The organism is Achromobacter sp. RT286_PF (genome assembly GCF_059760425.1).
Window position 1 is genome coordinate 1 of the sequence record NZ_JCBAMR010000010.1, and the last position, 114439, is coordinate 114439.

Sequence of the window (114439 nt, forward strand, 5' to 3'; positions counted from 1 at the left end):
ATAAGAGCCTGCCGCTGGATAGCGGCCCGATGCGTGGCAATAGCGGGGGCAGGCGATGCCTGTTCAGCAGCCCTGCATCGCCAGCTTGCGGCGGCGCACGTTGCCGGCGCGTTGCACCAGCACCAGGGCCAGGCCGGCGGTGGCGATGACGGCGCCGGCGATGGGGACGGCGGCGTAGCCCAGCCCGGCCGAAATCACCGCGCCGCCCGCTGCCGCGCCTACCGCGTTGCCCAGATTGAACGCGCCCACGTTGACCGACGACGCCAGCCCCGGGGCCGCCGTCGCCGCGCGCATCACGCCCATCTGCAAAGGCGGCACCACGGCAAAGGTGGCGATGCCGAAGATCAGCAGGGAAATCGCCGCGCCGATCTGGGTGGAGGCGATCCACGGGAACGCCAGCAAGTCGATGATGACGATCACCAGGAAGGTGATCAGCGTGCCGTCCAGCGAACGGTCGGCCATGCGGCCACCCAGGCCGTTGCCCAGCGTGAAGCCCAGGCCAATCAACACCAGCATGCCGGTAATGAAGCCGGGCGACGCGCCGGTGATCTCGGCCAGCGTGGGCGCAATGTAGGTGTACAGCGTGAACATCGCACCCGCGCCCACCACCGTGGTCAACAGCGCCAACAGCACGACGGGGCTTTTCAGCACGGCCAGTTCATGGCGTACATCCGGGCGGCGTCCGGCTTCGCCCGCCGGCAAGGCGAACCACAGCGACAACATCGCAATCAAGCCCAGCACGGCGGTGGCCGCGAACGACATGCGCCAACCGATCACCTGCCCCAGCCACGTCGCCGCCGGCACCCCGCCCACGTTGGCGATGGTCAGCCCCATGAACATGGTGGCCACCGCGCTGGCCTGCTTGTGGCGCGGCACCACGCTGGCGGCTACCAGCGAGCCCAGCCCGAAGAACGCGCCGTGGTTCAGGCTGGTGACCAGCCGCGCCAGCAGCAGCGTCGTGTAATTGGGTGACAGGGCCGACAGCACGTTGCCGATGGTGAAGATCAACATCAACAAAATCAGCGCCTTGCGCCGCGACCAGCGCGAAAACACCAGCGTCATCAGCGGCGCGCCCACCATCACGCCGATGGCGTAGGCGCTGATCAGCATGCCGGCGCTGGGAATGGACACGCCCACGCCATCGGCGATGACGGGCAACAGGCCCATGGGAGAAAACTCGGTCACGCCAATGCCAAACGCACCGACGGCCAGCGCCAGTAGCGGCAGCCCGGATTTGACCGGTTGATTATCTTGCGGGTTCATGCGAATTCCTTGGAGCACGTCGGAAAGACAGGCGTGCAGTATGACGGCGCCATCCTTGCGGAAAAAGCCGTCTGGCGGGCAAACACTTTTGACTTGGGGTCACAAATCGATCCCCGGGGTGGGGTTCAGGGATGCACAGCCCCGCGCTATGTCAGCCCCAACAGGCGCTCCGTCTCGCGCGCCAGCGCCACCAACCGGGGGCCGATATCCGCCGCGCGCTCACGAAAGGGGCCGTCCCCGGAAGGCACGCCGCAGTTAAAGACGTACGTCAGTGACTGGTACGGCCGCCACAACGGGGCCGCAAACCCATACGCGTCGGGACGCCACTGCACGTTGTTGCCGCAATACCCCTTGCGCTCCAGGTCGCGTGCCGCCGCCGCCAGGCTGGGAAAATGCTCGGCGTAATGGCGCGCGTCGGCCACACGCAGCTGGTTCAGCACCACCGCCCGCTCGGCATCCGGCACGCGGCACAACCACGCCTTGCCCGCCGCGCTGGACAGCAGCGGCAGCGACGCGCCGATATCGGGCCGGGTCTGCAAGGCGTCGTTCGAACGGGCGGTTTCCACGTACACCATTTGCAGGCGGTCGCGCACCACCAGCGACACCGCGCCGCGTGCGTGGTCGGCCAGTTGCTTCATCAGCGGCCGCGCCAGCTGGCGGATCTGCATGCTGGCCAGCAAGGGGTAGCTCAACGCCAGCACCGCCGCGCCCAGCCGGTAGCGCGCGGGCGAGCCCACGCGTTGCAAGAAGCCCAGCTCGACCAGCGTATGCGTCAAGCGCGCCACGGCGCTTTTCGACAGGCCCGTCTGCTGCGCGAAGTCCTTGTTGGCCAGCTCGGGCCGGTCCGCCCGAAAGCAGCCCAGGATATCGATGCCGTGCGCCAGCGTGGTGGCGAAGTCGCGGTCGCGGGCGGGGTCGACGCCGTCCCGGTGTTGGCTGCCGTCCCGGTGTTGGCTGCCGTCCCGACGTGCGGAGCCGTCCCGATGTTGGGAGCCGTCCTGATGTTGGCCGCCGACCCCATGGGGGTCGCGCTTGCGGTCACGGCGGGGCTCGTGGCCACCGTCAAGTTCAACCGGCATCCGAACGCTCCAGCATTTTTTCCACGCGCGCCACCAGCGTCAGCAGACGGGGGGCAATGCGCCGCCGAAGGTCGCCCGCGCGCAATCGCCGCGTCGGCACGCCACAATTAAAGACAAACACCTGGCCATCCACGCGGCGCCGCATCGGCACCGCTACCGCGTGCACGTCCGCGTGCCACTCACCCTCGGCCACGCAATAGCCATGCGCGGCGTAATCCCGCTGCGCCTCTTCCCAGCCGGGTGCATGCCGTTGCCATGCAGCAGGGTCTTGTTCGCGCAGCTGACGCAACAGCGCTTGCGCCTCGGCCGGGTCCGCCTGCGCCAGCCACGCGCGGCCCATTGCGGACGCCAGCAATGGCAGCATGGCGCCGATGTCCGGCCGAAACGCCACCGCGTCATGGCCCCGGCACGTTTCCACATAGACCATGTGCGTGCCGTGATGCATGCCCAGCGACGCCGACCCGCCCGCCGCGTTGGCCAGTCGCGTCATCAGCGGACGCGCCATCTGCCGCAGCTTGATGCTGGCCAGCAAGGGATAACTTAGCGACAGCAGCGCCGTGCCCAAACGGTAGCGGCGCAGGCCGGCGTCATAACGCAGCAGCCCACGCTGCACCAGCGTGTACGTCAGCCGCGAGATCGTGGCTTTGGACAGCCCGGTGCGGTCGGCAAGCTCGCGGTTGCTTAGCGCTGGCTCGCCATGGCGAAAGGTTTGCAGCACCGACAGGCCGTGGGCCAGCGTGGTGGCGAAATCAGGGTCGGGGTGGCGGCCGCCCAAGGGCGTGGTCATGGTCGCATTCCGGGTGGGACGGCGCGCGGACAGGCGCCGGGCAGTGAGGTCGATGATAGTGCAGGCGGCCCCTGCACCGCGGCCTGCGCGCTCATAAAGCGTTCAAGATATCAAAACACTTGTCTCGCATTTCGCGCTGCTTTGCTACCTTGAATTCCGCGTCGCCCGGTGTGAAATATCGGCCCGGCCCACAAAAAACAATTGGAGACAGCCCATGATCAGGGACCCGGAAGGCTTTGCCGCCTTCATCGATTCGCTACGGCGCTTTGTACGGCAGCAATTGGTTCCGCGCGAAGCCGAGGTTGCGCGCCTGGACGCCGTGCCCGACGACCTGGTGCGCGCCATGGCCGCCCAGGGCATGTTCGGCTATTCCATCCCCGAGGCCTACGGCGGCGCGGGCATGAGCACCGAAGAATTGATCCGGGCAGCCATCGAGTTGTCGCAATGCTCGGTCGCGTTTCGCGCCCGGGTCGGCACCAACACCGGCATCGGCTCCGAGGGCCTGGTCGCCGACGGCACCGAACAGCAGAAAGACCGTTACCTGCCCCGCCTAGCGTCCGGTGAGTTGACCGGCTGCTTCGCGCTGACCGAGCCGCAAGCGGGCTCGGACGCCACCGCCTTGCGCACCACCGCCGTGCGCGACGGCGACAGCTACGTGCTGAACGGCGAAAAGTGCTTCATCACCAACGCGCCCATTGCCGGCTTGTTCACCGTCATGGCGCGCACGGACCCCGACGCGCCAGGCGCCAAGGGCATCTCGGCCTTCATTGTCGAGCGGGGCACCCCCGGCCTGACCACCGGCCAGCCTTACGAGAAGATGGGCCAGGCCGGCTCGCCCGTGTCCGCCGTGTACTTCAACGACTGCCGCGTGCCCGCCGCCAACCTGATCGGCGGCCAGGAAGGCATGGGTTTCAAGACCGCCATGAAGGTGCTGAACAAGCAGCGCATTCACCTGGCTGCCTTGTGCATCGGCCCGGCGATTCGCATGCTGGACGACACCCTGCGCTTCGTGGCCGAACGCCAGCAGTTCGGCAAAGCGTTGATGGACTTCCAGCTGATCCAGGCCATGATCGCCGACTGCCAGACCGACATCCAGGCGGCGCTGGCGCTGGTGCTGCAAACCGCGCGCGAACGCGACGCCGGCCAGGACGTGACCATGAACGCGTCGATCTGCAAATACTTCGCGTCGGAAATGTGCGGCCGCGTGGCCGACCGCTGCGTGCAGATGCATGGCGGCTACGGCTACATCGCGGACCAGGGCATTGAACGCTTCTACCGCGACGTGCGGCTGTTTCGCCTGTACGAAGGCACCAGCCAGATCCATCAACTGACCATCGCGCGGCACACGCTGGCGCAGGCCGGCTACACGCCCGGCCGTTAGGTCCGAGCGTTTTAGAGACCGCCGCCACAAGAAGCGCGCGGCCCACAACCCCAAGGAGACTGACATGCTGCACAAGCACCTGCCGAAGTGGATCGGCGCCCTGGCCGCCGCGTTCGCCTGCGCGGCCCTGCCGCCCCAGGCGGCCGCCGCCTACCCCGACAAGCCGATTCGGCTGATCATCCCGTTTGCGCCCGGGGGGTCCACCGACATCCTGGGCCGCCTGCTGGCCGAAGCGCTGCACCCCATCCTGGGCCAGCCGGTCATCGTGGAAAACAAGCCGGGCGCCGGCGGCAATATCGGCGGGGACTTCGTGGCGCGCGCCGCGCCGGACGGCTACACGCTGCTGCTGGCGGCGGCCGGCCCCACCGTCATCAACCCCAGCCTGTACGCCAACATGCCGTTCGACCCCGCCCGGGACCTGACGGCCATCACCTGCATCGAACGCGAACACAACCTGATGGTGGTGACCAAGTCGATGCCCGTCACCACCTTGCAGGAATTCCTGACGTACGCCCGCAACCACCCCGGCAAGCTGTCCTTTGGCTCGCCCGGCAACGGGTCGCCCGCGCAATTGGCGGGCGAATTGCTCAAGCAGAAGGCCGGGCTGCAAGCCGAACACGTGCCCTACAAGGGATCCGGCCCTGCCATCACCGACCTGGTCGCTGGCCACATCGATTTCATGATCGACAACATGCCCGCGCTGCTGCCACAGGTCAAAGCCGGCACGCTGCGCGCGCTGGCCGTACCCAGCGACGCGCGCGCCACCGCCTCGCCGGACGTGCCCACCTTTACCGAAGCGGGCATGCCGGGCTTTGAAGTGATGGCATGGAAGGGCTTGATGTCGCCCGCCAACACCCCACCCGCCGTGGTCGACCGCCTGCATGCCGCCGTCGTGAAGGCGCTGCAAGACCCGCAGTTGCGCGCGCGCTTTCAGGAGCTGGGCGCTGAACCGCTGGGCAGCACACCGGCGGAATTCGCCAAGCAGATCGCCGACGAAACCGTGTGGTGGGGCAAGTTGGTGAAGTCCACCAACACGCGTATCCAGTAAGGCGCTACCAAGGTGCCGGCGTGAGGGTGCCTGCGTGACGATGCCTGCGTGAGGGTGCCCTCACATGCTCGCCTTCACATGCATGCCTTCACATGCTCGCCGTTATTCGCAAGCCACTGCCAAGAGACACAGCCCATGCCCGCCCAGCCCTACGACGACGCCGCGATCCAAGACCTGTGCGAACGGGTCCGCCGCTTCGTCGATGACATCGCCATCCCCGAAGAATCGCCCGCCATCGCCCGCAACGTGGCGGCTCTGGACCAATGCGTGGCGCGCTTGCGCCTCAAGGCGCGGGATGCCGGCCTGTACGCGCCGCAACTGCCCGTCGAATTTGGCGGGCTGGGTCTGGGTTGGCGCGCGCTGGCCCAGGTGTTGGAAGCGGCCGGGCGCGGCTTCTTAGGGCCGGCTGCCCTGAACTGCGCCGCCCCCGACCAACCCAACATGCTGACGCTGCTGCGGCTGGCCACGCCCGCGCAGCGCGAGCGCTATCTGCTGCCGCTGGTGCGCGCCGAACAACGCGCCTGCTTCGCCATGACCGAACCCGCGCCCGGTGCGGGGTCCGACCCGTCGATGCTGCGCACCCGCGCCGCGCGGCGGGGTCAAGGCTGGGTATTGAACGGCCACAAGCAATACATCAGCGGCGGCGTCGGCGCGCACTTCGCGTTGCTGCTGGCGCAGACCGATGCCGGCGCCACGCTTTTCATCGTGCCCGCCGATACCAAGGGCTACCGCGTCATCCGCGACATCGGCATGGTCACCGGCTACCAGATCGGCGGCCACGCCGAGATCGAGTTGCAGGACTGCGAGGTCGGCGACGACGCCGTGCTGGGCGAACCCGGCCGTGGCCTGGAATACGCGCAGCTGCGGCTGGAGCCGGCGCGCCTGTCGCACTGCATGCGCTACATCGGCCGCGCCCGCCGCGCCCTGGAAACCGCGCAAGCCTACGTCAACACGCGCGAGTCTTTTGGATCGCGCCTGGCCGATCTGCAACAGATCCAGGCCATGGTGGCCGATTCACACATCGACCTGCACGCCAGCCGCTTGATGACGCTGGATTGCGCGGGCCGCATGGACGCGGGCTTGTCCGTCAAGCAGCACAGCGCCATGACCAAGGTATTCGTATCCGAAGCCGTCAACCGCGTGGCCGACCGCGCCGTGCAAATGATGGGCGCATCGGGCCTGTCCGACGACACCCCCGTGGCAATGATCTGGCAAGAAATGCGCCCCTTCCGCATCTACGACGGCGCCAACGAACTGCACCGCGCCAGCCTTGCGCGCCGCCTCTTGGCGCGCGGCTGACCCATCCCAGGAGACCCGCATGCCCATCCCCACCATCCAGGCCTACCGACTGCATGGCGGCGCCGACGGCGCGCCCCCGCAAGGACGCTTCGACACCTTGTCGGAAGATGACTTGTCCCCCGGCGATACGCTGATCAAGGTGGCCTACGCCGGCCTGAACTACAAGGACGCGCTGGCGCAGGCCGGACGCGGCAACGTCGTGCGCCAGTACCCCCGCATCGGCGGCATCGACCTGAGCGGCACCGTGGTCCACTCCACCGACCCCGCGCTTGCTCCCGGTCAGGAAGTCGTCGTGCATGGCTTTGGCATCGGCGTGGACTGCGACGGCGGCTATGCGGAATACGCGCGCGTGCCGCATGACTGGGTGCTGCCCTTGCCCGCCGGCATCACACTGCGCGATGCCGCCGTGCTGGGCGCCGCTGGCTTCACCGCCGCGCTGTCCCTGCACTGGATGGAACACTGCGGCCTGGCGCCTGACCAAGGCGAAGTGCTGGTCACCGGCGCCACCGGCGGCGTGGCGGGTATCGCCATCGACATCCTCAGCCAACGCGGGTATCGCGTCTGCGCCATGTCCGGCAAGGCGGATGCCGCCGACTACCTGCGGTCGCTGGGCGCCGCCGAGGTCATGGCCCCGCCCGACCTGTCCGCCCCCATCAAACCCTTGATGAGCGCGCGCTGGGCCGGCGTCATTGATTCCGTGGGCGGCCCCTTGCTGGCCCACGCGCTGGCCAGCGTGCGCCCCGACGGCGTGGTGGCCGCGTTTGGCAACGCGGGCGGCGCGGAGCTGCCCACGTCCGTCATCCCCTTCATCTTGCGCGGCGTGAAGCTGCTGGGCATCAACGCCAACAGCCCCATGCCGCTGCGCCGCGCGCTATGGCAACGGCTGGCCACCGACTACCGCCCGCAGCGCCTGGACCTTACCGCGCGCGTTATCCAACCCCAGGACTTGCCGCAAGCGCTGGCCGCCATGCTCGAACGCGGCAGCACCGGCCGCAGCGTCGTGCGCTTTTCCTGAACCTACTCGCCCGCAAATCATGACTACGCATTCCGACCCCACCCTGTCCCGCCTGTTCACCCCGCGCAGCATCGCCATCGTGGGCGCGTCCGCCACCCCCGGCAAGATCGGCGCCATGCCGGTCAGCCTGCTGCGTCAGCATGGTTACGACGGCCGCATCCTGCCCATCAACCCGCGCGCCGATAGCATCCAGGGCTTGCCCGCCGCGCCCGACCTGGCCGCGCTGAATACCGACGTGGACCTCGTCATCCTGGCCGTGCCCGCCGCGCACGCCGCCCAGGCGCTACAAAGCGCGCGCCCCGGTCAGGTTGGCGGCGCGGTCGTATTCACGTCAGGCTTTTCGGAAACGGGCGCGGAAGGCGTCGCCATGCAAGAGGCGCTATGCGCCATCGCGCGCGAGCGCGGCATCCGCCTGCTGGGGCCCAACTGCCTGGGCTACATGAACGTGCGCCACAAGGTCTACGCCACGTTCTCGCCCGCGCCCGCCAACGGCGCCGTGGCGTTGGGCGGCATCGGCATGGTGTCGCAAAGCGGCGCGTTCGGCGCCTATGCCTATTGCATGGCGCGCGAACGCGGACTCGGCCTGTCGCACTGGATCAGCACCGGCAACGAAGCCGACATCGACGTGGCCGACTGCATCAACTGGCTGGCGCACGACGCCGACACGCGGGTCATCATGGCTTACATGGAAGGCTGCCGCGACGGCGCCAAGCTGCGCGGTGCACTGGCCGCCGCGCGCGACGCCGGCAAGCCCGTGGTCGTCACCAAGATCGGCCGCACCCAGGCCGGCGCGCAGGCCGCTGCGTCACACACCGCCGCGCTGGCGGGCGATGACGCCGTCTACGACGCGCTGTTTCGCCAATACGGCGCGCTGCGCGCCCGCAGCATCGAAGACTTCTTCAACCTGGGCTATGCGCTGGACACCTGGCAGCAACGCCCCCAAGGCAAGCGCCTGGGCATCTTCACGATATCCGGCGGCGTTGGCGCCTTGATGGCGGACGAGGCCGAGGAAGCCGGCCTGTCGCTACCCGAGCCCGACGCGGCCGCGCAAGCCCGGCTGCTGGAACGCGTGGCCTTCGCTGGCCCGCGCAACCCGGTCGACGTCACCGGCCAGGTGGTGTCCGAGCCCGGCCTGCTGCTGGCCACCGCCGACGACATGCTGGCCGACGGCCGCTACGATGCGCTGGCGGTCTTCCTGGCCGCCGCCGGGTCGTCGGAAGCCTTGTGGCCCACCTTCGAGACCTTTGCCCGCGAGATGCGCGCCCGCCACCCCGACGTGCCGCTGGCCTTCTGCGCGCTGTTCCCGCCTGAGCGCCGCCGCGAACTTGAACGCCTGGGCACGCTGGTGTTCGAAGACCCCAGCGCCGCGATACGGACGATAGGCGCGGTGGCGGGGTTAGCTGCGGCGTCGGGGGCCACGTCGGATGCCGCGTCGGATGGAAGCAAGACTGGAAGCACGAACAGCAGCACGAATGGAAGCACGACAGGAACCACGAGCGGCAACACTGACGGCATCTCCAACGCCGGCCCGAATGCCCACGCCTCCGTGCCGTCTGTTAATGCAAGCACCGCGCCGCTGCGCGACACCTATAACGAAGTGCAGGCGATGGACGTCCTGCGCCAAGCCGGCCTGCCCGTGCCCGACTGCACGCTTGCCACCGACGCCGACACCGCCGTGGCCGCCGCTGCCCGCGCAGCCGGCCCCGTGGTCTTGAAAGTGGTGTCGCCCGACATCCTGCACAAAAGCGATGTAGGCGGCGTGAAGCTCAACCTGTCGGGCGAAGACGCCGTGCGCCACGGCCACGCCGCCATCCTGGACAGCGTACGCACGCACTGCCCCACTGCCCGCATCGACGGCGTGCTGGTCGCGCCCATGGCGCCCAAAGGCGTGGAGTGCATCGTGGGCGTGCACAGCGACCCGGTCTTCGGCCCCGTCGTCATGTTCGGCCTGGGCGGCGTCTTCGTCGAAGTACTGAAAGACGTCAGCTTCCGCCTGGCGCCCTTTGACCACGCCCAGGCTTTGTCGATGATCCGCGAAATCAAGGGCTACGCGCTCCTGCAAGGCGCACGCGGCGCACCGCCTTGCGACATCAATGCGTTGGCAAATGCCTTGGTGGCGCTGTCGCGTTTCGCGGATGCGCGCCGGGACGATTTCAGTTCCGTGGAGATCAACCCCTTGTTGGCGCTGCCGGATGGGCAGGGGGTGCTGGCCTTGGATGCGGTGCTTATTCCCAGCGCTGGGCGGTCATGACAATCTTGGGCGCTTGGGCACGACCTGCACTTGCAGCCCAAGCAGACATGAAGGCCTCCAAAATTACCGATCGGGAATATTCATTTCGCCCGCAGCCTCGCGCAATGAAAAAGAGGGCGCCTTAAGTTCAGGCGCCCTCTCATCCCACCACCCCGCCGCTTACTTCAGCAGCAAGGCATTCAAGCGCTTCACAAACGCGGCCGGGTCGGCAATTTGTGCGCCTTCAGCCAGCAGGGCCTGATCCAGCAGCAGACGCGCCCACTGATCAAACTCCCCATCTTCAGCCGCACGAATGCGCGCCAGCAGCGGGTGTTCCGGGTTGATTTCCAGCACCGGCTTCACGTTCGGCGCTTCCTGGCCGGCGGCCTTCAGCATGCGCAGCAAGTGCGGGCTGAGTTCGTTTTGGCCCACCACCACGCACGCCGGCGAATCCACCAGACGCAGCGTGACGCGCACTTCCTTCACCTGATCTTCCAGCGTCTTTTGCAGGCGCTCGACCAAGGGCTTGAAGTCTTCAGCCACTTCGGCTTGATGCTTCTTTTCTTCTTCGTCGGCCAGCTCGGCCAGGTCCAGCCCGCCCTTGGCGACCGACACCAGCGACTTGCCGTCGAATTCGCGCAGGTACGACAGCATCCATTCGTCAACGCGGTCCGACAGCAGCAGCACTTCGATGCCCTTCTTGCGGAAGATCTCCAGATGCGGGCTGTTGCTGGCGGCGGCGAAGGTGTCGGCCGTGACGTAGTAGATCTTGTCCTGGCCTTCCTTCATGCGCGACACGTAGTCGGCAAACGACACCGTCTGCGCCGGCTCGCCCGAATGCGTGGACGCAAAGCGCATCAGCTTGGCGATGCGCTCCAGGTTGGCGGAATCTTCGCCCGCGCCTTCCTTCAGCACCTGGCCAAATTCCGTCCAGAACGTGGCGTAGTCTTCCGGCTTGTTCTCGGCCAGGTCTTCCAGCAGCGACAGAATGCGCTTGGCCGACCCTTCACGAATGGCGCGCACGTCGCGGCTTTCTTGCAGGATTTCGCGCGACACGTTCAGGGGCAGGTCGGCGGAATCGATCACGCCGCGCACAAAGCGCAGGTACGACGGCAGCAGCTGGTCAGCGTCATCCATGATGAACACGCGCTTGACGTACAGCTTCACGCCGTGGCGGCCGTCGCGGTCCCACATGTCCATGGGCGCGTGCTTGGGCACATACAGCAACTGCGTGTATTCGCTGCGGCCTTCCACGCGGTTGTGCGTCCACGCCAACGGGTCGTCGTAGTCGTGCGACACCGTCTTGTAGAACTCGCGGTACTGCTCTTCAGTAACTTCCGACTTGCTGCGGGCCCACAGCGCATTGGCCTGGTTCACCGTTTCCAGTTCTTCGGTCTTGACCTGCTCGCCCTTTTCCTGGTCCCACTCTTCCTTGGCCATGCGGATCGGCAAGGAGATGTGGTCGGAATAGCGGCGCAAGATTTCGCGCAGCTTCCAGCCGTTCAGGAATTCATCTTCGTCGGCGCGCAGGTGCAAGGTCACGTCGGTGCCGCGCGTGGCCTTCTCGGCGGCGGCAATCGTGAACTCGCCCTGGCCGTCGGATTCCCACTGGATTGCGTCCGTGGCGCCGGCGCGGCGGCTGACCACGGTGACCTTGTCGGCCACGATGAACGACGAGTAAAAGCCCACGCCGAATTGGCCGATCAGCTGCGCGTCTTTTTGCTTGTCGCCCGTCAGCTGGGAAAAGAATTCCCGCGTGCCGGAGCGCGCGATGGTGCCCAGGTTGGCGACGGCTTCGTCGCGCGACAGGCCAATCCCGTTATCCGAGATGGTGATGGTGCGGGCAGCCTTGTCGTAGCTGACCGTGATGGCCAGCTCGCCATTGCCTTCCAGCAATTCGGGCTGGTCGATGGCTTCAAAACGCAGCTTGTCGCAGGCGTCCGAGGCGTTCGACACCAGCTCGCGCAGGAAAATTTCCTTGTTGCTGTACAGCGAATGGATCATCAGGTGCAGCAGTTGCTTCACCTCGGCCTGGAACCCCAGGGTTTCGGACGTGGAAGACGTGGCGGTTTGGCTCATGGTTCTACGTGAAGTAAAAAATTAGGGACAAATAAAAGGAAACGCAAATACCGGGATCCCGGGGCGAGGAGCCCGCGCGGAATCCGGGAAACCCTACTGAGGTGGGGGCTATCGGGAACTTTTCAAGGCCCCGTCGCGGCAGCGGCGCGATCCCCGCTAAAATCCCGCACTTTCTCTCCTACCCCCGGCCGGCCTTCCGCCCATGCAACCCGCCTCCCTTTCGCAACCCGCCCCCCACGCCGTCGACGACGCGCCCAGCCACGACCTGGTCTACGGCCCCGACGACCGCCCCGCGCCGCCCGTCGCCTTCGTCGCCGCGTTGCAGCACCTGCTGGCCATCCTGGTCCCCATCGTCACCCCCGGCCTGTTGATCTGCCAGGCCCTGGGCGTCAGCAGCCGCGACACCACGCTGATCGTGTCCATGTCGCTGGTCATCTCCGGCATCGCCACTTACGTGCAGTGCAAGCGCTTCGGCCCGCTGGGCGCCGGCTTGCTCATCGTGCAGGGCACCAGCTTCAACTTCGTCGGCCCGCTGATCGCGGGCGGCTCGGTCATGGTCAAGCAAGGCACGCCGGTCGAAGCCGTGATGGCCGCGATCTTCGGCGTGGTCATCGCCGGATCGTTCGTGGAAATGGGCATCAGCCGCATCCTGCCCTTCGTCAAACGCCTGATCACCCCGCTTGTGACCGGCATCGTCGTGCTGCTGATTGGCCTGACCTTGATCAAGGTCGGCCTGATCAGCATGGGCGGAGGTTTCGGCGCCATGGCCAACGGCACCTTCGCCAGCGCGGAAAACTTGACGCTGTCCGGCTTGGTGCTGGGCACGATCATCCTGCTGAACCGCGTGCCGGTCGTCTGGATCCGCAGCACGGCGCTGGTGCTGGCGCTGGCCGTCGGCTACATCGCCGCCGCGTCCATGGGCCGCCTGGACTTCACCGGCGCGCGCGAAGCCGCCCTGTTCCAGATCCCCGTGCCGCTGCACTTCGGCCTGGGCTTCTCGTGGGCGCTGTTCGTGCCGATGCTGATCATCTACCTGGTCACGTCGCTGGAAGCCATCGGCGACGTCACCGCCACCAGCAAGGTGTCCAAGCAGCCGGTCGAAGGCCCGCTGTGGATGCAGCGCATCAAGGGCGGCGTGCTGGTCAACGGCGCGAATTCGCTCCTGGCCGGCGTGTTCAACACCTTCCCCAGCTCGGTCTTTGCGCAGAACAACGGCGTGATCCAGCTGACCGGCATCGCAAGCCGCCACGTCGGCGTATGGATCGCCGGCATGCTGATCCTGCTGGGCCTGTTCCCCAGCGTGGCCGGCGTGCTGCAAGCCGTGCCCGAACCCGTCCTGGGCGGCGCCGCCATGGTGATGTTCGGCGCGGTTGCCGCGTCCGGCATCAACATCCTGGCCGGCATTCAGCTAGACCGCCGTGCGTTGTTGATCATCGCGGTGTCGCTGGCCTTGGGGCTGGGCGTCTCGCAAGTGCCTGAAATTCTGTCGCACCTGCCGCATGCGGTGAAGAGCGTGCTGGAATCGGGCGTTGCCACCGGCGGGATCTGCGCCTTGGTGATGAACTGGTTCTTGCCGGAAAAGAAGTAGGTCGTGCTTGAGGGCTGGGTCCGTTTTCGGCTGGATGGCCGGGCGGATCCGGCCTTGATCAGGGGCTGGATTTGAGGCCGCCTGACAATTTTTGAAAGTACGCATATAATCGCTGTCTTCGTTCTCCCGCAGCCGTCATCTGGACGTGTTCGCGACCCCCTTGCCCGGGTGGTGAAATTGGTAGACGCAGGGGACTCAAAATCCCCCGCCGCAAGGCGTGCCGGTTCGATTCCGGCCCCGGGCACCAGAATTCCTCATGTGACGCGCGTTAAACACGCTTCGTCCAGCATCGCATCATCCCCTCCAAGCATTGCCCTCCTCGGGCTTAGACGGCCATACCCCCCGGCTAATGCCCCGCGCGAGGGGCATTGGTACGCACTGCAATGCAGTGCAGTGCTCACGCACCTAGCTAAAAAAGAGCGCCGTGAAATAGCGCACCTACTTTTTATCTCCGGTCAGAGCCATGTAGCAGCCCGCGTAGCCCAAGTTCTCGAACTCATCTACAGCTTTCGATTTCCGTTCGGCCAACTCGTAGGACGGAACCCGGAACGCCTGCTCAATGAAGAGCATTTTGATGCCCTTCATGTACTCGTCCTCTGTTCTGGATGCGTCTTCCATAAGCTGCCTCATGGAAGCGCCATGCTGACGCTTTTCCATAATTCCTCGCGCAATAGATGATGAGATTGCGCACTCCTTCATGATCTCGTCAGACGAGGGAGCCGCGACAGCGTTCGAAGATAAAGCAACCGCACACGCGAGCTGGGCGAAGAACCAATTATTTATTTTGACCATTGATGGCCTCTCCTTGTGAGGCGTCGATTTTACTAGTCGCAACCTGCTAAACGAAAACCCCTTACGGAGACCCCACTCAAAGCTTCGCTCTGCTTTTTAGCCGCTAAAACCGCTGTTGCGATAAGCTTGCCTCCACTCGCCCACCGCACCGTGGACATTCATTTTGACAAGCACCGGGGGCTCTCCGATGGCAATCAAAGCCGTAGCGTTTGACGTGTTTGGGACATTGGTCCATATCCAGCGGCCTACTCGCCCGTTTCGAAAGTTGGTCCGTCTGCTGCATGAAGCCGGTCGTCGGCGGCAGCGTGACGACGGGGTTCGGGCGATGAGCAATGTGTTGGACCTCAGGCAAGCGGCAAGCTTGTTTGGCGGGATGGTTAGTGAAGAAGATTTGTGTGGGTTGGAGGCCGAGTTGCATGAGGAGATCCAGTCGATCTCGCTCTTTGACGATGCCATTCCCACCCTGACTGCGCTGAAAGACCGAGGCATCAAAGTAGCGCTCTGCTCAAACCTTGCCGCGCCGTATGGGCCGCCGGTGCTGAAACTGTTGCCCGTGCAGCCGGACTTTTGCGCCTGGTCGTACGAAGCTAGCGCAGTGAAGCCGCAGCCGCAGATCTATCAATACCTTTGTGAGGGTATTGGCTGCCGGCCGGATGAGGTCTTGATGATCGGTGACACCGTCGATGCCGATATGATCGGCCCGCGAAAATTCGGTATGCAGGGATACCACTTGAATCGGCAGGCAGCCACGCCGGCTAACAGCGATTCTCTGCGTTCGCTAAGTGATGTGCTGAATTTTGTTTAACTAATTCTTTTCAACTGATCGGCCGCATCCCCTCCCAATGACCACCACCCCCTACCGGGATTACCTCTTCGGCCTGATCATCTCGATTGCCCTGGCCGGGTGGCTGGCATTCCTTGGCCTTACCGCCGCGTTAACTCCCGACCTGGGCTGGGGCATCGTCGCCCTTCTTACTGCCGCGATCTGGGTGGGCGGGCCACTGGCCATCCTGCTGATCATCGTCTGGCTCTACTACCTTTCTCGCGATCGGGGCCGTGTGCCCGGCCGGGTCCATGCCTGGTTGTTCTTGCCTACGCTGATCGCCATGCTGATTTACCCGGCCAGCGAATCGTTCGAAAAATCCAAACGCGAGCGCTTTAGCGATGCGCATCCCTATATTGCCGAAACGCACGTCAACCTTAGCGGCAAAGATCTGTGGATCGACACCACGCCTTACGCCACCACGTCGTCGGGTGCAGGGCCAAGAATGCCGTTTGCGGCCGCTGAATCGCAGCAGTTCATGGTGTTCAATCGATATCCCAGCCCGGCCGCGACGCAGCCTTTTCCGTATGACGGCACGCGCTTGCGCGAGGATATCGCGCAGTACAGATATCTTTCTGCGTCGGGCGATGCTGTCGCCGCATCGTTGCCGTTGACGCGTTTTGCTTACCCGGACGTGGCGCGCTTTTCATCGGCGCTGAATAAGCCGGATAGATCGATGTTGCGGTATCTGTATTTTCATTATCCCGACCGTGTCGAGGTTGCCCCTGTGCTGAACCGTTTGGCGGGGATGACGGAGCAGCGTCTTGATCGAAAGGGGCAGCACGGGCTGGTGTTGCTCAGTGCGGTCAATTACACCAGCAGCGCTATCGCTCGGCTTGAAGTGAATGGTCAGACGCTGGATATCGGCGACCGCGCGCTTGTTTCCGTCGCGCCGTTGCCGGCCGCCTGCCATGATTTTGCGCGGCCTATCGGTGCGGCGTTTATTATGCTTAGCCGGCCACTGGCGCTGCGGTGGCAAACGACTGGCGCGCCGGGAACGCCGGAAACGCCGGAAGCGCCTGACCCCAGCAGCACTGCCAACGCCGCCCACCCCTGGCACACCGCAACGCTGGACGCGCCCGCATTTCGACATCCTGAACCCGTTGACGGAGAATCCACGCTGATGCGTCTACAGCTGTATTTCCTGCCTGACGGCACGGTCGAAGTGGAACGCTTTGTGCAGGTACATTTGCCGAAAGACAAACTAGGCATACGCGCCACCGGCGTACCCGCACGCGCAGCCCCTTATGCAAGCTGCGGCGGCGCATACAGTGCCTACAACCCGCAAACCGTCCCGCTGCTGGCAAACTAGACATACCGTCAAACTGCACACCGTTGATAAAGATCATCATGACCCATGCATTGCTTCGGATAGGCTTATGCGCAATATGAAAGGCAAGTCCTCGTCCACCACGGAAGGCTATTTGTTTTCTGATCAGATAGGTCACCTGCTGCGACGTGTCTATCAGCGTCACACCGCTTTGTTTCAGCACTACATCCCCGACTCTCAGCTCACCGCCGCGCAGTTTGTCGTGCTGTGTTCGGTGCGGGATAACGGTGCAAGTTCACTGGCGGACCTGGTCAAGGCGACGGTCATTGACCAAGCTACGGTGCGCGGCGTGGTGGACAGGTTGAAGCAGCGCGAATTGGTGCAGGTGGATCACGACCCGGTTGACCGGCGCAAAGTGGTTATCAACCTGACGCCCGTCGGGCAAGCGCTGGTTCAAGAGATGGAACCGTTTGCCAAGCAGATCACGGAAAGCACCTACGGCAATCTGAACCCGGCCGAGCGCGTGGCGCTGCATTTTCTGCTGACCAAAATGTTGAACGGCGACGAACAGGCCTGAGCTGTTCGTCGCCGTTCCTGGCAGCACGCCGGCGCTATTCACGCCGGCGGCACCCTCGATTTACACCACCATCAATCCAGCGCGCGGTTGCGCGACTCCACGTCTACCGACCAGATCGACACGGCGCCCGCCAGCAACATGCTGGACAGCACGACCAGCGACAGCGTGAAGTGGCTGGTCATGATGGGCGCGATGATGGCCGGGGCGAACAGCCCGCCAAAGCGCGCCACCGCGCCCGCCATGCCCATGCCGCTGGCGCGCAAGTCCGTTGGGTAGACCTCGGGCGTGAACGCATACAGCGCGCCCCACGTGCCCAGCAGCGAAAAGCTCATCAGCAAGGTGGAACCGATCACCACGGCGGGGTCGGTGCCCAGGCTGTACAGCATGCAGCCTACCGCGCTCAAAATCAGGAAGCCGACCAGCGTGGGCTTGCGGCCCCAGCGTTCGACGCCATAGGCAGACAGCGCAAAACCAGGCAATTGCACCAACGCCAGCAGCACCAGGAATTCCTGGCCGCGCATGAAGGCAAAGCCGGCGGTGCTGAGCTTGATGGGCAGGTACACGAAGACGCCGTAGTACGCGATGGAGATCAGCGCCCATGCCAGAAGCAGCCCGATGCTGCGGCGGCGGTAGCTGGGCGAGAACAAGGCGAACATGGATTTGTTGACGGGCGTTTCCGGTTGCAGCGCGGGCACTTCGATGTTGCGCTGGTTGACGCGCGCGACGCGTTCCAGCACTTTGCGCGCCTGGTCGGATTTGCCGTTGCGGTTCAGGTACATCGGCGATTCCGGGATGTAGAACCGGAGCACCACGCCGATCAGTGCGGGCAGGCCCGTAACGAAGAAGATCACGCGCCAGGCGTCATCGCCCCACGACACCGCCGCCAGCGCCAGCAGCGCCAGGAAAATGGTGCCCACGGCCCAGAACGATTCCAGCAGCACCAGCCAGCGGCCACGGCGATCGCTGGGCAGGAACTCGGCCATCATCGTGTAGTCCACCGGCAACGTGCCGCCCACGCCGATGCCCGTCAGGAAACGCAAAAGCAGCAGCCACGTGAACTCAGGCGCGAAGGCCGAAGCCACGCCCGCGCAGGCGTCGATGACCACCGCGATCATCAGGACGGGTCGCCGGCCGATGCGGTCGGCCATCCGGCCGAAGACGAACGCGCCGATCAACATGCCGATGAAGAAGAACGTGCCGCTTTGCAGCGCTTGGGGCACGGTGATGCCAAAGGTCTTGGCGATGGACGGCGCGGAAAAGCCGATGGACAGCACCTGCATGGCGTCGGCCATCCAGACCAGGCCAAATATCACAAAGAGCCGATACTGGAACTTGCCGACGCCGGCCACCTGAATGGCCTTGTCCACGGATACCAATGAAGCTGACATAGATGAAACCCCTTGATGTGATCATCACTAAAGCCGCACGCGTTATGGCCGCGTTTTCCTTAATTCAGCTCCGCATGGTTGCGTAGCCGTTTAATCGTCGTGCCGGGATCGGCCCAGGCCTCTTTGTCCGGCGCAAAACGTTCCCGCAAATAGCCCAGCAGGTCGGCGACCTGCCTGTCGTCAAGACTGTCCTTGAAGCCCGGCATGTACCCCAGCGCGTCGTCGGCGGGTTCCTGGATGCCGTGCAAGATCACCTGAATCAGGTTATCGGGCGTGTCGGCGTGCAGGTTGGTGTTGGCGCTTAGCAAGGGCTTGGCGCCGAACAGCGTGGGCCCGCTTCCGGCCTCGTGGCAGACCGCGCAGGCGTTCTGATAGATGCGTTCACCGTTGGCGCGCCGGCCTTGCAGGGATTGGATCGTTACAGCGGCGGGCGTGGTGGCGGAGGCAGACGCAGAGGCGGTCTTGGGCGCAGCCGCGGTGTCGGTTGTGGTCTCGGCCGTGGTCTTGGTCTCGGTCTTGGACGATGGCGAGGGCAACGAGGGCGAGGGCGACGGTGTCGCAGAAGCCGATGCCGAAGCCGATGCCGATGCCGATGCCGATGCCGAAGCCGATGCCGCCGACGCAGCATATTCGCCGTTGCCGTCGCCCTGCCGCTTCGGCAAGTCCAGCAAATACGTCGTGATGGCCTTGACGTCGTTGTCCGGCAATTCTGCCAAGCCGTGGATCACGGGCGCCATCGGCCCGGCCGCCACGCCGTGGCTGGGGGAATAGCCCGTGCGCAGATACTGGAATAGTTCATCACCCGACCAGGCGCGTGGTCCGCTGGCCAGTTGGTTCAAGGCGGGCGCGGTCCAGCCTTCCGCCTCGCCCCCTGCCAGGTAATGCACGCCCTTCTTCTCCGCGCCCAGGCGGTTGCGCGGTGAATGACAAGCGGCGCAGTGGCCAACGCCCTCCACCAGATACGCACCACGCAGCCACTGCGCGCTGCGCGACGGGTCCGGCGTGAAGGGCGTGGCGTCGTGAAACAGCGCATTCCAGCCGGCCAAGAGCGGGCGCATATTGAAGGGGAAGGCCAACTGCGTCTTCGGCGGCTCGGACTTAACGGCGGGTTGCGACATCAGGTAGCCATACAACGCCTGCATGTCCGCTTCGCTCAATTTGGCATAGGCCGTGTAGGGAAACGCGGGATACAGCTGACGGCCGTCCTGGTGCACGCCCTGGCGCATGGCGCGCTCGAACGCGGGGTAGGACCAGCGGCCGATGCCGGTGTCGTTGTCGGGCGTGATGTTGGTGGAATAGATTGTGCCGAAGGGGGTATCCAGCGCCAGACCGCCCGCGTTAGCGGGTCCGCCGGGCGCGGTGTGGCAGGCGATGCAATCCCCGGCAGCGGCGACCAGGCGGCCCCGTTCGATGGCCCGCATTGAATACAGGGAAACGTCGGGGCCAGCCGTCAAAGGCAACGCAGGCTTAATGGGCCACAGCGCGGCGACCATGCCGGCCAGACCGGCGACGCCGGCCGCGAGCCACACGCCGGCTCGCGCCAGACGACCCCGCGCCGACGTGCCCCAGCTTGGTCGCCCATGGTCTTGCAACGCCAAGCGCAACGCCTCGGTGTCGAATGGCGCTTGCCGCAGGCGCACGCCGGTTGCGTTATGGATGGCGTTGGCGATGGCGGCGGCGGCGGGCAAGGTGACCACGCCGTCCACGGCCAGACGACCTTGTGTGACGTTGCCGTCCGCGACGTCTCCCGCCGCGCGGGGCAGCATCGCGCCCTCGCTACCTGCGTAGGGGCGTACGGTCCGGTCTGGCGGGTCATCCTTGAATGACGGGCTGACCCAATCGTCAAACGCCGGCGGCCCCGCCAGCAGACGGCGCGCGTTATCCAGCAGCCATGGCGTTTGCTGTTCGATATGGGCGTGTACGGGCGCGCCTTGCGCCGGTTGCAGGCGCTGGCTGTCGTGGCCGGCGACCACGCGGGTGACTTCGACCTGACCGGTTTGGGCGCGCACGGATACCTCGGCCACCCAGGCGCTCCACACCATGCGGGCGGCGCCGTCGTCATCCACGCATTGCACCTGTGCGGTGGCGAAGCCCGTGCCATGCAGCAGGCCCGCGCTGGGCGCTGGGGCGGCGTCGGCGTCGGCGTCGGTGTTGGCGTTTGCGTTTGCGTCTTCGCCTGCGTTTGCGTTTGCGTCTTCGCCTGCTTTTGCGTTTGCGTTTGCGTCTTCGCCTGCGCCTGCGTTTGCGTTTGCGTCTTTGCCTGCGCCTGCGCCTGCTCCGGCGCCAGTGTTTAATCTCGCGCGACTCACGACTTGGCGCGCCAGCTCGCGGCCCTTGCCTTCGGGCAGGTGTTCCACGCGCCACGCGATGGGATCTTTGCCGTGGGCCAGCGCGGCTTCATGCCATTGGCTTTCTTGCGCAAAGACTTGCGCGGCGTTCAATTCATCCACACTGGCGCGCAACGGGGGCAGCGCGCGCCGGGGCGACGTTACGGGTGCGCCGCATACCGTCGCCTGTGCCGACGCGCCTGCCAGCGCGGGCTGGCTCAACAGCCGCGCCAGGCTCGGGCGCACCGCCCAGGGTGCATCGGACCGCAACGACGCGGCGCCGGCAGCGGCGCGCGAGTCGGGTTGTGGCGCGAAGGCAGTGGCGTTGGTGGCCGACGCGTTGGTGGCCGAGGCGTTGGTGGCCGAGGCGTTGGTGACCGAGGCGTTGGAGGTGTCGGCGTTTGAAGCCCATGCATTCAGAGCAGCAGCATTCGGAACGGCAGCATTCGAAGCACCTGCATTCGAAGCACCTGCATTCGAAGCACCTGCGTTCAACGCAGCAGCGTCCCAACCCGCCGAGTCGAACGTCGCATCATCGACCGGCAGACGCAGCACCAACTCTTCAGCAACACCCGACCGGCAGGCCACGCACACCGGCCGGCCCACTGCTTGCGACAGCAGCGCGGCGTCGGCGGCGGCGTCCATCAAGTCCAGCGGATGCACCGCATCGTGGCCTTCGGAGACCGCCCCGTCGATCGTGGCATGCACCGTGACGCGGATCGTCTCTTGCGCTTGTTGCAGCAGCACCGCCAGCTCGCGGCGTATCTGAGCTTGCGTGTCGGGCGTGCAGGGCGGCAGCCACACGCCGGCATGCCCGTTCAGCGCCCATACCGTCGCCCGAGCACCGGCTGGCGCTTCAAAGGACGGCAGGCACAGGCCATAACGAATTTCGTCCGAATCCGCGACATCATCACGTGGCGTCTGGACTGAATCCGGCGCTTCCCATACGGGCGCCAAGGCCATGGCCGCCTGCCTGGCATGAACGGGCGAGACGGCGACGACGCCCGCGAAGTGTGTGTGCCGAACTACCGTCACAACGCCCGACAGCGCGCGCGCCTGATCCCACTGCGCCTGCTGCAAGACGCTGCCGCGATACCGCGCGCCATCCCACAGCACGGCAGGCGGACGCAAGGCCACGCCGTGTAGCAAGTCCGCGGGCAGGCCCAGGTGATGCAGCGGTGACCCCAGCGCGTCCTGGCTCATCGCGCGGGTCCGCCATCCGCAAGATCAACACCGCCCGCAACATCCGCGACACCCGCAGCACCCGCGACACCCGCGACACCCGCAACACCCACAACACCAACACTTTTCGTCCGCAACTGAACCGCCCGCAGCGCCGCCTGCATGATTTCCACATGCGTGCCGCAGCGGCACAGGTTGTGATGCAGTTCGCTGCGCAGCGCGTCTTGCGTGGGCTCAGGATTGCGGCGCAGCAGCGCTTCCACCGTCATGATCATGCCGTTCAGGCAATACCCGCACTGGGCTGCCTGGCAATCGATAAATGCTTGCTGCGTCGTGCCCGGTTGCTGACGTGTGCCCAAGCCTTCCAGCGTGACCACCGCCCTGCCCTGCGCGGCCCGCACCGGGATCACGCACGACCGCGCGGCCACGCCGTCGATCAATACCGTGCACGCGCCGCACTCGCCCAGGCCACAGCCATACTTCGGCCCGTTCAGCGCCAGGTCGTTGCGCAGCACGTGCAGCAGCGCCGTGTCGGGCGCGGCCGGCACGGTGCACTCGTCGCCGTTGACGTTCAAGCGGATCGGCTGAGTAGCGCGGCAGGAATTGACGGTGGGTTCCATAAGGCGTGGCGCGTGGTCGCAGTTCGAAAAGTACGAAGGTTGCCGCGACACGGGACTAGGGGCAAGCCCCCTGGCACGCGCGGCGGACAGATCCTCAGGCCGCGGCCCGCGTCTTGGGGTCTACCAGCGGTTCGTTGAACACGTCATAGCCAAAGCACCACGACGGATCTTCATTCGTGCGCAACCAGGTGTTGTCGTGCGAAATGCGTTGCACCTTGCTGGCGCGTTCGGCGCGGTTGGCTTCGTACAGCGCAAAGGCCAGCTCGTGGTTCTGCACGCCCACTTCCTGGAAGCAGCGCGCCAGCATGGCGCCATCTTCAATGGCCATGGCCGCGCCTTGCGCCATGTGCGGCTTCATGGGGTGGCAGGCATCGCCCAGCAACACCAGGCGGCCACGGCTCCAGAGCGGCAGCGGGTCGCGTTCCAGCAGCGACCACTTGGTGACGTCCACCGTGGCGTCGATCAGCGCCTGCACGGTGGGGTGCCAGCCGCTGAAGGCCTCGCGCATTTCATCCTTGCTGCTGGGCAGCCAGCGGTCGTTCAAGTCCCAGTGTTCCACCGGCACGCCGGTGACGTAGTAGAGCTCGTCGGCCTTGCTGGTAACGAAGTACACCATCATGTGGCGATCATCGCTCCACCATTTGACGCAGGAATCGAAGGGCAGCATGCCGGCCTTGGTCCGCGGCGTGGGGAACACCGCGCGGTGCGCCAGATAGCCCGCGTACTTGGGCAGCTCTGGCCCCAGCAGTTCTTCGCGAATGCGGGAATTGACCCCGTCGGCGCCGATCACGATGTCCGCCTCTTCCGAGGTGCCGTCGGCAAAGTGCATCAGCACCACGTCGCCGCGATCTTCCACGCGAGTCAGGCTCTTGTCGTACGCCACCACGTGCTTGGGCAAGGCGTCGACCAGCAAGGCATGGAAGTCGCCCCGGTGCACGGTCAGGTACGACGCGCCGTATTCCTTGACGGCGTAATCGCCCAGCGGAATCTGCGCCAGGATGTCGCCGGTTTCCCAATGGCGGCTGTACCAGAAGTCCGGGTGCGAGCCCTGCGCGTTCAGCGCATCCTCGATACCAATGCGGCGCAGGATCTTCATGACGTTCGGCCCCACGTGGATACCGGCCCCCAATCGCGAAAAGCCGGGCGCCTGCTCGTAGACGCGAACGTTAAGCCCTTGCTTGAGCAGCAGCGCGGCGGTGGCGGCGCCGCCCAGGCCCGCGCCGACGATGGCGATACGAGGGGATGTAGACACGGAACTTCTCCTTGCTGGATGGTGAAAGACTGCTGAAGCCAATTCAAGAAATTATGGAGTACACGCTTAATTTATGGATACATAAAAAGATGACCCGCGCGTAAACCCGCAGAGGAATCACCAAAATAGTGCATTGCTCGCGCACACTTAGGTGAAAACCACTACAACAGGCGGGCTGGTCATCTGCGCTGCTCTTTGCAAGAATAGAGCGTATACGCTTCTTTTGAATTTATCGAAAACCCTAGGCCCGCCCCTTTTCAAGGCTTCTCCATGACGAAGACATTCCGTATCGGCCAGATCGTCCCCAGTTCCAACACCACGATGGAAACCGAGGTGCCCGCCATGTTGCAGGCGCATTCGTCGCTGCGCCCCAACGATCGCTTCACGTTTCATTCCAGCCGCATGCGCATGAAGAAAGTGCAGAAGGAAGAGCTGGCCGCCATGGACGCCGAAAGCGACCGCTGCGCGCTTGAACTTAGCGATGCGCGCGTCGACGTGCTGGGCTACGCCTGCCTGGTGGCCATCATGGCCATGGGGCGTGGCTACCACCGCGTGTCCCAGAAACGGCTGACCGAGCGCACCGCCGAAAACGGCGCCTCCGCGCCCGTCATCACCAGCGCAGGCGCGCTGGTCGAGGCGCTGCATGCGATGGGCGCCAAGAAAATCGCGCTGGTCGCGCCCTACATGATTCCGCTGACCGAACTGGTCATGGACTACATCGCCGCCGAAGGATTCGAAATCGTGGATTGGCGCGCGCTGGAAATTCCCGACAACCTGGACGTGGGCCGCCATGACCCGGCCAAGCTGCCGGGCATCGTCGCCGGCATGAATGTGGCCGACGCCGATGTGATCGTGCTGTCCGCCTGCGTGCAAATGCCGTCGCTGCCCGCCGTCTCGCAAGTGGAAGCGGAAACCGGCAAACCCGTTCTCACGGCGTCCATCGCCACCACCTACGCCATCCTGAAAGAACTGGGCTTGGACCCGGTGGTACCCGGCGCCGGCGCCCTGCTATCGGGCGCTTACCCCTACTCCCGGAGCGCACAATGACCCAAGCCCAAGCCAATAGCACTTTTCTGTACGGCGCCAACGTCCACGCCAACGGCATCCGCCAGCACTACCTGCGTTACGGCGGCACAACAGGCGAACGCGCCGGCCGCCCCGCCGTCATCCTGATTCCCGGCATCACCAGCCCGGCCGTCACCTGGGGCTTTGTGGCTGAACACCTGGGTCGCCAGTTCGACACCTATGTGCTGGACGTGCGTGGCCGGGGCCTGTCGGCGTCCGGCCCCGGGCTGGACTACGGCCTGGACGCGCAAGCGGCTGACGTCAATGCGTTTGCCCAGGCGCTGCAACTGGCCCACTACGCGCTGGTCGGCCATTCCATGGGCGGCCGCATCGCCGTGCGCGCCGCGCGCAGCCAACCCCAGGCGCTAACTCGCCTGGTCCTCGTGGACCCACCGGTATCCGGCCCGGGCCGCCGCCCGTACCCGGCCAATCTGCCGTGGTACGTGGACTCCATTCGCCAGGCCACGCACGGCATGAGCGCCGAGGACATGCTGGCCTTCTGCCCCACCTGGACCGAAGCCCAGCGCCAACTGCGCGCGCAATGGCTGCACACCTGCTTTGAACCGGCGATTGTGCAGAGCTTTGAAGACTTTGGCCGTGACGACATCCACGCGGACCTGCCCGCCATCAAGATCCCGATGCTGCTCGTTACCGCCGAAAAGGGCGGCGTCGTCGGCGATGACGATGTGGCCGAATGGCAGGGGCTGGCGCCGCAGACGCAGCACGTGCGCGTACCCGGCGCGGGCCACATGATTCCGTGGGACAACGAAGCCGGCTTCTACGCCGCCTTCGGCGATTTTCTTGGCAGCAAGATCGACTGATCCGCCCTTTTCCCAATCCGCTGATTCAAGGAGCCCGCCATGTCCGTCAGCGATATCGATTTGATCCACGCCTGGAAGCAGGTGCTGACGTTGTCGCGGCTTGAAGCCGGACAGATCGTCACCGTGCTGACCGGCGCCGACACGCACCCGCAAACCTTGCGCTGCGCGATCGCCGCCGCCACCGACCTGGGCGCCCGCGTCAACCGCCTGGACCTGCCGCCCGTCAACGCGGAAAAGTCCATCAGCCGCGACGCGCTGGCGTATCTGGGCGCCACGCCGCTGACGGGCAACCCGGCCGCCATCGCCGCGCTGAACGCCAGCGACCTGGTGCTGGACCTGATGACGCTGCTGTTCTCGCCCGAGCAGCATGACATCTTGCAGACCGGCACCAAGATCCTGCTGGCCATCGAACCGCCCGAAGTGCTGTGCCGCCTGGTCCCCACCGAGGCCGACCGCGCGCGCGTGCAGGCCGCCGCGCGTCGCATCGAAGCCGCCAAGAAAATGCACATCACGTCCGACGCCGGCACCGACCTGCGCTGCGAACTGGGCGAGTTTCCCGCGATATCGGAATACGGTTTCGTGGACGAACCCGGCCGCTGGGACCACTGGCCCAGCGGCTTCGTGCTGACCTGGCCCAACGAAGGGCAAAGCCAAGGCCGCGTGGTATTGGACCGTGGCGACATCCTCTTGCCCATGAAAGACTACGTGACCGATCCGATTGAACTGGTCATCGAGAACGGTTACGTCACCCGCATCAACGGCGGGCTTCAGGCAGACATCCTGAAGGAATACATGGCGGCGTATGAAGACCCGGAAGCGTATGCCGTGTCGCACATCGGCTGGGGCCTGCAACCGCGCGCGCAGTGGTCCATGCTGGCGCACTACAACAAGGAAGCGCACATCGGCATGGACGCGCGCGCCTTCGAGGGCAATTTCCTGTGGTCCATGGGCCCCAACAATGAAGCGGGCGGCAGCCGCACCACCGCCTGCCATATCGACATCCCCATGCGCCATTGCAGCGTGGCGCTGGACGGCCAGCCGATGGTGACGCGCGGCGTGGTGCAAGACGAACCCGGCCTGGCGCATGCCGCCCGCCGCAAGGACAACAAATGAATGCCTCCACCCAAACCATTCCCGCCGACGCCGTCGCGGGTGACATCTCGGCCTACTCGCGGCAAGGCTTCGGCACGCCGTTGCCGCTGAAGGCGCCCTTTGGCCTGCTGATCGTGGACTTCGTCAACGGCTTTGCCGACCCGGCCGTGCTGGGCGGCGGCAACATTGCGCCGGCCATTGCGCAGACGCGGCACTTGCTGGCCCACGCGCGTGAACGCGGCTGGCCGGTCGCGCACAGCCGCATCGTGTTCTCGGACGACGATGCCGACAGCAACATTTTTTGCTTGAAGGTGCCCGCGATGTTGGCCCTGAAAGAACATAGCCACAACAGCGCCATCGTGCCCGAACTTGCCCCGGCGCCCGGCGAATACGTGGTGCGCAAAAGCACGCCGTCTGCATTCTTTGGCACCATGCTGGCGCCGTGGTTGGCGCAGCGCGGCGTGCAGACCTTGCTGGTGGCCGGCTGCGTGACCAGCGGCTGCGTGCGCGCCAGCGTGGTGGATGCCATGCAGGCGGGTTTTCGGCCGTTGGTGGTGTCCGACTGCTGCGGCGACCGCGCGCTGGGGCCGCACGAAGCCAACCTGTTCGACATGGCGCAGAAGTACGCGGCTGTCATGCCCTTGGACCACGCGCTGGCCGAGACGCGCGCGTTGGTGGATGCCCCACTGCCGGCCGCGCGCTAAGCGCGACATAATCGTCAACCGGCCCGGCCCCTCCCCTTCGCTGCCCTCATGACCCTGCCCCAGCCCCACCTACTGCCTGGCGCGCTGCTTGCCCACCCCGACGCCTTGCTGGTGGTGCGCGAGCCGTCGGCGCCGCCCAAACCCGCGCCGGGTCAGCCGGGCTCTGCCACCGAATACGTCCAGCCCACGCCCGAAATATTCGTGGCCATCGTGCGTGATGCCGGCCTGGTCTCCGGCGACACGCCGTCGCCTGGCTGGCGCGTGCTGGCATTCAACGGGCATGTGGACCTGGGCACCGGTATCCGCACGTCGCTGACGCAGATCGTTGCCGAAGAACTGGACGTGCCCCTGTCACGGCTGGACATGGTGCTGGGCCACACCAGCGCCGCGCCCAACCAGGGGCCGACCATCGCCAGCGCCAGCATCCAGATTTCCGCCGTGCCCTTGCGCCGCGCCGCAGCGCAAGCGCGCGAACATCTGCTGATGCTGGCGGCGCAGCGGCTGGGCTTGCCGCGTGACGCGCTGTGCGTGCGTGATGGCGTGGTGCAGGTGCGGGACCAGGAGGATCGCCGGCCACGCCAAGGTGGGCGCGACGACGGCGATACGACGCATCACAACAATGCCGCGCCACACTGCCCGCAAGCGCTCAGCTATGGCGATCTGCTTGCCGGCCAGCACATCCGCTTGACGCTGGCCGCGCCCGACGCACCCGTCCGCCTCAAACCCGCCAGCGAATATCGCATCGTCGGCCAGGGCGTCGCCCGCGTGGACATCCCCGCCAAGGCCACGGGCGAACTGAGCTTCGTGCACGACGTACGCGTGCCGGGCATGCGGCATGGCCGCGTCGTGCGCCCGCCGCACCCAGGGCGCGATGCCGGCGACTTCATCGGCCAATGCCTGATCGATGTGGACCGCGCCTCCGTGGCCCATCTGCCGGGCAATGTGCAGGTGGTGGTGCAAGGCGATTTCATCGGCGTCGTGGCTGACCGCGAAGAACAGGCCATTGCCGCCATGCGCGCCCTGAAGGTCCGGTGGAAGCCCATTGCCCCCGCGCCCGACCTGAGCGACGTGGCTGCCGCCATCCACGCCAACCCGGCCCGCGCGCGGCCGCTGATCGAAGACGGTGACGTGGACGCCGCCTGCGCCCGGGCCGCCACGCACCTGCGCCGCCGCTACGTCTGGCCGTATCAAATGCACGCGTCCATCGGCCCTTCCTGCGCCGTGGCGGATTTTCGTGACGGGCGATTGACGGTGTGGACGGGCACGCAAAACCCCCACATGCTGCGCACCGATCTGGACCGGCTGCTGAACCTGGGCGAAGGCCAGATCGACCTGATCCGCCTGGAAGCCGCCGGGTGCTACGGGCGCAATTGCGCGGACGACGTCTGCGCCGACGCGGCGCTGCTGTCGATGGCGGTGGGCGCGCCGGTGCGCGTGCAGCTGACGCGTGAACAAGAACACCAATGGGAGCCCAAGGGCACCGGCCAGTTGATGGACGTGGGCGCCGCCATCGACGCGCAAGGCAATCTGCTGGCGGTCGACTTCGCCGTGCGCTATCCGTCCAACGATGCGCCACTGCTGGCCTTGCTGTTGACCGGCGCCGTCTCGGGCGACCCGCGCACGCTGGAGATGGGCGACCGCACCGCCGCGCCGCCCTATCGCTACGCGGCGCGGCGCGTCGTCTGCCACGACATGCCGCCGATCGTGCGTTCGTCTTGGTTGCGCGGCGTATCGGCCCTGCCCAATTCCTTTGCGCATGACTGCATGATCGACGAGCTGGCCGAGGCCGCCGGCGCCGACCCGGTCGAATACCGCTTGCGCAACCTGGACGACGCGCGCGCCGTCGCGCTGATCGACGCCACGGCCAGGCAGGCCGGATGGCAAGCGCGCGCCGCCGGCACCCGGGGCAAGCCGGACGCCGACGGCTTACTGCGCGGGCGGGGCATTGCCTATGCGCGCTATGTGCACAGCAAGTTCCCCGGCTTCGGCGCCGCGTGGGCGGCCTGGGTCATCGACCTGTGCGTGGACCCGGCCACGGGGCGCGTGCGCGTGGAACGCATTGTCGTCGGCCAGGACACGGGCATGATCGTCAACCCGGCCGGCGTGCGCCATCAAGTCCATGGCAACGTGATCCAGACGCTTAGCCGCTGTCTGATTGAAAAGGTGTCGTTTGACGACGCCGGCGTGGCCAGCCGCGAATGGGGTGGCTACCCCATCATCGGCTTCAAGGACGTACCGGCCATCGATGTCTTGCTGATGCCGCGCCAGGACGAACCGCCGATGGGCGCGGGCGAATCCGCATCCGTACCCGGCCCCGCCGCCATTGCCAACGCGTTGTTCGACGCCACCGGAACGCGCTTTTACGAAGCGCCATTCACGCCCGACGCCGTGCTGGCGGTGTTGGCGGCCTGACCCACGCGACAACGCCACACAACAACACATCAACGCCACGCATCAACGCCACGCAAGCATCAGCCCCATGACGGACATCAACATCCTGGTATTACGCCAAGCCTTGGCCTGGCAACAAGCCGGCATCCCGGTCTGGCTGTTCACCGTGGTCCGTACATGGGGGTCGTCGCCCCGGCCCGCCGGGTCGATCATGGCGATGAACGCGCAAGGCGCGGTGGTGGGGTCGGTGTCCGGTGGCTGCATTGAAGACGACTTGGCCGATCGCGTTCGCGCCCTGGGCGATGACGCGCACTTGCCGGTGCTGATGCGCTACGGCGTGCTGGCGGACGATGCACGCCGCTTCGGCATCCCTTGCGGCGGCACGGTGCAATTGTTGATGGAACGCATCGGCGCGCACAGCCTGCTGCCAGAACTGCTGCAAGCCTGCGTGGAGCGGCGCTGCGTCACGCGTACCGTCGATCTGTCATCCGGGCACACGCTATTGCAGGGCGCACAGCCCGACATCGCGCCGCAATTGACTGACGCGACGTTGACGGTGGGATTTGGTCCCGCCGCGCGCCTCATCGTGATTGGCGCGGGTGACACCAGCCGATATCTCTGCCAGATCGCGCTGACCTTGGGTTTTGAAATCATCGTCTGCGACCCGCGTGAATCGCATCAGGGCGATTGGGCGCAGGACGGCATAACTTTCACGCGCGAGATGCCGGACGACGTCATCCTGCGCGTGCAACCCGACGCACGAACCGCCGTGGTCGCCCTGACGCATGACCGCAAGCTGGATGACCTGGCGCTGATCGATGCGCTGCAATCCAACGCTTTCTATGTCGGCGCCATCGGCTCGCGCAAGAACAGCGACCAGCGCCGCGCGCGGCTGCGCGAGTACTTTGATCTGACCGACGCCGACCTGCACAGGCTGCGCGGCCCGGCCGGCGTATTCATCGGCAGCAAGACTCCCGCCGAGATCGCGTTATCGATCATGGCGGAAGTGGTGGCGGCAAAGAACGGAGTGAGCTTCCTTGCCGCCGCCCCGCTCACACGCTGTCCAGCCCCGAACGATCAACCGCCGCCGCCGCCGCTTGCGCAGCCTGCATTTCCTCAATGAAGACCGGCGCGCACATGCCCGCGATCACCGCCGCCAGATCCCGGTCGGCAAGATCGTAGGCTTTGCGACCGGCCAGCAGGTTCAGCGACCCGATCACCCGGCCCTGGTAGCGCACCGGAATATTGAACGCGGATTGCAGGCCGCGCTCGATCAGCATCGGCGCTTCGGAAAACACCGACCGCACGTCGTCTTCATCGCTGGCCACATACAGCAGGCCTTGCTCCAGCACATGACGCGACCACGGCCCGTTGCCCGTGGCCTTGAAGCCGCCCAGCGGGCTGATGCTTTCATCCGACGTGTACAAGCGCTTCATCAGGCGGTGCTCTGGCAGATACAGCAGCGCGGTGAACAGCTGATGCCCGAAGGCCTCTGCCAGCAAGGCCGACACCACTTGCCACTGCGCCGCGCGGTTTTCTGCCTGAGCCAGTGCCCGCGCATGCGCCGCCCACGGCGCCAAGGTTGATGTCTGCGTCATCAGTGAATCGCCTCCAGCACCACGCCACGCGTGTTCTTGCCAAAGAACAGGATGCCCAGCCCGCCCACCAGCAAGATCGCCGTCATCATGGCGAACACGCCGGCAAAGCCCAATACGGGATACGCCACGCCGACGATGGTGGGCGATGCAATCGAGCCGATGCGCGCAAAGGCCGATGCCGCGCCCATGCCGGTTGCCCGGATCGAGGTCGGATAGATCTCGGCGGTGTAGGTGTACTGACCGGCAATCACGCCATTCATGCCGAACGACAGCAACATGCTCAACATGATGATCTGCTGTTCACCACTGGCCAAAGCCAGGCCCAGCGCCGACAGGCACGACAGCAGCATGTACGCCAGAATCGTGTACTTGCGGCCGATCCTGTCGTTGAAATACGCGGCGGAAAAATAGCCGGGAATCTGCGACAGATAGATCAGGATGGTGTACGAAAAGCTCTTGGTGATGGTGAAACCGCGCTCGACCAGCAAGCTGGGAATCCACACCAGGAAGGCGTAGTAGCAGAACAGCACCGTGATCCAGAACACCCACACCAGCACCGTCGTGCCCAGGTAGGTTTTCGAGAACAAGGACGTCAGCTTTTCCATCGCGCTTTGCGGATTTTCGGCGGCGGTGGCGGCGCGGCGCGTCGCGACGGGCGTGGGCAGCGGACGGCCCAGCTTTTGCTGCACTTCGGCTTCGATGGCCGAGCAGATGCGGTCGGCTTCGGCGGTCTGGCCGGTGTGTTCAAGCCAGCGCGGCGATTCGAACAGCGACTTGCGCCACCACAGCAAAAACACTACCGGCACGGAAGCAATCACCATGATCCAGCGCCAACCGTCCTCGCTCATCGGCACGATGAAATAGCCCAGCAACGCCGACAGCACGAAGCCGAACGAGAAGAAACCCGCCAGCGCGCCCGTGAAGCGTCCACGGTATTTGCTGCTGACAAATTCCGCCAGATACGGCGCGATGATGGCGCCTTCCGCGCCCATGCCGATGCCGGCAATCATGCGCAGGATGTAGAACTCGTGATAGTTGCGCGCAAACGCGTTGATGAACGTGGCCACGCAGAACAGCAGCAAGGCCCACATCATGATTTTCTTGCGGCCGTAGCGGTCACCCAGGATGCCGGAGAACAGCGCGCCCACCAGAAAGCCGACGTACGTGCTGCTGGCGATCCAGCCGATCTGGCCGGTGGATAAGCCCCACTGCGTGCGCAGCGAGGGGATGATGAAGGCAATGATGCCGGCGTCCAGTGCTTCAAACGCAAGCCCCAGGCCGCCGATCATCAGCAACCTGAAATGGAAGCTGGAAAACGGTAGCCGTTCCAGGCGGTCCGATACGGAATACATGGTGAAGATTTCCGGAAGTAAGGGTGAAAGAACGTCAGCAGGCGTTCTTGTGCAGCAAGCCGCGGTTCATAATGAGCTTGATGGAATCGGGCTGCGTCAGCAGGGCGATGTCGTCCAGCGGGTTGCCGTCGACCAGCAACAGGTCGGCATGCGCGCCTTCGCGGACTTCACCCAGCAAGCCTTCCTGGTTCAGGATCTCGGCGCCAATCAACGTCGCTTGCTGGATCACCTTGGCGTTGCCCAGCACGCGCGCGCGCAAGGGCAGTTCGTCGGCTTGCATGTAGTGGGTTTCGCCCAGCAGGTCGCTGCCGTAGCCCATCTTCACGCCGACTTCGTCCAGGATTTCCAGCGCCTTCAGGCCCTGGGTGCGCACGGTGGCGATTTTCTTGACCGAGTCCGCCGGCAGGCCATAGCGCTCGCCGTCGTTGGCCAGGCCTTCGTAGGTGATCAGCGTGGGCACCATGTAGGCGCCATGTTCTTTCATCACCTCGGCCGCCTCGCGGTCCACCAGGTTGCCGTGTTCGATGGTGCGCACGCCGCAGCGCACGGCACGCGTGATGGCGCGCGGCGTGTAAGCGTGGGCCATCACATAGGTGTTCGCGTTGCTGGCTTCTTCAACGATGGCGATCAGTTCTGATTCAGAAAACCCCAGGTTCTGGATCGGGTCGTTCGGCGACGCCACACCGCCCGAGGCCATGACCTTGATCTGCGTGGCCCCTTTCAGGATTTCCTCACGCACCGCCAGGCGGCAGTTGTCGACGCCGTCGACCACGCGGCCGATGTTGCCGATCTTGACCGAGCACGGGCACGGGTCCAGCTCGTCGTTGCGCGGCCGGAAGTCGCCATGGCCGCCCGTCTGCGACAGGGCTTTGCCCGAGCAGAACAGGCGCGGGCCATCGACCACGCCGTCCAGCACGGCTTGCGCCAAGGCCCAATCCGCGCCGCCGGCATCGCGCACCGAGGTAAAGCCCCGGTCCAGCATGCCTTGCATGATGGGCAAGGCGCGCAGCAGTGCCAGCGCGTTGGGCAAGGCGGCCACGCGGCCCAGGTTGAACGACGAGGCCACCACGTGCACGTGGCAGTCGATCATGCCCGGCATCAAGGTCATGCCCTTGGCGTCAACCACCTCGGCGTCGGGCGCCGTCAGCGCGTCGGCGCTGATGCGGGAGATCATTCCGTCTTCGATCAATACGTTGGCCGCGTCTTCGAGGACCATCGATCGGGTATTCAAGATCTTGCAATTCTTAACAACAACCGGCTTCATAAATAAATCACGCTATCTGTTCAACATGCAGGAAATTCAGCATGGCGAACTCTACCGGTACAATCCAAACGTCCGATACCGGGTCTCCCCTTAGGCGTTCGACACAAAATAGAACAGCCTTATGAGCTTTACTCATACCCCTCTTTGGGAATGCTCCGCGCCGGTTTTAAGCCACATTCCTTATCCGCGATTCATAGCCGGATTGCGCACACCATCATGAGACGTCGCTGCCCCACCCTCTCAGAGTTGAACGCGTTCACCGCGGCGGCGCGTCACTTGTCGTTCTCCAAGGCGGGCAAGGAACTGTTCGTGACGCAAAGCGCGATCAGCCGGCATATCGCCACGCTGGAAAGCTATCTGGGCCACACACTGTTCATTCGTGCCACCAATGGCTTGCAGCTGACCCGCATGGGCGCGACCTACCTGAGCCTGATCCGGCCGGCCCTGCACACACTGGAAAGCGCCACGTCGCAGGTCATGGCCACGCAGCAGTCGGCCAAGTCGTTGAACGTATCCGCCGCGCCCACCTTCGCGGCGCAATGGTTGTTTCCCCGCTTGAAGACGTTTCGCGCCTTCAACCCGGACATCTCGGTCAATTTCGTGCGCTACAGCGTGGCGGATTACAAAAGCACCGAACTGGATTTCGACGCATCCATCCAGTATGGCTATGGGGATTGGCACGATGGCGACGCCAAGTACCTGACCGGGCGCGAAACCCGCTTGGTGTGCTCGCCCGATTATCTGGAACAGCACCCCATCAACAGCCTGGAAGACATCAAGCAGTGCACCCTGCTACAGCACATCGAGATTCCGCTGTCGTGGGAATACTGGTTTTCCACGTATATCGGCGATTATGATCGCGCGCGTTTCGGCCCGGGGTTCAATCTGTTTTCGATGATTATCCAGGCGGCCTCATCCGGCTTTGGCGTGGCCTTGATGCCGCATTGCCTGATCGAAAAGGAACTGGCGACGGGGCAGCTGGTGGACGTGTTCGACCGGGCGTTTGAAAGCCCGCTGGGTTACTACCTGTGCGCGCCGAACTGGCGCAGCAATATGGAAAGCTATGAGCGCCTGAGCCAGTGGCTGTCGCATGAATGTTTGCATGGCGCGGCCGTGGAAGGCGCCATGGTGCAAACCGCCCAGCCGGATGCCGATTGCCCCTATTGCGTGGCGGGGCTGGCGCCTACAGGCGGATAACGACAAAGGAATATGGGCAAGGGCCGGCATCCGCCCCCCCCTGCCCACGTAATCAACTCACCCGATTCGGCAGCACCGCGCGCATCCACCGGCTTAATCGCGGCCGTATGCGTTGGTTATGCAGCAGCACCGCGCCCAGCACCCCGATGAACGCGCCGATGACCGTATCCACAAACCGCGCTTCAATGACGTCGGCCGGATAGCCCTGGCCTAGATGGGGCGCTTCGGCCAGGAATATGGTCAGCGGCGTAATCAGCGCCACCGCGCTGGCATAGTGGCGGACCACCAGCGTTTCAATACCGAACGACAGCGCCATCATCACGAGGCTAAGCGTCCACACATTCAAGGGCAGACTCAACAACGCCCACGCCACGCACAAACCCAGCGCCGTTCCCAATATCCGATGCAGCTGGCGGTTCCAGGCCGCCCACAGGCTTGCGCCCTGGATAATCGCCAGGCAACTGACCGGCACCCAATACGGGCGCGGCAATTGCAGTAATTCGGCCACCAACAAAGAAATGCCCACGAACAGGCCGATGATGACCGAGTCGTACACCACAAAATCAAAGGTCGGTTTGGGCGGCACGGCTTCGGGCGGCGGCGGCGCCACGCGCGTCATGTGCAGGGAATACGCAAACGCCACCAGGCAGGCCACCAGGCAACCCAGCGCCACCATGCCAACGCGCATCGGCACATCTTCAATGTGGCCAGGCGTATACGCGGCAATCGCGGTGGCCATAATGAAGAACAGGCTGCCCGGCGGCCCCAGCCGATAGCAGCGGCACACCATGTTCACCAGGATGGCAATAACGGTCAGCGCGGCAATCATCGCCGTGGGCCAGAACTGCGTCAGCGCGCCGATGGCGTAGCAGGCGACCATGCCGAACGCGGCCGCCAGCAGCATCATCATGCGTTGGGCAAGTGAAGTATTGGGCAGGCTTAGAAACACCATGCCGCCCAAACTGGACATCAGGCCATAGTCCATGCGGCCAAAATACGCGCCCACCATTAATGGCAAGCCGGAAGACAGCGCGGCGGCCAGCGGCATTTCCCAACGCCGGTCGCTGGTATTGACGCGGATCAGTTCACGCCACGTGCCCTGCACCTGCTGCTTGACGAAACCACGCCCCGGGCGGCGCCGGGCGTGGCCGCCGTCGTCGGCATCTTCGGGTGGATCTTTCTGATTCATTTATCGCCCCTGTGTCGGCCCGGCAAGAATTATCCCCGTAAATTCCGCCCAGTGGATTTAACGGGAATTCCCTGATATTCCCGCCCAGGCGGCGTGGCTACCATTCCGCGCACCTCGGCCCACGGCCGACAGAATACCAATGCGCCCAGCGCGCGGAGACACCATGAAAGCACTCAAACACGTTGCGGCAGGCACCGCCTTATTTCTTTCGTCCTGGGCCGCCACGGCGGGCGTGACTTTCGACAGCGTCAAGAACAAGGGCTTTGTCCAATGCGGCGTCTCGACCGGCGTGGCCGGCTTTTCGGTCAATGACAGCAAGGGCGGCTGGGTCGGCCTGGACGTGGACCTGTGCCGCGCGCTGGCCATCACCATGTTTGGCGACCCCGCCAAATCCAAGATCATGGCCGTCAGCGCCGTGCAGCGTTTTACCGCGCTGCAATCCGGCGAAGTCGACGTCCTGCCGCGCAACACCACGCTATCGCTCACGCGTGACACCACGTTGGGGTTGATCGGCGTGGGCGTGAACTACTACGACAGCCAGGGCATCATGGTGAACAAGTCCCTGAACGTGAAAAGCGCCAAGGAACTGGACGGCGCCACCGTGTGCGTGCAACCGGGCACGACCACCGAACTAAACCTGGCGGACTGGTTCCGTTCGCACAACATCGCGTTCAAACCGGTGGTGGTGGAACGCCTGGACGAGATCATCCGCGCCTTCGCGGTGGGCCGCTGTGACGCGTTCACCGGCGACAAGTCGCAACTGGCCGCGGCGCGCAGCAACCTGGAAAACCCCGGCCAATACGACATCCTGCCCGAGAACTTCTCGAAGGAACCGCTGGGCCCCATGGTGCGCCAGGGCGACGAGCAGTGGTTCAACGTCGTGCGCTGGACTATGTTCGCGATGCTGGAAGCCGAGGAATACGGCGTCACGTCCAAGAACGTGGACGAGATGCTGAAAAGCACCAACCCCAACGTGCAACGCCTGCTGGGCGTGACGCCCGGCATGGGCAAGAACCTGGGCGTGGACGACAAGTGGGCCTACAACATCATCAAGCACATCGGCAACTACGGCGAAAGCTTCGAGAAGAACCTGGGCCCCAGCAGCCCGCTGAAACTGTCGCGCGGCCTGAACGCGTCTTACCGTGACGGCGGCCTGATGTACGGGTGGCCGGTGCGCTGATCGCGGCACGTCCGCTTTCCATATCTGCTTCCCCGTAGTCAGGGCCTGAATGGCCGGCAGGCGCGCCTGGCGCCCGCCGGCCATTTGCGTTGCGGAACCCGTTTTTGGAATCGTTACACTGGCGTCTTCCGCTGCGACATTCTGCTCGCGCCTTTTTTGCCTAGATGACCACAAACTCCCCTGCCCCCCAGTTCTTCCCGTCCGGATTCGTGCCCACTGAAGAACAGGCCCGGATCCAGATCTCGCGCAGCCGGACCAGCCTGGTCATCGCCAACGCGGGCGCCGCCAAGACCACCACACTGGCCCTGCGCATCGGCGAAGCGCTGACGCGCGGCCTGCCGCCTGAAGACATCCTGGCGCTGACGTTCACGGATGAAGCGCGCCAGGTGCTGCAAACGCGCTTGGTCGACGTCGGTATCGCCTACAACACGGCGCGGCGCGTCCCTGTGCAAACGGTTGAAGAGTACGCGCAGCGGGTATTGGCAAAGATCGAAGACGGCAAGCCCGAGGTGTTGCCGTCCACGCGCGAACAACAAGCCTACGCCTTGTACGCCCTGGAAAGCGTGGCGGCCAATAACCCGCAATATGCCGAGCTGCTGGATATCCGTACGCACAACACGGCCGTCAGCCAGTTTCTGGATAACCTGCTGAAGCTGAAAGCCACGATGCAGATCGCGCCGAATGACGAGGCCGATGCCGTGTCCATCGCCGAAAGCGCGGGCGTGACAATCACCGATTATCTGTGGGCCGTTGAATACGAAAAACAGCGCGTTGATGTGTTCGGTTATGTAGACGCCCGGGGGTTTTTTGACGCCACGTACGATCTGGCCCGCCTGCTGCGGTCTTCTTCCGACCCGCGCGACGTGCTGGCCCCTTACAGGCTGGTGTTGTGTGACGAGCTGCACGACATCAACGAAGCGTCGTTCTGCATTATCGAAGCGCTGCTGAATGTGGACGTTACGTATTTTGTAGGCGTGGGCGATAAAGACCAGGTGATTTATTCACACCTGGGCGCGGATGAATCGTTCCTGCAAACTCGCATCCGTGCCAGCTTCCCGGATTGCGCAAACTACCCGCTGACGATGACGTACCGCCACGGCCCGCATCTGGCCTACGCGATGGAAGCGTTCAAGCAAAAGCCGGTGGATTCAAACCTGCCGTTGCGCACTGACATTCACGAGGCCGCGTACGCCGACACGCCGGGTGCGTGTGGCGACCGGGTCGTCAAGGCGATCCTGCAATGGAAGCAGGACCGCAAACCGCTGGACCAATGCTGCGTCCTGCTGCGCGACGCGCATCAATCCATCGAAATCGAAAACGCCTTGATGAACGCCGGCCTGCCCTACCGCACGCTGACGATGAAGAGCTACCTGCTGCGCGAAGAAATCCTGTTCCTGCGCGGCATGCTGGCCATCGCGCTGGACGACTTTCACCACGTGGCCGCGCCCACCACGCGCGAAGCCATCGTGGACGCGCTGACCACCTTTGCCGAAGTGCCGCTGACGCCGCAGGAACTGCGCGAAGCCCAGACCACGCTGGCCAAGGAGCCGTCCGCGCTGAAGCACTTTTTCAGCGGCCAGATCCAGCGCGTGGGCAGCCCCGCCGCCCGCGCCCGCATCACGGACGCGGTGGAACACCTGCGCGCCTTGTCCACCGACACCCCCGCCTACCTGGCGCTGGAGTCCGTGCGCGACGGAATGGACATGGAAAAGCTGGCCAGGCGCCTGTACGTGCACCCCTACGAGGCGTCCGTCGTCACGCGGTCGATCAACGGTTTCATCGCATCGGCCAAGGCGTCGGCCAAGACGCTGCGCGAGTTCTCGGAATGGATCGGCGCGGCGGAAGCCTTCGTCGGCGCGCGGCCCGGCAAGAACACGGTGCAGATGGATTGCATCGTCAACGTCAAGGGCAAGGAATTCGAACACGTCGTCCTGCCCTTCATGGACGCCGACGCATTCCCCGACCCGCTGCGTCAACGCCGCGAAGAAGAGAACCTGTTTTATGTAGCAGCAACACGAACCAAGTCGCGCCTGACCTTGATATCGACGCAAGACGCCACGCGCCGCAGCGCGTTCATCGACCAGATGCAACTGGCCGCCACGCAAAAGCGCGCGGACACCGCGCTACGCCGAAACATGGCCGCGCCGGTGCAAGCGGTGGGCCACCGGGATTTGAAAGTGGCCTACGCGAACCGGGACGTGGTCAAGGCGCTGGGCGCGCAATGGGACAAGACCCGCAAGGTTTGGTATGTGCCCAGCGGGATGGACTTGGGGCCGTTTCGGGAATGGCTGGCGTAACGTCGGGTTAATAACCGCAACAGGGCCGCCATGAAAGCCAGTTTATGATGGCACCGTAGTGAGCACGCCCAAATGCGTTACTCTCCCCTCCCCAATCTATTCCGCAAGGAGCCTCCACATGGCACAAGCCTCCGCCCGTCACATCCTCGTTTCCACCGAAGACAAGTGCAACGAACTCAAGACCGCCATTGAAAACGGCGCTGACTTTGCTCAAGTCGCCAAGGAAAACTCCAGCTGCCCGTCGAGCCGTGACGGTGGCAACCTGGGCACGTTTGGCCCGGGCCAGATGGTCAAGGAATTCGATACCGTCGTGTTCAGCGCCCCGGTCGGCGTGGTGCAAGGTCCGGTGAAGACGCAGTTCGGTTACCACCTGGTTGAAGTGACCAGCCGCCAGGACTAAGTCCCGCCGCTGCACGATAAAAAGCCGCCGCCAGGGGAAACCCGGCGGCGGCTTGTTTTTTATGCATCAGGCGCAAATGCGGGCACGCCCGCCAGAATCAATCTTTACCCGTCATCACCCGATGCGCCAGGGCGTCGGCGTCCAGGCCGGCGATATCGCGTTCGATCACTTTGACGCCACCTTTCAAAATGGCGACACGATCGGCCAGCGCGACCACGTCGGCCATGTTGTGGCTGATCAGGATCACCGTGCGCCCTTCTTCGCGCAGCTTGCGCACCAGGTTCAGGACCAAGGCGGTTTCCTTGACGCCCAGGGCGGCGGTGGGCTCGTCCATGATGACGACGCGCGCGTCCCAGCGCAGGGCGCGGGCGATGGCGACGGCCTGGCGTTGGCCGCCCGACATGCGTTCAACGGGGCGGTCCATGTCGTCGATGGGCACCGACAGGCGCTGGAGATAGCCGCGCGCCTGCTCGGCCATGCGGCGCTTGTCCAGCACGCGCAGCGGGCCGACGCGGCGGACCAGCTCGGCCCCCATGAAGACGTTTTCCCAGATGGACAGGCGCGGCGCCAGGGCCAGGTCCTGGTAGATGGTGGCAATGCCCTGGACCAACGCATCGTGCGGCGAACGGAAGGCGACGGCCCGGCCGTTCAGGCTGAGTTCGCCGCCCGTGGGTTCCTGCGCGCCCGAGATAATGCGGATCAACGTGGATTTGCCCGCGCCGTTGTCGCCGCAAATGGCCATGACCTTGCCTTCGGGTACGTCCAGGTCCACGCCTTTCAGGGCCTCGACCGCGCCGTACGATTTGCGGATCTGGCGTAGCGACAAGGCGGCGGTGATGGGAGTCACTGGCGTCATGCTCCTACCCCATTCACTTCGCCCCCGGCTGCAAGAACTTCTGCACGTTGGACGCATCGACCAACACCGAATCCATGAACAGGTATGGCCCGGAGGCCACCGTTTCCTTGGGCTCTTTCTTGACCACGATGCGGTCGATGGAATCGATGGCGCTGGTGCCCAGCTGTTCGAACGGAATCATCATCGTGGCGGTGATCAGGCTGTTGGGGTCGGCGATGCGGCGATAGGTTTCGGGCCCGCCGTCCACCGACACCAGCGTGATGTCGCCCTTCTTCATGCCTTGCGATTGCAGCAGGTCGTCGATGACGTAGGCTTGCCCGTCAAACGATGCCCACACGCCCTTGAACTGACCTTGATGGCGCAGGAACAGCGCCTGCATGCCGTTGCGCACATCGTCGCGCCAGCTTTGCGTGCGGGCCATGCTGAACTTGGCCAGATCCTTGACGGCGGTGTTCTCCGTCAGCACCGCGTCCAGCATCTTGCCGCGAATGCGCGTGCCCGAGTTGCCATCAAAGCGCGCCGACAAAATGTTGCCCTGATAGCCCATCTTGCCCAGCAGGTACAAGACCGACTGCGCGCCCGTGGCGTATTCGTTGACTTCCACGTCGAACAGCATGTGCGGGCTGGCGCCGGACATCACGCCCACCACCGGAATGCCTTTCTCTTTGGCGGCCTGCAACTGCGCGTCGGTTTCCACCGGCTTGCCCATCGCCACGACGATGGCATCGACCTTCTTGTTGACCAGCGTGTCCAGCTGTTCGGCCAGCTTGGGCAACGAGCCCTCGGCGTTCAGTTGCGTGACCGTCCAGCCCTTGGCGCGCGCGGCCTGGGCGGCGGCGTTGGCCACGCGGGCGTGCGTCTCGGACGACATCTGGAACGCGACAATGCCGACGTCAAAGGCGTGGGCGGCGCTGGCGGCCAACGCCTGCGCGGCGAAGGCGCCCGCCAGCAACGTGCGCTTAATCAATGTCTTCATGATGGTTTCCCCTTCGGATCAGAATTTGAAAGCCGCTTTCTTCAGCACGGCCGATGACACCGCGACGGATGCAATCATGATGAATCCCAGCACGATGTCCTGCACGTAATATGGCGCGCCCATCAGCACCAGGCCGTTGCCCAGCACCTTCAGGATCAACGCGGCCACCAGCGTGCCGCCGATGTTGGCATGGCCGGGGTTGAACATCGTCATGCCCAGCAGCACGGCGGCGATGGCGTACAGGAAGTAGTCGCCGGCCATGTTGGGCGCGGCGGACGACAGGCTGGATGTCAGCAGCACGGCGGCGATGCCGGCGCACAGGCCGGACAGCGCCAGTCCGATGCTTTTCATGGCGCGGATGTTGATGCCGGCCAGGCGCGCGGATTCGCCGGCCTCGCCCGTGGCCGTCATGCGTGCGCCGGTGCGCGTCCACTTGATGAGGAAATACGCGACCAGCACGATGCCCAACATCCACAGCACCAGCGCCGGGATGCCGAAGGGCTTGGCGCGAGCCAGGTCGGTAAAGGCAGTGGGCCAGCGGCCTACGTACGACACGCCGTCGGTCAGCATGAAGGCGAAGCCGCGCGCCATGGCGGCCATGCCCAGCGTGGCGATCAGCGATGGCACGCGCAACCGCGTCACCGCGATGCCGTTGGCCAGGCCGCACAGCAGGCCGACGCCCAGGCCCGCCGCAATCGCGACGATCACCGGTTGGCCGGTATGGACCAGCGCACCGGTGACGACGGCGGCCAGGCTGGCGACGTCGGCCACCGACAAGTCCAGTTCTGCCGTCACCAGCGCCAGCGTGAAGCCGATGGCGATGATGGCCAGGAAGCTGGTTTCCTTGGCGATGTTCAACAGGTTGTTAGGCGCCGCGAAATTAGGGGCGGCGATTGCGAAGAAGCCCACCAGGACCAGTCCCGCGATTGCCGTGCCGTACTTTTCCAGGATGCCGCGCATCGACTCAACCCTTGCTGCGTTGGTATTTGTTGTAGTGCAAGGGTTATCCACCGCCTGCCGGGCGTTCGCGCCCTGATGGCGTAGCAGTTTATACCCGGGCCGCCCCGCGCAGGGCGGCTTTGCGGCGTCGTCGCACTTAGGGTTTTTACGGCAGGCGCAGTGAGGCCAAGTCGTGCGAGACCGGCGTCAAGGCGGCTTCGGCAGCGCGAAATTGCGCATACAGCCGGTGATAGGCGTTGCGTCGGGTGGCGTCGGGATCGTAGCGGTGCGCGGGGCGTGCCAGGGTGGCCTGGGCTTGCGCGAAGCTGCTGTAGCGGCCAAGCGCGGTCCAGGCGGCAGCCGCCGCGCCGATGACGCCCGGCTGGTCCGCCTGCCCCACCACGACGGGGCGTTCGCAGATGTCGGCCTTGACCTGGCACCAGTGCGGGTTGGACGCCGCGCCGCCACCGAAGCGGATTTCTGCGACCGGCTTACCCAGTGCGGCTTCGGCGCGTTGCAACACCGTGCGGTTCAAGAAGGCCACGCCTTCCAGCACCGCCCATGCCAGGTCGCCGGGGCCGTGCCGGCGGTTCAGGCCGATGAAGGCGCCGCGCAATTGCGGGTCCCAGTAAGGCACGCGCTCGCCTTGAAGGTAGGGCAGGAACAGAGCGGGCTGTGGGTCGCGGGGCGCGTTAAGCAAGGCGTTCATGGCGTGGCTGACGACGGACATGTCGCCAGGCTGCGAGTCGCCAAACCGGGCCACCCCGCCCAGCAAGGGCAGCAGCCAGGCGATGGTGTCGGCGCCGTTCTGGCCCGGTCCGCCGATCTGGTGGTTGCCGTTGCCCCAGTTCACCGTCATCAGCCCCTCGGCCTGCACCGGCTCTGCGCCGACCGCGCCGAAGACTTCGGTGGTGCCCGAGATGTTGTAGGCGTAGCCGGGCCGCAACGCCCCCAACCCGGCCACGGCGGCCCAGGTGTCGTTCGAGCAGGCGACCACGCCGCGGCCTGCAAGACGAGCCAGCGAACCCGGCAGGCCGGGCTGCACCGGGCCGACGATGGCAAGGGGGTCGAGCAAAGGCGGCACCCAGCCGGGATCGGCGCCGACCGCAGTCAGCAGGTCGGGGGCCGGGCCTTGCGGCCGCGCCGCCGCCGGCAGTCTTGCCATGGACACGGTGTCGCTGGCGGCATGGCCGGTCAGGCGGAAGTTCAGGTAGTCCTTCGGTTCCAGCACGACACGCACGCGTGCGGCGTGTTGCGGTTCGACGCGCAGCAGCCAGGCCACGCGCGCCCACGGGTGAAACGCGTTGATCTGCGCGGTTTCGGGGTGGTCGGCGGGCATCGCGGCCAGCCATTGCGCCACGTCCCCCGCCGTGCGCGTGTCGCGCCATGTGATGGCGGGACGCACGGGCGCGCCCTGGGCATCCACGAATACCTGCGTGCGGGTGACGCCGCAGATCGCGAGGGCGGCGATGGCGTCAAAGTCGGCGCCCGCCTGCCGCGCCAGGGTGTCGGACAGCACTTGCAGCCCGCGCCACCACTCGTCGGCATCGATCTCGTCCCAGCCGGCTTGCAAGCCGCTGCCCGCCGGGCTGTCGATGGCGCAGGCGTGGGCGATGCCTCCCGCCTCATCCACCAGCGCGGCCCGGAAGCGGGTGCCGCCCAGGTCCACGGCAAGAACGTAGCGCGGGCCGGCAGGGCCGGAAGATTGGGGGTCGGTGGGCGGGCGGCGGGACATAGCGGCAGATTGTATTTCAGGGGGGTCGCGCCTGACCGCGTGGATGACACCAAGATCACGCTGCGCCGCAGCACCGGAAACCGTATCAATTGATAATTTCTGTTCAGGTGACAAGGCCGGATCCCTGCGACAGAATGGGCCGCACCCGGCGGAGACAGCCGGGGCCACGATAAAACATTGCACGTCCAAGACCCATGCAAAATCCAGGGACAACGTCGCGTTCTGACGACGGCATGGCATCCAAACCAAAACCCCAAGGCGGGAGACATATCATGAAAAAAACCTTGAACGCGGCGGTAGCCTCGGCACTGCTGGCCTTTGGCGGCGCGGCCGTGGCCGACGACGGCGTGATCCGCATCGGCTTCATCACCGATATGTCGGGCCTGTCGGCCGATGCCGACGGCCCGGGCGGGGCCGAAGCCATCAAGATGGCGGTGGCGGACATGGGTGGCGAAGTGGCCGGCAAGAAGATCGAAGTGCTGGTTGCCGACCATCAAAACCGGGCCGACATTGCGTCGTCTCGCGCGCGCGAATGGCTGGATCAGAAAGGCGTGGACATGCTGATCGCGGGCGCCAATTCCGCCGCGGCGCTGGCCATGGCAAAGGTGGCCGAAGAAAAGAAGACGCCGTTTTTCGTGGTCAGCGCGGGCGCCTCGGAACTGACCAATGCGCAATGCACGCCGTACACGGTGCACTACGTTTACGACACGGTGTCGCTGTCGCGCGGCACGGCGCGCGCGATGCTTAAAGAAGGCAACAAGGACTGGTACTTCCTGACGGTGGACCACGCCTTTGGCCACGCGCTGGAGCGCGATGCGTCGGCCGTGGTGCAGGCAAACGGCGGCCAGGTAAAGGGCCGAGTTCGCCATCCGCTGAACACATCGGATTTCTCTTCCTACATCTTGCAGGCGCAGGCGTCGGGCGCCACGGTGCTGGGCCTGGCCAACTCGGCCGCCGACACCAGCAACGCCGTGAAGGCCGCCGCCGAATTCGGCCTGACGCCGAAGATGAAAATTGCCGGCCTGCTGGTGCTGATCACCGACATCCACGCGCTGGGCCTGGCCGCCGGGCAAGACATGTACCTGACCACCGCCTGGTATTGGGACCAGGACGACGCATCCCGCAAATGGGCCGCGCGCTTTGAAGAGCGCATGAAAAAGAAGCCGTCGATGCTGCAAGCGGGCGATTACTCGGTCACCACCACCTACTTGAACGCGGTGAAAGCCACCGGCACGACGGACGGCGAAGCCATCATGAAGTGGGTCAAGAGCAACCCGGTAAACGATTTCTTCGTGAAGAACGCGACGGTGCGCGCTGACGGCCTGCTGGTGCACGACATGTATTTGATGCAGGTGAAAAAGCCGGCCGAATCGAAGGGGCCTTGGGACTATTACAAGCTGGTCGCGAAGATTCCGGGTGATGAGATCTATACCTCGCCGAAGGAATCCAAGTGCCGCTTGATGACGCAATGATCCGATGACGCAATGACGCAGTGACGCAACGACGCATACGGGCAAACCCATAACGCCTTCCAGGGAACCCGCATGACCCCGCAAGACTTGACCGCCCTGCCCGTGGACCTGAGCGGTGCCTTTGCGCACGCCCTATGCCGCGTCCAAATGGGGCGTGGTCGGGTTGACGCGGTCGCGGGCGGTGGAGTTGGGCAGTTACGGCATCTGCGCCGGCGTGGCCGATCGCCGGCTGCGTCAGGCTCATGACCTGCGCGGCCTGGCGCGTCGAGCCGGTCATGACAACCGTGTAGAAGACGCGCAGATCGTGGATGTTGAAGTTGCGCTTCATGCCGCTAGCGCGCCACGCGTTCGATTTCCGGTGTGACCCACTTGCCGTCCAACAGCGCCGGCTTGGGCCAGTAATAGCGCATCGTCACCATGAACGGGCCGTCGGGCGCGGGCAGCCAATTTGATTCGCGGCCCTTGCCCGGGGACTGCGCCTGGATGTGAATGGTGACCCCGCCATCCGCGTCTTTTTTCAGCGACGGCAGCATGGAGGAATTGATCAGGTAACGGCCCAGCGGATTGGGCGCCAGCAATTGTTCGGGCAAGCGGTACAGGGTCATGGACCAGAACGCGTTGACCGGCGGCAGGCTGCGCGGCGCGAACCGCATGGTGTAGGCGTACCTGCCGTCCAGCTCTTGCCCACGGCTGTCTTTTTCAAGCACGGGGTACAGCGCTTCTTCGCGGCTATTGGCGCCGATGCCGATCTGCGTGCCGGTGGCGCGCGACAGGTAATCGTTCTTGAGCTTGGCGCGATCGCCAAACAGCGTATCGGTCTTGCCGGCCAGCGCCGCGCGGTTCTTGTCGATGTCGTTCTGCGCGGTGTGCATGCCCTCTTGCAGGGCGCGGCGCAGGCGTGGGTCCAGCTTGTCGACCGGGTACGGCTGACCCGGCTTGATACCGATGCTTGCCAGGCGTTCGCGCAACCATTTTTCGGTGGGATGCGTGGGGGCAAACTGAAGCAGGAAGGCCAGCTGGTTATAGAACTCAAGCGAGGTGCGCATCTCGTGCGGCGGCACGGGAGCAATCCAGTCGATCGGGGCCGGCGCGGGCGGCGGCGCGGTGCGCGTGTACGCTGACAGCGGCTGCACCTTGTAGCGCGCCTGGATGCGCTTGACGTTGTCCAGGTCGGCCGGATTGAACAGCTGAGTGCGCCCCACCAGGTTGACCAGTTCGGTTTCCGACTTGATGACCCGCGTGATGCCCTTGGGCGTCTTGCCCTGCCAGCGCGGCCCCGCCACCAGGAAGTGGCCGCCGCCGTTGCCGGTTTCGCGGCTGCCGATATAGGCGAAGTTATACGTGTACAGGTCCATCAATTGCAGGACGAAGTACCGCCGCTTCTCCATGGGCGGCACGCTGATGACCACGGGTTCGGCGCGCAGGTCCAGCATCGCGAAGGAATACGGCGTATCGGAATTCGGCGTGACGAACGCGGTGTCTTCGGGCGTGAAGACGCGCGCGATGTTGATGATGGTGTTGGGCGGCCCCTTGTACTGGGGGTTGGTCTTGTCCAGGTTGAAGGCGTACATGGTCTGGTAGCTGGCGACCATGGGTGTGCCGTACAGATACGCTTCGCTGGCGATGCTGCGCGCCTGCTGCGCGGTGACGCCGTGAATGCCGACGGACTGCGAACCCGTTGCCTCGTCCGGAGACGTGAAGCTGCACCCGGCTACGCCAGCGGCCAGCATCAAGATGGCAAGCCCGCCCAAAACGGGGTGCCGGGCCGGAGACGTCAGGCCGGTGCTACTCTGGCGATCACGCATACATTTGCTCCAACACGTTCTGATGTTGGCAACGCCCTGTTGGCGGCAGCGTCGCGGGCAAGGACTGCAATTCCCGGGGGATTCTGGCATATTTCCCGTCAATCAAGAAGGCTCGGCCAACCGCGGCCACAGCGCGGTCAACCCCCACCCACACCGCAACAACCATCCCTTGCATGCCCACCACCCCGACACGCCCCGACGCCCTCTCGCCCATTGACGCCAACGTGCGCGCATCGTCGTACTTCGTTCTGCGGGCAACGCACGCCTGCCGCCACTGCCGGCACGCCACCCCGGTTTACGCGCTGGCGTTGCCGCCGGGGCACGAAAGTACAGAGGCCGAGATCGCGCTGGACGACGATGGCGAGAGCCGGGGCCTGGACCCGGGTGCGTTTCACGATTGGCTGTTCAGCCCGCCAACCTGGCAACGCGTACCCGGCTCGGCGCTGATCTCGCAAGTGGGAATATTGGCGGCGGACGTGGCGGCGCACTTGCGCCAGGCGGCCCCGGCGCTACGCCCGGACCCGGACGGCCAGGGTCAATGGACCAATTTTTGCGAGCATTGCGGCCACGCGATATGGGAGGGCAATTTGTACCCAACTGTGGGCCAGGCCTTTTGCCCGAAGGACGATGCCGCTGCCACACAGGTCTTGGTACAGACCGTGCACGCGCCCTTCGCGGCTTACGCGTCGATGATCTGGTCGGACGGCTATCGCAACAAATGGCCGCTGTTCAAGCGGCTGGGCGTAGCGTGCGGCGAGGCGGATTGAATCAGTGTCGGGCCGAGCAGGTCGGGCCGCGTCAGGCCGGGCCGCGCAGGCCGGGCCGCGTCAGGTCGGGCCGCGCAGGCCGGGCCGCGCAGGCCGACGGCCGACCTTCAGCGCTCAGGCATCCACGGCCTGCTCGCGTTCCGCCACGTCTTCAAGCTGATGCGTGGCAATTGCCACGATGGCGCTTTCGGTCGCGCGGGCATCGGTGCTCAGGTGCTGGATCAGGTCCAGCGTAGTGGACCGACGCGTCAGCATCAGGCAGGTCACCTCGGCATCGACCACGCGGGTTGCATGCCAGCAGCCCGGCCGCATGCAGATGCCCTGCCCTTGCGGCACAAGAAAGGCGGCCAGCGTCGTCAGGTCGGGGCTGCCGTCGGCATTGCTGCTGGCCACCACCTGGATGATCGTGCCGGTCAGCGGCACGATGGCCTGTTGCGTCAGCAGATGCTTTTCCAGGCTGGCGATGTCGGTCGCGCGGCTTCGGTAATTTACCCACAGCACTTCGGCGTCGCCGCCCGCGCCCGTGTTGAAGACATGTTCCTGCCAGAAGTCCGTGGCGGCGTTCGAGAACAGCGGCACCCCGTTGCCGTCCGGAATCGGCTTGCCCAGCATCCAGCCATAAGGCGTGAACGCCTGCGGCGTCAGGTCGTCGACTTCCAACTGCGTGTTGCTTGTCATGCGGAACCCTGTGTTGGCTTGGGCGGCGTGCCGCGTTTAGGAAATTCAGCGGCGTAATCGAAATCGCCGCGCGCAATGGCTTCGATGATCGCGGCGCGCCGGTCGGCGGCGCGTTTCAGGTTGGCGGCCGTGGGCTTGACGCGGATGCGTTCCACGCAATGCCGGCCGTCGTAGTAGAAGCCGATCTCGATGGACGATTCCGACGCGGGCCGGACGCCCTCGAACCCCTGGCTCATCGCCTTTCCCGTGATGGTTGCTGTTGGGCCACATGATAAACGCTACGCGATGACGAAAAAAAGGCGCAGCGCGCCTTCGGTGAAACCAAGCCGCGATGACGCACCGGTGCGCCGATGCGCCGATGCACCGGTGCGCCGATGCGCCGATGCGCCGGTGCGCCGATGCGCCGGTGCGCCGGTGCGCCGATGCGCCAGTGCGCCAGTGCGTCGATGCGCCAGTGCGCCGACGCACCGACGCACCGATGCGCCATCGCGGCGACCTGCTTAGCTTTCCAGCGGTTTGCGCCAGTCGTCCGACGCTTCGGTGCCGGCAATTTCGTGCGTCCACGTGATCTTGCGGTACGCCATGGCTACCTTGATCAACTGCGTGAAGTCCGATTTGCTGGGGTCTTGCGCGTGCGGCAGCACACTGGTGATGTCCACGATGGTGGCGTCTTCCAGCGCCGTCGTGAAGAAGTGCTCCTGCTTGCCGTCGATGGACGTGCGATACCACTTCACTTCAACTTCGGGCAGCATTTCGCCCGAGGCCAGCGCGTGATACAGCAACGGCGTGGCCTTGTTCAGCGCGCTGGTGAAGATGAAGGGCTTGTGCACGCGCTGGCCCGAAGGCTGGCCGCTTTGCGGGTCGGTCGGGGTGTTGACGCGGTGTTCGATTTCCTGGACCAGGATCTGGTCTTCGTGGCCTTCGACGTACACGTTGCCGACCGAATCCGCGGTGAAGGCGCCTTCGGTGATGTTGCCCTGGGTTTTGCCGGAAATGCTGATATAGGCGGGAGTAGGCATGTCGATTCCTAAGTCGTCGTAGTGGGTGGCCATGGTGGCCGGATACCTCCCGGAGGAGGCGCTACGTAGGGCTAATGCAACATCCATGCCAAGGCGTGAATTAAAAAAATATTCGCAATCGAATCAACGGCTTGCGATGGATTTACGATAAGTACGACGCGCCGCTTCCCCCTTGTTGCCCGACGTTTCTCGGCTTTTCCGGGGCGATACGGGCCAGAACTGGCTCGCCAGAAAATAAAGGCTTATAGATCAACGCGTTGCAGCGGGTCAGTTTTGGCCTGATCGAGCCAGATCTGGCCCAGCTCGGTACCATGGCCGATCAACGCTGTTTTGCACTACCTTGTCTTGCTGCCCCGCCCCGCTACCAAGGACGCCCCACATGACTACCAATTTGTCATCGCATTACGTCTTGCTGGATGCCGCCGGCACCGCGACAACCGTGAACGGCGGCGACGCGTTCTGGTCGCAGTCGCCTGACGAGCTGGACCGTTTCGGCCGTGGCTGGCTGGTGTCGGAATACACCTTCACCAAGGACTGGCCGCAATGGGAGATGCACCCCGAAGCCGACGAGATCGTCCGCCTGATGGCGGGCGCGGCCGAGCTGCATCTGGAATGGCCCACCGGCGTGCAAGTGGTAAAGATGCTGGCCGACGATGCCTATGTCATACCGAAGGGCGCCTGGCATACCGTCAAGGTGATGGAACCCTGTCGCATGTTGCACATCACCATGGGCGCGGGCACACAGCACCGGCCGGTCTAGCGCACAACCCTACAACCGGGACATTAAGGCCAAGGCGAACCGCGGCCGACGCGGCACCGACTTGCGACCGAATGGCCACGGGATTGCCACCCGTTAACGCTTCGTTTTCTATCGTTACATTTACCCCTTCATTGCCTGCTACTGCTGGTTACAGTGCTGCCTTCGCATATTTTGGCAAGGCACCCCGACCATGTGGCACGTCCGGCTTGGCTTCCCCTTTTTCGCGGCGCTTGTCCGCGCCTTCGCATGATGCGCGCCGCGATCAAGCCGCTGGCCCTGGCCCTGGCCTTGGCCCTGCCCACACTGTCCGTGACCGCGCGCGCGGAGTCCTGGCTGGACCAGTGCACCACCTCCTACTACGGACAGGGCTCGGACCCGGTCTGCCATCAGCCTTTCAGCGAAGGGCTGGCGGCTGTGCTGACGGGATCGCGCAGCGACGAGGCCGGCGCCTGGGGCTATATCGACAAGCAAGGACGCATGGCCATCGCGCCTGCCTATCGGTACGTCATGCCGTTTCAGAACGGCGTGGCCGCCGCCAGCCAAGGTGAGTTGTGGGGCTATATCGACCCCAAGGGCCAGTGGGTTATCAAGCCGCGCTTTACCAACGCCACGGGGTTCAATGCCGAAGGCACCGCGCTGGTTGAAGAAGACGAGCGGGACGTCCTGATCGACCGTCAGGGCAAGGTCGTCAAGACCTTTCCGCTGGGCACGCGCACATGGGGCTTCATGCCCGGCCAGAAGCTGGCATCGATAGAAATGCCCACGCCGCCGCGCCTGATCAACACCACGACGGGCGCGGCCGCCGAGCTGCCCGAAGGCGTGATGATGCTGGCCGCGCCGTCGGCCGGTTACCTGCCCGCGCAGGTACGGGGGTCGCGCTATTCCGGCTGGTGGGGCTTGCTGGATGCGCAGGGCCGCTGGGCCGTGACGCCGCAGGTGCTGCGTTCGCGCGAAGCGCCCATGCGCGACGGCGACGTCGTGGCCGTACGCCGCGATGAAAAGTGGACGTTCGTGAACCCGCGCGGTGAAGCCATTTCGTCCGCCGCCTACGAACGCGTGCAATGGCTCGCGCCCGGCGTGTGGCTGGTGGCCACGGAAGACGGCAAGTCGACGTTGCTGGACGGCCGCCTCAAGCCGACGCATGCGTTCACCACGTCGTACATGGGTGTGCAGCAGCGCGATGGCTGGCGCTATCTGTCCGACGCATCGACCACGCTGTTAATCAGCCCCGCCGGAACGATGCAGAAGCTGGCGATACGCGACGGCCGCGTCGACATCGTGCAAGGCCGCGCGTGGGTCTATGGCATGCCGGCCGATGGCGCGCCGCGCGCGGATGGCGCCAGCGACGCCGCAGCGGGCGACGCCGCAGCAAGCGACGCCGCAAAGGAAGCCGCGCCCGTTGCCGTGGAAGCCTCGGACGGTAACGTCGATATCGCGGCCGACGCAGTAGCGGTCGATGCGGCGGACAATGCGGCCGCCGCTGCGGCAGGAGCCTCCGACGCGTCCAAGCCCGGCACGGACGCGGTGGCGGCGGTCGATACCGCGGCGGTCGACACCGCGGCGGTCGATACCGCGGCGGTCGATACCACCGCAGCCGACACCGCCACCGTCGTCACCGACGTCGCGGAAACCGTCGGCCCGGATCAAGCCGCGGCCGGGGCCGAAGTGGCCGACACCATCAGCTCGGACGACGCCGCCTCGTACTCGGCTACGGTCGCCAGCGCCGATGGGTCGCTGGTGCAGGTCTACGCGGCCGACGGCAAACCTTTGCTGGATTCAGACACTGCCCAGCGCCTGCGCGGCTATGACGTCAGCGAGTTTTCACCTCGCAAGACCGCCCCGCGCACGCCGGGCAACGCGACCATGCCGCTGGCGCTGCTGCGCGCGCTCAACGGCGACCGGCCGCTGGCCATCCTGACCGCCACCGGCAAGATCGTGTCGAACCCGCAATGGGAAAACATCGACACCTATAACGTGACGATGCCGCTGGTGGTGCGCGCCAAGGGCGACAAGGTGGGCGCCATCGACGGCCAGGGCAAATGGGCGGTGCCCCCGGAATACAGCGAATTGCGGCCGTTCAACGGCCCCTACACCTGGGCGCGCACGCCCGACATGCTGCGTCGCGACGCCATCCTGATCGATGCGCAGGGCAAACCCACGCGCGTGCCGGACGAGGTGGGCGCGGCAGCCTCCGACCTGGACGGCGATCTGCTGGTCTACCGCGCCGCCGACGATAACCGCGAGCGCCGTTGGGGCCTGTGGAACGTGCGCTTGAACGCGCCCGCCCTGAAGCCCGACTACGAACGCATCGAGGAATTCGACGACGACTGGGTCCGCGTCCAGGACAAGGACCGATGGGGCGTCGTCAACCGGCAGGGCCAGTGGGTCGTGCCGGCCAAGCACGACAGTGCCTACGGCATGGAATATCTGGGCAACGGCGTCATGCTGGTGAGCGAACCCGAAGGCAAGGGCCTGGCCGGCCGTTACGGCGACAGCCCGTACCGCATGGTCAACCTGCGCACCGGCAAGCACAGCGACATCATCTACGGCAAGCCCGACAAGCTGGCCGAGGGCCGCTACATCGGTCAACTGGCCGACGGCAGCGCCGTGCTGTTTGACGCGCAAGGCCGTGCCACCAAGATTTCCGACGGCCGTCCCGAAAGCAAAGAGCAGCACGGTGAATGGCTGATCGTGCGCCAGGACGAACGCGAAGGCGCCATCGACGCGCGCGGCAACCTGCAAGTGCCCGCGCTGTATGGCGAATTCAACCCCTTCTTCGTGCAGCCCGAGGGCCTGGCGCGCGTCAACCAGGGGTCCGGCTATCGCGTCATCGACCAGCAGGGCAAGACCGTGCTGGAAAAGCGCGGCGACGGCTTCCCGCTGGCGTCCATGCGGCGCGTGCTGTTCACCGACGACAGCTCGTCCACCACGGTGTTGACGGACCTGCAAGGCCGCGAAGTGGCGCGCCTGTCCGGCCGCTATCCGGTGGAATACCGCCACGCCAGCGAAGGCGTGGTGCCGTACAGCGAGAACTACGGCAAGTACGGCTTCCTGGACGCGGCGGGCAAGCGCGTCGTGGGCGCGCACTTCAGCGTGCTGGGCCCGTTGAAACACGGCCTGGCACGGGCGCAGCGCCTGGACCGCACCGGCAAGCTGTATGGGTACATCGACCTGAGCGGCCGCTACGCCATCCCGCCCGCCTACAACTGGGCGCAAGACTTCCAGGACGAACGCGCGATGGTGTTTCACGACCACCTGGTCGAATTCATCGACCCACGCGGCAAGACCACCACCACCTTTGGGGTGTTGTGCGACCAGATCGTGATTTTTGACGCGGAAGAAAACCAGAGCTGGCCGCGCGAAGCCCTGACCTGCTCCGGTGCCAAGCGCATCGATCCCCCCGCCCTAGACTCCGCCAAAGCAGAATGACCATGACGTCACGCGTGATCCGCACCACCCGTATCGCCTGCGCGCTGGCCGCGCTGGGCGCATCCCTGTCCGCGCAGGCGCAGACGGGCCATGTGTTCTGCGTCGACGAAGCCCGCGCGCGCAACGACGCCGCCGTCGACGACATTTCCAATCACACGCCCTACACCAACGGCTGCATCCGCAATATGGCGGACGGACGCGCTGCCGTGCTGCTGCCGTCGGCGCTGGAACCCATGCGCCGCGTGCCGTCGGACGAGTCCTTGCGCCGCCATGCCTGGGGCTTTCTGGACCAGAACGGCCGTCTGGCGATCCGCCCGATTTTTGAATCCGTGCGCGACTTCCGCCACGGTCTGGCCGCCGTAAAGTGGCAAGGCAAATGGGGCTTCATCAACCCGCAAGGCCGCATGGCCGTGGCGCCGCGCTACGACAGCGTGGGCGACTTTGCCCAAATCGGCCTGGCCGTGGCCACGCTGGACGGCCGGCACCTGTTCATCAACCGCCAGGGCGAACCGGTCGGCGATCCGCTGGACGCCGGCATCGACAGCCTGGAGCTGGCTGACGGCCTGCCCGCGCGCGCGGCCGTGGCCTTCAAGCCGGAATACCGCTCGCCCACCGGCGAACGCCGCTTCGCCGCGCCTGGCGTGGCGGTCAAGCAAGCCTATGGCCCGGACCTGTACATCGCCACCGACGGCGAGTATCGCCAGGGCCTGGTGGACCGCGATTGGAACTGGGTGGTCGAGCCCGTGTACCACGACATTTCCACCGACCGCGACGGCAGGCTGGCCGTGGCCGACGGCCCCGACGGCGTGGTGCTGCTGGGCACGGACGGCAAGGTGATCGGCGCGGACCAGCACTACGAATCGATGGGCCCGGTGGGGCGCAAATTCTGGAGCGCGCAGCTGGTCGGTCGCAAGGGCTATGCGCTGCTGGACGCCGCCGGCCAGCTGGTCGCCACCCTGACCTCGGAGCAAGCGCATGCCTCGCAGCGCTTTCACGACACGATCGTGTACCCCTCGGGCGAGACGCTCATGGCGCTGGTGCCCGGCCAGGACAAGCCGCTGACGCTGGGCGCGGGCCTGTCGCCCAGCATCAATGAAGAAGGCTTCGTGCTGTTCAGAGGCGAGACGGGCGTGGGCCTGCTGACGCCCAAGGGCGCGTGGCTGCACGGCGAATCAGCGCCCGCATGGCTGGCGGATGCCGGCGACATGGAAGTCCGCCAGGGCCGCCTGTGGATCAAGAGCCAGGAACGCGCGCTGCTCAATATCGTGGACGCCGACGGACACGCGTTACTCAAGCCCGAAGCCGTCGAAGCCACGCAGAACATGGAATTGAAGGCACTGTCCGTCAACGTGCCGGGCGCGCCGTTGGGCATGCTGGGCCAGTCGCATTGCCAGTGCGGCCCGGCAGGCGCTGGCTTGCTGCTGGCCGACGGCAGCCTCGTCACCGATGCCGCGTGGACGAGCCTGACACCGCTGGACGCAGACGACGAGCGGGGCGGCGATGCGCCGGTCTTGGACGAGGCCCTCAAGGCAGATCAACTGCGCTACGCCGCGACCACCGCGGACGGCATCCGTCTGCTGGACGCGCAGGGGCGCGTGATGGACCTGCCGCCCCAGCAACACATCGGCGCCTTCAACAACGGCTACGCGCTGGTGTACGCCAAGGGCGTGAACAAGATGATCGACCGAGCGGGCAAGCAGTACGACCTGCCCGCCGGCGTGTTCGATTCACAGGTGGTGGCGCCGGGCGTCATGCGCTATGTGAAGACCGCCAGCGCCGATGCTCCGTGGGGCCTGTACGACTTTGTGGCGGGCAAGGAATTGGCCGCGCCGGCGTTCCAGGAAATCGGCGTGTTCCGGCACGGACAGGCCGGCGCGTCGCTAGGCGCGGGCCGCGTGGGCGTGATCGACCTGCAAGGCAAGTGGATCGTGCCCGCGCGTCATCATGGCGTCGAGCGCGTCAACGACAAGCTGTGGAAGGTGATGCAGGCCGGCGGCCAGGACGAGGACTACGCCCGTCCCGTTGCGCTGTTCAACGACCAGGGCCGCGCGCTGACACCCTTCATCAGCCGGCTGCAAATCGCCCGTGCGCAAGACGGCAGCGTGACGGCCGACAGCGATCAGCGCCGCTGGGTTTTTTCAGCCGATGGCACCCATGCGCTGGACCTGGAAGACGCGCTGTACACCCGGCTTGGCGACTGGCTGGAAATTCGCCGCGCGCCCCGCTATGGCTATCTGAACGATCAAGGCCAATGGCAGATCGCGCCTCGCGCCGGCGTCACGTCGATCTTCCAGGGCGCGCCCGCGCGCGCGCTGGCCGCCGATGACAGTGGCACCCGCCTGATCGATACAGCGGGCAAGACGGTGGCGACACTGCCCGCCGGCGAATGGGATTGGCCGCAAGGCTCGCCGCTTTTGCTGCGGCACTACGAGGTCAATGGCCGGTTGCGCACCGACTATGTCGAACCCGGCGGCAAGACGCGGTTGACGGCCGAAGGCGCAACGTCCGCGTTTTCGGAAGGCCAGGCGGTGTCGCTGCTGTCCACGCGCGCGATGCGTGCGCTGGACGCCAAGGGCGCGCTTACCGGCCCGGCGTTCAACGCGTTGGGTACGCTGCGGGACGGCTTGGCCCCGGCCCTGGCCGATATGAACTTCGGCTTTGTCGACCGCCACGGCGAATTCGTGATCGCGCCCGACTACAGCGCGGTGACGCCGTTCCTGAACCAGCGCGCGGTGGTGTCCACGACCGACGCGTCGGAAATCATCGACCCGGCCGGCCGCGCGCTGGCCCGCGTGCAGATGGTGTGTGGCGTGCGCACGCTGTACGGCAGCGCGGGGCAACGCTTGTGGCCGAACACGATGCCGGCGCGCTGCGACCGTTAGACCGTCAGACCGTCAGACCGTTAGACCGGACCGTCAGACCGCTAGACCGTCAGGGCTGGAGCACCACGCCTTGGCCCGCAGGCGGTTGGCGGCGCGGGCGTTGGACGCTTACTGCGCGTCCAACGCCAGATAACGCGCGGTCTGCACGATGGCCTCGCGTTCCTTGAAGCTGGTCAGGCGATCGGCCAGCGCGCTGCTGTCGCCCGTTTGCTTGATGGCCGCCAGCGTGGCCTGCATGGCGTGGATGGCCGCGCGTTGCAAGTCCGACGGAATGATGGCCAGGCGATAGCCCATCGCCGCCAGATCGGGCAACGGCACCAGCGGCGTCTTGCCACCGTAGAACATGTTGATGAGCTTCAGGCCGGGCAGGCGGTCGGCAATGGCGCGGATCTGCTCCAGCGTTTCGGGCGCTTCCACGAAGATCATGTCGGCCCCGGCGTTCAGGTAGCGCTCGGCGCGCGCGATCGCCGCATCAAACCCTTCCACCGCGATGGCGTCCGTGCGCGCAATCACCAGCGTGTCGGCGTCGCTCAAGGTCTGCCGGGCAATATGCACCTTGCGGCACATCTCGTCGGCGTCCACCAGGCTTTTGTCGTCCAGGTGGCCGCAACGCTTGGGAAACGACTGGTCTTCGATATGAAACGCGGCCACGCCCGCGCGCTCCATGATGCGCACGGTGCGCTCCACATTCGCGGACCCGCCAAAGCCGGTGTCCGCGTCCGCCACCACCGGCAGCCCGCTGGCGTCGACGATCTTTTCCACGCGGTCCATCACTTCTGTAAAGCTCAGCAGGCCGATGTCCGGATATCCCGCCGCGCGGGCGATGGCGCCCCCGCTGGCATACACGGCGCCAAAGCCCGCCGCGGCGACCAGCCGCGCCGAGAGGCCGTCGTAGGCGCCGGGCGCGACCACGATGTCGTGGGCCAGTTGCTGGCGCAACAGGGCGCCGGGTGTCAGGCAGGGGGTCGCGGAGCGCGTCATGGAAATCCTTGATCGGTGGGGCAATGTCCGCATGATCGGCCTGCGCGAATAGAATGTCCAATATATTGAATATTGATAATCAGTACATAAAAGGTATCGATATGGAATTGCGTCATCTGCGTTATTTCGTGGTGACGGCCGAGGCGCAGCACTTCACCCGCGCCGCTGAAATACTGGGCATGGCGCAGCCGCCGTTAAGCCAGCAGATCCGCCAGCTGGAACACGAGGTCGGCACGCCGCTGTTTGACCGCACGGGGCGCGGCGTGGTGTTGAACGACGCGGGTCGCGCCTTTCTTACCTGCGCGCAAGACATTCTGCGGCGCACCGACGCGGCGGTGCAGACGGCCCAGCGCGCCGCGCGGGGCGAGGTCGGGGAATTGGCCTTGGGGTTTACCGAGTCGGCGTCGTTCAACGGCGTGGTGACGGAAGTGATACGCCAGTATCGCCAGCGCTATCCCGACGTGGACATGACGCTGTCGCAAGGCGATAGCGAAACGCTGGTGGCGCAGCTGCGCGAAGGCGCGATCGATGCCGCGTTCGTGAGGCCGCCGTTCGCGCTTGATGGTGGGCTTGCGTTCACGCAGCTGACCGAAGAACCGCTGGTGGTGGCCTTGCCATTGGGGCATGCGCTGGCGCGCCGCAAGCGCCTGGCGCCGAAGGATCTGGCGCAGGAACGCTTCGTCCTGTATTCCCGCAAATCGGGCTATGGGCTCAGCGCGGACATCATGGCGGCGTGCCGCCAGCATGGCTTGAATCCGTTGATTGGCCAACGCGCGCCGCAGCTGTCATCGGCGGTGAATTTGGTGGCGGCGGGCATGGGCGTGGCGGTGGTGCCGGCATCGTTGCGCCACCTGCGCCCGGACGGCGTGGTGTATCGCCCCTTTGCCCTGGACTGGCCACGCGCGGTGCTGGGGCTGGCGGTGCGTGAAGACCGGCCAGGAGAACGCGTGGAGAACCTGCTGCGTCTGGCGCGCGAGGCGTAAGGGACGATGCCGGGCGTCGGATGCGTGACGCCGGATGCGTGACGCCGGATGCGTGATGCCCGATACCTTAAGGGAAGGCGTCGTGGCGGCGACGTTAACGCGCCCCCGCCGCGCCACGCAGCAATCAGTCTTCGTGCGACTCGTGCACCGCGACCGCGCCACGCTTCCAATAACTCGCGGCACGGATGCGGGATTTGTCGATGGCGTGTTGCGACACCATGATCTCGCGCACGGCCTTGGCCACGGCGGACTCGGCGGCCACCCATACATAGCCCTCGCCCGCCGGCAACGTCAGTTCGCGCGCCGCTTGCAATAGCAGCGTGCTGTATCCCGCCGGCGTGCCGTTGCGGTGCAGCCACCGCACAGACGTTTTCGCGGCCGAGGCCAACGGCATTTCGTTATCGGGCGACGGCACTTCGATCAACACGATCGCTTCGGCCCCGGCCGGCAGTTCTTCCAGGCGGCGGGCGATGGCGGGCAGCGCGGTTTCGTCGCCAATCAGCACATGCCAGTCGAACCCCTTGGGCACCACGAATGACCCACGCGGGCCGCCGATACCCAGTTGCTGTCCGGGCTGCGCCTGTGCCGCCCAGGTGCACGCCGGCCCATCGCCGTGCAGCACGAATTCAATCTCCAGCTCGCGGCGCGCGGCGTCGAAACGGCGGGGCGTGTAATCCCGCGCGGCGGGCTTGGGCGCGCCTTCGGGAAACTTCACGCCATCGGGCCCCACGCTGGGCAAGGCAGGCGCTTGCGTCGGATCGGCCGGAAAGAACAGTTTGACGTGGTCGTCGAATGACGCCGAGACAAAGTCTTGCAGGTCATCGCCGGTGAACGTGACGCGGGCCAACAGACCGGCCACGGGTTCGACGCGCACGACGGTCAGGACGCGCATTTTCAGGGTGTGGCGCACGCGCTCCACGGTCAGGTCGCTACGGTTCATCAACACTCCAGATTCGGGAAAAGGACAAGATCAAGCACAGGGCTTGCCGTTGATCTCGTCGGTGGCGCGCACCAGGATGGCGGCGATGCGGCGTTGTTCGGCAGGCGAGGCATCGGTGCGCTCCATCAGCGCGCGGCGCATCGCGTGGCGCGCCTCTACAAATTCCGGCACCCAGCCGGTGCGCGCGTCCTCGCCTTCCGGGCCCACGCTGCGCGGCTCGCCGCTCCAGGCCTGGCGCATCCAATCCATTTTTTTGGCGATGTGCTTGAAGCGGTTGAACATCAGCGCGACGCGCTCACGGTTGGCATCCAGATGCGCCTTGCCGGCGTCCGCCAGGTGGTAGCGCTTCTTCGCCCCGTCTTGCTCGACGGTGGCGTAGCCCAGCTCTTCCAGGTAGGTCAGCGCCGGGTAGACCATGCCGGGGCTGGGCGTGTAGAAGCCATTGCTCAGCGCACCGAACGCCTTGATCAGTTCGTAGCCGTGGCTGGGATTTTCTTCAAGCAGGCCCAGCAGCATCAGTTGCAGATCGTCGGCCGACACGCGGCGGCCGCGTGTGAAACCACGGCCATCGCCGCCGAACCCATCGGCGTCGCCCCGCCCGTCATCTGGCGGGCCGGAAAACCAATCGCCGCGCGAGGCGGCGTGGTGCGAGGGGTGGTGGTGGGGATGGTGGTGGTGCTTGGGATGGTGATGATGGCGGCGGTGATGGCCACCGTTGTCGGGTGTCTGAAAGTCGGGATGGCGCATGGAATGCCTCTTACGATGTATCTTAAGATATATATCTTACGATACATCCGAGAAATCCCCGCCGTCAACTTCTACGTTGCGTGGCGTGTCTTCAACCATAGTGCGAACGGCTCCGCCTTAGGCTCGTCCGGCGCCGCCGCATAGGCCACCAAGCGCAGGTGGCGGCTTTCATCCACGGTCAGCGTGGTGTGCTCGAAGGCGATGTCGCCCAGCGATTCGATATGCAGCCGGCGCTGGCCCATGCAGGCGCCGTGCACATCGTGCTCGCGCCACCACGCGTTGAAGTCCGGCGATACGGCTTGCAGTTCGTCGACCAGTTCGGCGATGTCGGGCACCCCCGTTGCACTGGCAAAGTCGCGACGAAACGTGGACAGCATTGCGGGCGCCTGCGCCGGCCAGTCCGAGAACAAGCGCCGCATCGCGGGCACGACGAACAACATCCACAACAAGTTGCGCCGCCCCGTGGGCTGCGCCGAGAAATCGAACACGCGGTCCGCGGCGGCGTTCCACATCACCACGTCCCAGCGCAGGTTCAGGATGTACGCGGGGCGGGTCGGCAGGTCGTCCATCAGCCGTCGCACCTGCGGCGGCACCGTGCACCAGGTGCGGCCCGCTTCGGCGGGAAGGCGCTGATGGGCCAGGAGGTACAGGTGGCGGCGTTCGGCGGCGTCCAGCTTCAGCACGCGCGCCAGGTTTTCCAGAAACGTCGCGGACACGCTGATGTTGCGGCCTTGTTCAAACCACGTGTACCAAGCCAGCCCCACGCCGGCCAGCGCGGCCACTTCTTCGCGCCGCAACCCGGGCGTGCGGCGCCGGCTGCCGGCGGGCAGGCCAAGGTCGGTGGGGCTTAATCGTTCGCGCCGCGACCGAAGGAATTCGGCCAGGTCGGCGCGGGTGCGGTCCAGGCGTTGCGGGGCGGGAGCTAGGGTCATGGGAAGTGGCTATTGCCTGTAGTAACAGCATAAACAGCTAAATTGTATAAGGCTGAAAGCGTGGCCAGAATAGCGCCGATCCCCATTGATCGGTACTCCCATGACCTCGAACGCCCTGCCTTCCCCCAGCGCCACACCGCCCTGCCCCGACACCCGCGCGTTGGGTCCATTGGGACTGGGCGTGCTGCTGTCAGGCGGCTTTATCACCATCTTCGATCTGTTCGTGGTGAACGTCGCCATTCCCAGCATGCAGACCACGCTGTCCGCCTCGTTCGCGCAGATTAACTTCATCATCGCCGCCTACGAAATGGCGTTCGGCGTGCTGCTGATCGCGGGCAGCCGCCTGGGCGACCGCCATGGTCGCCGTCGCTTGTTCAGGCTTGGCATGGCGGGCTTTGCGCTGGCCTCGGGTCTATGCGGGCTGGCCCCCGATGCCAACACGCTTATCGGCGCGCGCGTGTTGCAAGGGGCCGCCGCCGCGCTGCTGTTTCCGCAGGTCTATGCGCTGATACGCGTCAGCTACGACGGGCATGCGCGCCGGCGCGCGTTCGGCCTGATGGGTATGACGCTGGGGCTGGCCGCGATTGCCGGCCAGGTGCTGGGCGGCTGGATCGTGCATGCCGATTTCCTGGGCCTTGCATGGCGCACCGTCTTCCTGGTCAACGTGCCGCTGGGCCTGGCGGCGTGGGCGCTGGCACGCCACATACCTGAATTCCGCGAGGCCCGGGCCGCGTCCATGGACTGGCCCGGGGCCGCGTGCCTGGCGGCAGGGCTGGCCTTGCTGCTGCTGGCCTTGATCGAGGGGCCCGCGCGGCATTGGCCTGCGTGGACCTTGGCATGCGGGGCCGCATCCGTTGCGGTGCTGCTGGCGTTCGCGCGCATGCAACGCAGCGTCAAGGCGCGCGGCGGCGCTCCGCTGCTGGACATGGGCTTGATCGCGCAGCCGGGCTTTGCGGCCGGATGCCTGCTGGTGATGCTGGTGTTCTCCACCGCCAGCGCCATGTTTCTTTGCTACGCGTTGTTGGTCCAAACCGGCTTCGGGCTGGACGCGTTGACGGCGGGCCTGATCTTCGCGCCCGCCAGCGTGGGCTTCGTTGCGGGGTCGATGGCCGCGCCGCGCCTGGTGAACCGCTTTGGCACGCCGGCCATTGCGGTTGCGGCCTTGCTGTACGGCGGGGCCACCGCGGCCCTGATGGTGAAGGTGGGCATGGCCGGCGCGGCGCTGTCGCCGTGGTCGCTGGTGCCTGCGCTGGTGTGGCTGGGCGCCGCGCAGGGCGCGGTCAACACGCCGCTGGTCAACGTGGTGTTGGGCCTGGTTCAAGACCGTCATGCCGGCATGGCGGCGGGGGTCGTGTCCACCTTGCAACAAGTCGGTGCTGCGCTAGGCGTCTCGGCAGCGGGCATGCTGTTCGGCGGCGCCTTGCAGGCGCATGCCCACGCCGACGCGCCCGAACGCTACGCCCACGCATTCGCGACCGCCATGCAGTTCAACGTGGCGGCCATCGCCGTGTCCGTCGCATTGCTATGGTGGCTGGGGCGACACCGCGACACGGCCTCACTGGGCTGAGATCAGCCCGCCGACAGTTCCCGTGCGCGCTCTTGCGCCTTGTGCACGGCGGCGCCGATGGCGTCGGCCACGCCGGCTTCGCGCAAGTGCGTCAGGGCCGCATAGGTGGTGCCGCCCTTGGATGTGACGCGATCCTGCAATTCCGTCAGGGGCACGTCTTCGCTTGCCGCCAGGCCTGCCGCGCCGCGAAAGGTGGCAACCGCCAGGCGGCGCGCGTCTGCCTCGGAAAAGCCCAGCTCGACCGCGCCCTTTTGCAGCGCCGCCATGAAGTAAAAGACATAGCCCGGGCCGCTGCCCGTCACGGCGGTGACGGCGTCGATCATGCCTTCGGTGTCGGTCCAGATGCGCTCGCCCACGGCGGCAAACAGGGCGTCGACGCGGTCGCGCTCGGCGGTGCCGCACGCCGCCGTGGCGTACAGCCCCGTCATGCCCAGTCCCACCTTGGCCGGCGTGTTGGGCATGGCGCGCACAATGCGCGCGTGGCCGCCCAGCCAGTCCGACAGCGAGGCCAGGTCCACGCCCGCCGCGATGCTGACGACCGTGGCGCCGGCGGGCAGATATTGCCGCACCTGGGCGCAGGCGTCCTGCAAGCCTTGCGGCTTGGTCGCCAGCACGCACAGCGTGGCGTCAGCGACGGCCGGTCCCACGCTTTCCTGGCTGGTCAATCCGCGCGCCACCAGGGCGTCGCGGGTGGGCGCGTAGGCCTCGATCACCAGGAAGTCGGCCCGCTCACGGCCTTGGCCTAGCAAGCCGTCGATGATGGCGGAGGCCATGTTGCCGCCTCCGATAAAAACGATCTTTTCGCGCATGGGAATCCAGTTCCAAAGAGGCAGGGAAGGCGACGCAGACAGACCGCATATCGCACGATACGATTGTATTTCGCTCATTTGGCGGGCGACAAGCCGTATGTTCCCCACCCGCCTCGACTAGGACATACCCTAAATCCGATTGATATACGATTAATCAAATCGAAAAGCGATTTAAGTGATCGTATGCTGTGCCTCAATGCGCTCGGGTTCGTGTGATCCCCGAGCTTCATTCGGGACCACAGACATGACCAACGGCATCACCCTGCTAGACGCGTTGACCCAGGCCCTGGGCGCGGACGCCATCCTTCATTCCGACACCGACATGGCCGGCTATACCGAAGACTGGCGCGGCCGCTACAAGGGCCGGGCACTGTGCGTTGCCCTGCCCGGCAACACGCAGCAGGTGGCCGACATTGTGCGGCTATGCAACGCCCATGCCACGCCCGTGCTGCCGCAGGGCGGCAACACCAGCCTGTGCGGCGGCGCGGTGCCGGATGCCAGCGGCACGCCGCTCGTCATCGTGAACCTGGCGCGCATGCGCCGGGTGCGCCGCGTGGATGCCGCCAACAATTCCATGGAAGTAGAAGCCGGCTGCGTGCTGGCCACGGTGCAGGATGCAGCGGCCGCCGAAGGCCGCTTGTATCCCATCAGCCTGGGCGCGGAAGGCTCTTGCCAGATCGGCGGCACCATCGCCACCAACGCGGGCGGCACGGGCGTACTGCGCTACGGCAACACGCGGGACAACATTCTGGGCCTGGAAGTGGTGCTGCCCGACGGCGCCATCTGGAACGGCCTGACCGCGCTACGCAAGAACAATACCGGCTTTGATCTAAAGCACCTGTTCATCGGCGCCGAAGGCACCCTGGGCATCGTCACTGCCGCCGTGCTCAAGCTGCATCCGCTGCCCACCCGCCACGCCGTGGCCTGGCTGGCGCCGGACAGCCCGCAAGCCGCGCTGGAAATCCTGGGCATGTTCCAACGCGCCTGCGGTTCGCGCCTGTCGGCCTTTGAAATGATCGACAGCAATCAGCTGGACATCGTGATGGCGCATGTACCGGGCCGCAAGAACCCGCTGGGCGACGCGCACCCGTGGCATGTACTGGTGGAACTGTCCGACACGGGCAGCGGCGACGAACTGCAAGCGCTGTTGCAGCAGACGCTGGAACACGCGTCCGAACAGGGCCTGCTGCACGACGCCGTGCTGGCCAGCAACGACAGCCAGCGCGCCGCGCTTTGGGAAGTGCGCCACAGCGTGTCCGAAGGCAATAAGAAGGCCGGCGTGGGCCTGACCACGGACAGCGCCGTACCCGTGTCCAGCGTGCCGCGCTTCATCGACGAAGCCACCGCCGCCGTGCGCCGCCTGGTACCCGACCTGCCGGTGCTGATCGTGGCCCACCTGGGCGACGGCAACGTGCACTTCATACCCTTCTTCACCTTCGACGCCTGGAACGCCCTGCCCGACCGCGACGCGATGGCCGCCGATATCCGCCGCGCGGTCAACGATGTTGCCGATGCGCTGGGTGGCACCTTCAGCGCCGAACACGGCGTGGGCCGCACGTCGCTGGCCGAAATGGCGCACTACAAGTCCCCCGTCGAACTGGCGATGATGCGCGCGCTGAAGGCCACCTTCGACCCCGCCAACCTGTTCAACCCCGGCCGCTTGCTGCCCCGCATGGATTGAACCGCCCGCCTTCGACCCCCCGTCTTTTGAATCCCCACCCTTGATCCGCAGTCCCTGACCCGACCCGCAGGAGTCTTCCATGAAATCGATCCCCCACAACGCTTCGCGCCGCGCCGCGCTGAAAACCGTGGCCGCCGGCGCCGCCGCGCTGGCCATGCCCATGATCTGGACGCCGTCGCGCGCCGCCTCCAAGCGCATCGTCGTGCGCGATGACGGCGGCATCTACAGCAAGGCCTATGGCGCCGTGTTCTACAAGCCGTTCTCGGAAGCGACCGGCATCCAGGTGGTGGGCGTGCAGGCCAACGCCGAACCCACCGCGCAGATCCGCAGCATGGTCGACACCGGCAACTACACCTGGGACATGGCCAAGATCAGCCAACCCGCCATCCTGATGCTGACCGAAGGCGGCAAGGTCTATCTGGAAAAGCACGGCCTGGAATCCGACCCGGTCGTGGCCACCATCCCGCCGCAATACATGTCGCCCTACGGCGTGGGCAACAACGTCTACACCACCGTGCTGGCGTACCGTACCGACGCCTTCAAGGGCCGCCGCGCGCCCGCGTCGTGGGCCGACTTCTGGAACGTCAAAGACATCCCCGGCCGCCGTGGCCTGCGCAAGCATCCGTTCGACACCATCGAAGAAGCGCTGATGGCCGACGGTGTGCCAACCGACAAGGTTTACCCCTGCGACATCGACCGCGCGCTGGCCAGCCTGGACAAGGTCAAGCCGTCGGTGGACGTGTGGTGGAACACGGGCGCGCAGGTGGAACAGATGCTGGGCTCGGGCGAAGTCGACATGATCGCCACGTGGGTGTCGCGCGCGCAATCGGCCATCGCCAACGGCGCGCCGGTGCAGATCGTGTGGGACCAGAACATCTGGGGTTGCGACAACTGGTCCATCCTGAAAGGCACGCCCAACGCCGACGCCTGCCGCGAGTTCATCAAGTTTGCGTCCGACCCCAAGCGCCAGGCAGCGCTGGTCGAATACTTTGCCGCCGGCGTCACGCAGCCCGCCGCCTTTGACCACATCAAGGCCGACGTGGCGCGCAACTGCCCGACCCACCCCGACAACATCAAGACCGGCCTGCACATCAACGCCGCGTACTGGCTGGACAAGCAGCGCGACGTGCTTGAACGCTTCAACGGCTGGGTCCTGAAATAAGCCATCGGCCGCGCGCCACCACCGTGGCTCGCGCCGCGCGAAATCTAATGTGTTGAACACCATGTCTTCTTCCAATCTGCAAATCTCGGGCCTGGGCAAACGCTATGGCGATTTCGTCGCGTTGGCGCCCACGCACCTGGACGTCGCTCGCGGCGAATTCCTGACCCTGCTGGGCCCCTCCGGGTCCGGCAAGACCACCTTGTTGAGCCTGATCGCCGGCCTGGCGCAGCCCGACGAGGGCCGCGTGCTGATCGACGGCGCCGACGTCACGTACGGCGCGCCCTACGAGCGCGACATCGGCATGGTGTTCCAGAACTACGCGCTGTTTCCGCACATGAGCATCGAAGAGAACATTGCGTTTCCCTTGAAGATGCGCAAGGTGCCGGCAGCCGAAGCGCGCCGCCGCGCGCACGAAGCGCTGGACATGGTGCGCCTGCCGCACGTAGCCACGCGCCTGCCGCGCGAACTGTCCGGCGGCCAGCAGCAGCGCATCGCGTTGGCGCGCTGCATGGTCTATCGACCCGCCATCATCCTGATGGACGAACCGCTGGGCGCGCTGGACAAGAAGCTGCGCGACCAGATGCAGCTGGAGATCAAGCGCATCCACCGCGAACTGGGCACCACCATCGTGTACGTCACGCACGACCAGGAAGAAGCCATGACGATGTCCGACCGCATCTGCCTGATGAACGGCGGCGCGATCGAGCAGCTGGGCACGCCGGCAGATCTGTACTTTCGCCCCCGCACGCTTTTCGTGGCCGACTTCCTGGGCGAATCGAACCTGCTGCAAGGTGAAGTCACGGCGGTGGACGGCGACGTATTAAGCGTGACGCTGGCGCATCAGGGCGTTACCGGACAGGCGCTGTCCAACGGCGCCCCGATCAAGCCCGGCCAGAAAGTCACCGTGATGTTGCGCCCGCAAAACCTGCGCGTGGCCACGTCGGGCAGCTGCCTGACCGGCAAGCTGCTGGACGTGATGGTGACGGGCAGCCTGACCAAGCTGTACCTGGACCTGGGCGTGGCCGACGCCGCCCCCATCGTCGTGGCCTACCCCACGCAGCGCCAGGCCGAGCAATACGCCATCGGCCAGCCCCTGACCGTCAGCTGGCAAGCCGCCGACGCGGTGGCCATTGCGGAGTAAACGCATGACATCCCTTGCTACTCCCCGCAAGCGCATGAGCCCCGGCCGCCGCCATTTCCTGATGGCCGCCCCGCTGGTCGTGCTGCTGCTGGTGCTGCTGATCTATCCGGTGGGCCAGCTGCTGTTGTTAAGCGTTGTCGACGACAAGGGCTTCACGCTGGCGCAATATCACCGGCTGTTCGAGTCGTCGGTGTATGTGAACGTGCTGCTGATCACGTTGAAGATTTCGTTGTGGACCACGTTCTTCTCCGTCGTCGCGGGCTACCCGGTCGCCTATCTGATTTCCAGCCTGTCCGCCAAGCGCAAGACGTCGCTGCTGTTCTGGGTGCTGCTGTCGTTCTGGACCAGCTTCCTGGTGCGCACCTTTGCGTGGGTGGTGCTGCTGGGCCGCAACGGCGTGGTCAACCAGCTGCTGCAAGCGCTGGGCATCCTGGATGCGCCGGCCAACCTGCTCTACAACTTCGGCAGCGTGCTGGTGGGCATGGTGCATGCGCTGATGCCGCTGGCGGTGCTGACGATGCTGTCGGTAATGGAGAACATCGACCGCAATCTGCCGCGCGCCGCCTCCACCCTGGGCGCGCGCCCCGGCACGGCATTCTGGAAGATCTATTTCCCGCTGTCGATGCCCGGCGTGGCGGCCGCGGCCATCATGGTGTTCGTCACCGCCATCGGCTTTTTCATCACGCCCGCGCTGCTGGGCGGACGCAAGGAAACGATGATCACGCAGATCATCATCGACCAGGTGCAGCAGACCATGAACTGGGAGTTCGCCGGCGCGGTGTCGGTGTTGCTGCTGGTGGTGGTGCTGGTGGTGTTCGCCATCTATGACAAGGTGCTGGGCCTGTCCACCATGACGGGCGGCGCATCCACGCGCGTGCGGGCATCGGGCAAGGAAAGCCTGTCGCGCCGCGCGGGCGATGCGGTGTTGACGGTGCTGGCGAACGTGTCGGATGCCCTGTTCGCGCTGTTGCCCAAGCGGGTGCGGCGGTCGGTGTCGGGCACGGGTCAGTCACGCACGCTGTGGTGGATCGTGCTGGGCGTGCTGGCGTTTCTTAGTGCGCCGGCCTTCCTGATGATTCCGCTGTCGTTCGATTCCGGTTCGGGCCTGACGTGGCCGCCCAAGGGCTTTTCGCTGCAATGGTACGAGCAGATGTTCACGTCGCCCGTGTGGATGCAGGCCATCACCCGGTCGTTGATCGTGGGCGTGGGAACGGGTTTGCTGGCGATGCTGATCGGCACGCCCGCCGCCTTCCTGCTGGTGCGCGCGAACATGCGAGGCAAGTCGGCGATGCTGGCCTTCGTGCTGTCGCCCATCGTGGTGCCGCGCATGATCATCGCGGTGGGCATGTTCTATTTCTTTGCGCGCGTGGGGCTGGTGGGATCCACCATCGGCCTCATCCTGGCGCATACCGTGGTGGCCGTGCCCTACGTGGTGATCACCATGATGGCCGTGCTGCGCAACTACGACACGCGGCTGGACCTGGCGGCGCAAAGCCTGGGCGCCGGGCCGTGGGCCACGCTGCGCTTCGTGACGTTTCCGATTTTGGGCGCGGGGCTCATGTCGTCATTCCTGTTTGCCTTCGCCACATCGTTCGACGAACTCACGATTGCGCTGTTCGCCTCGGGCGGCCTGAACGCCACGCTGCCCAAGCAGTTCTGGGACGAGGTCACGCTACAGATTTCCCCGGTGATTGCCGCCGTCTCTACCTGCCTGTTCATTTTCATTGCCGCGCTGATCTGGCTGGCCGACCGGCTGCGCCGCCGCAGCCTGGCCAATTGAATCCGACGCCTCTGATTTAGATTTATTTTCCTGGATACACAACATGCTGAACGCAACCCAACTGCGCGGAGTTTTTCCCGCCATCCCCACGCCGGTCAACGCCGACGACACCATCAACGTCCCCGCTGCCAAGGCGCTGGTCGCCTACCTGATGCAGCAGGGCATCGACGGCATCGTCCCGTTGGGCGGCACGGGCGAATACGGCGCGCTGCCCCGCGCCGAGCGCATCCGCATGTGTCAGTTGACGGTCGAGGCCGTAGCCGGCCGCGTGCCGGTGATTCCCGGCGTGCTGGACCCCGGCTATCACGACGCGCTGCAAGCGGGCCGCGAATTCGCCGAGGCCGGCGCCGATGCGCTGATGGTGCTGACGCCCTACTACACGACGCCCACGCAGGCCGGCATCCGCGACTACTTCCTGCGCTATGCCGATGCATCGCCGCTGCCCGTGATGATCTACGAAATTCCGTATCGCACCCGCATCGCGATTGCGCCCGAGGTGCTGCATGAACTGTCGCGCCACCAGAACATCATCGGCATGAAGGCCTGCAACACGGACATGTACCACTTCCTGCGCACGGTGGCGGGCGTGGACGAATCGTTTGCGGTGTTCAGCGGCGAAGACACGCTGCTGCCGGTGCATCTGGCCGCCGGCGCGCGCGGCGGCATCGTGGTCACGGCTAGCTTGCTGCCGTCGGCCTGGCGCCAGGTCTACCAGCTGGCGTCGGAAGGCCGTACGCGGGAATCGATGGAACTGCATCGCCGCCTGATTCCGTTGATGGACCTGGCGTTTGCCGAGACCAACCCGGGCCCGATGAAGTCCGTCATGGACCTGATCGGCGTGAACGCGCCCGATGTGCTGGACCCGCTGGTGGCCCCGGCCGATGCGTTGCAGTCGGCCCTGCGTGAAACGCTCAAGCCGTTGCTGGCGGAATTCGAAGGGGTGAAGTAAGCCGGGCCTATCTGGAATAGCCCGCGAATTTGGACTTTGAAATCGATGTGGCCGCCACCTGCACATGGGGCGCCAGTTCGGCTTCAACGCGGGCGACCGTCCAGCGCGTCGTGGGCACCGAAATATTGATGGCAGCCACGGCCAGGCCGCGATGGTCGGTGACCGGCGCGGCCACCGAGATGTCGCCCAGCACCGTCTCGTTGACGATGATCGCGTAGCCCTTTTCGGCCACGCGCTGCACGCGTTCCATCAGCTTGTCAGGGTCCACTTCGGTGTAGGGCGTGATGGGGTCCAGCCGCGTGCGCGCCAGTATTTCACGGCGATGCTCGTCCGTCAGACGCGACAGGATCGCGGTGCCGGATGCCGTGAAGAACGCGGGCAGACGGCTGCCGACGGCAATGTCCACGTTGACCAGGTGATGGCCCGGAAAGCGCGCGACGAACACAATTTCGTGGCCGTCCAGTTCTTGCAGGTTGGTGGTCTCGCCCAGCGTGCGGCTGATGTCCAGCAGATAGGGCGAGGCCTTGTCGATCAGCTCGTTGGCGCGCACATAGTTGTACGAAAATTGCAGCACCTTGGGCGTCAGCCCGTAGTTGCGCGTGTCGGGAATGCGGCGCAGGTAGCCCAGCGTTTCCAGCGTGTAGACCAGGCGCTGCGTGGCGCTGCGGTCCAGGCCGGACGCGCGCGCAATGTCGGCCAGCGTCATGTGGCGGCGCGACCCGTCGAACGCGTGCAGCACCTGGAAGGCCTTTTCGGTGGACCCCACAAACAGCGATGACCGGGTTGCGCCGGGCGCCTGCGATTCTTGCGTGTCGTTGTCGATCTTTGTTTTGGGCACGGGAAACAGCCTGTTCAGTTCCGGGGATGGTCACGCAAGTAGAACGCGATGCGGGTGTTGCCGGCCCGGCATCGCGTATTCATCCAGACGTTCTGCGTTTGCGTTATGCGTACTGCGTACTGCTTACTGCGTACTGCGGTTGAAATAATTGTAATTCAATTATTTATTGCAGATATCGATTGATTATCACCGCCCCAACGTCCACCGACTTACCGCTTACCCTGCCAGCGGCACGTCCGGCTGCGACGCGGAACGCGTGCCCGCGATGGGGTGGCAGGACGCCGGGTGATAGGTGTGCACCAAAGACAGCTTCACGCGGTCGCTGCGATTGCCTGGCGCGGCGTGCAGCGTGCGGCAATGGAAGAACACCACGTCGCCCGCCTCTAGCGTGGGGCTGACCGCCCGCGCGATCCAGTCGGCGTTTTGGGGCACGTTTTCGCGGAAGAACTTCTGCTCATCGAATTGTTCAGGCGCGAAAGACGCCGTGTGCGAACCCGGGATGAATGACAGCCCACCATTGCCCGAACTTTCGGGCACCAGCGCCAGCCAACAGGACACCAGATCAGTATCGGAAAAAGACCAGTAGCGAATGTCCTGATGCCAACCGGTCAGGCTGCCGTAGGCCGGGTGCTTGGTCATCACGCAGTTGTGATGCACGGTGGACAGCACAGCCGGTTCGCCGAAATAGCGCGCCAGCCATTGGCCGATGGCCGGGTCAGTGGCCCACTGCGCGAACAGCGGGTCGCGCGCATAGGCGTTCAACAGGCGGCGCACCGTCAAGCCGCCTTGCGCCTCGCGGGATGCCGGCGCGCCGGGATAGCGCAGGTCGGCTTCGTATTCGATGGGCGCTACGTGGTCTTGCAAATGGCGCTCGGCCAGGGCGCGCAAGGCGGCTACCCGGTGCGGGTCCGCAAACTGGCGGGCCACCACAAAACCCTGCTGGCGCAGGACGGCAATTTGATCATCGTGCAGGAACCCGGACATCTCAATCCTCACACCCCGCGGCGGTTGCGAAGCGTCTGCGTGCGGGGCAGGCGCGTACCGGTCAGGCGCCGGTAAACGCGGGGATGGCTAGATTACCAAAGCGGGCGGGCCGCGCGTCAGGCAGTAGGTGTTTTTTCAACGCGCGGCGTCGCCGGCGGCAGCGGCGGGCGAGCCCGTTCAGCGTCGCGTTCCTGGACTTCGTGGTGCACCCATTCGCGCCACACGGCCACCAGCAAGGCCATTAGCACCGGCCCGACGAACAGGCCCACGATCCCCATCGTCTTGACGCCGCCCACCAGGCCGAAGAACGTCGGCAGGAACGGCAGCTTGACCGGGCCGCCCACCAGGCGCGGGCGCAAGGTCTTGTCCACGATGAACAATTCAACGCTGCCCCAAACCATCAGCGCAATGCCCGCCACCACATGGCCGGAACCGACCAGGTACAAGGACACCAGCGTGAACGACAGCGGCGCGCCGCCGGGGATCAAGGCCATGAAACCGGTCACCACGCCCAGCAGCACGGGCGACGGCACGCCCGCTACCCAATAGGCGATGCCCAGCACCAGGCCTTCGCCCAGCGCGATCAGGCCCATGCCGGTAACGGTGGAATTGATAGTGGCAGGCACCACGCGGGAAAACCGCTGCCAGCGCGCAGGCAGAATGCGTTCGCCCAGCACGTCCAGCTGCGCCACCATCCGGATGCCGTCCTTGTAGACGAAGAACAGCGTGATCAGCATGAACAGCACGGTCAAAAGCAGCTGGAACACGTTGCCCGTCGCGGCCAGCACCATGCGGTAGATGTTGCCCAGGTGTTCGCCGCTGACGGCTTCAACCAGCGCGCCCAGCGCGTGGGGCTGGCCAATATACGATTCCCAATACTGGCCCAGCCGCTCGCCCAGCACGGGCATCGACGTAATCCAGTTCGGCACGGCCACGCCGTGGCGGTTGGCGGCTATGGCCCAGGCGAAAAAGGTGCTGGCTTCCTTGATGGCGTAGGACAAGGCCAACGACATCGGCACGATCAGCACCACGATGACCATGAGCAGCGCCAGCGACGCGGCCACGGCCGTGCGGCCGCCGCAGCGCACGACCAGGCGCTGGTACAAGGGCCAGCTGGCCAGGCCAATAATCAGGGCCGCAAGAGCAGGAACGAGAAAGCCGCTAAGGAAGTACACCCCGGCCAACAGCACGAGCAAAAGCAGCCAACGGGCCATCAAATAAGCGGGTAGAACAGGCTGCATAGCGCGGATCGACAGTAAGGGCGTTGTAGGCTTTGACTGTCGGACTATACAGACGTTTCAAGATATACGAGGGACGCAAGCCCTGTATTTACTACGGGGATTCCCGTGGTCTTTCGGCGTGGCACGCACCCGGCGCGCCACGCCGCACGCTTACAGCGCGTACTCGGCGGCCTCTTCGCGTGGGCTGCGGCGACGCGGCGGCGTCTGGGCCAACACCGGTTCGGCCTGCGGCTGGGCGGCGGGCGCCCCCATCGTCATGGCGCTGGGCATGCCCAGCTGACGCTGATACACGCCGCAGCTGGCGGCTGCCGGATCGGTTTCGTCGCGGCCGCTCAATAGTGGGCATCCGGCGAACAATTCAGCCACCCAATCCGTAAACGCGCGTACCTTCGGCGACAACTGGCGGCTTTGCGGATACAGCACGGAAATCGGCGTAGAGCTGGGCTTCCACTGCGGCAGAATTTCGATCAGCTCGCCCGATTGCAGGTGCGGCAGGGCCATGTAGCGGGCCACCTGGATCAGGCCGAAACCCTTCAGCCCGCAATCCAGATAGGCGCCGGCTTCGTTCACCGCTACCGTGCCCTTCATGTCCACTTCCTGGTGCTTGCCGTCCACCTTGAAGTCCCAGGCGCAGTTACGGCCCGTGCGGCTCATGAAGTAATGCACCGCGTGGTGATCGCGCAGCGACTCGATGGTTTGCGGCATGCCGTGGCGCGCCACATAGGTGGGCGAGGCGCAGGTGACGGTCTGCAAGGTGCCGATGCGGCGCGCGACCAGGCTGGAGTCTTCCAGCTCGCCTCCGCGAATCACGCAGTCGACGGCCTCTTGCACCATATCCACAGGCCGGTCGCCCAGGCCAAGCACCAGCTCGACGTCGGGGTATTTGTCGTGGAAATCACACAATGACGGGATCAGGATCAGGCGGCCGATGCAGGTGGGCACGTCAATGCGCAGCCGGCCCTTCAGGCGCAGCGCTGCTTCCTGGAAACAGGCCTCGGTTTCTTCGACGTCCGCCAGAATGCGCACGCAGTGCTGGTAATAGCCCGCGCCGTCCGGCGTCAGGCCGATACGGCGCGTAGTGCGGTTCAGCAGTCGTACGCCCAAGAGGCGTTCGAGGTTCTGGATGATGGTGGTAACGGTGGTGCGCGGTAGCGAGAGGCTGTCGGCCGCCCGCGTGAAGCTGTTGGCGTCCACGACGCGCACAAACACCTGCATAGCCTGAAAACGGTCCATGGCGACGGTGTCCTTTTGGGCAAATAAGTCGGGGTGAACGGAGCATAACCCGATTTCGGCGCCGATTAGTCATCCGTGTCGAACAGTGTTGCCGGATTAACTGTGTTTATCCGGCCCCACAAAACACTCAGAATGCGAACCATCTTGAAGTGCCCTTGCCTCCCGGCGACCCCACAGGGCATGTCAATCCTCAGCTTCCGTCCTTGCAGAGCCCGCCCCCCCCCCGGCACTCTGACTTGGATCCGCAACCCTGATGGATGTTGCGTTGCAGCATAAGCATATACGCCTAGCCGCAACGGACGCTAAGGACTGACATGGCCAGACCCGCCGCAGCCGCCCCCGCCCCGGGCTCCAAGCAAGCGCGCTTTCGCACCTAAATCTTTCAAGGAAACATCATGGTTTCGCGTAAACGTATTGCTGTGCTCGTTGTATTTGCCGCCGTGCTGGCGGCCGGTGGCGGTTATGCCCTGACCCGTGGCCCCGGTGGCGGCAACGTCGCCGTGGCCCAGGGCGCGCCCGCCGCGACCCCGGTCGAAGTGGCGGAAGTCGTCAACAAGACCATCGTGGACTGGCAGCGTTATTCCGGCCGCCTGGAAGCCATCGACCGCGTCGACATCCGCCCGCTGGTGTCCGGCACGCTGACGCAAGTGCACTTCCAGGACGGCAGCATCGTCAAGAAGGGCGACGTGCTGTTCACCATTGACCCGCGCCCCTACGCGGCCGAGGTTGACCGCGCCGCCGCCGCCCTGACCGCCGCCAAGGCCCGCGCCTCGTACACCGCCACCGAACTGGCGCGAGGCCAGCGCCTGTTGGCGGACAACGCCATCGCGCGCCGCGACTTCGAGGAAAAGCAGAACGCCGCACGCGAAGCCGCCGCCAACCTGCAAGGCGCGCAGGCCGCGCTGGACTACGCCAAGCTGAACCTGGGCTACACCCGCATCGAAGCCCCCGTGGCCGGCCGCGTGTCGCGCGCCGAAGTCACCGTGGGCAACGTGGTGGCCGCCGGCGCCGCGTCCGTGCCGCTGACCACGCTGGTGTCGGTGTCGAAGATGTACGCATCGTTCGACGTGGACGAACAAACGTTCCTGAAGTACGTGAACCCGGCGCGCAACGGCAAGGCCGGCTCGGTGCCGGTTGAACTCGGCCTGGCGAACGAAGAAGGCTATTCGCGCACTGGCGTCGTGCAGTCGGTGGACAACCGCCTGGACGCCACCTCGGGCACGATCCGCGTGCGCGCCGAATTCGACAACGCCGACGGCTCGCTGTTGCCCGGCCTGTACGCCCGCGTCCGCCTGGGCGGCAGCGACCCGCGTTCGGCCGTGCTGATCGACGAAAAAGCCATCGGCACCGACCAGGACAAGCGCTACGTGCTGGTGCTGGACGACAAGAACCACGCCGTCTACCGCCAGATCAAGCTGGGCGCCAACCAGGAAGGCCTGCGCGTCGTGGATTCCGGCCTGAAGCCCGGTGAACGCATCGTCGTCAACGGCCTGCAACGCATCCGTCCCGGCGACGCCGTGACCCCCACCGTCGTGCCCATGGTTGCCGCCAAGCGCGCACCGGTGCAGACCGCCGCGGCCCAGGTCCAGTAAGGCCCGCGCGTCTACAGAGAACGCTCATGAATATCTCAAAGTTCTTCATCGACCGGCCGATCTTTGCCGGTGTGCTGTCCATCCTGGTGTTGCTGGCCGGCCTGTTGGCCATGTTCCAGCTGCCCATTTCCGAATACCCGGAAGTCGTGCCGCCGTCGGTGGTGGTGCGCGCGCAGTATCCGGGCGCCAACCCCAAGGTCATCGCCGAGACCGTCGCGTCGCCGCTGGAAGAATCCATCAACGGCGTCGAGGACATGCTGTACATGCAGTCGCAGGCCAACAGCGACGGCAACCTGACGCTGACGGTCAACTTCAAGCTGGGCGTGGACCCGGACAAGGCGCAGCAGCTGGTGCAGAACCGTGTGTCGCAAGCGCTGCCGCGCCTGCCGCCGGACGTGCAGCGCCTGGGCGTGACCACCGCGAAAAGCTCGCCGACGCTGACGCTGGTGGTGCACCTGATTTCGCCTAACGACCGCTACGACATCACCTACCTGCGCAACTACGCCATCCTGAACGTCAAGGACCGCCTGGCCCGCATCACGGGCGTGGGCGAAGTTACGGTGTGGGGCTCGGGCAACTACTCGATGCGCGTGTGGCTGGACCCCCAGAAAGTCGCGCAGCGGGGCATGACGGCGTCGGAAGTCGTTGCCGCCATTCGCGAACAAAACGTGCAGGTTGCCGCCGGCGTGATCGGCGCATCGCCCACGCAGGGCGACGTGCCCTTGCAGCTGAACGTGAACGCGCGTGGCCGTCTGCAAAGCGAAGAAGAGTTCCGCGACATCATCCTGAAGACCTCGTCCGACGGCGCCGTGACGCACTTGTCCGACGTCGCCCGCGTGGAGCTGGACGCGCAGGAATACGGCCTGCGTTCGCTGCTGGACAACAAGCAGGCGGTGGGCATGGGCATCATGCAATCGCCGGGCGCGAACGCGCTGGACGTGTCGTCCAAGGTGCGCGCCGCCATGGCCGAGCTGTCGCAAGACTTCCCGCCGGGCGTGGAATACCGCATCGAATACGACCCCACGCAGTTCGTGCGTTCCAGTATCGAAGCCGTGGTGCACACGCTGCTGGAAGCCATTGCGCTGGTCGTGCTGGTGGTGATCCTGTTCCTGCAAACGTGGCGCGCATCGATCATCCCGCTGCTGGCCGTGCCGGTCTCCATCGTGGGTACGTTCGCGCTGCTGCTGGTGTTCGGCTATTCCATCAACGCCTTGTCGCTGTTCGGGATGGTGCTTGCCATCGGGATCGTGGTGGACGATGCGATCGTGGTGGTGGAAAACGTGGAACGCAACATCGCGGCGGGCTTGAGTCCACGCGACGCCACCTACCGCGCCATGCGTGAAGTCAGCGGCCCCATCATCGCTATCGCGTTGACGCTGTGCGCCGTGTTCGTGCCCCTGGCGTTCATGACTGGCCTGACCGGCCAGTTCTACAAGCAGTTCGCCATGACGATTGCCATCTCGACGGTGATCTCGGCCTTTAACTCGCTGACCCTGTCGCCCGCGCTGTCGGCCCTGCTGCTCAAAAGCCATCACGACAAGCAGGACTGGCTGACCCGTGGCATGAACCGCGTCTTCGGCCGCTTCTTCAACTGGTTCAACAACATGTTCGGCCGCGCGTCCGAGTCCTATGGCACGGGCGTGTCCAGCGTGATCCGCCGCAAGGCCGGCGCGATGGGCGTGTACGCCGTGCTGGTGGCGGCCACGATCGGCGTGTCGTACCTGGTGCCCGGCGGCTTTGTGCCCGCGCAGGACAAGCAGTACCTGATCGGCTTCACGCAGTTGCCCAACGGCGCATCGCTGGACCGCACGGAAGCGGTGATCCGCCGCATGAGCGACATCGCCTTGAAGGAACCCGGCGTGCAATCGGCCATCGCGTTCCCGGGCTTGTCGATCAACGGCTTTACCAACAGTTCCAGCGCCGGCATCGTGTTCGTCACGCTCAAGCCGTTTGACGAACGCAAGGGTGCCGAACTGTCGGGCAACGCCATTGCCGCCTCGCTGAACCAGAAGTTTGCCGCCATCCAGGATTCGTTCATCGCCGTGTTCCCGCCCCCGCCCGTGATGGGTTTGGGCACGCTGGGCGGCTTCAAGCTGCAACTGGAAGACCGCGCGGCGCTCGGCTATGCCGAGCTGGACAAGGCCAAGCAGGCCTTCCTGGAAAAGGCGCGTCAAACGCCTGAACTGGGCCCCTCGTTCTCCAGCTACGAAATCAACGTGCCGCAGCTGGACGTGGACCTGGACCGTGTGAAGGCCAAGCAGTTGGGTGTGCCGGTGACGGAAGTGTTCGACACCATGCAGATCTACCTGGGTTCGATGTATGTCAACGACTTCAACCGTTTCGGCCGCGTGTTCCAGGTGCGGGCGCAAGCCGACGCCCAGTTCCGCGCGCATGCCGACGACATCCTGCAACTGAAGACCCGCAACGCCGCGGGCGACATGGTGCCGCTGTCTTCGCTGGTGACGGTGAATCAGACGTTTGGCCCCGAAATGGTGGTGCGATACAACGGCTACACCGCCGCCGACATCAACGGCGGCCCGGCGCCCGGTTTTTCGTCGGACCAGGCGCAAGCCGCCGCCGAACGCGTGGCCGCCGAAACGCTGCCGCGTGGCGTGAAGTTCGAATGGACCGACCTGACGTATCAGCAGATCCTGGCGGGCAATGCCGGCTTGTGGGTATTCCCGATCAGCGTGCTGCTGGTGTTCCTGGTGCTGGCCGCGCTGTATGAAAGCCTGACCCTGCCGCTGGCCGTGATCCTGATCGTGCCGATGAGCATCCTGGCTGCGCTGACCGGCGTGTACCTGACGGGCAACGACAACAACATCTTCACGCAGATCGGCTTGATGGTGCTGGTGGGGCTGTCCGCGAAGAACGCGATCCTGATCGTGGAATTCGCCCGCGAGCTTGAAATGAGCGGCCGCACGCCGCTGGAAGCCGCCATCGAAGCCAGCCGCCTGCGTCTGCGTCCGATCCTGATGACGTCCATCGCGTTCATCATGGGTGTGGTGCCGCTGGTGCTGTCGTCGGGCGCCGGTTCCGAAATGCGTCATGCCATGGGCGTGGCGGTGTTCTTCGGGATGTTGGGCGTGACGCTGTTCGGCCTGTTCCTGACGCCGGTGTTCTACGTGCTGCTGCGTTCGCTGGGTGGCAAGCCGCTGCACTCGGCGTCCCAGCATGAAGCGCCGGAGTGCGCGCCGCACATCGACCCGCATGCGCCGCCCGCCCCTCAGACTCACGCATAAAGCAGGCAGACCCACAGAGAAGCCAGCGCGCCCTGCCCCAGCGGGCGGGGCGCGCGACAAAGAGAATTCATCATGATCCAAAGACTGACCCGCGGTTCCGCCCTGCTTGCCGTCCTGCTTGTGCTGGCCGGCTGCGCGGTGGGCCCCACCTACGAAAAACCGTCCGCCGCCGCGCCGGCGGCGTTCAAGGAAGCCGCCCTGCCCGCATCCGAGGCCGGCACCTGGAAGCCCGCCGAACCGTCCGAAGACGCGTTGCGCGGCGCCTGGTGGAAGGTATTCGGCGACGACGGCCTGAATCAATTGCAGGAAGAAGCGCAGCAGGCCAACCAGAACCTGCAAGCGGCCGCTGCGCGCCTGGCGCAGTCGCGCGCGCTGCAACGCGAAGCCCGCGCCGGCTTCTTCCCGACGCTGGACGCGGCCTTTGGCCCCAACCGCCAGCGCCCGTCCGCCGTGTCGCAAGGCTTGCCCGATGGCACGTCGACCAGCCCCGTGACGACGTGGCGTGCGCAAGGCGCGGTGTCGTACGAGGCCGACCTGTTTGGTCGCGTGGCATCCACCGCCGACGCCGCCACGGCCGACGCGCAGCAAAGTGAGGCGCTGTACCGCTCGGTGCTGCTGGCCTTGCAGGCTGACGTGGCCACCACGTATTTCCTGGTGCGCGAACAGGACGCCGAATCGCAGCTGTATCGCCAGACCGTCAAGCTGCGTACCGACACGCTGCAACTGATCCAGCGCCGCTACGACGCGGGCGACATCAGCGAACTGGACCTGGCACGCGCCAAGGCCGAGCTGGCATCCGCGCAATCGGAAGCGCTGGGCATCGACCGCCGCCGCGCCGCCGCCGAACATGCGCTGGCCGTGTTGCTGGGCCGCGCACCGTCCGACTTCACGATGCCGCCGCAGCCCATCCAGAAGGTGGCGCTGTCGATTCCCGCCGGCCTGCCGTCCACGCTGCTGGAACGCCGCCCGGACATCGCCGCCGCCGAACGCGCCATGGCCGCCGCCAATGCCCGCGTGGGCGCGGCCAAGTCCGCGTTCTTCCCGCGCCTGGACATCACTGGTGCCTTTGGCTATGAATCGTCCGACCTGGGCAACCTGTTCCAGTGGTCCAGCCGCACGTTCCTGTTGGGTCCGCTGGTGGGCGCCGCGTTGTCGATGCCGATCTTTGACGGCGGCCGCCGCCAGGCCGGCCTGGACCGCGCCCGCGCCGTCTACGAAGAAGACGTGGCCGTGTATCGCCAAACGGTGCTGAACGCCTTCCGCGAGGTTGAAGACAACCTGGCCAACCTGCGCATCCTGGCCGACCAGACCAAGGCGCAGGACGCCGCCGTCGACGCCTCGGCGCGCGCCGCCAAGCTGTCGCACACGCAGTACCGCGAAGGCTCGATCAGCTATCTGGACGTGATCGAAGCCGACCGCAGCGTGCTGCTGCAACAACGTGTTGCCGTGCAACTTAGCGGTGAACAGGCGCGGTCGGCAGTGGAACTGATCCGTGCCATCGGCGGCGGCTGGGACAACCCGGTGCCGGCGGACACGGTCGCATCGCGCTAAGGCGCTAAGCCGCTAAGCCGCTAAGCCGGCAAGGCGGGGAAGCCCGCCGCGCCAGGCCGGGAGCGGGGCACAGAGCGCCTAGTGCCAGGCGCCTGGCGCAGAGCGCCTGGTGTCAAGCGCCTGGTGTCCGTTGCCTGGATGCCCATGCATAAGCCATCACGGTGCCCGTCACCGATGATGGCTTATTTGTTTTGGCCGTGGCCGCCCGCCACCACGCGCAGCGCCACGCGATATCCCGCGAACACGTAGAACGCGGCGCTGTTCACCACCAGCCACGCGCCCAAGCCGCCCAGCAGCGCCACCACCGGCCCCACGGCGCGCACGCCGCCCAGCGCCCAGGCGGCAAGGCCCATCGCGCCAATCGCGATCAGCGCCAGCACCAGCCGCCTGATCAGCACCAGGCCCGCGCACTTGCCGGCCATCACCATCACCACGCCAATCGCCAACGCCAGCGCCGTACCCGCGCAAACCGCCACCAGCGCAAACGCGGCCAGCGCCGCGCCCGCGGATCGCAGCAGCAGGCTCAACACTTCGATCCCGACGCCCAGCCCGCCCGTCATCACCAACACCGACAACACCAGCGGCGACCACATGCCGGGCGGCACGCGGCGCGCGTCCATGTCGGCCACAAAGCGATGCATGGCCGTCGATGCGGCAGGGTCACCGGAGCCCGCCAGCGCGGCCTCCACCTTGCGGCACTGCGCGATCAACGCTGTCAGCCCCGCGCCCGGCGCTGTCATCAAAGCCTCGTCACACCGGGTGCGTGTTCGGCCACCGTGTTGCGCAGCGCCGCCATTGCCTCTTGCACGGCCATCGGGCGGAACGCGTCTTCACGCCAGTACATCGCCACCGAACCAAAGCCCGACAAGCGCACGGGGATGATGCGCATCGCGCGCATCTGCGAAAAGCGCAGCGCCGCGCGATGCGAGGCCACGCTGATCATGTCGCTGTTGTTGATCAGCGTGAGGTTGATGGTGACCGAGTTCGATTCCACGTGATCGGCGGGCGGCGCCTGGCCGGCGGCCGCCAGCGCCGCGTCCACCGCATTGCGGATCGGCGTGCCCTTGGGCCAGAGAATCCAGCGGTACGACAGCAGGTCCGGCCAGCTGGGTTGTTCAATGGCAAACAGCGGATGGCGCGGGCGCGCCACCAGGTGGATGGGCTCCAGGTACAAGGCTTCAAAGCGAATGGCCGGGTCGTGATGTTCAGGCGCCGAGCGGCCCACCACGATATCCAGATCCCCTTGCGCCAGCTGCGCCAGCAGGCGGTCGGTGGTGCCTTCGACCAGTTTCACGCGCGCTTGCGGCATGCGTTCCAACAGCTTCATCACGGCCAGCGGCACGGTGTCGGAAGCCGACGCGCCGGATGCGCCGATCACCACCCGGCCGCCGCCGCCTTCGCGCAGCGCGGCCATGTCGGCGCCCGCGCGATCCAGCTGCGCTTCCAGCCGCTGCGCATGCGCAATAAGCACGTCGCCATGCGGCGTGGGCCGCAGCCCGCGCGCATGGCGCTCGAACAGCGGCAGGCCGATGTCGTCTTCCAGGTCTTTCAGCCACTTCGACAGCCCGGGCTGCGTCGTGTTCAGCATGGCCGCCGAATGGCTGATGTTGCGGGTCTGCGCCAGACTTAACAGCATCTTCAGGTTGCGCAGCCGCAGGCGATGGGTCCAGTCCATGCAGGCCCTCGTGCGTGGGAGGTTGTCTCGTATGTATATATTTATTCGTATGGATAATAAGATAATTTCATTTCAAAACACATAGCTGCGTACGCATAATCGTCTTCGAATCTGGACCAGCCGCGAGCCACGTGGCGGCCACCTGTAGAAGCCGGCTTCAGCCGGACATACCGGAGACAAACATGCCCGACGGCCACCCCCCCGGCGCACACCCCAGCGCCGACCGTGCGCAGTACTACGCGCGCATCGCCAAGAAACACATGGCTCCGCTGTGGGAGTCCCTGCATAACCTGGTGCCCCGCCAGCCCTCGCCGCGCTGCGTACCCGCCCTGTGGAAATACGACGATGTGCGCGACGACGTCATGGCGTCCGGCGCGTTGATTAGCGCCGAAGAAGCCGTGCGGCGCGTGCTGATCCTGGAAAACCCCGGCCTGCCCGGGCAAGCCAGCATCACGCAAAGCCTGTACGCCGGGCTGCAACTGATCTTGCCGGGTGAAGTGGCGCCCAGCCACCGCCACACGCAGTCGGCACTGCGTTTCATCGTGGAAGGGCGCGGCGCCTACACCGCCGTCAACGGCGAACGCACCACCATGCACCCGGGCGACTTCATCATCACGCCGTCCTGGACCTGGCACGACCACGGCAATGCCGACACCGTTGAAGGCGGCGAACCGGTCGTCTGGCTGGACGGCCTGGACATTCCGCTGCTGCGCTTTCTGGATGCGGGCTTTGCCGAAAACTATCCGCAGACCGCGCAGCCCGTGACGCGTCCCGAAGGCGACAGCATGGCGCGCTTCGGGCACAACATGGCGCCGGTGCGCCACCAAGCCACCGGCGGCACATCGCCCATCTTCAACTACCCCTACGAACGCAGCCGCGAGGCGCTGGACGCGCTGTATCGCCATGGCGAGCTTGACCCTTGGGACGGCGTGAAGCTGCGCTACCTGAACCCGGCCACGGGCGGCTACCCCATGCCGACGATGGCCACGTTCATGCAGCTGCTGCCGGCGGGATTCCAGGGCAAGGCGTATCGCAGCACCGATTCCACCGTGTACAGCGTGGTGGAAGGCCGGGGCATCGCGCGTATCGGCGACGAAGAATTCCACTTCGGTCCGCGAGACGTCTTCGTCGCGCCGTCGTGGATGCCGGTGCAGTTGGCCGCGCTGGATGACGCCACGCTGTTCAGCTATTCCGACCGCCCGGTGCAGGACGCGCTGGGCGTGTGGCGCGAAGAACGCATCGGCTGATCCCAGGCGCGCGGTGCAAGCGCGGTGATTGCGCAGTGGGGTTTGAACCCTGCGCCTTGCGCTTTGCATTTCCGTTGCATCCCCTTTGCGTTTCCCTTTTCCCTTTTCCCTTTTCGCCTTTTCCTTCCGTCTTTCCAGGGTGATTCATGCCTTTCGTGTTTGCTCCCCCCGCGCCCGTTGCCGTGCCCATCGCCGGCAGCCAGGACACGTTTCCCGTACGCCGCGTCTACTGCGTCGGCCGCAACTACGCCGCCCATGCGCGCGAGATGGGCTTTGACCCCGACCGCGAACCGCCCTTCTTCTTCTGCAAGCCCGCCGACGCCGTCGTGCCGGTCGCAGAGGGCCAGACGCTGAGCCTGCCCTACCCACCCGAAACCGCCAACCTGCATTACGAAATCGAACTCGTCGCGGCCATTGGCCAAGGCGGCGCCGACATTGCCGTGGACGACGCGCACAAACATGTCTGGGGCTACGCCGTGGGCCTGGACATGACGCGCCGCGACCTGCAAATGAAAATGCGCGAAGCCGGCCGCCCCTGGGAATTGGGCAAGGCATTCGACCGCAGCGCGCCCATCGGCCCGCTGCATCCGGCGGCATCGAGCAGCGGTATCGAACACGCCGGCATCTGGCTACAGGTCAACGGCACCGACAAGCAACGCAGCGACATCGGCAAGCTGATCTGGTCTGTGGCCGAGACCGTGGCCTACCTGTCCCGCTACTTCCGGCTGGAGCCGGGCGACCTGATCTACACCGGCACACCCGAAGGCGTCGGCCCCGTCGTGCGCGGCGACCAGATGCGGGGCGGCGTGGATGGGCTGGGCACACTCAGCGTAAAGATGGTCTGACCAGGAGGCCACATGCAACTGCACAGCTTTTTCAATAGCTCTACGTCGTACCGCGTGCGCATCGCGCTGGCGCTCAAGGGCCTGCCCTACCACTACGCGCCCGTGAACCTGCGCAAGCAGGAACAGCGCGCGCCCGACTACGTTGCGCGGAACCCGTCGGCCGGCGTGCCGCTGCTGACCGATGGCGACGTCCAGCTGTCGCAGTCGCTTGCCATCATCGACTACCTGGACGCCACGCATCCCACGCCACGCCTGATTCCCACCGATACCCTGGCGCGCGCCCGCGTGCTGGAACTGGCGGCTGCCATCTCGTGCGATATCCATCCCGTCAACAACATGCGCATCCTGCGCTACCTGCAAGACGTGCTGGGCGCAACCGACGCGCAAAAGAACGACTGGTATCACCACTGGATCAAGGAAGGGCTGGGCGCGGTCGAGCAATTGCTGGCACGCCATGGCCAGGGTGCGTATTGCTTTGGTGACGCGCCCACGCTGGCCGATTGCTGCCTGGTGCCGCAAGTGGCCAATGCGCAGCGGATGGGCTGCGACCTGTCGCCGTATGCCCGCATCCTGCGCGTTTACGACCACTGCAACGCGCAACCCGCCTTCCAGCAAGCCGCGCCCGCGCGCCAACCCGACTACACGCGATGACCACGCCCATGCAAGAGCCCGACACCCAAGGCGCGCCCCTGCGCGAATACACCGACCCCGCCTACCAGCCGCTGTGCGCCACGCTGGCCGATGTGCGCGCCAACATCGATCGCCTGGACGACGAGATCGTCCGCTTGATCGCCGAGCGCGCGATGTACGTGAAAGATGCCGCGCGCTTCAAGCGCGACGCCTTCCAGGTCAGCGCACCCGCGCGTCAGGCGCAGGTCTTTGACAAGGCACGCGCGCTGGCCACGCGCCACAACCGCGGCTTTGCCAACCTGGAACAGGTGGTGGACGCAACGTATCGCGCAATGGTCGCCGCCTTCATCGCCAACGAACAAACCTATTTCGACACCATGAAAAACGTGGGAGACACGCATGACTAAGTTGTTGCCCCAACGCCTGACGCGCGCATTGGGCCGGGGCCTGATGGGTCTGTTGGCCCTGTCCGCCGCCGCGCCGCTGACGTCCGTCCAGGCCGCCGACGCCTGGCCCGCCCAACCGCTCAAGGCCATCGTGCCCTTTGGCCCCGGGTCCAGCCCGGACCAGGTGGCGCGCATTGTCGGCGAGAAGGCCGGCGCCATCCTGGGGCAAACCATCGTCATTGAAAACAAGCCCGGCGCCAGCGGCAACATCGGCACCTTCGCCATCGCTAACGCCAAGCCCGACGGCTACACCTTCGGCGTGTCCATCACCGGCCCGCTGGTGAACAACACCTTGTTGTTCGACAAGCTGCCCTATGCGCCCGCCACCGATTTGTCGCCGCTGACGCTGGCCGTGCATCAGCCCAACGTGCTGGTGGTGCCCGCATCCGCCGGCATCGCCAACGTGGGGCAGCTGCTGGAGGCGTTGAAGAAGAATCCGGACAAGTACAACTTCCCGTCGCCGGGCGCCGGCACGGTGTCGCACCTGGCCGTTGAACTGCTGCTGCAACAGATCGGTGCGCGCGCCACGCACGTGCCCTATCCGTCGTCGCCCGCCGCGTTGACGTCGCTGTTGTCGGGCGACACGCAGTTTGCCGCGCTGCCGCCCATTGCCGTCATGCCGATGGTGAAAGACGGCCGCTTGAAGGCGCTGGCGGTGACGTCGTCCAAGCGTTCCGCCTTGCTGCCCGACATTCCGACTTTGGCGGAAGTGGGCGTGCCGGGCATTGAGGGGTCGGCATGGATCGGCTTCGTGGTGTCGTCCAAGGTGCCGGCCGACATTCAGAAAAAGCTGTCGGATGCGTTGATCCAGGCCATACGCGACCCGGAAGTCGCCAAGCGGCTGCAAGCGCAGTTCATGGACCCGGTGGGCAGCACTCCCGCTGAGTTTCGCGCCTACATGGACGACGAACTCAAGCGCTGGGAACCGCTGATCAAGAAGCTGGGCATCAAGGGCCAGTAAGCGGTAATTCGTGGCGCACCGCATGGTGGCGCACCGCTTGGTGGCGCACCGCTTGGTGGCGCACCGCTTGGTGGCGCACCGCGGGGTGGCGCAACGCGCCGCGCAGCAATACAAGCAAGGAGAATTTCGATGGTCATTACCGAACCCGCCCGCCAGGTCCCGCTGTATGGCGAATTTGATGTTGTGGTGCTGGGCGGCGGCCCCGCCGGCGTGCTGGCCGCCGCCAGCGCTGCCCGCAACGGCGCGCGCGTGCTGCTGGTGGAACGCTACGGCTTCCTGGGCGGCATGGGCACCGCCGCCGGCGTATCCAACTTCTGCGGCCTGCACGCCAACATCCACGGCGACATCCGCCAGGTAGTGCACGGCATGACCGACGAATTGTTGGATCGCATGCGCGCGATGGACGGATTGAATGATCCGCATCTGATCCTGGGCAAGATCCACGCGCAGGCCTACGACATATCCGCCTTCAAGTGCGCGGCGGACGGCATGGTGCAAGACAGCGGCGCGCAGATCTTGTTCCACGCCCTGGCCACGGGGCTGACACGCGACGAACACGGCCGCGTCGACGCCCTGTTCCTGGAAACCAAGTCCGGCCGCTGCGCGGTACGCGCCAAGGTCTTCATCGACTGTTCCGGCGATGCCGACATCGCACAATGGGGCGGCCTGCCCTTTGAAAAAGGCGACGCCCACGGCCACATGCTTTACCCCACGCTGATGTTCAAGGTGGGCAACGTGGACGGCGCGCGGGCGCAGGAAGCGTGGAAGACGATACCCCTGCTGATGGACGAAGCCGCCGCCAGCGGCGAGTTCACCTTCCCCCGGCGCGGCGCCATCGTCCGCCCGCAAAAGCACGACTACGAATGGCGCGTCAACGTCACGCAGCTGGCCAATGCCGATGGCAGCGCGGCCGACGGCACCGACGCGGGCTCGCTGTCGGCAGGCGAGCTGGAAGGGCGCCGCCAGATCATGCAGTACCTGGCCTTTCTACGCGCCAAGGTCCCGGGCTTTGAACAGGCTTACGTGCTGGACATCGCGCCGCAGCTGGGCATCCGCGAAACGCGTCGCATCGTCGGCGAAGCCGTGCTGACGCAGGAACACGTACTGGGCTGCGCCGACTTCGAAGACAGCATCGGCGTGAACGGCTGGCCCCTGGAAATGCACACGGCGGGCGACGTCAAATGGGTGTGGCCGCCCATCCCAGAATCGCGCGGCTACAACCAGCTGCCGTTTCGCATGATGGTGCCCAGGCGCGGGCCCGGCGTGGCCGACAACGTGCTGGTGGCGGGCCGCTGCGCGTCGATGACGCACGAGGGCCAGTCGGCCGCGCGCGTCAGCGGCAGTTGCTTCGTCATGGGCGAAGCCGCGGGCACGGCGGCGGCAATGGCGCTGCGCGACGGCATCGCGCCGGGCAACGTTTCCATCGCGGCGCTGCAAGCGCAACTGAAACACCAAGGCGCCTTCCTGGGCGGCCAGGATTGAACCCGCGGGAGCCAACATGAACGCATCTTCACTTTCAGCCAAGCCGACGCGATCCGTGATCGTGGTGGGCGGCGGCATCGGCGGCCTGGCCGCCGCGCTGGCGCTGACGCGGCAAGGCATCGCCGTACAACTGCTGGAACAGGCCGCGCACATTGGCGAAATCGGCGCGGGCATACAGCTGGGGCCCAACGCGTTCGCGGCGCTGGACGCGCTGGGCGTGGGCGAGACCGCACGGGCACGCGCCGTCTTCACCGACCACATCATCATGATGGACGCCGTCGACGCTAAAGAAGTCGTGCGCATCGACACGGGCGACGCCTTTCGTGCGCGCTTCGGCGGGCCGTATGCCGTGATCCATCGCGCCGACATTCACCTGTCCATTCTTGAAGCCGTGCAGCAAAACCCGCTGATCCGTTTTCGTACGTCGACGCAAATCGCCGCAATGTCGCAAGACGCGCAAGGCGTGGAAGTGGTGGACACAAACGGCAACCGTTATCGCGCCGACGCGCTGGTGGGCGCGGACGGCGTCAAGTCAGTCATCCGCGCGCAGACGGTGGGCGACCCGGTGCGCGTGACCGGCCACGTGGTCTACCGCGCCGTCGTCGAACGCGAAAACATGCCAGACGAACTACGCATCAACGCGCCCGTGCTGTGGGCCGGGCCGCACTGCCACCTGGTCCACTACCCCTTGCGCGGCGGGCAGCAATACAACCTGGTCGTCACGTTTCACAGCCGCGAACAAGAGGAATGGGGCGTGCGCGAAGGCAGCAAGCAAGAGGTGCTGTCGTACTTCGAAGGCATTCATCCGCGTCCACACCAGATGCTGGATCGGCCCACGTCCTGGAAGCGCTGGGCCACCGCCGACCGCGAACCGGTCGCGCATTGGGGCCAGGGCCGCGTCACCTTGTTGGGCGACGCGGCGCATCCCATGACGCAATACATGGCGCAAGGTGCCTGCATGGCGCTGGAAGACGCGGTCACGCTGGGGGTCGCGGTGCAACAGTGCGGCGACGATCTGGACGCCGCGTTCCGCCTTTACGAATCGGTGCGCATTCCGCGCAGCGCGCGTGTCGTGTGGTCCACGCGCGAGATGGGCAGGCTGTATCACGCGCGAGGTGTGGAACGCACCGTGCGTAACGCGCTGTGGACGGGCCGCAGCCAGTCGCAGTTCTATGACGCGTTGCAGTGGCTGTATGGCTGGAAGGTGGAAGGCTGCCTGGCGTCCACTTAGGGCATATCAATACAAAGCAAAAACACCGCAGCACCACTGGGAGACAACCATGACAAGCCACATCCTACGGGGCGCAGCCGCCCTGGCGTTAACGCTGACGGCATGCGCCGCCGGCGCGCAAGGCAAGCCGCTGGACATCGGTTTCATCGGCACCTTGTCCACCCCCGCCGGCTACATCGGCGAAGACGAGCGCGACGCCTTCATGCTGGCGGTGAAGGAAGGCGGCGGCAAACTGGGCGGCGTGCCCGTCAACGTGCGCGTGGAAGACGACGCGCTAAAGCCAGCCAACGCCAAGCAGACCGCCGACAAGATGGTGCAGGACGGCGTGCGCCTGTTCACGGGCGTCAACTTCTCGAACGTGATGGCGGCCGTTGGCCCCACGGTGCTGAACGCGGGCGGCTTCTATGTCAGCTTGAACGCGGGGCCGTCAAACTACGCGGGCAAGGCCTGCAACCAGAACTATTTCGCGGTCGCATTCCAGAACGATTCCTACGCCGACACGGCCGGCATCGCCGCCAACGAACTGGGCGTGAAGCGCGTCGTCGTCATGGCGCCCAACTATCAAGCCGGGCGTGACGCGGTCGCCGGTTTCAAGCGCGCGTACAAGGGCGAGATTGCGGAAGAGATCTACACCAAGCTGGACCAGTCGGACTTTTCGGTAGAGCTGGCGCGCATCCGCTCGTTAAATCCCGACGCGATTTTTCAGTTTCACCCGGGCGGTGCGGGCATCAACCTGACCAAGCAATTCGCCAACTCGGGGCTGTCGGACAAGATCAAAATGATTACGCCGATCTACTCGATGGACGACCGCATGCTGGCCGCGACGGGCACGGCCAGCAAGGGTTTTTATCTGAGTTCGCTATGGAGCGCCGACTTGGACAACGCGCAGAACAAGCACTTTGTGCAGACGTTCACCAAGGCCTACAACCGCCCGCCCACTGCGTATGCAGCACAGGCGTACGACACCGCCAACCTGATCGCCTCCGCCCTGAAAGCCGTGAATGGCGACATCACCGGTCGCCCGGACGATTTTCGCAACGCGCTACGCAAGGCGGACTTCCCCAGCGTGCGCGGCAAGTTCAAGTTCGGACCGAATCAACATCCGGTTCAGGACTGGTATCTGCTGCACATCGAGCCTGGCAGCGACGGCAAGCTGGTCTACAAAAACATGAAGGTGCTGGCGCGCGACCACACCGATGTGCACGCGGCGGACTGCAAGATGTAGGCGGGGGAAGTGGGGGTGCGGGAACGGATCGGCCGGGAACGGATAGACCGGCGATAGGGGCGGCGTAGATAAGCATGCCGTAGATCCACACGCCATAAATGCAAGGGGGCAGCTCACGCTGCCCCCAAAACTGCTGTCGCGTTGAATCAACGACCCATCAATTCAAGCTCGCGCCAGAAATCTTCACGATTTCCTGGTACTTCGACTTCTCGCTCTTCACGAAGTCAGCAAAGGCTTCCGGCGTCATCGGCGCGGCCTCCGAACCCATCGTCAACAGGCGTTGCTTCACATCCGGCTGCTGCATCGCGTCGGCATATGCCTTGTTCAGCTTGGCCACCACCGGCGCGGGCGTGCCGCCCGTCGTGAACACGCCAAACCACGTGCCCAGATCAAAGCCCTTCACGCCCGACTCTTCAACCGTCGGCACATCCGCCAGCAACGACGAACGCTTGGCCGTCGTCACCGCCAGCGCCTTCACCTTGCCGTCCTTGATCAACGGCGCCGACGCCGCCAGATTGTCGAACATGAAATCCGACTGACCCGACAACAGCGCCAACTGCGCGGGCGCCGCGCCCTGGTAAGGAATGTGTTCGACGTTGATGCCGGCACGCGCCTTCAGCAGCTCGCCAGACAGGTGGCCCGCGCTGCCGTTGCCGCCCGAACCGTAGTTCAGCTTGCCCGGATTCTTCTTGGCGTAGTCGATCAGGTCGGCCAGGGTCTTGATCTTGTTCTTGTCGGCGAACTCAACGTTCATCACCAACACGTTCGGCACCGACGCCACGATCGTCACGGGCGCGAAATCCTTGACCGGGTCGTAGGGCAGGTTCGCGAACAACCACGGGTTGATCGCATGCGTGGCCACCGCGCCCATCACCAGCGTGTAGCCATCGGCGGGCGCCTTGGCCACCAGGTCGGCGCCAATGTTGCCACCGGCACCCGAGCGGTTTTCCACGATCACGGGCTGACCCAGCGAACCGCGCACCTTCTCGGCCAACATGCGGGCCATGGTGTCCAGCGGACCGCCAGGCGGGTAAGGCACAACAAAGCGAATCGGCTTCGTCGGAAAATCAGTCGCCTGCGCCAGCGCGGGCGCACCAAACGGCAAGGTAGCGGCCAGCGCCACGGCGCCCTGCAACAAGGCACGGCGGACCGCGCTACGGGGGGTATTCGTCATGATGTTTTTCTCCTCACTCCAGATCTATGGCGGTCAGTAGCATACCGCAGGGAGGAGATTGGCGTAACAAAGAGATACTGGGTGGGGATGCCCTAGTTTGGTCAACCTTGGGCGGGGAGTTCGTGTTTTCTTTTGACCACGCGCGTCATAAACAAAGCGTTTAAACAAAGCGTCAGACTGCAATATCATCGATACCCCCTCCGAGGAAACCGACATGACATCGCAGCCACAACGCTTCTTGGATCATCTCGCCGCTCGTGGCTGGACGGTGCTGCGAACCACGCCCACCTCGACGCCAGCGGCCGCGCCGCGCGACGCGCACGGCTATGGCGCTTTCCTGGCGACATTCACCGAATTGCACAACGCGGACCAGACACGCTGGTTCCTGAGCGCAGCCGACCATGACGGCACGGCGGACAGCGCCTTTCCCTGGCACACCCTGCGCGATATCAGCCTGGAGGCCGCACTGGACGACGCCGGCCGGCAGGCGGTCCTGGACTTCCGGCAACAGCACACGCCGATCTACATGAGCGTTGCCGGCGCGTACGAATTCCTGGCGATAGAACGCGACTCGGGCCGCATCGTGCACGGCATCGAGCCGGAATTCGAGGACACGCGCGACGTTGCCCCGAATCTCGCGGCCCTGTTCGAAGACATGATTGCGGGCCGCGCCATGGCGGCGCTACTGGCGTAACGCCGTATGCAACCGCCTGCGCAGCCCCCTATGCCGCCCGATCTAAAGGCGTATACCCACGACGATATTCCTGCTCACGAAACTTGGTTGGACTGTGCAACCGCAGACGGTGGCCGGCTGCGCATGGTGTTGCTTGCGGCCGATCCGCAGGCGGCGGCGCCGTTGCCGGCGCGAGCCCGCTCGACCGCCCAAGTTTTGGCCGCGCACCGCAACGCGGCGCTGCATTTCCTCTGGCGCGCGGGGCGCGACAGCGGCGAGCCCGACGATCCCCCGGCGGCGTTCCTCGAACACTTCGTCCCATCGGACTTGGTCGTCTCGACCGACGGCGGTTACGTGCCGCACCTGGCGGCGCGCGACGCGACCTGGTTCATGGATGGCTATTGGCCGTCCGTGCAGTTTGCCGCAGACGACGTGCCCATAGCCTGGGTCTGCGAATCCTGACCCAGGCCGTCGCTTTCCGCCGACGTCTTCCGACCCATTGCCGTCCTGGGAGGCGGCTACTTTGGCCGGCAGTTCAGGGGTCGCGCTAGATCGGCTTTCACTCCAACCATTGCGGATTCCAGACAATTTCCCAGAGATGTCCGTCGGGGTCCTGAAAGTACCCCGAGTACCCCCCCAGAACGTTTCATGCGGTGGCTTGACGATCGTTGCCCCTGCCGCACCGGCCTGGGCGATGACAGTGTCCACTTCGACTTTTGATGAGACATTGTGACCCAGCGTCATCTGGGTCGGATTGAACGGCACTGTCGTCAATCCTGTGTCATGAGAAATGCTGCTCTGCGGCCAAAGCGCCAAGCGCACGCCGGACTGCAAATCCAAAAACGCAACGGCGCCGTGCTCGAATTCCCTGCCTACAATGCCGTCGCTGGAAAGGCCTAACCCATCCCGGTAGAAGCTCAACGACACGTCAAGATCTTCAACGCCCAGGGTGATAACGGTAACTCGTGGCTTCATGTTCGTGCCTCCGTTCGAATAGCGAGTTTATCGCGGCGGTTTCTGGGTGATGAGGGACGCCTTTCCACGCGGGGCGGTCCTACGTGCGGTCAGGGTGTACAGATTGAAAGCCGAGGCCAACGGTGTCCGAATCGCTTGGAATTTACGCGATGCATAAACGTTGAGACGCTCGCCCGCCGAGGGTTGTGCCGAACTCGCAGTTCAAACAGGTCATTCAGTCCGTACGGCGCTATGACCTTCAATGATTCATCATCGTCCAGGTAAATGCCAACGCAGGTGGCAAACTCTGGCCAAGTGGCCAGCCCATCGTCCAAAGAATTCAGGGGTGAAACCACTTGACCGAGCGCTTCTGCGAACCACTCATGCACTGTTGCCTGGTTTGTCACTTCCCAAGTTAACGAGGGAAGAAGCAACTGCAGCCGCTCTTGAAGTTCGGCATCCAGAGCTAGAGGCGCTTCGGCATCAAAGTATGCAACGTCCACGTCATCTAAGTTCGAGGGCTCCTGAAAGCCATGCAAACTATCCCAAACCAAAGATCTGATGGCCCCTGCACCAATGCACCAGGAGGGCAAACCAAGGCAGCGAACCGCCCGCAGCGCAGCCATCAGTTGCTCAGAGGATTCGACGAGGTCGCATAGTTGCTGCTCATAGCCCGCTCGAACGTTCGTCATCATTTCGCCAGGAACCAGAATTTCGGGTTGCTTGTATATGGAAACAGCATATCCAGAATCGTCGGCCGACCTCTTCTGGCCGTACGTCGTCTTTTGGGAAACTACGCTCCCGCCCATGATACGGTCGCTTAGTTCTCAGTTCTCGGTTCTCGGTCCTCATCAGTGGAGAGCTTTGAATACAGCACGAAGTCCCCGGGCGTTCCTCGTACCATTCGGTAAGAGCGCAATAGTCCTTCGCGTCGAAAGCCGCATCGCTTGAGCACGTTCTCCGATTGCGAGTTTGTGTGCAAGACCGTCGCCTGAACACGGACAAAACCGTATGAAGAGAAGGCCCAACGGGTTACGGCGTCGCATACAGCACTCGCGATACCCAATCCCCAATGTGACGGGGCGATGTCGTAAGCAATCTCGGCCGTTTTGTTGGCGTTTGACACGGTGTGAAATCCAATTGTCCCGATGAGCCGATCCTGTAGTTTGTCGATGATTGCCAGGCGGCGTTCCGAGTCCTCGGACGCAGAATCGAACAAGTCAAACACGCGAGACAGGTCTTTAGCCGAGCCCAGATTCCAGCTTGTGTGCTGGAACACTTGTGGCAAGGCAAGATAAGAGTACCAATCGTCTGCGTCAGCACGTTCCAGCTGTCGCAGCACCACCGCCGGGTGTCCAGAGTCAGGGGCCACCATGATGCGCATCCATCACTCCCTTGTTGAGCCGTCCCGCGTCTATTGTGTACACGGCGATTCTAATGAAATTCCGGCATCCACCACGCTGTCGGGTAGAAGCGGTCGGAGCGGTACGGCTGCTTCCGACCCAAAGCCGCCACCCTCCGCATCAAGTATCGACGTCGCTCACCACGTTTGTAAAATTCGGATACAGTAGTGTGCGTGGCGTGGAAACCTATCGGATAAATGATGCGTCGATATCAAGAACTTAAGCGATTTGACCTAAAGACCAGAAATAAGCTTCGGGCAATTTTCAGCGACGGTGAGACCAACGCGATTGATCAATTGGCGCAACTACGTGGAAAGCTTGGAAGTGAACAAGCGGAAGCTTTGGATTCAATTCTAAACAGTCGCGCACTAACGAAAGCGGTGCGCACGTCCAATCCATTCCCCAAAGCACCGCCATTTTCCGATACGTTTCAGTTGTATCGCGATGTAGGGCTAACCGAGATGCTAGACGGCATTGAGGCTAGCGTATGCACTCATAAGGAACGTCTCTCCCGACTCGCTTCGTCACTGCATGCGATCGACGATCTGTATGCAAAAGGTGATGTCTGCGCGTGTCGCGATCGCATCGATGAAACGTTGGACCAAGATGGCTGGAGCCATGCTCTCCTACGACGCATTATTCTAATACGCGAAAATCTCGTAGACGACGCGATCGACGACCGAATTGAGGAATTGGTTGTAGTCGCCGGTATCAAAGAAGTGGTGGTTTCATCGCTTATTAATGTATACGCTCGCGATCAGAACATTCTTACAATAAAGCGATCAATTTTAAATATTCCCGATCGCGGTGTGATCAATCGTTATTCACGAGCATTGTCCAAGATTACTGTCCAGCCATTTGCAACATCTAAGGAGGAGCTATCTAGCTACCTCATGGAAGTTGAGCGTTGTTCGCTGCTAGACGCCGTAATTCTAGCAAAATTCAACTCACACCTTTATAGATTAGATGATTTCCCGGGTATTAAAGCGATCGCTAACTCGCTCGGGGCACCGACACTTTTTGAACCGTTGTTAGCGACCTACGACAATAAGGACAGTGAAAGCGAGTACCGCTTTTTCAAACAATCCAGTGCATGGCTGGAGTACGAAGCGGTGCGTGGTTATAGAATATTGACGGACAATTATTATGACGCGTCTCGAGAAGAGGCGGATACATTTCACCCGATGCTCGGCCAAGCATTTCGGGGCTGGGTTGGAGAGCCCACTCTTCGAGATATGTTGGGCGACGTTCCGTTCACCGTGCACGGCTTCACTGCGCTGACCAAGTTAGAGCTTTCAGGGACAGTTACGCGATCCGCGTTGTTCAATTACTGGCTAACAGAGTCGGAAGGGCAGATCGGCTTTGATAAAGACGAACTGCTTACTCTGATGGGTCTTACCCGCGACTTGGCACGTACCGTTCCGATCAAAGCGGTTCGTACGGCCGCTAAACTAGCAAAAGATGAACTGGTAAAGCTGATCCTATTACTTCTACTGGCCAAGCGGAGCAAGAATGAGCTAGACAGCTTTCTGCTACGAAAAATTTTAGAGAGTATTGCGTTTAATTATTATGGCGGATCTCTAGTCGCGCTTGTCGAGGATTACCAAAAATCGCATCCGTACGTTGCTGAATACATTTACGACATCTCGACGGAAGACTTCTTATCCAAGCTGCCTAGGCTTGCCCCGCATCGTGCGGACATTTCAGAAATTCGCGCCTCCTTGCATGAATCAATGGCGAAATTCAAGCAGGATGACCACTATCTTCAGCGAGCTCGGGCCGTTCGAATCGATCACCAGATAAATAGGGTTAGAAACGAGATTGACGACCACAGAATTTACGTAGACCCCTCTCGATTTTCATCGTGGCTCGAAGATGAGATGATGATCGAAATAAGCCGCGCTCTGACTTCTACCGGATCTGGAAAGAAAGGGCTCACGGTCACATGTGACGAGGCAGCCATTTCGTGGATTGTTGCTCAGAGTTACAACGCGTTCTGTTCAAATCCGGTTTTCGGTATTGCGTCATATATCGGCCGACGGATACGTCATGGTACTTTTCACGGACACTTGTATTCTAGTGTAGTAAATTCGATAGAAAAAAATGAAAGGTTTGCGCCGTTGCTGAGTAATCCACAATTCGCAACGAAATGGGCCCATTGGAAAGACGTATACAACAAGGCTGTCGAGTTAATTATCGCGGAGCGATTGCATGTGCATTCAAAAGCAAAGCCGTTAGGTTTGCTTACGCCGGAAGTGTACACTCCCCCGAAAGTGGAGGTCTTATCTGCCGCGGTTAAAGCCATAAGTAATAATTACATTGAGACGGCGTCGGCCGCAGGAATCGATCAGACGGTAATTGACTATTGCTGGCGCCTTGCTGAAGTCGATTTGATCGCAGTAGTGCGGTATCTAAGAGCACAGCAGACGGCATTGAAAAATCAGGAATATCTTGGCGGCGAGCTCGTGCCGACTGGCGCACTCGTTAACGTTAGGCTGTCCGACGCATTTCGGCGCGAGCTAGAACTGGCAATCGACAGAAAGTTCTCAACCATGTTCGGCTGGTTTAAACGGCCGTCGATTGTAGCGCCCAAGGCCTCCGTCTCGCTCCTCTTCGCCGCTACCGTAGCCGAGGTAAGAGACACGATACCGGATTTCGATCCTCAGGCTGCAGACAGCAGTAAGGAAGAAATCGAACTGGTAGGCAATATTTACCACCTTATATACGACTCGCTCGCTATCGTTGTGGGTAATGCAGCTAAGTATGCAGATCGAAAATGTCCACTGAGACGCAATTTCGAAATTCTGCACGACAAAGGAAAGCACCTGGTCATTGACATTCGCTCTTCGATAAAGTGTACAGATGACCCTGCTAAAGTTTCAGAATATATCGAAACAAGGAAAGGAGCAGATTTCCAGGATGCGAATATGTACGACAAGAAAAGTGGAATTTCCAAACTGTTGCTGCTAGAAAGCAGCAGGCAGGATTTTACATTGGACCAATATGCGGTGGTAGGCAATGAAGTGCTCGTGAGGCTTATTTATGCTCTTGAACATTGAGCGGCTTAAATGCCTGATTGTGGAAGATGACCAGTTCAAAATGGAGGGAATACGAGCTCATTTAAACGACATCTTCAAAGGTGCAATTGACACGATCACCTGCCAAGCTCTAGCGTCAGCTACCGGCTTGTTAGCTGATCACATTTTCGACTTAGTAATTATCGATATGTCGATTCATAGCCACGAGCCGGAAGCCGGGGCTGGCTCCCCCCTTCCTTTGTCGTCGGGCGGCCTCGATGTGCTGTTTGAAGTGGCCCACTCCGGCAATAACACCCCATGCATAATTTTGACCCAATACCCCGATATCGAGATTGAGAGCCTTCCGATTCCGGTAAGTTTGGCCGGAAGAGAAATCTTCGATAAGTTCGGCATCGAGGTGGCCGGTTGCGTTCGCTATATGGAGAATGACAATCGGTGGAAGGCAGATATCATTTCAATTTTGGAGCGCTTGTGAAATTACTTATCTTGGAAGACGAAGACGAGAAATACCAACAGATTTGTTCGTACGTCACAGAGATTATTCCCGATGCGATCATCCAGCGAGAGGCCAATTGGCTGGACTACTCGCGCGCCGTTGCGAATGCGAAATTCGATTTGATTCTCCTGGATCTGGTAGTGCCTCGCTCAGCCAGAGATCAATTGCTAGAAGACCACCATGCATCGCTGGTCGAGACCACACGAGACTATCAAAGCAAATCCTTCAAAACGCCCGCGATTGTTTTGACCAGGCATAATCTTGATGATGGCGACTTTGTCCATAATCTGAATCTGGTGGATATAAATGTCATACCGTTTAACGAATTTGGCGCGTGGCGGGAGGCACTAAAAATAAAACTCTTGGCCGTCGAGCAGTGTAAGAAATTTGATGTCGTTATAATGTGCGCCCTGGAGAAAGAGGCCAACGCATTTGAAGGGCTGACGGATACCTGGGGTCCATTAAAAACAATTTCTGGCCTAATTTGCCGCGAGGTCCAGATTGGTGAATACAAGGCGGTCATCGTTAGAGCAAAGAGAATGGGACTTGTGGCGGCCGCCGTCGCATCCGCATTTGCACTAGATCGATTCGAGCCGCGTCTTATCTGCATGAGCGGAATTTGCGGTGGCGTGAAAGGCGAGGCAGAAATATACGACCTCTTGGTGACGCAAATTTGTCATCAACATGATGCCGGAAAGTGGGGTGCGGAAGGTTTCAAGTCTGAACATTACGATGTCCAATTGGACGTCGACGTACATAATAAACTACTAGAAGTTTCGGCGAATCCAGCCGTGAGCGATTTCATTCTTGCTGATCTGAATGCAGGCAAGTCGGAGGTGCCGAAAGGGAAGGAACGCGTCGGTTTCAAGCTGAAGCCAGACGCGACCACAAGCAGTGGAAGCGCGGTAATTGCCGAAGACGGTAAAACGGCATCTTTGGTCGTGGGCCAGAGAAAACTCTCCGGCTTCGATATGGAGGTGTACTCGGTATACGAGGCAGCTAGGCATGCCCTCAGGCGGACCGCCTTCTTTGCCGCAAAAGCGGTAGTCGACGACGGAGGGATAAACAAGGGAGATAAATTTCACCGCATTGGCTGTTTGATATCCGCGAAATTTACTGTGGCTGCAATCCGCTCAGGAACAGCTGACGTTTGGAAGCAATAGAGATCGCCGCGTACTGCCTTGGCAACAAACTCAGGACGCTCAAGTTTTGGCGCACGGAGCGGTTTAAATTGATCCTTCCCGGGAAGTGGCACTTGAAATAGACCCGTGGACGCTCAACGCAAACGACCGCTTCTGGCCGGAAGCGGCCAAGTGAATCAAGTATCACAGGCAGCATTTCGACGGAACTTGTGGCCGCGTTAAAGCCCCGTTAGCATCGGCTCACCTGCATTCCCGTTCTGCGCCCACATCCATGGCGGAAACCACCGTGAGCGAACCCGCCGCCATTAACAACGGTGTCAGACTCCGATTTCGATATGCCTCGCACACAAAATCACGGATAAGCCCGGGCGCTTACCGTCAACCGCCATAGCATTGCGCGTAAATAAAGTTGACCAGGCGCTTGTCTGAGGCATCCTGTGGCGTGGACGGCTCGACTTGGAAATGCCCGAACATATCGTCGTTGCAGATCCGCACGTTCTTGCGCTGCGTACCTTCCTGCAATATGCAGGAGCCGCCAAAACTGTGATTACTCCCGGCGGCGCCAACCGGTAGATCAATCAGCCGGCTACAACCGATGATCCGGCCGTTTTGCTTCTGATGCGCCAACGATTGGTTGAACGATTCAACACGGGAGTTGGGATCACGAATCGGCACAACATTCACGCATTCGCCACTAACGGTTTGGTTGCCCGGCAGCTTGCAGTCTGAGTACACCTCGCCATTGGCAATATGTTCCTCATTACGCGCCAGCATGGCGATGCGGGCTGTGTATGTTTGCTGCAGGCAGGCGCTGTCTTGACAAATGTCACGAGCGTATTTAATCCAGTTGCGCTGTTCTTTGCGCAACTCTTTCTTGCCATAGGCATCGGTTGCGGCTAGTGCTGTTTCATAGGCGCCTTGCAATTTTCCATCCAGCGCGGATGTCTCGACATCGCTACAGATCAACCTTTCCGTCATGCCCGCGGCCTTGTTGCAATCAAAACTAGCGGCTTGGGCGCTAGTCCATAGCGTTGCAAGGCCCAACGTAAAGAGAAGCTTCATCGCAGGTGTATACCGTGTCTTCGGTGCGTAAGCGGGCGGGCGTGTTGAATGCGGCTGGGTCATGATCCTATCTTCTCAAGTTGTATGTCGATGATGTCTTGCGTACAGCACAACACATCTCTCTGGTGACACGTCAAATCAGCTGAACCGGGCTTATGCACATCTCTGGGCTTGTGATCTTGCCGCACGACCATCAGAGGCATTCTTATTCCAATACCCGGCTCAGTTTTTACCAGATCTAAGCTGACGCCTGTGCCTTTAGCAACTAAAGCGGCGGCTCCATCACAATCATCTCCGATGATCCTTCATTAACGTCGCTTATGAAGCTCATTCAACTTGAGATTTCGTTCGCTGAAGTTGGCATGGTCTGGTACAGCCTCCAATACAAGAGCTTGGTCCGATGCTCTTCCGCTTCTGGCCGGAAGCGGCCAAGTGAATCAAGTCTCACAGGCAGCATTTCGACGGAACTTGTGGCTGCGTTAAAGCCCCGTTAGCATCGGCGCACCTGCATTCCCGTTCTGCGCCCACATCCATGATGGAACCCACCGTGACCGAACCCACCGCCATTGAAGTGTCAGGCGAAGCCGCATCGCATAAGGGAAGATTTTTCCTGATTGACGCCAGCTTCTTGGGAAACGGCAGGGTTCCCGGCATAGAAATTGCCAACGAACAGACGCTGATCGATCCGGGGATGAATGTCGTCTCGCGTCCCAATGGAATGCCAGATCAGTATCCGGAGCGTCCGCACCTGGTTCATGTACCGGAGAAAGGCGGAATGCCACGCGATCTGGAAGAGCTCGCTGGCATATGGATTGTGTCGGAGCCGTTGAAGCAACTGTTTGAGCAATTGGACGCCGAGGCGTTTGCCTTTGTGGCATGCGACTTCAGCCTTGCTGACGGCAGCCCCGGTCCTCAGTACTACCTTGGCAATGTGCTGCGCACACTCGACGCCCTGGATGAAGCCGCTTCTCGCGTGAGGATCAAGCTCGACCGCAATTCTCAGACAGGCCAGGACGAGAAGCTCTATAGCCTCGTTGGCGGAGCCAGCTTGGTGTTCAAACAGGATGTTGTGGGAGACGCCCATATCTTCCGCCAGGATCGCATGGGAGCACCGCCTATCTGCGACCGCGCGATGTTTGATGCATTGAGTGCGGCCAACTTCTCCGGCGTACGGCTGCGCGATGTAGCCGATATTTAGAGCTGACACGGGAGCGGAGGGTTATGGCCGCTGCGCGGCCACAATCGGCCCTAAGCGGCCACGCGCGGATGTCGGTGCGGTGACGCGCATGCTCGCTTTTCGCCGAAACCGCCCGCATATCGAAATGCCGCAGCGCTACACACTAAGCCCTCGAACGCATCGAAGTCCCACCGACCTAACCCGCGCTTCATCAGCCCCCGCATACCCCCCCAATAAAAAACACCCCAACAGTCGGACCAAAATCCGACTCTTGGGGCGCTTACCGCAAGCGACTTTTCTAATCTTCAGCCGATCAATGCAAGATCTGGCTCAAGAACAGTTTGGTGCGTTCGTTCTGCGGATTATCGAAAAATTCATCCGGGTTGTTCTGTTCGATGATCTCGCCACGGTCCATGAAAATGACGCGGTTGGCGACCTTGCGGGCGAAGCCCATTTCGTGGGTTACGCAGATCATCGTCATGCCGCTTTCCTGGGCCAGCGACACCATTACGTCCAGCACTTCCTTGACCATTTCGGGGTCAAGCGCCGAAGTGGGCTCATCGAACAGCATGATCTTGGGGTTCATGCACAGCGACCGGGCGATGGCCACGCGCTGTTGCTGGCCGCCTGACAGCTGGCCGGGGAATTTCTTGGCCTGTTCCGGAATGCGTACGCGTTCCAGGTACTTCATGGCCGTGGCTTCGGCTTCCGCGCGCGGCTTCTTCAGCACCCACATGGGGCCCAGCGTCAGGTTTTCCAGCACGGTGAGGTGCGGGAACAAGTTGAAGTGCTGGAACACCATGCCGACGTCCTTGCGGATCGTCTCGATGTGCTTCAGGTCATTCGTCAGCTCCGTGCCGTCCACAATGATGTGGCCTTTCTGGTGCTCTTCCAGACGGTTGATGCAGCGGATCATCGTGGACTTGCCCGACCCCGAAGGACCGCACACCACGATGCGCTCGCCTTGCGCCACGTCCAGATTGATATTGCGCAACACGTGGAACTGCCCGTACCACTTGTTCACGTCCTGCATACGAATAATGGCATCCGACATGCCTGTACTCCCGTAAATATCGCTGTGCGCACCCACCGGCAGGCGGGCGCGCGCCAGTGGCTAGCGTTTGTGATCAGTCGCAAGACGTTTTTCAAGCGCCTGACTGTACTTGGACATGGAAAAGCAGAACACGAAGTAGATCGCCGAGATGAACAGGTAGGCCTCTACGCCGAATCCGCGCCATGCCGCATCTGACAAAGCCGCCTTGGCTGCCAGCGTCAAATCGAAGATACCGATGATGACGACCAGCGACGTGTCTTTGAACAGCGCAATGAAAATGCTGACCAGCGGCGGAATCACGATCTTCAGCGCTTGCGGCAAGATGATCTTGCGCATCTGCTGCCAGTAGTTCAGGCCCAGCGAATCGGCGCCTTCGTACTGCCCTTTCGGGATCGCCTGCAAGCCGCCACGCACCGTTTCCGCGATGTAGGCCGCGGCGAACATGATGATGGCGATCTGCGCGCGCAGTAGCTTGTCGATCGAAAAGCCTTCCGGCAGGAACAAGGGCAGCATCACCGACGACATGAACAGCAGGCTGATCAGCGGCACGCCACGAATCAGCTCGATGTACACGACGCACAGCGCCTTGATGGCGGGCATCTTCGAGCGCCGGCCCAGGGCCAGCAGCACACCGATGGGGAACGCAAAGGCGATGCCGAACGTGGATAGGATCAGCGTCAGCGGCAGGCCGCCCCAGCGGGCGTTCTCGACGTAGGTCAGGCCGAACACGCCGCCCCACATCAACAGCGCCACGGCGGTCAGGCCGACGACCCAGATGACCGCCAGCTTCCAGTTCCAGAAACGACGGATGCCGCTGCAAACAATGACCGCCACCAGGATGATGGTGGCGATCAGCGGACGCCATTGCTCGTCGAACGGATACGTGCCGAACAGGATCAGCCGGTGCTTCTCGATGATGAACGCCCAGCAGGCGCCACCGGAAGCGCGGCATTCCTGGGCGTTGGCCGCGTTGAAGTCGGCCTTGAAGAACGCCCATTCCAGCAGCGCCGGCACCGACATCAACAGGAACCACGCCAGGAGTACCGTGATCAGGATGTTCAGCGGCGACGAGAACAGACGGGATCTAAGCCAGGGCCACGCGCCCACGTGGGTGCTGGGCGGCGGCATGGCTTCGGGGGGGGTATGCGTAGTGCTGCTCATCTCAACGCTCCACCAGCGCGATGCGCTTGTTGTACCAGTTCATGAATATCGAGATCGACAGGCTGACCGTCAGGTACGCGCCCATGATGATGAGGATGCCCTCGATGGCCTGGCCCGTCTGGTTCAGCGTGGTGTTCACGACCGACACGATGTCGGGGTAGCCGATGGCGACCGCCAGCGAGCTGTTCTTGGTCAGGTTCAGGTACTGGCTGGTCATCGGCGGGATGATCACGCGCAGCGCCTGCGGCAGGATGACCAGGCGCAGCACCTTGGCGCGTGGCAAACCCAGCGAACCGGCGGCTTCCCATTGGCCGTTGTTGACGGCCTGGATGCCCGAGCGCACCACTTCGGCAATGAACGCCGACGTGTAGATCACCAGGCCCGCCAGCAACGCGGCGAATTCCGGCGACAGCGTCAAGCCACCCGAGAAGTTAAAGCCCTTCAACGCCGGCATGTCCAGCGTCAACGACGCGCCGCTGACCAGCCAGCCGATGAACGGCAGGCCGATGAGCAGACCGATGGCCCAGCGGCCCAGCGGGAACATGTGGCCGGTGGCTTCGTGGCGCTTCTTGCCGTAGTGGCCAAGAAAGATGATCGCGACGATGGCAAGGCCCAGGCCCGCCAGCATCCAGTCCAGCGAGTTGCCTTCCAGGCCGGGCACTTTCAGGCCCCGGTTGGAGATGAACACGCCGGGAAGCGGGTTGTGCGCTTGGCGCGGACCCGGCATGTTTTCCGTGATCAGCGCGTACCAGAAGAACAGTTGCAGCAAGAGCGGCACGTTGCGCATCACTTCGACGTAAACCGAGGTGATCTTGGCGACGAGCCAGTTCTTGGACAAGCGGCCGATACCGATCAGGGTACCGAGGATGGTGGCCAGCACGATGCCGATGACGGCAACGCGTAGCGTGTTGAGCAGGCCGACCAGGATGGCGCGGCCGTAATCATTGGCGGGGGTGTAGGCGATGGCGGTTTCACCGATCGCAAACCCGGCTTCACGGCTTAGAAAACCGAAGCCCGTGGCGATGTTGCGCACGGACAGGTTATGCAGCGTGTTGGAAACCAGGAACCACACGGCCCAGGCTACCGCGGCCAGCGCAAGCACCTGGTAGACCACGGAGCGCACTCCGGGATCATTCCAGTTCAGCCGCCGGCGAGGAGCCGAAATTGGGGCGTTTCTATTGGAAGTCGTCATGATGAATCTACAGAAGTCGTACACCGGGTGGCAACGCCGGCAAGGCCACGCCCCCCACTCCTGCCGCCCGCTCGGTGGCGGGCTAGGCAAAACGGAGCGCTAAGGCTCCGTTTTGCCGGGCAGCCGTGTGTTAGCGCACCGGCCAGCCGTACATCAAACCGCCTTGCTTGTACGACGCGTTCAAACCACGCTCCAGCTTCATCGCGCTGTTCTTGCCCAGCGTGTTTTCGAAGCTTTCACCGTAGTTGCCCACGTTCTTGATGATGTTGTAGGCCCACTTGTCGTCCACGCCCAGGTTCTTGCCCATGCCCGGGGTCACGCCAAGGATGCGCTGGATGTTGGGGTTGGGGCTCTTGGTCATTTCGTCGACGTTGGCCTTGGTGATGCCGTATTCCTCGGCTTCCAGCATGGCGTTCAGCGACCAGCGCACGATGTTGAACCATTGCTCGTCGCCCTGGCGGACCATGGGGCCCAGCGGCTCCTTGGAGAAGTCTTCCGGCAGGATGACGTACTTGTCCGGGTTCTCGAGCGTGGTGCGCGTCGAAGCCAGTTGCGACTTGTCGGTCGTGAAGGCGTCGCAGCGGCCGGCCGAGAAGGCGCGGATGATTTCGTCGTACTTGTCGATCACGACCGGCTTGAATTCGATTTTCTGGCCGCGGAACCAGTCAGCCAGGTTCAGTTCGGTGGTCGTGCCCGGCTGCACGCAGATGGTGGCGCCGTTCAGTTCCTTGGCGCTCTTGACGTTCAGGTCCTTGGAGACCATGACGCCTTGCGAGTCGTAGTAGTTCACGCCCACGCCGATCAGGCCCAGCGTCGTGTCGCGGGTCAGCGTCACGGTGGTGTTGCGGGTCAGCACGTCGACTTCGCCCGATTGCAGCGCGGTGAAGCGTTGCTGCGTGTTCAGGGGCGTGAACTTGACCTTGGTGGCGTCGCCGAACATGGTCGAGGCGATGGCGCGGCACATGTCCACGTCGATGCCCTTGTATTCGCCCTTGCTGTCAGCAATCGAGAAACCCGGAATGCCCGTTGAAACCCCGCATTGGACAAACCCTTTCTTTTTAACGTTATCGAAGGTCGCGCCCGCATTGGCAGCCGAGGATGCGGCAAACAGTGCAGCGCCAATTGCAGCGAGTTTCAGTACTTTCATCGTGATCTCCGTGTGGGACAAATCGAGCCTTGCATCGACCGGGTTGGGCCGACGCATGGGGCGGATGGTAGCGTCCACGCAGCGGCCGGCACATCCGGGAATTCCCTTGAAATTTAGGGACACTGGCGAAATCAATCGGCGTTTTCGTTCGAAAACGGGGACGCCTTTTTTCGATTGCACAGGGTCCGGAGATGCGTTTGTTTCGTTCTGCTCAAAACGTGTCCATCCGGTCACACCGAAACGCTTTTTCACAGCCCGGGCACGAATCGGCTTACGCCCCGATCCTGTCCCCGAGTTACTATTGCGGCTTCATCCGACAGCCGCCATGATCGAATTCCAGCACGTATTCAAATCATATGGTCGCGGCCGAAATATCCTGGCCGACATCAACTTCCGCGTGAGCGCGGGAGAATTCGTTTTCGTATCCGGGCCGTCAGGCGCCGGTAAATCCACGCTGCTCAAGTTGATCGGCGGGTTGGAGCCCGCCAGCCGCGGGTCCATCCAGGTCAACGGGCAACGGCTGGACAAGCTGCCGGCCCGTGCGCGCCCTTATCTGCGCCGCGCCGTGGGCGTCATCTTGCAGGACACGCACCTGTTGTTCGATCGCAGCGCGTTCGAAAACGTGATGCTGCCGCTGGCGGTGCAGGGTCACCCCTGGGATTCGGCCGCCGCGCGCGCCCGCGCCGCGCTGGACAAGGTGGGCTTATCGGGTAAAGAAGACCTGAACCCCATTGAATTGTCCGGCGGTGAACAGCAGCGGCTGGCGATTGCGCGGGCCATCGTGAACCGGCCCGCCATCCTGATCGCCGACGAACCCACCGCCAACCTTGACCATGACAACGCGCAGCGCATCATGAACGTGTTTCGCGATTTCAACCGCGTGGGCGTCACGACGCTGATCGCTTCGCACGACCAGGAACTGATGGCGCGCTACGCCACGCGCACGCTGCGCATTGACCCGGGCAAGTTCGCCGATTCGCACGGCCCGTCGCAACCGCCCGACGCCGGGCAACCCACCGGGGCCACGCCGCGCACCGGCAGCCGCGCCGAACCGGGCATGGGCTTTCCGGGAGAACCGGCATGAACGCCTGGCTGCGGCAACACCGCTATGCGTTGATGGTCACCGTGCGACGTCTGGCCAAACAACCTTTTTCGTCCTTGGCCAACCTGCTGGTGATGGCGCTGGCGCTGGCTCTGCCCTTGCTGGGCAGCGCCATCCTGGTGTCCGTGCAACCGGTGGCGCGCGAAATGTCCGTCACGCCCGAAGTCACCGTGTTCATGCGCGTGGACGCCCCCGCCGGCGCGGCCGCCGATGTGGCCAAGCGCATCAAGGACGACTACCAGGCCGACGTGCGCGCGGTGCGCGTGGTGGGGCGCGACGCCGCCCTTGCCGACCTGCGCGCCAACCCGGCGTGGCAGCAGGCGCTGGCCGTCCTGCCCGGCAACCCGCTGCCGGACGCCGTGGTCGTCACGCTGGCCGACGGCGACAACCTGGCCGGACGCGCCGACAAACTGGCCGCCGACTGGAAGCAATGGAACCACGTTGACCTGGTGCAGCTTGATAGCGCCTGGGTGCAGCGGCTGGAGGCCATTCTGCGCTTTGCCCGTATCGGCCTGGGCTTTTTGGCCGCCTGCGTGGCCGTGGTGGTGCTGGCCACGGTGTTCAACACCGTGCGCATGCAAGCGCTGTCGCAACGCGAGGAAATCGCCGTCGCCCGGCTGGTTGGGGCCACGGAATCCTTCGTGCGGCGCCCGTTCCTGTACCTGGGCGCACTGTCCGGCGCCGTGGCGTCGCTGCTGGCGATCGGCGTATCGGCCATCGCCCTGTCTCCCTTGAACGAGGCGCTGCTGGGGCTGGCCCGCAGCTACGGCGCCGAGTTCGCGCTGCACCTGCCCGGCACGCCGGTGCTGGTGGCTGCCGTGGTGGCATCGGCCGCACTGGGCGCCTTGTCGGCGCGCTGGTCGGTCACGCGCAGCACCCGGTTCTAAAAGCGCCCTGCCCAATCTCTAAAGCTACGTATAAAGCCGGAACGTCCCCGTGATCCGGGGAAAGACCGCGCGCGCGCCTGTGTACGATGATTTCCAGGCGTCGTTGCTGACGCCCGCCCGCGCCGCGGCGTCATTCGCGTCGTGGCGGGTCGCCGCCATGGAGGCAAAGCGCGTTATGAATCAGGGACGTATCGTTCGCCGCCGTTACAAGCATTTCCCCCGTTGTCTCGCGGGATATGTAAGAATAAAGCGAAATTTTTCTATACTTTTTGAAACATTCAACGTTTTGCCGAGCACCGTCCTTCGTGTCCCAATCGCCGTTCTTGCCTGATAAGTCCCATGGTCGCCCGTCTTGAAGCCCGTGCAACGCGCCACTATTTCGATAGCGCGTTCCAGTGTCAGGCGGTGAAGGTACTCCCCAACGAGTACTACGTCACCGACGAAGACCTGATGATTTCGACCGTACTCGGGTCGTGTGTTGCCGCCTGTATTCACGATCCGGTTACCGGCGTGGGCGGCATGAACCACTTCATGTTGCCGGAAGGCGACATGCAGTCGCCCGCCTCGGCGACGATGCGCTACGGCGCGTTCGCCATGGAAGTGCTGATCAACGAATTGCTCAAGGCCGGCGCCGTGCGCGACCGCCTGGAAGCCAAGGTGTTCGGCGGCGGCGCGGTGCTTAGCGCCATGCAGCAGATGAACATCGGCGAACGCAACGCCATCTTCGTCTTGAACTATCTGAAGATGGAAGGCATCCCGGTCAAAGGCAAGGATCTGGGCGACGTGCACGCGCGCCGCATCAATTACTTTCCCCGCGATGGCCGCGTGATGGTGCGCAAGATGGCGCCGCACCACCAGCGCGCCGAAGAAATCATCGCCAAGCGCGAACAGGCCGCCGCTCAAAGCGTGCAAGCCAAGACGCAGACCCCCCAACGCGTGGAACGCTTCAACCGCCCGGGCGTCGAGCGCTTCGATGCGCCCGCCCGACCGGGGGTGGAACGATTCGACAAGCCTGCGCGACCCGGCGTGGAACGTTTTGATCGCCCGGCGCGCCCGGGCGTCGAACGCTTCGACACCGCGCTGTCGCGCCTGCGCAAGTCGGAGAACACCGGCAGCTGATCCATCGCCCGACGGCCGTCCGAAAGCGCGGGGCGAGGGGCGCTCGGCGCAGGTTGGACGGCGCAGGTCGGACGGCGAACGGCAGACAGCAGACCGCAGACGGCGCGCCTACAATCGGCGCATGTCCACCGTCCGCCTTTTCTACGCCCTGTGGCCGTCACCGCAACTGGCAGCATCGCTGGCCCAATGGGCGCAAGCCGCCCGCCCCGCTTGCGGCGGCCGCGTCATGCGCACCGAGACGCTGCATCTGACCCTGGCGTTTCTGGGACCGGTCGAGGCGCAATTGGCCGACACGCTGGCCGCCGCCACGCCCGGCTATGGCATCGCGCCGGGCGAGGTGCCGCTGGACCACCTGGGCGTCTTTCAGCGCCCGCGCATTCTGTGGGCGGGGCCGCGTGACACGCCGCCCGCGCTGCAAGCGGTGCACGATGATCTGTGGCAATGGTTGGCGGGCTACGGTCTTGCCAAGCCACCCCAACCCTTTCGCCCCCACGTCACGCTGCTGCGCAACATCGAACACGCGGAGCCCCCTCCGCGCCTGCCCGCCGACGCCGCTGACGGCGCCCGGACACCGCTGATCTGGCGCTATGACCGCCTGGTGCTGGTGGCTTCGGAGTCTCTGTCGGGCGGCAGCCGCTACCGGATCGTTGCCCAATCCCGGCCGCTGGACGCATAGCCGCGCTCTGGCACAATCGCTGGGTTGCAACCCCTGGGATCGCCATGATCATCCTGCTGGACCAAGACGGCGTGCTGGCCGATTTCGAACACGCGTTCATCGACGCCTGGCGCGTGCGCCATCCCGATATCGCCCCCATTGAATTCGAAGACCGCAAGTCCTTCCACATCCGCGAGGACTATCCGCCCGAACTTCGCGGCATGGCCGAAGCCATCTATACGGCGCCCGGCTTCATCCGCAACTTGCCGCCCGTGCCCGGCGCCCTGGAGGCCGTGCAGGAACTGCTGGCCTTGGGCATGGACGTGCGCATCTGCACGTCGCCGCTGTCGCAGTTTGAAAACTGCGTGGCCGAAAAGTACTTGTGGGTCGAAAAGAACCTGGGGCGCGACGCCACCGCCCGGCTGATCCTGACCAAGGACAAGACGCTGGTGCACGGCGACCTGCTGATCGACGACAAGCCGCATATCGAAGGCGCCGTGAAGCCGCGCTGGAAGCACATTCTGTTTGACGCGCCCTATAACCGCCAGGTCACCGACCGCCCACGCGTTACCTGGAAAAACTGGCGCAACGTGCTGGCGGGCGAGCTCTATACGGCGGACGAATGAGTCCGGGCGGCTGCTGTTCAGCCGTCATGATTTAGGACTATTCTGTGTTGGCTGTACCCCCACCCCGGAGGAGCCCGCACCATGAATCTGTACCGTCTGCTCAAGCAGCGAGAAGCCGATCACAAGCCGTTGCGTGTTGCATTGCTGGGCGCCGGAAAGTTCGGCGCCATGTTCATGAGCCAGGCCCCTCGCACGCCGGGCATGCGACTGGTGGCGGTGGCGGATCTGGCGCCCGATCGCGCCCGCGCGGCACTGACACGGGTGGGTTGGCCGGCCACCGCGCTCAATGCCGCCAGCACCAATGACGCCCTGAAAAACGGCAAGGTCTTCTTCAGCGACGACCCGCTGGCCGTCATTGCCAGCCCCGAGGTCGACATCGTCATCGACGCCACCGGGCAGGCCGCCGCCGGCATCACCCACGTGCTTGCCTGCTGCGAATACGGCAAGCACATCATCATGGTCAACGTCGAAGCCGACGCCCTGGCCGGCCCGCTGCTGGCGCGCCGCGCGCGCGAGGCGGGCATCGTCTATTCGCTGGCCTATGGCGACCAGCCCGCGCTGATCTGCGAGATGGTGGACTGGGCGCGCGCCGCCGGCTTTGAAGTCATGGCGGCGGGCAAAGGCACCAAGTACCTGCCGGAATTCCACACCTCGACACCCGACACCGTCTGGCCGTACTACGGCTTCACCGCCGAAATGGTGGCCGCCGGCGACTTCAACGCGCAGATGTTCAACAGCTTTCTGGACGGCACCAAAAGCGCCATCGAGATGGCGGCGGTGTCCAACGCCACGGGGCTCTTGCCGTCACCGTCCGGCCTGCACTTTCCGCCTTGCGGCGTGGACGATCTGGCGCGTGTGCTGCGCCCGCGCGAGGACGGCGGCATCCTGCATCACCGGGGCCAGGTGGAAGTCATTTCATCGCTGGAACGCGACGGCCGCCCGGTGTTTCGCGACCTGCGCTGGGGCGTGTACGTGACGCTGGCAGCCGACAGCGACTACGTGCGCCGCTGCTTCCAGGAATACGGGCTGGTCACCGACCCCAGCGGCAACTACACCGCCATGTACAAGCCGTATCACCTGATCGGCCTTGAGCTTGGCATCAGCGTGGCCAGCGTGGGCTTGCGGCGCGAACCCACCGGCGCGCCCGCCGGCTGGCACGGCGACGTCGTGGCCACTGCCAAGCGCGACTTGCAGGCCGGCCAGATCCTGGATGGCGAGGGTGGCTACACGGTGTACGGCCGGCTGATGCCGGCGCGCGATTCAGTCGAAGAAGGCTATCTGCCGCTGGGCTTGTCGCATCAGGTCAAGCTCAAGCATCCGGTGCGGCAGTCGCAGGCGATTCGCTGGCGCGACGTGGAATATGACGAGCGCTCGACCGCGGTGCAGTTCCGGCGCGAAATGGAGCAGACCTTCGCGTAGCGGCGGCCGAAAAGGGTGGCCCGACACAGGCGAAGCCAGCGCCATTGCGCGTCACCGCCGCGCCGCTTACACCGGCGCCGGGCGCTCGGCCTGGAACAAGCGAAGCCGGTCCGCCGCGTTGCGCAGATGCTGTTCGGCGGCGCGGCCGGCAGCGTCGGGGTCCGAGCCTTCGATGGCCACGAAAATGGCCTGGTGCTCGCTTTGCACGGCGGCCATCCGTTCGGCATAACGGCGCGCCGTGTTGTTGCGCGCGCTGCGGATCACGCGCCGCACATTCGCTTCCAGATAATCATTCAGCGACACCAGATGCGGGTTGTGCGTGGCCTGCACGATGGCCTGGTGAAACTGGTAGTCCTCTTCGTCGCCCAGCTTGTCGTTGATCAGCGCGTATTCCATGCCGACCAGCGCCTGGCGCATCTTCTTCAGGTCTTGATCGGTGCGCCGCTGCGCCGCGTAGCGCGCGGCCGTGACCTCGATGGACAACATCAATTCCAGGATGTGTTCCAGGTCTTCGGTGTCGCCGGGCGTGGGCGCGGCAATGCGAAACGCGTTGCGCTGGAAGTTGGGGTCCACGAACACGCCGCTGCCCTGCTGCGACGTGATCAAGCCCTCGGACTTCAAGCGCGCCAAGGCCTCGCGCACCACGGCGCGGCTGACCGAATAGGTTTCGGTCAGCTGCTTTTCGGTGGGCAGGCGGTCGCCGGGGGCTAGCACGCCCTGGCGTATCTGTTCGGCCAACGCATCGCCCAAAGCTGCGGAAAGCGAGCTCTTGGGCGGGTTGCGCGGCGTGTCCTGATCGTGATTCGTCGACATGGGAAATCGGGAAAAGGTGATGGCGGCGTCCTTCACTTTAAGCGATGTAGATGCCGCCGTTGACCTGCATGACTTCGCCCGTCACGAAACCGGCCAGCGGGGAACACAGGAATGCGATGGATCCGGCGATTTCCTCGGCGGTGCCGAAGCGGCGCAGCGGCGTGCTTTCCAGCAGATGCGTG

96 protein-coding genes, 1 tRNA gene and 1 pseudogene (1 of these 98 cut by a window edge) are annotated in these 114439 nt (G+C 64.2%); 55 read left to right on the top strand and 43 right to left on the bottom strand.

What is annotated here, in order from left to right; translation table 11 throughout:
- Positions 1–63: 63 nt before the first annotated feature.
- From AC6LJY_RS10665 to AC6LJY_RS10675, 3 genes are all read right to left on the bottom strand, one after another.
- Positions 64–1263 (bottom strand): MFS transporter, encoded by a 1200-nt coding sequence (locus tag AC6LJY_RS10665; protein ID WP_046806688.1) that lies wholly within the window; start codon positions 1261–1263, stop codon positions 64–66.
- 146 nt (positions 1264–1409) lie between these two features.
- A complete protein-coding gene (locus tag AC6LJY_RS10670; protein ID WP_498135898.1) occupies positions 1410–2342 on the bottom strand; it encodes an IclR family transcriptional regulator in 933 nt (310 codons plus the stop codon).
- On the bottom strand, positions 2332–3129 hold the full coding sequence (locus AC6LJY_RS10675; RefSeq protein WP_120157057.1) for an IclR family transcriptional regulator: 798 nt from the start codon (positions 3127–3129) through the stop codon (positions 2332–2334). Before AC6LJY_RS10675 ends, AC6LJY_RS10670 begins: the two co-directional genes overlap by 11 nt.
- A gap of 214 nt (positions 3130–3343) precedes the next feature.
- On the opposite strand from AC6LJY_RS10675, the gene AC6LJY_RS10680 reads away from it, so the two are divergent.
- From AC6LJY_RS10680 to AC6LJY_RS10700, 5 genes are all read left to right on the top strand, one after another.
- Entirely contained in the window at positions 3344–4510 is a 1167-nt protein-coding gene (locus tag AC6LJY_RS10680; RefSeq protein WP_104141791.1) for an acyl-CoA dehydrogenase family protein, read from the top strand.
- Between the two features lie 64 nt (positions 4511–4574).
- Positions 4575–5558, top strand: coding sequence for a Bug family tripartite tricarboxylate transporter substrate binding protein (locus tag AC6LJY_RS10685; RefSeq protein WP_219991203.1), 984 nt, complete (start codon positions 4575–4577; stop codon positions 5556–5558).
- Between the two features lie 135 nt (positions 5559–5693).
- A complete protein-coding gene (locus AC6LJY_RS10690; RefSeq protein ID WP_498135899.1) occupies positions 5694–6857 on the top strand; it encodes an acyl-CoA dehydrogenase family protein in 1164 nt (387 codons plus the stop codon).
- A 19-nt stretch (positions 6858–6876) separates the two neighbouring features.
- Positions 6877–7872, top strand: a complete 996-nt coding sequence (locus AC6LJY_RS10695) for an acrylyl-CoA reductase family protein (RefSeq protein WP_314355466.1) — start codon at positions 6877–6879, stop codon at positions 7870–7872.
- A gap of 19 nt (positions 7873–7891) precedes the next feature.
- Positions 7892–10123 carry an acetate--CoA ligase family protein gene (locus tag AC6LJY_RS10700; protein ID WP_498135900.1) on the top strand — a complete coding sequence of 744 codons (2232 nt, stop codon included), beginning with the start codon at positions 7892–7894 and terminating at the stop codon, positions 10121–10123.
- Positions 10124–10282: 159 nt separating this feature from the next.
- On the opposite strand, the gene htpG is transcribed toward AC6LJY_RS10700, so the two are convergent.
- Positions 10283–12181: a molecular chaperone HtpG gene (gene htpG, locus AC6LJY_RS10705; protein ID WP_498135901.1), complete on the bottom strand. Its 1899-nt coding sequence runs from the start codon at positions 12179–12181 to the stop codon at positions 10283–10285.
- 202 nt (positions 12182–12383) lie between these two features.
- On the opposite strand from htpG, the gene AC6LJY_RS10710 reads away from it, so the two are divergent.
- Both AC6LJY_RS10710 and AC6LJY_RS10715 read left to right on the top strand, forming a co-directional pair.
- Positions 12384–13769 carry a solute carrier family 23 protein gene (locus AC6LJY_RS10710; protein WP_314355463.1) on the top strand — a complete coding sequence of 462 codons (1386 nt, stop codon included), beginning with the start codon at positions 12384–12386 and terminating at the stop codon, positions 13767–13769.
- A 162-nt stretch (positions 13770–13931) separates the two neighbouring features.
- A tRNA-Leu gene (locus AC6LJY_RS10715) sits at positions 13932–14016 on the top strand.
- 191 nt (positions 14017–14207) lie between these two features.
- On the opposite strand, the gene AC6LJY_RS10720 is transcribed toward AC6LJY_RS10715, so the two are convergent.
- Positions 14208–14561: a hypothetical protein gene (locus AC6LJY_RS10720; protein WP_498135902.1), complete on the bottom strand. Its 354-nt coding sequence runs from the start codon at positions 14559–14561 to the stop codon at positions 14208–14210.
- Between the two features lie 187 nt (positions 14562–14748).
- On the opposite strand from AC6LJY_RS10720, the gene AC6LJY_RS10725 reads away from it, so the two are divergent.
- The 3 genes from AC6LJY_RS10725 (at position 14749) to AC6LJY_RS10735 (ending at position 17231) form a co-directional block, all read left to right on the top strand.
- The gene (locus AC6LJY_RS10725) at positions 14749–15366 is read left to right on the top strand and encodes an HAD family hydrolase (RefSeq protein ID WP_498135903.1); all 618 of its coding nucleotides are present in this window, start codon (positions 14749–14751) and stop codon (positions 15364–15366) included.
- A gap of 37 nt (positions 15367–15403) precedes the next feature.
- A complete protein-coding gene (locus AC6LJY_RS10730; RefSeq protein WP_498135904.1) occupies positions 15404–16696 on the top strand; it encodes a hypothetical protein in 1293 nt (430 codons plus the stop codon).
- Positions 16697–16763: 67 nt separating this feature from the next.
- Positions 16764–17231 (top strand): MarR family winged helix-turn-helix transcriptional regulator, encoded by a 468-nt coding sequence (locus AC6LJY_RS10735; protein ID WP_189371350.1) that lies wholly within the window; start codon positions 16764–16766, stop codon positions 17229–17231.
- Between the two features lie 71 nt (positions 17232–17302).
- Here the strand turns inward: AC6LJY_RS10735 and AC6LJY_RS10740 are convergent, their stop codons facing one another.
- The 4 genes from AC6LJY_RS10740 to AC6LJY_RS10755 form a co-directional block, all read right to left on the bottom strand.
- Positions 17303–18619 (bottom strand): MFS transporter, encoded by a 1317-nt coding sequence (locus AC6LJY_RS10740; protein ID WP_046807253.1) that lies wholly within the window; start codon positions 18617–18619, stop codon positions 17303–17305.
- Positions 18620–18678: 59 nt separating this feature from the next.
- A complete protein-coding gene (locus AC6LJY_RS10745; RefSeq protein ID WP_498135905.1) occupies positions 18679–22149 on the bottom strand; it encodes a c-type cytochrome in 3471 nt (1156 codons plus the stop codon).
- Positions 22146–22748 (bottom strand): (2Fe-2S)-binding protein, encoded by a 603-nt coding sequence (locus AC6LJY_RS10750; RefSeq protein ID WP_498135906.1) that lies wholly within the window; start codon positions 22746–22748, stop codon positions 22146–22148. Before AC6LJY_RS10750 ends, AC6LJY_RS10745 begins: the two co-directional genes overlap by 4 nt.
- Positions 22749–22842: 94 nt before the next feature.
- Positions 22843–24000, bottom strand: a complete 1158-nt coding sequence (locus AC6LJY_RS10755) for an FAD-dependent monooxygenase (protein WP_120157079.1) — start codon at positions 23998–24000, stop codon at positions 22843–22845.
- A gap of 270 nt (positions 24001–24270) precedes the next feature.
- Here AC6LJY_RS10755 and AC6LJY_RS10760 point away from each other — a divergent pair, with 270 nt between their 5' ends.
- The 6 genes from AC6LJY_RS10760 to AC6LJY_RS10785 all read left to right on the top strand — a co-directional run bounded on the left by AC6LJY_RS10760 (position 24271) and on the right by AC6LJY_RS10785 (position 31196).
- Positions 24271–25047: a maleate cis-trans isomerase family protein gene (locus AC6LJY_RS10760; protein WP_104141774.1), complete on the top strand. Its 777-nt coding sequence runs from the start codon at positions 24271–24273 to the stop codon at positions 25045–25047.
- Positions 25044–25886, top strand: a complete 843-nt coding sequence (locus AC6LJY_RS10765) for an alpha/beta fold hydrolase (protein ID WP_498135907.1) — start codon at positions 25044–25046, stop codon at positions 25884–25886. The genes AC6LJY_RS10760 and AC6LJY_RS10765 overlap by 4 nt, the downstream gene beginning before the upstream one ends.
- 39 nt (positions 25887–25925) lie before the next feature.
- Positions 25926–26999, top strand: a complete 1074-nt coding sequence (locus AC6LJY_RS10770; protein WP_104141771.1) for a 2,5-dihydroxypyridine 5,6-dioxygenase NicX family protein — start codon at positions 25926–25928, stop codon at positions 26997–26999.
- Positions 26996–27682 (top strand): isochorismatase family protein, encoded by a 687-nt coding sequence (locus AC6LJY_RS10775; protein WP_046807247.1) that lies wholly within the window; start codon positions 26996–26998, stop codon positions 27680–27682. The genes AC6LJY_RS10770 and AC6LJY_RS10775 overlap by 4 nt, the downstream gene beginning before the upstream one ends.
- A 48-nt stretch (positions 27683–27730) precedes the next feature.
- Positions 27731–30094, top strand: coding sequence for a xanthine dehydrogenase family protein molybdopterin-binding subunit (locus AC6LJY_RS10780; protein ID WP_498135908.1), 2364 nt, complete (start codon positions 27731–27733; stop codon positions 30092–30094).
- Between the two features lie 67 nt (positions 30095–30161).
- Entirely contained in the window at positions 30162–31196 is a 1035-nt protein-coding gene (locus tag AC6LJY_RS10785; RefSeq protein WP_498135909.1) for an XdhC family protein, read from the top strand.
- On the opposite strand, the gene AC6LJY_RS10790 is transcribed toward AC6LJY_RS10785, so the two are convergent.
- Genes AC6LJY_RS10790 through AC6LJY_RS10800 form a run of 3 tightly spaced genes read right to left on the bottom strand, consistent with a single transcriptional unit; the run spans position 31126 to position 34287 of the window.
- Positions 31126–31671 carry a GAF domain-containing protein gene (locus AC6LJY_RS10790; RefSeq protein WP_219991242.1) on the bottom strand — a complete coding sequence of 182 codons (546 nt, stop codon included), beginning with the start codon at positions 31669–31671 and terminating at the stop codon, positions 31126–31128. The genes AC6LJY_RS10785 and AC6LJY_RS10790 overlap by 71 nt on opposite strands.
- Positions 31671–33023: an MFS transporter gene (locus AC6LJY_RS10795; RefSeq protein WP_498135910.1), complete on the bottom strand. Its 1353-nt coding sequence runs from the start codon at positions 33021–33023 to the stop codon at positions 31671–31673. Before AC6LJY_RS10795 ends, AC6LJY_RS10790 begins: the two co-directional genes overlap by 1 nt.
- A 34-nt stretch (positions 33024–33057) precedes the next feature.
- Complete coding sequence (locus tag AC6LJY_RS10800) at positions 33058–34287, bottom strand: metal-dependent hydrolase family protein (protein WP_046807243.1); 1230 nt, start codon at positions 34285–34287, stop codon at positions 33058–33060.
- A 246-nt stretch (positions 34288–34533) separates the two neighbouring features.
- Between AC6LJY_RS10800 and AC6LJY_RS10805 the strand changes: the two genes are divergently transcribed.
- The gene (locus AC6LJY_RS10805; protein ID WP_498135960.1) at positions 34534–35484 is read left to right on the top strand and encodes a LysR substrate-binding domain-containing protein; all 951 of its coding nucleotides are present in this window, start codon (positions 34534–34536) and stop codon (positions 35482–35484) included.
- Between the two features lie 52 nt (positions 35485–35536).
- Here AC6LJY_RS10805 and AC6LJY_RS10810 read toward each other — a convergent pair whose 3' ends face one another.
- Entirely contained in the window at positions 35537–36673 is a 1137-nt protein-coding gene (locus tag AC6LJY_RS10810; RefSeq protein WP_314355446.1) for an FUSC family protein, read from the bottom strand.
- A gap of 163 nt (positions 36674–36836) precedes the next feature.
- Between AC6LJY_RS10810 and AC6LJY_RS10815 the strand changes: the two genes are divergently transcribed.
- The 3 genes from AC6LJY_RS10815 (at position 36837) to AC6LJY_RS10825 (ending at position 40550) form a co-directional block, all read left to right on the top strand.
- The gene (locus AC6LJY_RS10815; RefSeq protein ID WP_219991243.1) at positions 36837–37853 is read left to right on the top strand and encodes an amino acid ABC transporter substrate-binding protein; all 1017 of its coding nucleotides are present in this window, start codon (positions 36837–36839) and stop codon (positions 37851–37853) included.
- 209 nt (positions 37854–38062) lie between these two features.
- Positions 38063–40150, top strand: coding sequence for an ATP-dependent helicase (locus tag AC6LJY_RS10820; protein WP_498135911.1), 2088 nt, complete (start codon positions 38063–38065; stop codon positions 40148–40150).
- A 118-nt stretch (positions 40151–40268) separates the two neighbouring features.
- A complete protein-coding gene (locus AC6LJY_RS10825; protein ID WP_104141761.1) occupies positions 40269–40550 on the top strand; it encodes a peptidylprolyl isomerase in 282 nt (93 codons plus the stop codon).
- A gap of 97 nt (positions 40551–40647) precedes the next feature.
- Here AC6LJY_RS10825 and AC6LJY_RS10830 read toward each other — a convergent pair whose 3' ends face one another.
- From AC6LJY_RS10830 to AC6LJY_RS10845, 4 genes are all read right to left on the bottom strand, one after another.
- Positions 40648–41406, bottom strand: coding sequence for an ATP-binding cassette domain-containing protein (locus AC6LJY_RS10830; protein WP_498135912.1), 759 nt, complete (start codon positions 41404–41406; stop codon positions 40648–40650).
- A gap of 13 nt (positions 41407–41419) precedes the next feature.
- On the bottom strand, positions 41420–42382 hold the full coding sequence (locus AC6LJY_RS10835) for a sugar ABC transporter substrate-binding protein (RefSeq protein WP_314355443.1): 963 nt from the start codon (positions 42380–42382) through the stop codon (positions 41420–41422).
- 18 nt (positions 42383–42400) lie between these two features.
- Positions 42401–43342, bottom strand: a complete 942-nt coding sequence (locus AC6LJY_RS10840) for an ABC transporter permease (RefSeq protein ID WP_319307810.1) — start codon at positions 43340–43342, stop codon at positions 42401–42403.
- A gap of 145 nt (positions 43343–43487) precedes the next feature.
- Complete coding sequence (locus tag AC6LJY_RS10845; protein ID WP_498135913.1) at positions 43488–45056, bottom strand: xylulokinase; 1569 nt, start codon at positions 45054–45056, stop codon at positions 43488–43490.
- A 272-nt stretch (positions 45057–45328) separates the two neighbouring features.
- Between AC6LJY_RS10845 and AC6LJY_RS10850 the strand changes: the two genes are divergently transcribed.
- Entirely contained in the window at positions 45329–46528 is a 1200-nt protein-coding gene (locus tag AC6LJY_RS10850) for an ABC transporter substrate-binding protein (RefSeq protein ID WP_046807234.1), read from the top strand.
- 332 nt (positions 46529–46860) lie between these two features.
- Here AC6LJY_RS10850 and AC6LJY_RS10855 read toward each other — a convergent pair whose 3' ends face one another.
- On the bottom strand, positions 46861–48333 hold the full coding sequence (locus tag AC6LJY_RS10855) for a DUF1254 domain-containing protein (RefSeq protein ID WP_498135914.1): 1473 nt from the start codon (positions 48331–48333) through the stop codon (positions 46861–46863).
- 173 nt (positions 48334–48506) lie between these two features.
- Here AC6LJY_RS10855 and AC6LJY_RS10860 point away from each other — a divergent pair, with 173 nt between their 5' ends.
- Positions 48507–49100 (top strand): hypothetical protein, encoded by a 594-nt coding sequence (locus AC6LJY_RS10860; RefSeq protein ID WP_498135915.1) that lies wholly within the window; start codon positions 48507–48509, stop codon positions 49098–49100.
- Positions 49101–49214: 114 nt separating this feature from the next.
- Here AC6LJY_RS10860 and AC6LJY_RS10865 read toward each other — a convergent pair whose 3' ends face one another.
- The 3 genes from AC6LJY_RS10865 to AC6LJY_RS10875 all read right to left on the bottom strand — a co-directional run bounded on the left by AC6LJY_RS10865 (position 49215) and on the right by AC6LJY_RS10875 (position 50797).
- Complete coding sequence (locus tag AC6LJY_RS10865) at positions 49215–49778, bottom strand: ureidoglycolate lyase (protein WP_498135916.1); 564 nt, start codon at positions 49776–49778, stop codon at positions 49215–49217.
- Positions 49775–50014 carry an Arm DNA-binding domain-containing protein gene (locus AC6LJY_RS10870; protein WP_120157091.1) on the bottom strand — a complete coding sequence of 80 codons (240 nt, stop codon included), beginning with the start codon at positions 50012–50014 and terminating at the stop codon, positions 49775–49777. Before AC6LJY_RS10870 ends, AC6LJY_RS10865 begins: the two co-directional genes overlap by 4 nt.
- Before the next feature lie 264 nt (positions 50015–50278).
- Positions 50279–50797, bottom strand: coding sequence for an Hcp family type VI secretion system effector (locus tag AC6LJY_RS10875; RefSeq protein ID WP_046803329.1), 519 nt, complete (start codon positions 50795–50797; stop codon positions 50279–50281).
- 379 nt (positions 50798–51176) lie between these two features.
- Between AC6LJY_RS10875 and AC6LJY_RS10880 the strand changes: the two genes are divergently transcribed.
- From AC6LJY_RS10880 to AC6LJY_RS10890, 3 genes are all read left to right on the top strand, one after another.
- Positions 51177–51557 carry a cupin domain-containing protein gene (locus AC6LJY_RS10880; RefSeq protein ID WP_120157092.1) on the top strand — a complete coding sequence of 127 codons (381 nt, stop codon included), beginning with the start codon at positions 51177–51179 and terminating at the stop codon, positions 51555–51557.
- A 246-nt stretch (positions 51558–51803) separates the two neighbouring features.
- Positions 51804–54986, top strand: a complete 3183-nt coding sequence (locus AC6LJY_RS10885; RefSeq protein WP_498135917.1) for a WG repeat-containing protein — start codon at positions 51804–51806, stop codon at positions 54984–54986.
- A 2-nt stretch (positions 54987–54988) separates the two neighbouring features.
- A complete protein-coding gene (locus tag AC6LJY_RS10890) occupies positions 54989–57868 on the top strand; it encodes a WG repeat-containing protein (RefSeq protein WP_498135918.1) in 2880 nt (959 codons plus the stop codon).
- 108 nt (positions 57869–57976) lie between these two features.
- On the opposite strand, the gene AC6LJY_RS10895 is transcribed toward AC6LJY_RS10890, so the two are convergent.
- Positions 57977–58849, bottom strand: coding sequence for an isocitrate lyase/PEP mutase family protein (locus AC6LJY_RS10895; protein WP_498135919.1), 873 nt, complete (start codon positions 58847–58849; stop codon positions 57977–57979).
- Between the two features lie 101 nt (positions 58850–58950).
- Between AC6LJY_RS10895 and AC6LJY_RS10900 the strand changes: the two genes are divergently transcribed.
- Positions 58951–59832: a LysR family transcriptional regulator gene (locus AC6LJY_RS10900; protein WP_498135920.1), complete on the top strand. Its 882-nt coding sequence runs from the start codon at positions 58951–58953 to the stop codon at positions 59830–59832.
- Between the two features lie 124 nt (positions 59833–59956).
- Here the strand turns inward: AC6LJY_RS10900 and AC6LJY_RS10905 are convergent, their stop codons facing one another.
- From AC6LJY_RS10905 to AC6LJY_RS10915, 3 genes are all read right to left on the bottom strand, one after another.
- Positions 59957–60772 carry a siderophore-interacting protein gene (locus AC6LJY_RS10905; RefSeq protein WP_219991254.1) on the bottom strand — a complete coding sequence of 272 codons (816 nt, stop codon included), beginning with the start codon at positions 60770–60772 and terminating at the stop codon, positions 59957–59959.
- A 30-nt stretch (positions 60773–60802) separates the two neighbouring features.
- Complete coding sequence (locus AC6LJY_RS10910; protein WP_498135921.1) at positions 60803–61519, bottom strand: PadR family transcriptional regulator; 717 nt, start codon at positions 61517–61519, stop codon at positions 60803–60805.
- A 71-nt stretch (positions 61520–61590) separates the two neighbouring features.
- Positions 61591–62451 (bottom strand): helix-turn-helix transcriptional regulator, encoded by an 861-nt coding sequence (locus AC6LJY_RS10915; RefSeq protein WP_498135922.1) that lies wholly within the window; start codon positions 62449–62451, stop codon positions 61591–61593.
- A gap of 100 nt (positions 62452–62551) precedes the next feature.
- Here AC6LJY_RS10915 and AC6LJY_RS10920 point away from each other — a divergent pair, with 100 nt between their 5' ends.
- Positions 62552–64018, top strand: coding sequence for an MFS transporter (locus tag AC6LJY_RS10920; RefSeq protein ID WP_498135923.1), 1467 nt, complete (start codon positions 62552–62554; stop codon positions 64016–64018).
- A gap of 2 nt (positions 64019–64020) precedes the next feature.
- Here AC6LJY_RS10920 and proC read toward each other — a convergent pair whose 3' ends face one another.
- The gene (gene proC, locus AC6LJY_RS10925) at positions 64021–64905 is read right to left on the bottom strand and encodes a pyrroline-5-carboxylate reductase (protein WP_498135924.1); all 885 of its coding nucleotides are present in this window, start codon (positions 64903–64905) and stop codon (positions 64021–64023) included.
- 166 nt (positions 64906–65071) lie between these two features.
- Here proC and AC6LJY_RS10930 point away from each other — a divergent pair, with 166 nt between their 5' ends.
- From AC6LJY_RS10930 to dapA, 5 genes are all read left to right on the top strand, one after another.
- Complete coding sequence (locus AC6LJY_RS10930) at positions 65072–66508, top strand: FAD-binding oxidoreductase (protein WP_498135925.1); 1437 nt, start codon at positions 65072–65074, stop codon at positions 66506–66508.
- Between the two features lie 79 nt (positions 66509–66587).
- Positions 66588–67670 carry an ABC transporter substrate-binding protein gene (locus AC6LJY_RS10935; RefSeq protein ID WP_120157100.1) on the top strand — a complete coding sequence of 361 codons (1083 nt, stop codon included), beginning with the start codon at positions 66588–66590 and terminating at the stop codon, positions 67668–67670.
- Between the two features lie 61 nt (positions 67671–67731).
- Positions 67732–68811 (top strand): ABC transporter ATP-binding protein, encoded by a 1080-nt coding sequence (locus tag AC6LJY_RS10940; RefSeq protein ID WP_498135926.1) that lies wholly within the window; start codon positions 67732–67734, stop codon positions 68809–68811.
- Between the two features lie 4 nt (positions 68812–68815).
- Entirely contained in the window at positions 68816–70591 is a 1776-nt protein-coding gene (locus AC6LJY_RS10945) for an ABC transporter permease subunit (protein WP_046803318.1), read from the top strand.
- Between the two features lie 43 nt (positions 70592–70634).
- Complete coding sequence (dapA, locus tag AC6LJY_RS10950) at positions 70635–71540, top strand: 4-hydroxy-tetrahydrodipicolinate synthase (protein WP_082134360.1); 906 nt, start codon at positions 70635–70637, stop codon at positions 71538–71540.
- Between the two features lie 7 nt (positions 71541–71547).
- On the opposite strand, the gene AC6LJY_RS10955 is transcribed toward dapA, so the two are convergent.
- From AC6LJY_RS10955 to AC6LJY_RS10970, 4 genes are all read right to left on the bottom strand, one after another.
- On the bottom strand, positions 71548–72378 hold the full coding sequence (locus AC6LJY_RS10955; protein WP_120157102.1) for an IclR family transcriptional regulator: 831 nt from the start codon (positions 72376–72378) through the stop codon (positions 71548–71550).
- Positions 72379–72594: 216 nt separating this feature from the next.
- Positions 72595–73362, bottom strand: a complete 768-nt coding sequence (locus AC6LJY_RS10960; RefSeq protein WP_314355425.1) for a phytanoyl-CoA dioxygenase family protein — start codon at positions 73360–73362, stop codon at positions 72595–72597.
- 116 nt (positions 73363–73478) lie between these two features.
- Entirely contained in the window at positions 73479–74603 is a 1125-nt protein-coding gene (locus tag AC6LJY_RS10965) for an AI-2E family transporter (RefSeq protein ID WP_046803314.1), read from the bottom strand.
- A 150-nt stretch (positions 74604–74753) separates the two neighbouring features.
- Complete coding sequence (locus tag AC6LJY_RS10970) at positions 74754–75836, bottom strand: LysR family transcriptional regulator (RefSeq protein ID WP_498135927.1); 1083 nt, start codon at positions 75834–75836, stop codon at positions 74754–74756.
- 395 nt (positions 75837–76231) lie between these two features.
- On the opposite strand from AC6LJY_RS10970, the gene AC6LJY_RS10975 reads away from it, so the two are divergent.
- From AC6LJY_RS10975 to AC6LJY_RS10985, 3 genes are all read left to right on the top strand, one after another.
- Positions 76232–77428, top strand: coding sequence for an efflux RND transporter periplasmic adaptor subunit (locus AC6LJY_RS10975; protein ID WP_046803312.1), 1197 nt, complete (start codon positions 76232–76234; stop codon positions 77426–77428).
- A 26-nt stretch (positions 77429–77454) separates the two neighbouring features.
- Positions 77455–80670, top strand: a complete 3216-nt coding sequence (locus tag AC6LJY_RS10980) for an efflux RND transporter permease subunit (RefSeq protein ID WP_314355423.1) — start codon at positions 77455–77457, stop codon at positions 80668–80670.
- Positions 80671–80742: 72 nt separating this feature from the next.
- A complete protein-coding gene (locus AC6LJY_RS10985; RefSeq protein WP_046803310.1) occupies positions 80743–82221 on the top strand; it encodes an efflux transporter outer membrane subunit in 1479 nt (492 codons plus the stop codon).
- A 182-nt stretch (positions 82222–82403) separates the two neighbouring features.
- Here the strand turns inward: AC6LJY_RS10985 and AC6LJY_RS10990 are convergent, their stop codons facing one another.
- Positions 82404–82961: a hypothetical protein gene (locus AC6LJY_RS10990; protein WP_046803309.1), complete on the bottom strand. Its 558-nt coding sequence runs from the start codon at positions 82959–82961 to the stop codon at positions 82404–82406.
- Complete coding sequence (locus AC6LJY_RS10995) at positions 82961–83896, bottom strand: LysR family transcriptional regulator (RefSeq protein WP_104141731.1); 936 nt, start codon at positions 83894–83896, stop codon at positions 82961–82963. Before AC6LJY_RS10995 ends, AC6LJY_RS10990 begins: the two co-directional genes overlap by 1 nt.
- A gap of 182 nt (positions 83897–84078) precedes the next feature.
- On the opposite strand from AC6LJY_RS10995, the gene gtdA reads away from it, so the two are divergent.
- The 8 genes from gtdA to AC6LJY_RS11035 all read left to right on the top strand — a co-directional run bounded on the left by gtdA (position 84079) and on the right by AC6LJY_RS11035 (position 91963).
- A complete protein-coding gene (gene gtdA, locus AC6LJY_RS11000) occupies positions 84079–85143 on the top strand; it encodes a gentisate 1,2-dioxygenase (RefSeq protein WP_498135928.1) in 1065 nt (354 codons plus the stop codon).
- A gap of 146 nt (positions 85144–85289) precedes the next feature.
- Complete coding sequence (locus AC6LJY_RS11005; protein WP_498135929.1) at positions 85290–85988, top strand: fumarylacetoacetate hydrolase family protein; 699 nt, start codon at positions 85290–85292, stop codon at positions 85986–85988.
- A 12-nt stretch (positions 85989–86000) separates the two neighbouring features.
- Positions 86001–86639 (top strand): maleylacetoacetate isomerase, encoded by a 639-nt coding sequence (gene maiA, locus AC6LJY_RS11010; protein ID WP_498135930.1) that lies wholly within the window; start codon positions 86001–86003, stop codon positions 86637–86639.
- Positions 86636–87025 carry a chorismate mutase gene (locus tag AC6LJY_RS11015; RefSeq protein ID WP_219991264.1) on the top strand — a complete coding sequence of 130 codons (390 nt, stop codon included), beginning with the start codon at positions 86636–86638 and terminating at the stop codon, positions 87023–87025. The genes maiA and AC6LJY_RS11015 overlap by 4 nt, the downstream gene beginning before the upstream one ends.
- Complete coding sequence (locus AC6LJY_RS11020) at positions 87018–88025, top strand: Bug family tripartite tricarboxylate transporter substrate binding protein (protein ID WP_498135931.1); 1008 nt, start codon at positions 87018–87020, stop codon at positions 88023–88025. The genes AC6LJY_RS11015 and AC6LJY_RS11020 overlap by 8 nt, the downstream gene beginning before the upstream one ends.
- Before the next feature lie 129 nt (positions 88026–88154).
- The gene (locus AC6LJY_RS11025; RefSeq protein ID WP_498135932.1) at positions 88155–89507 is read left to right on the top strand and encodes an FAD-dependent oxidoreductase; all 1353 of its coding nucleotides are present in this window, start codon (positions 88155–88157) and stop codon (positions 89505–89507) included.
- Positions 89508–89523: 16 nt separating this feature from the next.
- Complete coding sequence (locus tag AC6LJY_RS11030) at positions 89524–90738, top strand: 3-hydroxybenzoate 6-monooxygenase (RefSeq protein WP_498135933.1); 1215 nt, start codon at positions 89524–89526, stop codon at positions 90736–90738.
- Positions 90739–90787: 49 nt separating this feature from the next.
- A complete protein-coding gene (locus AC6LJY_RS11035; protein WP_498135934.1) occupies positions 90788–91963 on the top strand; it encodes an ABC transporter substrate-binding protein in 1176 nt (391 codons plus the stop codon).
- Positions 91964–92120: 157 nt separating this feature from the next.
- On the opposite strand, the gene AC6LJY_RS11040 is transcribed toward AC6LJY_RS11035, so the two are convergent.
- Complete coding sequence (locus AC6LJY_RS11040; protein WP_104141720.1) at positions 92121–93137, bottom strand: Bug family tripartite tricarboxylate transporter substrate binding protein; 1017 nt, start codon at positions 93135–93137, stop codon at positions 92121–92123.
- Positions 93138–93351: 214 nt separating this feature from the next.
- On the opposite strand from AC6LJY_RS11040, the gene AC6LJY_RS11045 reads away from it, so the two are divergent.
- Complete coding sequence (locus AC6LJY_RS11045) at positions 93352–93831, top strand: hypothetical protein (RefSeq protein WP_498135935.1); 480 nt, start codon at positions 93352–93354, stop codon at positions 93829–93831.
- 30 nt (positions 93832–93861) lie between these two features.
- Entirely contained in the window at positions 93862–94272 is a 411-nt protein-coding gene (locus tag AC6LJY_RS11050; protein ID WP_498135936.1) for a hypothetical protein, read from the top strand.
- 97 nt (positions 94273–94369) lie between these two features.
- Here AC6LJY_RS11050 and AC6LJY_RS11055 read toward each other — a convergent pair.
- The 3 genes and pseudogenes from AC6LJY_RS11055 to AC6LJY_RS11065 form a co-directional block, all read right to left on the bottom strand.
- Positions 94370–94785: pseudogene (locus AC6LJY_RS11055) on the bottom strand (VOC family protein).
- Positions 94786–94874: 89 nt separating this feature from the next.
- The gene (locus tag AC6LJY_RS11060; RefSeq protein WP_485859152.1) at positions 94875–95459 is read right to left on the bottom strand and encodes a nucleotidyltransferase family protein; all 585 of its coding nucleotides are present in this window, start codon (positions 95457–95459) and stop codon (positions 94875–94877) included.
- 125 nt (positions 95460–95584) lie between these two features.
- On the bottom strand, positions 95585–96148 hold the full coding sequence (locus AC6LJY_RS11065) for a GNAT family N-acetyltransferase (RefSeq protein ID WP_498135937.1): 564 nt from the start codon (positions 96146–96148) through the stop codon (positions 95585–95587).
- A gap of 216 nt (positions 96149–96364) precedes the next feature.
- Here AC6LJY_RS11065 and AC6LJY_RS11070 point away from each other — a divergent pair, with 216 nt between their 5' ends.
- From AC6LJY_RS11070 to AC6LJY_RS11080, 3 genes are read left to right on the top strand one after another with little or no spacing between them, the layout of a single operon-like run.
- A complete protein-coding gene (locus tag AC6LJY_RS11070; protein ID WP_498135938.1) occupies positions 96365–99226 on the top strand; it encodes a hypothetical protein in 2862 nt (953 codons plus the stop codon).
- On the top strand, positions 99210–99680 hold the full coding sequence (locus tag AC6LJY_RS11075; protein ID WP_498135939.1) for a hypothetical protein: 471 nt from the start codon (positions 99210–99212) through the stop codon (positions 99678–99680). The genes AC6LJY_RS11070 and AC6LJY_RS11075 overlap by 17 nt, the downstream gene beginning before the upstream one ends.
- Positions 99677–100864 (top strand): phosphorylase family protein, encoded by a 1188-nt coding sequence (locus AC6LJY_RS11080; protein ID WP_498135940.1) that lies wholly within the window; start codon positions 99677–99679, stop codon positions 100862–100864. Before AC6LJY_RS11075 ends, AC6LJY_RS11080 begins: the two co-directional genes overlap by 4 nt.
- Positions 100865–101221: 357 nt before the next feature.
- Here AC6LJY_RS11080 and AC6LJY_RS11085 read toward each other — a convergent pair whose 3' ends face one another.
- Positions 101222–101968 (bottom strand): lysozyme inhibitor LprI family protein, encoded by a 747-nt coding sequence (locus tag AC6LJY_RS11085; RefSeq protein WP_498135941.1) that lies wholly within the window; start codon positions 101966–101968, stop codon positions 101222–101224.
- 484 nt (positions 101969–102452) lie between these two features.
- Between AC6LJY_RS11085 and AC6LJY_RS11090 the strand changes: the two genes are divergently transcribed.
- Positions 102453–103103, top strand: a complete 651-nt coding sequence (locus tag AC6LJY_RS11090; RefSeq protein ID WP_498135942.1) for an imm11 family protein — start codon at positions 102453–102455, stop codon at positions 103101–103103.
- Between the two features lie 292 nt (positions 103104–103395).
- Here AC6LJY_RS11090 and AC6LJY_RS11095 read toward each other — a convergent pair whose 3' ends face one another.
- The 4 genes from AC6LJY_RS11095 to AC6LJY_RS11110 form a co-directional block, all read right to left on the bottom strand.
- Positions 103396–104136, bottom strand: a complete 741-nt coding sequence (locus tag AC6LJY_RS11095; RefSeq protein ID WP_046803291.1) for an amino acid ABC transporter ATP-binding protein — start codon at positions 104134–104136, stop codon at positions 103396–103398.
- Between the two features lie 60 nt (positions 104137–104196).
- Entirely contained in the window at positions 104197–105297 is a 1101-nt protein-coding gene (locus AC6LJY_RS11100; protein WP_498135943.1) for an amino acid ABC transporter permease, read from the bottom strand.
- A gap of 1 nt (position 105298) precedes the next feature.
- Positions 105299–106489, bottom strand: a complete 1191-nt coding sequence (locus AC6LJY_RS11105; RefSeq protein WP_046803356.1) for an amino acid ABC transporter permease — start codon at positions 106487–106489, stop codon at positions 105299–105301.
- Between the two features lie 130 nt (positions 106490–106619).
- The gene (locus tag AC6LJY_RS11110; protein ID WP_314355408.1) at positions 106620–107636 is read right to left on the bottom strand and encodes a transporter substrate-binding domain-containing protein; all 1017 of its coding nucleotides are present in this window, start codon (positions 107634–107636) and stop codon (positions 106620–106622) included.
- A gap of 325 nt (positions 107637–107961) precedes the next feature.
- On the opposite strand from AC6LJY_RS11110, the gene AC6LJY_RS11115 reads away from it, so the two are divergent.
- The 6 genes from AC6LJY_RS11115 to AC6LJY_RS11140 all read left to right on the top strand — a co-directional run bounded on the left by AC6LJY_RS11115 (position 107962) and on the right by AC6LJY_RS11140 (position 113444).
- Positions 107962–108720 (top strand): cell division ATP-binding protein FtsE, encoded by a 759-nt coding sequence (locus AC6LJY_RS11115; RefSeq protein ID WP_120157119.1) that lies wholly within the window; start codon positions 107962–107964, stop codon positions 108718–108720.
- On the top strand, positions 108717–109625 hold the full coding sequence (locus AC6LJY_RS11120) for a cell division protein FtsX (RefSeq protein WP_046803287.1): 909 nt from the start codon (positions 108717–108719) through the stop codon (positions 109623–109625). The genes AC6LJY_RS11115 and AC6LJY_RS11120 overlap by 4 nt, the downstream gene beginning before the upstream one ends.
- 339 nt (positions 109626–109964) lie before the next feature.
- Positions 109965–110744, top strand: a complete 780-nt coding sequence (gene cheD, locus AC6LJY_RS11125; protein ID WP_314355406.1) for a chemoreceptor glutamine deamidase CheD — start codon at positions 109965–109967, stop codon at positions 110742–110744.
- 121 nt (positions 110745–110865) lie between these two features.
- Positions 110866–111420 (top strand): RNA 2',3'-cyclic phosphodiesterase, encoded by a 555-nt coding sequence (gene thpR / locus AC6LJY_RS11130; protein ID WP_498135944.1) that lies wholly within the window; start codon positions 110866–110868, stop codon positions 111418–111420.
- A 44-nt stretch (positions 111421–111464) separates the two neighbouring features.
- The gene (locus tag AC6LJY_RS11135) at positions 111465–112025 is read left to right on the top strand and encodes a 5'-3'-deoxyribonucleotidase (protein ID WP_046803284.1); all 561 of its coding nucleotides are present in this window, start codon (positions 111465–111467) and stop codon (positions 112023–112025) included.
- Between the two features lie 81 nt (positions 112026–112106).
- Complete coding sequence (locus tag AC6LJY_RS11140) at positions 112107–113444, top strand: NAD(P)H-dependent oxidoreductase (protein WP_104141705.1); 1338 nt, start codon at positions 112107–112109, stop codon at positions 113442–113444.
- Between the two features lie 66 nt (positions 113445–113510).
- Here the strand turns inward: AC6LJY_RS11140 and AC6LJY_RS11145 are convergent, their stop codons facing one another.
- Positions 113511–114257, bottom strand: coding sequence for a FadR/GntR family transcriptional regulator (locus AC6LJY_RS11145; RefSeq protein WP_046803355.1), 747 nt, complete (start codon positions 114255–114257; stop codon positions 113511–113513).
- Positions 114258–114294: 37 nt separating this feature from the next.
- On the bottom strand, positions 114295–114439 hold the end of the coding sequence (locus AC6LJY_RS11150) for an SDR family NAD(P)-dependent oxidoreductase (RefSeq protein ID WP_046803282.1). The gene runs 593 nt beyond the window's last position; the window shows 145 of its 738 coding nt (coding positions 594–738); its start codon lies off the right edge, out of view — the gene reads right to left on this strand; it ends in the stop codon at positions 114295–114297.

Coding starts and splice junctions, on each gene's coding strand:
- AC6LJY_RS10665 (WP_046806688.1), bottom strand. CDS start 1,263: ATGAACCCGCAAGATAATCAACCGGTCAAATCCGGGCTGCCGCTACTG.
- AC6LJY_RS10670 (WP_498135898.1), bottom strand. CDS start 2,342: ATGCCGGTTGAACTTGACGGTGGCCACGAGCCCCGCCGTGACCGCAAG.
- AC6LJY_RS10675 (WP_120157057.1), bottom strand. CDS start 3,129: ATGACCACGCCCTTGGGCGGCCGCCACCCCGACCCTGATTTCGCCACC.
- AC6LJY_RS10680 (WP_104141791.1), top strand. CDS start 3,344: ATGATCAGGGACCCGGAAGGCTTTGCCGCCTTCATCGATTCGCTACGG.
- AC6LJY_RS10685 (WP_219991203.1), top strand. CDS start 4,575: ATGCTGCACAAGCACCTGCCGAAGTGGATCGGCGCCCTGGCCGCCGCG.
- AC6LJY_RS10690 (WP_498135899.1), top strand. CDS start 5,694: ATGCCCGCCCAGCCCTACGACGACGCCGCGATCCAAGACCTGTGCGAA.
- AC6LJY_RS10695 (WP_314355466.1), top strand. CDS start 6,877: ATGCCCATCCCCACCATCCAGGCCTACCGACTGCATGGCGGCGCCGAC.
- AC6LJY_RS10700 (WP_498135900.1), top strand. CDS start 7,892: ATGACTACGCATTCCGACCCCACCCTGTCCCGCCTGTTCACCCCGCGC.
- htpG (WP_498135901.1), bottom strand. CDS start 12,181: ATGAGCCAAACCGCCACGTCTTCCACGTCCGAAACCCTGGGGTTCCAG.
- AC6LJY_RS10710 (WP_314355463.1), top strand. CDS start 12,384: ATGCAACCCGCCTCCCTTTCGCAACCCGCCCCCCACGCCGTCGACGAC.
- AC6LJY_RS10720 (WP_498135902.1), bottom strand. CDS start 14,561: ATGGTCAAAATAAATAATTGGTTCTTCGCCCAGCTCGCGTGTGCGGTT.
- AC6LJY_RS10725 (WP_498135903.1), top strand. CDS start 14,749: ATGGCAATCAAAGCCGTAGCGTTTGACGTGTTTGGGACATTGGTCCAT.
- AC6LJY_RS10730 (WP_498135904.1), top strand. CDS start 15,404: ATGACCACCACCCCCTACCGGGATTACCTCTTCGGCCTGATCATCTCG.
- AC6LJY_RS10735 (WP_189371350.1), top strand. CDS start 16,764: ATGCGCAATATGAAAGGCAAGTCCTCGTCCACCACGGAAGGCTATTTG.
- AC6LJY_RS10740 (WP_046807253.1), bottom strand. CDS start 18,619: ATGTCAGCTTCATTGGTATCCGTGGACAAGGCCATTCAGGTGGCCGGC.
- AC6LJY_RS10745 (WP_498135905.1), bottom strand. CDS start 22,149: ATGAGCCAGGACGCGCTGGGGTCACCGCTGCATCACCTGGGCCTGCCC.
- AC6LJY_RS10750 (WP_498135906.1), bottom strand. CDS start 22,748: ATGGAACCCACCGTCAATTCCTGCCGCGCTACTCAGCCGATCCGCTTG.
- AC6LJY_RS10760 (WP_104141774.1), top strand. CDS start 24,271: ATGACGAAGACATTCCGTATCGGCCAGATCGTCCCCAGTTCCAACACC.
- AC6LJY_RS10765 (WP_498135907.1), top strand. CDS start 25,044: ATGACCCAAGCCCAAGCCAATAGCACTTTTCTGTACGGCGCCAACGTC.
- AC6LJY_RS10770 (WP_104141771.1), top strand. CDS start 25,926: ATGTCCGTCAGCGATATCGATTTGATCCACGCCTGGAAGCAGGTGCTG.
- AC6LJY_RS10775 (WP_046807247.1), top strand. CDS start 26,996: ATGAATGCCTCCACCCAAACCATTCCCGCCGACGCCGTCGCGGGTGAC.
- AC6LJY_RS10780 (WP_498135908.1), top strand. CDS start 27,731: ATGACCCTGCCCCAGCCCCACCTACTGCCTGGCGCGCTGCTTGCCCAC.
- AC6LJY_RS10785 (WP_498135909.1), top strand. CDS start 30,162: ATGACGGACATCAACATCCTGGTATTACGCCAAGCCTTGGCCTGGCAA.
- AC6LJY_RS10790 (WP_219991242.1), bottom strand. CDS start 31,671: ATGACGCAGACATCAACCTTGGCGCCGTGGGCGGCGCATGCGCGGGCA.
- AC6LJY_RS10795 (WP_498135910.1), bottom strand. CDS start 33,023: ATGTATTCCGTATCGGACCGCCTGGAACGGCTACCGTTTTCCAGCTTC.
- AC6LJY_RS10800 (WP_046807243.1), bottom strand. CDS start 34,287: ATGAAGCCGGTTGTTGTTAAGAATTGCAAGATCTTGAATACCCGATCG.
- AC6LJY_RS10810 (WP_314355446.1), bottom strand. CDS start 36,673: ATGAATCAGAAAGATCCACCCGAAGATGCCGACGACGGCGGCCACGCC.
- AC6LJY_RS10815 (WP_219991243.1), top strand. CDS start 36,837: ATGAAAGCACTCAAACACGTTGCGGCAGGCACCGCCTTATTTCTTTCG.
- AC6LJY_RS10825 (WP_104141761.1), top strand. CDS start 40,269: ATGGCACAAGCCTCCGCCCGTCACATCCTCGTTTCCACCGAAGACAAG.
- AC6LJY_RS10830 (WP_498135912.1), bottom strand. CDS start 41,406: ATGACGCCAGTGACTCCCATCACCGCCGCCTTGTCGCTACGCCAGATC.
- AC6LJY_RS10835 (WP_314355443.1), bottom strand. CDS start 42,382: ATGAAGACATTGATTAAGCGCACGTTGCTGGCGGGCGCCTTCGCCGCG.
- AC6LJY_RS10840 (WP_319307810.1), bottom strand. CDS start 43,342: ATGCGCGGCATCCTGGAAAAGTACGGCACGGCAATCGCGGGACTGGTC.
- AC6LJY_RS10845 (WP_498135913.1), bottom strand. CDS start 45,056: ATGTCCCGCCGCCCGCCCACCGACCCCCAATCTTCCGGCCCTGCCGGC.
- AC6LJY_RS10850 (WP_046807234.1), top strand. CDS start 45,329: ATGAAAAAAACCTTGAACGCGGCGGTAGCCTCGGCACTGCTGGCCTTT.
- AC6LJY_RS10855 (WP_498135914.1), bottom strand. CDS start 48,333: ATGCGTGATCGCCAGAGTAGCACCGGCCTGACGTCTCCGGCCCGGCAC.
- AC6LJY_RS10860 (WP_498135915.1), top strand. CDS start 48,507: ATGCCCACCACCCCGACACGCCCCGACGCCCTCTCGCCCATTGACGCC.
- AC6LJY_RS10865 (WP_498135916.1), bottom strand. CDS start 49,778: ATGACAAGCAACACGCAGTTGGAAGTCGACGACCTGACGCCGCAGGCG.
- AC6LJY_RS10870 (WP_120157091.1), bottom strand. CDS start 50,014: ATGAGCCAGGGGTTCGAGGGCGTCCGGCCCGCGTCGGAATCGTCCATC.
- AC6LJY_RS10875 (WP_046803329.1), bottom strand. CDS start 50,797: ATGCCTACTCCCGCCTATATCAGCATTTCCGGCAAAACCCAGGGCAAC.
- AC6LJY_RS10880 (WP_120157092.1), top strand. CDS start 51,177: ATGACTACCAATTTGTCATCGCATTACGTCTTGCTGGATGCCGCCGGC.
- AC6LJY_RS10885 (WP_498135917.1), top strand. CDS start 51,804: ATGATGCGCGCCGCGATCAAGCCGCTGGCCCTGGCCCTGGCCTTGGCC.
- AC6LJY_RS10890 (WP_498135918.1), top strand. CDS start 54,989: ATGACGTCACGCGTGATCCGCACCACCCGTATCGCCTGCGCGCTGGCC.
- AC6LJY_RS10895 (WP_498135919.1), bottom strand. CDS start 58,849: ATGACGCGCTCCGCGACCCCCTGCCTGACACCCGGCGCCCTGTTGCGC.
- AC6LJY_RS10900 (WP_498135920.1), top strand. CDS start 58,951: ATGGAATTGCGTCATCTGCGTTATTTCGTGGTGACGGCCGAGGCGCAG.
- AC6LJY_RS10905 (WP_219991254.1), bottom strand. CDS start 60,772: ATGAACCGTAGCGACCTGACCGTGGAGCGCGTGCGCCACACCCTGAAA.
- AC6LJY_RS10910 (WP_498135921.1), bottom strand. CDS start 61,519: ATGCGCCATCCCGACTTTCAGACACCCGACAACGGTGGCCATCACCGC.
- AC6LJY_RS10915 (WP_498135922.1), bottom strand. CDS start 62,451: ATGACCCTAGCTCCCGCCCCGCAACGCCTGGACCGCACCCGCGCCGAC.
- AC6LJY_RS10920 (WP_498135923.1), top strand. CDS start 62,552: ATGACCTCGAACGCCCTGCCTTCCCCCAGCGCCACACCGCCCTGCCCC.
- proC (WP_498135924.1), bottom strand. CDS start 64,905: ATGAGCGAAATACAATCGTATCGTGCGATATGCGGTCTGTCTGCGTCG.
- AC6LJY_RS10930 (WP_498135925.1), top strand. CDS start 65,072: ATGACCAACGGCATCACCCTGCTAGACGCGTTGACCCAGGCCCTGGGC.
- AC6LJY_RS10935 (WP_120157100.1), top strand. CDS start 66,588: ATGAAATCGATCCCCCACAACGCTTCGCGCCGCGCCGCGCTGAAAACC.
- AC6LJY_RS10940 (WP_498135926.1), top strand. CDS start 67,732: ATGTCTTCTTCCAATCTGCAAATCTCGGGCCTGGGCAAACGCTATGGC.
- AC6LJY_RS10945 (WP_046803318.1), top strand. CDS start 68,816: ATGACATCCCTTGCTACTCCCCGCAAGCGCATGAGCCCCGGCCGCCGC.
- dapA (WP_082134360.1), top strand. CDS start 70,635: ATGCTGAACGCAACCCAACTGCGCGGAGTTTTTCCCGCCATCCCCACG.
- AC6LJY_RS10960 (WP_314355425.1), bottom strand. CDS start 73,362: ATGTCCGGGTTCCTGCACGATGATCAAATTGCCGTCCTGCGCCAGCAG.
- AC6LJY_RS10965 (WP_046803314.1), bottom strand. CDS start 74,603: ATGCAGCCTGTTCTACCCGCTTATTTGATGGCCCGTTGGCTGCTTTTG.
- AC6LJY_RS10970 (WP_498135927.1), bottom strand. CDS start 75,836: ATGGACCGTTTTCAGGCTATGCAGGTGTTTGTGCGCGTCGTGGACGCC.
- AC6LJY_RS10975 (WP_046803312.1), top strand. CDS start 76,232: ATGGTTTCGCGTAAACGTATTGCTGTGCTCGTTGTATTTGCCGCCGTG.
- AC6LJY_RS10980 (WP_314355423.1), top strand. CDS start 77,455: ATGAATATCTCAAAGTTCTTCATCGACCGGCCGATCTTTGCCGGTGTG.
- AC6LJY_RS10985 (WP_046803310.1), top strand. CDS start 80,743: ATGATCCAAAGACTGACCCGCGGTTCCGCCCTGCTTGCCGTCCTGCTT.
- AC6LJY_RS10990 (WP_046803309.1), bottom strand. CDS start 82,961: ATGACAGCGCCGGGCGCGGGGCTGACAGCGTTGATCGCGCAGTGCCGC.
- AC6LJY_RS10995 (WP_104141731.1), bottom strand. CDS start 83,896: ATGGACTGGACCCATCGCCTGCGGCTGCGCAACCTGAAGATGCTGTTA.
- gtdA (WP_498135928.1), top strand. CDS start 84,079: ATGCCCGACGGCCACCCCCCCGGCGCACACCCCAGCGCCGACCGTGCG.
- AC6LJY_RS11005 (WP_498135929.1), top strand. CDS start 85,290: ATGCCTTTCGTGTTTGCTCCCCCCGCGCCCGTTGCCGTGCCCATCGCC.
- maiA (WP_498135930.1), top strand. CDS start 86,001: ATGCAACTGCACAGCTTTTTCAATAGCTCTACGTCGTACCGCGTGCGC.
- AC6LJY_RS11015 (WP_219991264.1), top strand. CDS start 86,636: ATGACCACGCCCATGCAAGAGCCCGACACCCAAGGCGCGCCCCTGCGC.
- AC6LJY_RS11020 (WP_498135931.1), top strand. CDS start 87,018: ATGACTAAGTTGTTGCCCCAACGCCTGACGCGCGCATTGGGCCGGGGC.
- AC6LJY_RS11025 (WP_498135932.1), top strand. CDS start 88,155: ATGGTCATTACCGAACCCGCCCGCCAGGTCCCGCTGTATGGCGAATTT.
- AC6LJY_RS11030 (WP_498135933.1), top strand. CDS start 89,524: ATGAACGCATCTTCACTTTCAGCCAAGCCGACGCGATCCGTGATCGTG.
- AC6LJY_RS11035 (WP_498135934.1), top strand. CDS start 90,788: ATGACAAGCCACATCCTACGGGGCGCAGCCGCCCTGGCGTTAACGCTG.
- AC6LJY_RS11040 (WP_104141720.1), bottom strand. CDS start 93,137: ATGACGAATACCCCCCGTAGCGCGGTCCGCCGTGCCTTGTTGCAGGGC.
- AC6LJY_RS11045 (WP_498135935.1), top strand. CDS start 93,352: ATGACATCGCAGCCACAACGCTTCTTGGATCATCTCGCCGCTCGTGGC.
- AC6LJY_RS11050 (WP_498135936.1), top strand. CDS start 93,862: ATGCCGCCCGATCTAAAGGCGTATACCCACGACGATATTCCTGCTCAC.
- AC6LJY_RS11060 (WP_485859152.1), bottom strand. CDS start 95,459: ATGATGACGAACGTTCGAGCGGGCTATGAGCAGCAACTATGCGACCTC.
- AC6LJY_RS11065 (WP_498135937.1), bottom strand. CDS start 96,148: ATGCGCATCATGGTGGCCCCTGACTCTGGACACCCGGCGGTGGTGCTG.
- AC6LJY_RS11070 (WP_498135938.1), top strand. CDS start 96,365: ATGATGCGTCGATATCAAGAACTTAAGCGATTTGACCTAAAGACCAGA.
- AC6LJY_RS11075 (WP_498135939.1), top strand. CDS start 99,210: ATGCTCTTGAACATTGAGCGGCTTAAATGCCTGATTGTGGAAGATGAC.
- AC6LJY_RS11085 (WP_498135941.1), bottom strand. CDS start 101,968: ATGACCCAGCCGCATTCAACACGCCCGCCCGCTTACGCACCGAAGACA.
- AC6LJY_RS11095 (WP_046803291.1), bottom strand. CDS start 104,136: ATGTCGGATGCCATTATTCGTATGCAGGACGTGAACAAGTGGTACGGG.
- AC6LJY_RS11100 (WP_498135943.1), bottom strand. CDS start 105,297: ATGAGCAGCACTACGCATACCCCCCCCGAAGCCATGCCGCCGCCCAGC.
- AC6LJY_RS11105 (WP_046803356.1), bottom strand. CDS start 106,489: ATGACGACTTCCAATAGAAACGCCCCAATTTCGGCTCCTCGCCGGCGG.
- AC6LJY_RS11110 (WP_314355408.1), bottom strand. CDS start 107,636: ATGAAAGTACTGAAACTCGCTGCAATTGGCGCTGCACTGTTTGCCGCA.
- AC6LJY_RS11115 (WP_120157119.1), top strand. CDS start 107,962: ATGATCGAATTCCAGCACGTATTCAAATCATATGGTCGCGGCCGAAAT.
- AC6LJY_RS11120 (WP_046803287.1), top strand. CDS start 108,717: ATGAACGCCTGGCTGCGGCAACACCGCTATGCGTTGATGGTCACCGTG.
- cheD (WP_314355406.1), top strand. CDS start 109,965: ATGGTCGCCCGTCTTGAAGCCCGTGCAACGCGCCACTATTTCGATAGC.
- thpR (WP_498135944.1), top strand. CDS start 110,866: ATGTCCACCGTCCGCCTTTTCTACGCCCTGTGGCCGTCACCGCAACTG.
- AC6LJY_RS11135 (WP_046803284.1), top strand. CDS start 111,465: ATGATCATCCTGCTGGACCAAGACGGCGTGCTGGCCGATTTCGAACAC.
- AC6LJY_RS11140 (WP_104141705.1), top strand. CDS start 112,107: ATGAATCTGTACCGTCTGCTCAAGCAGCGAGAAGCCGATCACAAGCCG.
- AC6LJY_RS11145 (WP_046803355.1), bottom strand. CDS start 114,257: ATGTCGACGAATCACGATCAGGACACGCCGCGCAACCCGCCCAAGAGC.